This window comes from Porphyrobacter sp. GA68 (assembly GCF_022605525.1).
Lineage (GTDB): Bacteria > Pseudomonadota > Alphaproteobacteria > Sphingomonadales > Sphingomonadaceae > Qipengyuania_B.
Genome location: NZ_JAKQYJ010000001.1, coordinates 563,272 through 675,955, shown reverse-complemented (window position 1 = coordinate 675,955; position 112,684 = coordinate 563,272). Strand labels below are relative to the sequence as shown.

At 64.3% G+C, this 112,684-nt stretch carries 110 protein-coding genes, 2 tRNA genes and 1 pseudogene (2 of these 113 running past the window's edge); 50 read left to right on the top strand and 63 right to left on the bottom strand.

Annotation, left to right across the window (positions count from 1 at the left end):
• From LHJ54_RS03305 to LHJ54_RS03285, 5 genes are all read right to left on the bottom strand, one after another.
• Positions 1-154, bottom strand: the start of a protein-coding gene (locus LHJ54_RS03305; RefSeq protein ID WP_228242513.1) for a hypothetical protein. It extends 224 nt beyond the left edge of the window; the window shows 154 of its 378 coding nt (coding positions 1-154); its start codon is at positions 152-154; the stop codon falls past the left edge of the window.
• A complete protein-coding gene (locus LHJ54_RS03300) occupies positions 151-1,410 on the bottom strand; it encodes a hypothetical protein (protein WP_228242512.1) in 1,260 nt (419 codons plus the stop codon). The genes LHJ54_RS03305 and LHJ54_RS03300 overlap by 4 nt, the downstream gene beginning before the upstream one ends.
• A complete protein-coding gene (locus LHJ54_RS03295) occupies positions 1,410-3,629 on the bottom strand; it encodes a polysaccharide biosynthesis tyrosine autokinase (RefSeq protein ID WP_228242511.1) in 2,220 nt (739 codons plus the stop codon). The genes LHJ54_RS03300 and LHJ54_RS03295 overlap by 1 nt, the downstream gene beginning before the upstream one ends.
• 9 nt (positions 3,630-3,638) lie before the next feature.
• Complete coding sequence (locus LHJ54_RS03290) at positions 3,639-4,349, bottom strand: polysaccharide biosynthesis/export family protein (protein WP_228242510.1); 711 nt, start codon at positions 4,347-4,349, stop codon at positions 3,639-3,641.
• 72 nt (positions 4,350-4,421) lie between these two features.
• Positions 4,422-5,810, bottom strand: coding sequence for an O-antigen ligase (locus LHJ54_RS03285; RefSeq protein ID WP_228242509.1), 1,389 nt, complete (start codon positions 5,808-5,810; stop codon positions 4,422-4,424).
• Positions 5,811-5,854: 44 nt separating this feature from the next.
• Between LHJ54_RS03285 and LHJ54_RS03280 the strand changes: the two genes are divergently transcribed.
• Entirely contained in the window at positions 5,855-6,319 is a 465-nt protein-coding gene (locus LHJ54_RS03280; protein ID WP_228242508.1) for a hypothetical protein, read from the top strand.
• Positions 6,320-6,321: 2 nt separating this feature from the next.
• Here LHJ54_RS03280 and fabI read toward each other — a convergent pair whose 3' ends face one another.
• Genes fabI through LHJ54_RS03265 form a run of 3 tightly spaced genes read right to left on the bottom strand, consistent with a single transcriptional unit; the run spans position 6,322 to position 9,158 of the window.
• On the bottom strand, positions 6,322-7,137 hold the full coding sequence (fabI, locus tag LHJ54_RS03275; RefSeq protein ID WP_228242507.1) for an enoyl-ACP reductase FabI: 816 nt from the start codon (positions 7,135-7,137) through the stop codon (positions 6,322-6,324).
• Positions 7,134-8,171, bottom strand: coding sequence for a YihY/virulence factor BrkB family protein (locus LHJ54_RS03270; protein ID WP_228242506.1), 1,038 nt, complete (start codon positions 8,169-8,171; stop codon positions 7,134-7,136). The genes fabI and LHJ54_RS03270 overlap by 4 nt, the downstream gene beginning before the upstream one ends.
• Before the next feature lie 30 nt (positions 8,172-8,201).
• Positions 8,202-9,158: a DnaJ C-terminal domain-containing protein gene (locus LHJ54_RS03265; protein ID WP_228242505.1), complete on the bottom strand. Its 957-nt coding sequence runs from the start codon at positions 9,156-9,158 to the stop codon at positions 8,202-8,204.
• Between the two features lie 157 nt (positions 9,159-9,315).
• Here LHJ54_RS03265 and pdxH point away from each other — a divergent pair, with 157 nt between their 5' ends.
• The 3 genes from pdxH to LHJ54_RS03250 all read left to right on the top strand — a co-directional run bounded on the left by pdxH (position 9,316) and on the right by LHJ54_RS03250 (position 11,680).
• Positions 9,316-9,933 carry a pyridoxamine 5'-phosphate oxidase gene (gene pdxH / locus LHJ54_RS03260; protein ID WP_228242504.1) on the top strand — a complete coding sequence of 206 codons (618 nt, stop codon included), beginning with the start codon at positions 9,316-9,318 and terminating at the stop codon, positions 9,931-9,933.
• Positions 9,934-9,998: 65 nt separating this feature from the next.
• Positions 9,999-10,886 (top strand): cation diffusion facilitator family transporter, encoded by an 888-nt coding sequence (locus LHJ54_RS03255; RefSeq protein WP_241721420.1) that lies wholly within the window; start codon positions 9,999-10,001, stop codon positions 10,884-10,886.
• On the top strand, positions 10,883-11,680 hold the full coding sequence (locus LHJ54_RS03250) for a PhzF family phenazine biosynthesis protein (protein WP_228242503.1): 798 nt from the start codon (positions 10,883-10,885) through the stop codon (positions 11,678-11,680). The genes LHJ54_RS03255 and LHJ54_RS03250 overlap by 4 nt, the downstream gene beginning before the upstream one ends.
• Here the strand turns inward: LHJ54_RS03250 and LHJ54_RS03245 are convergent.
• Entirely contained in the window at positions 11,665-12,813 is a 1,149-nt protein-coding gene (locus LHJ54_RS03245) for a serine hydrolase (protein ID WP_228242502.1), read from the bottom strand. The two genes, LHJ54_RS03250 and LHJ54_RS03245, sit on opposite strands and share 16 nt — an antisense overlap.
• A gap of 36 nt (positions 12,814-12,849) precedes the next feature.
• Here LHJ54_RS03245 and LHJ54_RS03240 point away from each other — a divergent pair, with 36 nt between their 5' ends.
• Positions 12,850-13,200, top strand: a complete 351-nt coding sequence (locus tag LHJ54_RS03240) for a hypothetical protein (RefSeq protein WP_228242501.1) — start codon at positions 12,850-12,852, stop codon at positions 13,198-13,200.
• On the opposite strand, the gene mnmA is transcribed toward LHJ54_RS03240, so the two are convergent.
• Positions 13,197-14,342 carry a tRNA 2-thiouridine(34) synthase MnmA gene (gene mnmA, locus LHJ54_RS03235; RefSeq protein WP_228242500.1) on the bottom strand — a complete coding sequence of 382 codons (1,146 nt, stop codon included), beginning with the start codon at positions 14,340-14,342 and terminating at the stop codon, positions 13,197-13,199. The genes LHJ54_RS03240 and mnmA overlap by 4 nt on opposite strands.
• 138 nt (positions 14,343-14,480) lie before the next feature.
• Here mnmA and LHJ54_RS03230 point away from each other — a divergent pair, with 138 nt between their 5' ends.
• From LHJ54_RS03230 to LHJ54_RS03205, 6 genes are all read left to right on the top strand, one after another.
• Positions 14,481-14,789, top strand: a complete 309-nt coding sequence (locus LHJ54_RS03230) for a hypothetical protein (RefSeq protein WP_228242499.1) — start codon at positions 14,481-14,483, stop codon at positions 14,787-14,789.
• The gene (locus LHJ54_RS03225; protein WP_228242498.1) at positions 14,786-15,085 is read left to right on the top strand and encodes a DUF1153 domain-containing protein; all 300 of its coding nucleotides are present in this window, start codon (positions 14,786-14,788) and stop codon (positions 15,083-15,085) included. The genes LHJ54_RS03230 and LHJ54_RS03225 overlap by 4 nt, the downstream gene beginning before the upstream one ends.
• 122 nt (positions 15,086-15,207) lie before the next feature.
• Positions 15,208-15,465, top strand: a complete 258-nt coding sequence (locus LHJ54_RS03220) for a GlsB/YeaQ/YmgE family stress response membrane protein (RefSeq protein ID WP_228244280.1) — start codon at positions 15,208-15,210, stop codon at positions 15,463-15,465.
• Positions 15,466-15,698: 233 nt separating this feature from the next.
• Positions 15,699-16,895, top strand: a complete 1,197-nt coding sequence (locus LHJ54_RS03215) for an efflux RND transporter periplasmic adaptor subunit (RefSeq protein ID WP_228242497.1) — start codon at positions 15,699-15,701, stop codon at positions 16,893-16,895.
• 4 nt (positions 16,896-16,899) lie between these two features.
• A complete protein-coding gene (locus LHJ54_RS03210; protein WP_228242496.1) occupies positions 16,900-20,307 on the top strand; it encodes an efflux RND transporter permease subunit in 3,408 nt (1,135 codons plus the stop codon).
• A 35-nt stretch (positions 20,308-20,342) separates the two neighbouring features.
• Positions 20,343-21,602, top strand: coding sequence for a DUF445 domain-containing protein (locus tag LHJ54_RS03205; protein WP_228244279.1), 1,260 nt, complete (start codon positions 20,343-20,345; stop codon positions 21,600-21,602).
• Positions 21,603-21,608: 6 nt separating this feature from the next.
• Here LHJ54_RS03205 and LHJ54_RS03200 read toward each other — a convergent pair whose 3' ends face one another.
• From LHJ54_RS03200 to sucC, 5 genes are all read right to left on the bottom strand, one after another.
• Positions 21,609-22,523, bottom strand: a complete 915-nt coding sequence (locus LHJ54_RS03200; protein WP_228242495.1) for an energy transducer TonB — start codon at positions 22,521-22,523, stop codon at positions 21,609-21,611.
• Positions 22,524-22,579: 56 nt separating this feature from the next.
• Entirely contained in the window at positions 22,580-23,512 is a 933-nt protein-coding gene (locus LHJ54_RS03195) for an electron transfer flavoprotein subunit alpha/FixB family protein (protein WP_228242494.1), read from the bottom strand.
• Positions 23,513-23,580: 68 nt separating this feature from the next.
• Positions 23,581-24,327: an electron transfer flavoprotein subunit beta/FixA family protein gene (locus LHJ54_RS03190; protein WP_228242493.1), complete on the bottom strand. Its 747-nt coding sequence runs from the start codon at positions 24,325-24,327 to the stop codon at positions 23,581-23,583.
• A gap of 60 nt (positions 24,328-24,387) precedes the next feature.
• Positions 24,388-25,065, bottom strand: coding sequence for a NeuD/PglB/VioB family sugar acetyltransferase (locus LHJ54_RS03185; RefSeq protein ID WP_228244278.1), 678 nt, complete (start codon positions 25,063-25,065; stop codon positions 24,388-24,390).
• Complete coding sequence (gene sucC / locus LHJ54_RS03180) at positions 25,065-26,264, bottom strand: ADP-forming succinate--CoA ligase subunit beta (RefSeq protein WP_228242492.1); 1,200 nt, start codon at positions 26,262-26,264, stop codon at positions 25,065-25,067. The genes LHJ54_RS03185 and sucC overlap by 1 nt, the downstream gene beginning before the upstream one ends.
• A 103-nt stretch (positions 26,265-26,367) precedes the next feature.
• Here sucC and LHJ54_RS03175 point away from each other — a divergent pair, with 103 nt between their 5' ends.
• The gene (locus LHJ54_RS03175) at positions 26,368-27,159 is read left to right on the top strand and encodes a 3'(2'),5'-bisphosphate nucleotidase CysQ (protein ID WP_228242491.1); all 792 of its coding nucleotides are present in this window, start codon (positions 26,368-26,370) and stop codon (positions 27,157-27,159) included.
• A 21-nt stretch (positions 27,160-27,180) separates the two neighbouring features.
• On the opposite strand, the gene LHJ54_RS03170 is transcribed toward LHJ54_RS03175, so the two are convergent.
• Positions 27,181-27,867, bottom strand: a complete 687-nt coding sequence (locus LHJ54_RS03170) for an OmpA family protein (protein WP_228242490.1) — start codon at positions 27,865-27,867, stop codon at positions 27,181-27,183.
• 135 nt (positions 27,868-28,002) lie between these two features.
• Between LHJ54_RS03170 and LHJ54_RS03165 the strand changes: the two genes are divergently transcribed.
• Positions 28,003-29,334 (top strand): hemolysin family protein, encoded by a 1,332-nt coding sequence (locus LHJ54_RS03165; RefSeq protein ID WP_228242489.1) that lies wholly within the window; start codon positions 28,003-28,005, stop codon positions 29,332-29,334.
• Positions 29,335-29,429: 95 nt separating this feature from the next.
• Here LHJ54_RS03165 and LHJ54_RS03160 read toward each other — a convergent pair whose 3' ends face one another.
• From LHJ54_RS03160 to LHJ54_RS03120, 9 genes are all read right to left on the bottom strand, one after another.
• Entirely contained in the window at positions 29,430-29,840 is a 411-nt protein-coding gene (locus tag LHJ54_RS03160; protein WP_228242488.1) for a DUF3035 domain-containing protein, read from the bottom strand.
• Between the two features lie 13 nt (positions 29,841-29,853).
• Complete coding sequence (gene lspA / locus LHJ54_RS03155) at positions 29,854-30,384, bottom strand: signal peptidase II (RefSeq protein ID WP_228242487.1); 531 nt, start codon at positions 30,382-30,384, stop codon at positions 29,854-29,856.
• Entirely contained in the window at positions 30,381-33,293 is a 2,913-nt protein-coding gene (gene ileS, locus LHJ54_RS03150) for an isoleucine--tRNA ligase (protein ID WP_228242486.1), read from the bottom strand. The genes lspA and ileS overlap by 4 nt, the downstream gene beginning before the upstream one ends.
• Positions 33,290-34,222 (bottom strand): bifunctional riboflavin kinase/FAD synthetase, encoded by a 933-nt coding sequence (locus LHJ54_RS03145; protein ID WP_228242485.1) that lies wholly within the window; start codon positions 34,220-34,222, stop codon positions 33,290-33,292. The genes ileS and LHJ54_RS03145 overlap by 4 nt, the downstream gene beginning before the upstream one ends.
• Positions 34,223-34,732, bottom strand: a complete 510-nt coding sequence (locus tag LHJ54_RS03140) for a dihydrofolate reductase (RefSeq protein ID WP_228242484.1) — start codon at positions 34,730-34,732, stop codon at positions 34,223-34,225.
• On the bottom strand, positions 34,729-35,793 hold the full coding sequence (locus tag LHJ54_RS03135) for a 5-(carboxyamino)imidazole ribonucleotide synthase (RefSeq protein WP_228244277.1): 1,065 nt from the start codon (positions 35,791-35,793) through the stop codon (positions 34,729-34,731). Before LHJ54_RS03135 ends, LHJ54_RS03140 begins: the two co-directional genes overlap by 4 nt.
• Before the next feature lie 101 nt (positions 35,794-35,894).
• Complete coding sequence (gene purE, locus LHJ54_RS03130; RefSeq protein WP_373457047.1) at positions 35,895-36,383, bottom strand: 5-(carboxyamino)imidazole ribonucleotide mutase; 489 nt, start codon at positions 36,381-36,383, stop codon at positions 35,895-35,897.
• 3 nt (positions 36,384-36,386) lie between these two features.
• The gene (gpmA, locus tag LHJ54_RS03125) at positions 36,387-37,073 is read right to left on the bottom strand and encodes a 2,3-diphosphoglycerate-dependent phosphoglycerate mutase (RefSeq protein ID WP_228242483.1); all 687 of its coding nucleotides are present in this window, start codon (positions 37,071-37,073) and stop codon (positions 36,387-36,389) included.
• Between the two features lie 41 nt (positions 37,074-37,114).
• On the bottom strand, positions 37,115-37,276 hold the full coding sequence (locus tag LHJ54_RS03120) for a hypothetical protein (RefSeq protein WP_228242482.1): 162 nt from the start codon (positions 37,274-37,276) through the stop codon (positions 37,115-37,117).
• A 110-nt stretch (positions 37,277-37,386) separates the two neighbouring features.
• Between LHJ54_RS03120 and LHJ54_RS03115 the strand changes: the two genes are divergently transcribed.
• A tRNA-Thr gene (locus LHJ54_RS03115) sits at positions 37,387-37,461 on the top strand.
• A 10-nt stretch (positions 37,462-37,471) separates the two neighbouring features.
• Here LHJ54_RS03115 and LHJ54_RS03110 read toward each other — a convergent pair.
• Complete coding sequence (locus LHJ54_RS03110; RefSeq protein WP_228242481.1) at positions 37,472-37,813, bottom strand: hypothetical protein; 342 nt, start codon at positions 37,811-37,813, stop codon at positions 37,472-37,474.
• Positions 37,814-38,300: 487 nt separating this feature from the next.
• On the opposite strand from LHJ54_RS03110, the gene LHJ54_RS03105 reads away from it, so the two are divergent.
• Entirely contained in the window at positions 38,301-38,786 is a 486-nt protein-coding gene (locus LHJ54_RS03105; RefSeq protein WP_228242480.1) for a PH domain-containing protein, read from the top strand.
• Entirely contained in the window at positions 38,783-40,339 is a 1,557-nt protein-coding gene (locus tag LHJ54_RS03100) for a PH domain-containing protein (protein ID WP_228242479.1), read from the top strand. Before LHJ54_RS03105 ends, LHJ54_RS03100 begins: the two co-directional genes overlap by 4 nt.
• Before the next feature lie 43 nt (positions 40,340-40,382).
• Here LHJ54_RS03100 and LHJ54_RS03095 read toward each other — a convergent pair whose 3' ends face one another.
• Entirely contained in the window at positions 40,383-40,682 is a 300-nt protein-coding gene (locus LHJ54_RS03095; protein WP_228242478.1) for a GNAT family N-acetyltransferase, read from the bottom strand.
• Positions 40,683-40,731: 49 nt separating this feature from the next.
• Here LHJ54_RS03095 and LHJ54_RS03090 point away from each other — a divergent pair, with 49 nt between their 5' ends.
• Both LHJ54_RS03090 and LHJ54_RS03085 read left to right on the top strand, forming a co-directional pair.
• Positions 40,732-41,754 (top strand): low specificity L-threonine aldolase, encoded by a 1,023-nt coding sequence (locus LHJ54_RS03090; RefSeq protein ID WP_228242477.1) that lies wholly within the window; start codon positions 40,732-40,734, stop codon positions 41,752-41,754.
• Positions 41,751-42,590 (top strand): annotated as a pseudogene (locus LHJ54_RS03085) (DMT family transporter); the annotation flags it as partial. The gene LHJ54_RS03090 and the pseudogene LHJ54_RS03085, both read left to right, overlap by 4 nt.
• Here LHJ54_RS03085 and LHJ54_RS03080 read toward each other — a convergent pair.
• On the bottom strand, positions 42,584-43,489 hold the full coding sequence (locus tag LHJ54_RS03080) for an SDR family NAD(P)-dependent oxidoreductase (RefSeq protein ID WP_228242476.1): 906 nt from the start codon (positions 43,487-43,489) through the stop codon (positions 42,584-42,586). The pseudogene LHJ54_RS03085 and the gene LHJ54_RS03080 overlap by 7 nt on opposite strands.
• Positions 43,490-43,540: 51 nt before the next feature.
• On the opposite strand from LHJ54_RS03080, the gene pepN reads away from it, so the two are divergent.
• From pepN to LHJ54_RS03045, 7 genes are all read left to right on the top strand, one after another.
• Positions 43,541-46,171 carry an aminopeptidase N gene (gene pepN, locus LHJ54_RS03075; RefSeq protein ID WP_228242475.1) on the top strand — a complete coding sequence of 877 codons (2,631 nt, stop codon included), beginning with the start codon at positions 43,541-43,543 and terminating at the stop codon, positions 46,169-46,171.
• On the top strand, positions 46,164-46,889 hold the full coding sequence (pgeF, locus tag LHJ54_RS03070) for a peptidoglycan editing factor PgeF (RefSeq protein WP_228242474.1): 726 nt from the start codon (positions 46,164-46,166) through the stop codon (positions 46,887-46,889). The genes pepN and pgeF overlap by 8 nt, the downstream gene beginning before the upstream one ends.
• A 209-nt stretch (positions 46,890-47,098) precedes the next feature.
• Complete coding sequence (gene petA, locus LHJ54_RS03065; protein WP_228244275.1) at positions 47,099-47,686, top strand: ubiquinol-cytochrome c reductase iron-sulfur subunit; 588 nt, start codon at positions 47,099-47,101, stop codon at positions 47,684-47,686.
• A 17-nt stretch (positions 47,687-47,703) separates the two neighbouring features.
• Positions 47,704-48,996 carry a cytochrome b/b6 gene (locus LHJ54_RS03060; RefSeq protein WP_228242473.1) on the top strand — a complete coding sequence of 431 codons (1,293 nt, stop codon included), beginning with the start codon at positions 47,704-47,706 and terminating at the stop codon, positions 48,994-48,996.
• A gap of 35 nt (positions 48,997-49,031) precedes the next feature.
• Positions 49,032-49,916 carry a cytochrome c1 gene (locus LHJ54_RS03055; RefSeq protein WP_228242472.1) on the top strand — a complete coding sequence of 295 codons (885 nt, stop codon included), beginning with the start codon at positions 49,032-49,034 and terminating at the stop codon, positions 49,914-49,916.
• A gap of 39 nt (positions 49,917-49,955) precedes the next feature.
• Positions 49,956-50,486 carry an adenine phosphoribosyltransferase gene (locus LHJ54_RS03050; RefSeq protein ID WP_228242471.1) on the top strand — a complete coding sequence of 177 codons (531 nt, stop codon included), beginning with the start codon at positions 49,956-49,958 and terminating at the stop codon, positions 50,484-50,486.
• Between the two features lie 238 nt (positions 50,487-50,724).
• Positions 50,725-50,798 (top strand) — tRNA-Gly (locus LHJ54_RS03045).
• Between the two features lie 332 nt (positions 50,799-51,130).
• Here the strand turns inward: LHJ54_RS03045 and LHJ54_RS03040 are convergent.
• Positions 51,131-51,730, bottom strand: coding sequence for a sugar transferase (locus LHJ54_RS03040; protein ID WP_228242470.1), 600 nt, complete (start codon positions 51,728-51,730; stop codon positions 51,131-51,133).
• 882 nt (positions 51,731-52,612) lie between these two features.
• On the opposite strand from LHJ54_RS03040, the gene LHJ54_RS03035 reads away from it, so the two are divergent.
• Complete coding sequence (locus LHJ54_RS03035) at positions 52,613-52,813, top strand: hypothetical protein (RefSeq protein WP_228242469.1); 201 nt, start codon at positions 52,613-52,615, stop codon at positions 52,811-52,813.
• Between the two features lie 189 nt (positions 52,814-53,002).
• Here the strand turns inward: LHJ54_RS03035 and LHJ54_RS03030 are convergent, their stop codons facing one another.
• Together LHJ54_RS03030 and LHJ54_RS03025 are read right to left on the bottom strand one after the other, a co-directional pair.
• Positions 53,003-53,449: a hypothetical protein gene (locus tag LHJ54_RS03030; RefSeq protein WP_228242468.1), complete on the bottom strand. Its 447-nt coding sequence runs from the start codon at positions 53,447-53,449 to the stop codon at positions 53,003-53,005.
• 365 nt (positions 53,450-53,814) lie between these two features.
• Positions 53,815-54,333: an RHS repeat-associated core domain-containing protein gene (locus LHJ54_RS03025; RefSeq protein ID WP_277754082.1), complete on the bottom strand. Its 519-nt coding sequence runs from the start codon at positions 54,331-54,333 to the stop codon at positions 53,815-53,817.
• A 132-nt stretch (positions 54,334-54,465) separates the two neighbouring features.
• Between LHJ54_RS03025 and LHJ54_RS03020 the strand changes: the two genes are divergently transcribed.
• From LHJ54_RS03020 to LHJ54_RS03010, 3 genes are all read left to right on the top strand, one after another.
• Positions 54,466-55,914 carry a cytochrome ubiquinol oxidase subunit I gene (locus LHJ54_RS03020; protein WP_228242467.1) on the top strand — a complete coding sequence of 483 codons (1,449 nt, stop codon included), beginning with the start codon at positions 54,466-54,468 and terminating at the stop codon, positions 55,912-55,914.
• Positions 55,914-56,921, top strand: a complete 1,008-nt coding sequence (gene cydB, locus LHJ54_RS03015) for a cytochrome d ubiquinol oxidase subunit II (protein WP_277754018.1) — start codon at positions 55,914-55,916, stop codon at positions 56,919-56,921. The genes LHJ54_RS03020 and cydB overlap by 1 nt, the downstream gene beginning before the upstream one ends.
• Positions 56,922-57,073: 152 nt before the next feature.
• On the top strand, positions 57,074-57,211 hold the full coding sequence (locus LHJ54_RS03010; RefSeq protein ID WP_228242465.1) for a DUF2474 domain-containing protein: 138 nt from the start codon (positions 57,074-57,076) through the stop codon (positions 57,209-57,211).
• A gap of 86 nt (positions 57,212-57,297) precedes the next feature.
• On the opposite strand, the gene LHJ54_RS03005 is transcribed toward LHJ54_RS03010, so the two are convergent.
• Together LHJ54_RS03005 and LHJ54_RS03000 are read right to left on the bottom strand one after the other, a co-directional pair.
• Entirely contained in the window at positions 57,298-59,646 is a 2,349-nt protein-coding gene (locus LHJ54_RS03005; RefSeq protein ID WP_228242464.1) for a bifunctional diguanylate cyclase/phosphodiesterase, read from the bottom strand.
• A 51-nt stretch (positions 59,647-59,697) separates the two neighbouring features.
• Entirely contained in the window at positions 59,698-61,194 is a 1,497-nt protein-coding gene (locus tag LHJ54_RS03000) for a FecR family protein (protein WP_228242463.1), read from the bottom strand.
• Positions 61,195-61,380: 186 nt separating this feature from the next.
• On the opposite strand from LHJ54_RS03000, the gene LHJ54_RS02995 reads away from it, so the two are divergent.
• Positions 61,381-62,985, top strand: a complete 1,605-nt coding sequence (locus LHJ54_RS02995) for a ShlB/FhaC/HecB family hemolysin secretion/activation protein (protein ID WP_228242462.1) — start codon at positions 61,381-61,383, stop codon at positions 62,983-62,985.
• 95 nt (positions 62,986-63,080) lie between these two features.
• Positions 63,081-64,058 carry a quinone oxidoreductase gene (locus LHJ54_RS02990; protein WP_228242461.1) on the top strand — a complete coding sequence of 326 codons (978 nt, stop codon included), beginning with the start codon at positions 63,081-63,083 and terminating at the stop codon, positions 64,056-64,058.
• Here LHJ54_RS02990 and LHJ54_RS02985 read toward each other — a convergent pair.
• From LHJ54_RS02985 to LHJ54_RS02940, 10 genes are read right to left on the bottom strand one after another with little or no spacing between them, the layout of a single operon-like run.
• Entirely contained in the window at positions 64,038-64,367 is a 330-nt protein-coding gene (locus tag LHJ54_RS02985) for a YciI family protein (protein ID WP_228242460.1), read from the bottom strand. The genes LHJ54_RS02990 and LHJ54_RS02985 overlap by 21 nt on opposite strands.
• Positions 64,367-65,266 carry a hypothetical protein gene (locus LHJ54_RS02980; protein ID WP_228242459.1) on the bottom strand — a complete coding sequence of 300 codons (900 nt, stop codon included), beginning with the start codon at positions 65,264-65,266 and terminating at the stop codon, positions 64,367-64,369. The genes LHJ54_RS02985 and LHJ54_RS02980 overlap by 1 nt, the downstream gene beginning before the upstream one ends.
• Positions 65,263-66,018, bottom strand: a complete 756-nt coding sequence (locus LHJ54_RS02975) for an enoyl-CoA hydratase/isomerase family protein (RefSeq protein WP_228242458.1) — start codon at positions 66,016-66,018, stop codon at positions 65,263-65,265. The genes LHJ54_RS02980 and LHJ54_RS02975 overlap by 4 nt, the downstream gene beginning before the upstream one ends.
• On the bottom strand, positions 66,015-66,887 hold the full coding sequence (locus LHJ54_RS02970) for a polysaccharide deacetylase family protein (protein ID WP_228242457.1): 873 nt from the start codon (positions 66,885-66,887) through the stop codon (positions 66,015-66,017). The genes LHJ54_RS02975 and LHJ54_RS02970 overlap by 4 nt, the downstream gene beginning before the upstream one ends.
• The gene (locus tag LHJ54_RS02965; protein WP_228242456.1) at positions 66,887-67,684 is read right to left on the bottom strand and encodes an SDR family NAD(P)-dependent oxidoreductase; all 798 of its coding nucleotides are present in this window, start codon (positions 67,682-67,684) and stop codon (positions 66,887-66,889) included. The genes LHJ54_RS02970 and LHJ54_RS02965 overlap by 1 nt, the downstream gene beginning before the upstream one ends.
• Before the next feature lie 2 nt (positions 67,685-67,686).
• The gene (locus LHJ54_RS02960) at positions 67,687-67,995 is read right to left on the bottom strand and encodes an REDY-like protein HapK (protein ID WP_228242455.1); all 309 of its coding nucleotides are present in this window, start codon (positions 67,993-67,995) and stop codon (positions 67,687-67,689) included.
• A complete protein-coding gene (locus LHJ54_RS02955; protein ID WP_228242454.1) occupies positions 67,992-69,140 on the bottom strand; it encodes an amidase in 1,149 nt (382 codons plus the stop codon). Before LHJ54_RS02955 ends, LHJ54_RS02960 begins: the two co-directional genes overlap by 4 nt.
• Complete coding sequence (locus LHJ54_RS02950; RefSeq protein ID WP_228242453.1) at positions 69,137-70,492, bottom strand: phenylacetate--CoA ligase family protein; 1,356 nt, start codon at positions 70,490-70,492, stop codon at positions 69,137-69,139. Before LHJ54_RS02950 ends, LHJ54_RS02955 begins: the two co-directional genes overlap by 4 nt.
• Positions 70,489-71,778 (bottom strand): MmgE/PrpD family protein, encoded by a 1,290-nt coding sequence (locus tag LHJ54_RS02945; protein ID WP_228242452.1) that lies wholly within the window; start codon positions 71,776-71,778, stop codon positions 70,489-70,491. Before LHJ54_RS02945 ends, LHJ54_RS02950 begins: the two co-directional genes overlap by 4 nt.
• Positions 71,775-72,998, bottom strand: coding sequence for an MmgE/PrpD family protein (locus tag LHJ54_RS02940; RefSeq protein ID WP_228242451.1), 1,224 nt, complete (start codon positions 72,996-72,998; stop codon positions 71,775-71,777). The genes LHJ54_RS02945 and LHJ54_RS02940 overlap by 4 nt, the downstream gene beginning before the upstream one ends.
• Positions 72,999-73,024: 26 nt before the next feature.
• Here LHJ54_RS02940 and LHJ54_RS02935 point away from each other — a divergent pair, with 26 nt between their 5' ends.
• Positions 73,025-73,774: a GntR family transcriptional regulator gene (locus LHJ54_RS02935; RefSeq protein WP_228242450.1), complete on the top strand. Its 750-nt coding sequence runs from the start codon at positions 73,025-73,027 to the stop codon at positions 73,772-73,774.
• A 5-nt stretch (positions 73,775-73,779) separates the two neighbouring features.
• Here LHJ54_RS02935 and LHJ54_RS02930 read toward each other — a convergent pair whose 3' ends face one another.
• From LHJ54_RS02930 to LHJ54_RS02910, 5 genes are read right to left on the bottom strand one after another with little or no spacing between them, the layout of a single operon-like run.
• Positions 73,780-74,856, bottom strand: coding sequence for a CaiB/BaiF CoA-transferase family protein (locus tag LHJ54_RS02930; protein WP_228242449.1), 1,077 nt, complete (start codon positions 74,854-74,856; stop codon positions 73,780-73,782).
• Between the two features lie 3 nt (positions 74,857-74,859).
• Complete coding sequence (locus LHJ54_RS02925) at positions 74,860-76,065, bottom strand: CaiB/BaiF CoA-transferase family protein (protein WP_228242448.1); 1,206 nt, start codon at positions 76,063-76,065, stop codon at positions 74,860-74,862.
• Between the two features lie 5 nt (positions 76,066-76,070).
• Positions 76,071-77,261 (bottom strand): acyl-CoA dehydrogenase family protein, encoded by a 1,191-nt coding sequence (locus tag LHJ54_RS02920; RefSeq protein WP_228242447.1) that lies wholly within the window; start codon positions 77,259-77,261, stop codon positions 76,071-76,073.
• A 9-nt stretch (positions 77,262-77,270) separates the two neighbouring features.
• Entirely contained in the window at positions 77,271-77,780 is a 510-nt protein-coding gene (locus LHJ54_RS02915; protein ID WP_228242446.1) for a MaoC family dehydratase, read from the bottom strand.
• Complete coding sequence (locus tag LHJ54_RS02910; RefSeq protein WP_228242445.1) at positions 77,773-78,594, bottom strand: CoA ester lyase; 822 nt, start codon at positions 78,592-78,594, stop codon at positions 77,773-77,775. The genes LHJ54_RS02915 and LHJ54_RS02910 overlap by 8 nt, the downstream gene beginning before the upstream one ends.
• Positions 78,595-78,708: 114 nt before the next feature.
• Here LHJ54_RS02910 and LHJ54_RS02905 point away from each other — a divergent pair, with 114 nt between their 5' ends.
• Positions 78,709-79,632 (top strand): DUF1838 family protein, encoded by a 924-nt coding sequence (locus LHJ54_RS02905; protein WP_228242444.1) that lies wholly within the window; start codon positions 78,709-78,711, stop codon positions 79,630-79,632.
• A gap of 33 nt (positions 79,633-79,665) precedes the next feature.
• Here the strand turns inward: LHJ54_RS02905 and LHJ54_RS02900 are convergent, their stop codons facing one another.
• Positions 79,666-82,143, bottom strand: coding sequence for a TonB-dependent receptor (locus LHJ54_RS02900; protein ID WP_228242443.1), 2,478 nt, complete (start codon positions 82,141-82,143; stop codon positions 79,666-79,668).
• Between the two features lie 72 nt (positions 82,144-82,215).
• Entirely contained in the window at positions 82,216-82,899 is a 684-nt protein-coding gene (locus LHJ54_RS02895) for a hypothetical protein (protein WP_228242442.1), read from the bottom strand.
• A 150-nt stretch (positions 82,900-83,049) separates the two neighbouring features.
• On the opposite strand from LHJ54_RS02895, the gene LHJ54_RS02890 reads away from it, so the two are divergent.
• The 7 genes from LHJ54_RS02890 to LHJ54_RS02860 all read left to right on the top strand — a co-directional run bounded on the left by LHJ54_RS02890 (position 83,050) and on the right by LHJ54_RS02860 (position 92,633).
• Positions 83,050-85,569 (top strand): TonB-dependent receptor, encoded by a 2,520-nt coding sequence (locus LHJ54_RS02890; protein ID WP_228242441.1) that lies wholly within the window; start codon positions 83,050-83,052, stop codon positions 85,567-85,569.
• Positions 85,570-85,610: 41 nt separating this feature from the next.
• Positions 85,611-86,771: a serine hydrolase gene (locus LHJ54_RS02885; protein WP_228242440.1), complete on the top strand. Its 1,161-nt coding sequence runs from the start codon at positions 85,611-85,613 to the stop codon at positions 86,769-86,771.
• Positions 86,771-88,054: an MFS transporter gene (locus tag LHJ54_RS02880; RefSeq protein WP_228242439.1), complete on the top strand. Its 1,284-nt coding sequence runs from the start codon at positions 86,771-86,773 to the stop codon at positions 88,052-88,054. Before LHJ54_RS02885 ends, LHJ54_RS02880 begins: the two co-directional genes overlap by 1 nt.
• A gap of 4 nt (positions 88,055-88,058) precedes the next feature.
• Positions 88,059-89,594: an FAD-binding oxidoreductase gene (locus tag LHJ54_RS02875; protein ID WP_228242438.1), complete on the top strand. Its 1,536-nt coding sequence runs from the start codon at positions 88,059-88,061 to the stop codon at positions 89,592-89,594.
• Complete coding sequence (locus LHJ54_RS02870) at positions 89,587-90,753, top strand: nitrilase-related carbon-nitrogen hydrolase (protein WP_228242437.1); 1,167 nt, start codon at positions 89,587-89,589, stop codon at positions 90,751-90,753. The genes LHJ54_RS02875 and LHJ54_RS02870 overlap by 8 nt, the downstream gene beginning before the upstream one ends.
• Positions 90,753-91,478: a hypothetical protein gene (locus LHJ54_RS02865; protein ID WP_228242436.1), complete on the top strand. Its 726-nt coding sequence runs from the start codon at positions 90,753-90,755 to the stop codon at positions 91,476-91,478. The genes LHJ54_RS02870 and LHJ54_RS02865 overlap by 1 nt, the downstream gene beginning before the upstream one ends.
• A 279-nt stretch (positions 91,479-91,757) precedes the next feature.
• Positions 91,758-92,633, top strand: coding sequence for an OmpA family protein (locus tag LHJ54_RS02860; protein ID WP_228242435.1), 876 nt, complete (start codon positions 91,758-91,760; stop codon positions 92,631-92,633).
• Positions 92,634-92,692: 59 nt separating this feature from the next.
• Here the strand turns inward: LHJ54_RS02860 and LHJ54_RS02855 are convergent, their stop codons facing one another.
• The 4 genes from LHJ54_RS02855 to LHJ54_RS02840 are packed head-to-tail and all read right to left on the bottom strand — an operon-like array spanning position 92,693 to position 96,634.
• Complete coding sequence (locus LHJ54_RS02855; protein ID WP_228242434.1) at positions 92,693-94,090, bottom strand: aldehyde dehydrogenase family protein; 1,398 nt, start codon at positions 94,088-94,090, stop codon at positions 92,693-92,695.
• Positions 94,087-95,025 (bottom strand): polysaccharide deacetylase family protein, encoded by a 939-nt coding sequence (locus LHJ54_RS02850; protein ID WP_228242433.1) that lies wholly within the window; start codon positions 95,023-95,025, stop codon positions 94,087-94,089. Before LHJ54_RS02850 ends, LHJ54_RS02855 begins: the two co-directional genes overlap by 4 nt.
• Positions 95,022-95,975 (bottom strand): polysaccharide deacetylase family protein, encoded by a 954-nt coding sequence (locus LHJ54_RS02845; protein ID WP_228242432.1) that lies wholly within the window; start codon positions 95,973-95,975, stop codon positions 95,022-95,024. Before LHJ54_RS02845 ends, LHJ54_RS02850 begins: the two co-directional genes overlap by 4 nt.
• The gene (locus tag LHJ54_RS02840; RefSeq protein ID WP_228244273.1) at positions 95,975-96,634 is read right to left on the bottom strand and encodes an isochorismatase family protein; all 660 of its coding nucleotides are present in this window, start codon (positions 96,632-96,634) and stop codon (positions 95,975-95,977) included. The genes LHJ54_RS02845 and LHJ54_RS02840 overlap by 1 nt, the downstream gene beginning before the upstream one ends.
• A gap of 186 nt (positions 96,635-96,820) precedes the next feature.
• On the opposite strand from LHJ54_RS02840, the gene LHJ54_RS02835 reads away from it, so the two are divergent.
• The 7 genes from LHJ54_RS02835 to LHJ54_RS02805 all read left to right on the top strand — a co-directional run bounded on the left by LHJ54_RS02835 (position 96,821) and on the right by LHJ54_RS02805 (position 103,372).
• On the top strand, positions 96,821-98,080 hold the full coding sequence (locus tag LHJ54_RS02835; RefSeq protein ID WP_228242431.1) for an alpha/beta hydrolase: 1,260 nt from the start codon (positions 96,821-96,823) through the stop codon (positions 98,078-98,080).
• Positions 98,077-98,622: a DUF3598 domain-containing protein gene (locus tag LHJ54_RS02830; RefSeq protein WP_228242430.1), complete on the top strand. Its 546-nt coding sequence runs from the start codon at positions 98,077-98,079 to the stop codon at positions 98,620-98,622. Before LHJ54_RS02835 ends, LHJ54_RS02830 begins: the two co-directional genes overlap by 4 nt.
• Positions 98,623-98,729: 107 nt before the next feature.
• Entirely contained in the window at positions 98,730-100,094 is a 1,365-nt protein-coding gene (locus LHJ54_RS02825; protein ID WP_228242429.1) for a 3-isopropylmalate dehydratase large subunit, read from the top strand.
• A complete protein-coding gene (leuD, locus tag LHJ54_RS02820) occupies positions 100,091-100,699 on the top strand; it encodes a 3-isopropylmalate dehydratase small subunit (protein ID WP_228242428.1) in 609 nt (202 codons plus the stop codon). The genes LHJ54_RS02825 and leuD overlap by 4 nt, the downstream gene beginning before the upstream one ends.
• Complete coding sequence (locus LHJ54_RS02815; RefSeq protein ID WP_228242427.1) at positions 100,696-101,616, top strand: hydroxymethylglutaryl-CoA lyase; 921 nt, start codon at positions 100,696-100,698, stop codon at positions 101,614-101,616. The genes leuD and LHJ54_RS02815 overlap by 4 nt, the downstream gene beginning before the upstream one ends.
• Positions 101,613-102,785, top strand: coding sequence for a CaiB/BaiF CoA-transferase family protein (locus LHJ54_RS02810; protein WP_228242426.1), 1,173 nt, complete (start codon positions 101,613-101,615; stop codon positions 102,783-102,785). Before LHJ54_RS02815 ends, LHJ54_RS02810 begins: the two co-directional genes overlap by 4 nt.
• Complete coding sequence (locus tag LHJ54_RS02805) at positions 102,782-103,372, top strand: VOC family protein (protein WP_228242425.1); 591 nt, start codon at positions 102,782-102,784, stop codon at positions 103,370-103,372. Before LHJ54_RS02810 ends, LHJ54_RS02805 begins: the two co-directional genes overlap by 4 nt.
• Positions 103,373-103,456: 84 nt before the next feature.
• Here the strand turns inward: LHJ54_RS02805 and LHJ54_RS02800 are convergent, their stop codons facing one another.
• From LHJ54_RS02800 to galU, 6 genes are all read right to left on the bottom strand, one after another.
• Positions 103,457-103,750, bottom strand: coding sequence for a DUF1330 domain-containing protein (locus LHJ54_RS02800; RefSeq protein WP_228242424.1), 294 nt, complete (start codon positions 103,748-103,750; stop codon positions 103,457-103,459).
• Positions 103,729-104,118 (bottom strand): BREX-1 system adenine-specific DNA-methyltransferase PglX, encoded by a 390-nt coding sequence (locus LHJ54_RS02795; RefSeq protein ID WP_228242423.1) that lies wholly within the window; start codon positions 104,116-104,118, stop codon positions 103,729-103,731. The genes LHJ54_RS02800 and LHJ54_RS02795 overlap by 22 nt, the downstream gene beginning before the upstream one ends.
• Positions 104,115-105,314: a class I SAM-dependent methyltransferase gene (locus tag LHJ54_RS02790; RefSeq protein ID WP_228242422.1), complete on the bottom strand. Its 1,200-nt coding sequence runs from the start codon at positions 105,312-105,314 to the stop codon at positions 104,115-104,117. The genes LHJ54_RS02795 and LHJ54_RS02790 overlap by 4 nt, the downstream gene beginning before the upstream one ends.
• Before the next feature lie 91 nt (positions 105,315-105,405).
• Entirely contained in the window at positions 105,406-105,975 is a 570-nt protein-coding gene (locus LHJ54_RS02785) for a prephenate dehydratase domain-containing protein (protein WP_228242421.1), read from the bottom strand.
• A gap of 4 nt (positions 105,976-105,979) precedes the next feature.
• Positions 105,980-106,684 carry a chorismate mutase gene (locus tag LHJ54_RS02780; RefSeq protein WP_228242420.1) on the bottom strand — a complete coding sequence of 235 codons (705 nt, stop codon included), beginning with the start codon at positions 106,682-106,684 and terminating at the stop codon, positions 105,980-105,982.
• Positions 106,685-107,131: 447 nt separating this feature from the next.
• Complete coding sequence (galU, locus tag LHJ54_RS02775) at positions 107,132-108,016, bottom strand: UTP--glucose-1-phosphate uridylyltransferase GalU (protein WP_228242419.1); 885 nt, start codon at positions 108,014-108,016, stop codon at positions 107,132-107,134.
• A 113-nt stretch (positions 108,017-108,129) separates the two neighbouring features.
• Between galU and murA the strand changes: the two genes are divergently transcribed.
• Together murA and LHJ54_RS02765 are read left to right on the top strand one after the other, a co-directional pair.
• On the top strand, positions 108,130-109,413 hold the full coding sequence (gene murA, locus LHJ54_RS02770) for a UDP-N-acetylglucosamine 1-carboxyvinyltransferase (RefSeq protein ID WP_228242418.1): 1,284 nt from the start codon (positions 108,130-108,132) through the stop codon (positions 109,411-109,413).
• 87 nt (positions 109,414-109,500) lie between these two features.
• On the top strand, positions 109,501-109,731 hold the full coding sequence (locus LHJ54_RS02765; protein ID WP_228242417.1) for a hypothetical protein: 231 nt from the start codon (positions 109,501-109,503) through the stop codon (positions 109,729-109,731).
• Between the two features lie 4 nt (positions 109,732-109,735).
• Here the strand turns inward: LHJ54_RS02765 and LHJ54_RS02760 are convergent, their stop codons facing one another.
• On the bottom strand, positions 109,736-110,017 hold the full coding sequence (locus tag LHJ54_RS02760) for a ribbon-helix-helix domain-containing protein (RefSeq protein WP_228242416.1): 282 nt from the start codon (positions 110,015-110,017) through the stop codon (positions 109,736-109,738).
• A 250-nt stretch (positions 110,018-110,267) separates the two neighbouring features.
• On the opposite strand from LHJ54_RS02760, the gene LHJ54_RS02755 reads away from it, so the two are divergent.
• Positions 110,268-110,837: an FxDxF family PEP-CTERM protein gene (locus LHJ54_RS02755; RefSeq protein WP_228242415.1), complete on the top strand. Its 570-nt coding sequence runs from the start codon at positions 110,268-110,270 to the stop codon at positions 110,835-110,837.
• Positions 110,838-110,952: 115 nt separating this feature from the next.
• Here the strand turns inward: LHJ54_RS02755 and LHJ54_RS02750 are convergent, their stop codons facing one another.
• Both LHJ54_RS02750 and fumC read right to left on the bottom strand, forming a co-directional pair.
• The gene (locus tag LHJ54_RS02750; protein WP_228242414.1) at positions 110,953-111,729 is read right to left on the bottom strand and encodes an acetyltransferase; all 777 of its coding nucleotides are present in this window, start codon (positions 111,727-111,729) and stop codon (positions 110,953-110,955) included.
• Positions 111,730-112,009: 280 nt separating this feature from the next.
• Positions 112,010-112,684, bottom strand: the final stretch of a protein-coding gene (gene fumC, locus LHJ54_RS02745; protein ID WP_228242413.1) for a class II fumarate hydratase. 732 nt of this gene lie beyond the right edge of the window; 675 of the gene's 1,407 nt are visible here — the last part of the coding sequence; its start codon lies beyond the right edge, outside the window; it ends in the stop codon at positions 112,010-112,012.

Sequence of the window (112,684 nt, the reverse complement as noted above, 5' to 3'; positions counted from 1 at the left end):
CGGTACGCCCTAGGTCGCCCAGCCCTTCTTCCTGGCTCTGCGCAAGGGGTTCGGGCTCGATTGGGAACTGCTGAGCGGCAGCGGCAGGCGCATAGGTCAAGCCGGCCCATACAAGGGCGGCCAGAACGGCGGGCTTCAGCTTCACACCCGTCATCGTGCCTGCCCCTGCGGAACGAGACGCGCCTCCAGCACCTGCCCGCTCACCCCGTTGATATCATCAGTCGCGCGCACCACCAGCGACAAGGTTTGAACGGGACAGCCGCCCGGCACTGCGAAGTTACCGGTAAACGCGCCCTGCTGCTGCGCCGAGTTGGTCATCGGCACCCGGCCAAGTTCCTGTCCGCCATAGCAGCTCAGCAGCCAGTACGGCCGGGAACGCTCCGATTGCTCGACCCCTGCGCTGCGTCCCTGAAGCCGGTAGGTACCCGCGGGCAGCATCTGCACCTGACTGACAACGGCGCCGTTGACGCTGGGCGGGACGGAGAAGTCCAGCACTCCGCCGCTCTCGGTCCGCAGAATCGCCGCCGACAATGCGGCACTGCCGCTGAGGTTCCAGTCGAATGGTGTGCGCGCATCGGTGGCGAGGCTAAATTCAGGGTCGCGTGATCCGTTGCGGCTCGACCCTTGACGCAGCGCCGCATATTGCGACCATGCTGCAGCAAAATTGCCCGCGTTGAACAATGTGTTCACAAGGGTGGCGCGCTGCGCATCTGCCACCGGCAAGGGAATGGCATGACCTTCGCGGAAGAACTGGGCCGTGGCGACCGGATCCCGTCCTGCCGCAGCGGCGTAGGCGACGAAGGCTTCCCCCCACACTGGACGGCCAGCCATCACGCGCAGCAGCTCCCGCCGCACCTTTGGCTCCGGCAGGGCGTTCGCGAGGATCGGGAACAGAATGTTCTGCGCTTCGGCAGAGGTACGCAGGGCCACATCGTATCTGCGCAACGCGCCGGCGATGTCGCCCCGCCCGACTGCCTCTTCGATGGCCCAGAGCTGCGGACGCAGTTCGCGGCGCGACAGACGCGTACCAAGGGCGAAGTACCGATCGGAGGCCTCGCTTTCACCCCGCAGCTGGGCCTGAAACCCGAGCACCGTCAGTGCTTCAACTGCGGTCGCGTCATGCAGCAGGGCCTCTCGCGCGAGGCGGGCCGCCTGTGAGGTGTCGTCCGAATCTGGCTGGCCGGCGAACAACTGTCCCGCATAGGCTGCGGTTATCGCGCCGTTGGCTGGCGCCAGCCGGTGCGCTGTCGCCGCGTCAGCCCGTACGGCGACATTGGCGAAGCTGGAAGTCACGCCGATGTAGCCCAGCACCGCGCAGACAGCGGCAGCGGCGCCACGCAGCCGCCAGTTGCGCGGCGGCCGGTCGCCGGCGGGCTTGCGCTTGCGACCGGCTTTTCGCCGCCACGCCATCAGGCCGCCTGAGTCTCTCGGTCACGGCCATAGCTGTAGCCATAGTCATAGCCGTATCCGTAGAATGACTTGCGCGCTTCGAACTTGGTGAGAACCCCGCCGAAGATCCGCGCATTGGCCGATTCAAGCCGAGCCAGTGCGGTCTTGACCTGGCTGGAGCGGATGCCGTGCGATTCCACGGCGTAGATCACACCTTCAACGCGGCTGGCAATGAGCGGCGCGTCGGCAAGTCCCATCACCGGCGGCGAATCAATGACCACGTGGTCATAGGTCTGCAGCAGTCGGTCGATCAGGATGCCCAGACGGTTGCTGGTGAGCAGTTCCGCTGCGTTGGGCGGGATGGGCCCGGCCGACATGGCGGTAAAGCCAAGCTCCTTCATGTCGAAGGTCAGGGAGGCGATATCGTCTTCCCCGGCGAGGAAGTTGCTCAAGCCCCGGTCGTGATCGACACCCCCCAGGTGGTGGACGGAAGGCGAACGCATGTCGCCGTCGACGAGGATGACCCGCTTGCCGCCGCGTGCCAGCGTCGTCGCGAGGGCGAGTGACGTGGTCGACTTGCCCTCAGCCGGCCGGGTCGAGGTAACCGAGAAGGATCGCGGCACTCCGTGTTCGGTGGTGAAGGCAAGGTTTGTCTGCACCGCAATATAGGCGTCGAACAGTTCCGACTTGCGGTCGAGCAACGCCTCGCTGGGAGTGACGTCGTCTTGTGTCTTGGGAACCGAGCCGAGCAGCGGCAGGCCGAGCCGTCGCTGCAACTCGGTCGGATCGCTGATCGCCTCGTCAAGCTGCTCCAGCGCCAGGGCCAGCGCTGCGCCCAGACCAAGGCCGGCGAGAATGGACAGGGCTAGGTTCAACAGCAGGCGCGGACTGGAGGGGCGCTGCGGCACGTCGGCAGTATCGACGATGGCGATGTTATTGACGCCGACGCCGCCGGCGACGCCGATCTCCTTGAACCGCTGAAGCAGGGCGTCATAGAGGGCGCGGTTGGTGTCGACTTCCTGCTGATAGACATTGTACTGGATCGAGCGGCGGCGCAGGTCGAGAAACTCGTCCTTGAGGCCATTGACGCGCGCCTGTAGCGCATTTTCCCGCTGCACCGCCTGCCGGTACTCCGCTTCGAGCGAACCGGACACCCGCGATTCCTCGCGCGCGATGGAGCGGTCGAGCTGATTGATCTGCTCCTGCAGGGCCTGCGCGGCCGGATAGCCCGGTTCGAACCGCACCATCAGCTGCTGGTATTCTGCCGCCAGCTCCGCGCGCCGCTGCCGCAGATTGTTTATTGCGTTGTTGTTGAGCGCGGCGACCGAAGCGCCGGCACTCCCCGCCTGGCGGAACCGCGCTTCCGCGGCGATGCGGTCAGCGGTCGCCTCGCTCAACGCGGTGTTGATGGCGGCAAGATTGTCGGCGACAATGGAACGCTGCGGCGTCGAGACACCGTCACCAGTGGTCTGGGCGGGCAGGTTGATGATCTGCTGGTTGGACGCATAGGCCACCAGTTGCCGCTGCGACTGGTCCAGCCGGTCGGCGTATTCCGTCAGCTGCCGTTGCAATACTTCGCGGCCATAGGAGGTGGCCTGTACCTTGCGCTCAAGGTTCGTCTCGATGAAGTTGGTCGCCCAGGCATTCGCGACCTTCGCGGAGAAGGTCGGATCGGGGCTTGTGAAGTTGATCGTCACCAGCCGCGAAAGGCGCGTCGGATCGATGCTGACATTTTCCAGAAGCACTTCGCCGGCGATCCTCTGGCGAATGTCACGGCCCTGCGCCGGATAGCGGCCGTTGCTTTCCTGGAAAGCAGGCAGGTCGGTATCTTCCGCTCCGAACATCTGGAAAAAGACAGGATCATCCACCAGACGCAGCTGCGTCGCCACGCGTTCCGCCAGACTGCGCGCACGCAGCAGGCCGTATTGAGTCTGGTAGAATTCCTGGTCAGCGATGCTGGCCTCGCGCTCCACACCCTGGATATTGGTAATCTGATCCGATTCGCGCGAGATTTCGACGGTGGTTGCCGCCGTGTATTTCGGCGTCATCAACAACGTGGCGATCAGTCCCAGCAGGACGCAGGCGACGACAGTGCCGGCGATAACCCATTTCCACCGCTTGGCGATGCGAAGATACTGTTGCAGGATGGAAGGAGCTTCCGTCTCGGCCGGCTTGGGCCGGGCGATCACCTGCTCGGGGCCGGCGACGTGCGTCTGGAGGTGAGGGGCAAGGATGTTCATAAGGCGTGATTACCGTTGCAGGATTGCGATCACCGGCGCAGCCAGGAGCGGCGCCAGGCCCAGGAAGTCGCGGAACAGGCGGCGCTGCGGACTGTCGCCGACAACCACCACATCATTGGCATAAAGTGACGGATCATCGTACTGCCCACGCCTGATGGCGGTAATGCTGTAGAGCGCCGCCATGCGCCGTCCTTCCACCGTGCGCAGAATGACCACATCATCCTGCTTGGCGAATTCCGTGAGCCCCCGCGCGGATGCGACTGCGCGCAGCAGCGTCATCTGGTTGGTCACCGGATACAATCCCGGCTCCACCACCTGCCCGTCCACTGTCACAACCTGGCTTACCGACGTCTGGATGTTGACGGTCACGTTCGGGTTGCGCACGTAGCGGCCCGACAGCGATGCTTCTATGTCGCGCCCCAGTTCGGCGGCAGTCTTGCCGCCTGCGTCGATTGTTCCGATCAGCGGCATGGCGATCCGGCCGCTCGCGTCGACTTGCAATTCGCGGCTGAGTTCGGGAACCCCGAACACGATGACCTGTATCGTATCCAGCGGCCCGATCAGCGCCAGCCGGTCTTCCGCCACCAGATCCCCGCGAATGGGTGCGGGTAGCTGCGTCTCACCCTCCACAACGGTAAGGTTGGGCGTGGACTGAAGGGGCGGCTGTCCGGCGCAAGCGGCAGTAAACAGCGCGAGAGGAACGGCGAAGTATTTGAACATGTTGAAACCTGTCCGGGGGCGATCAGCGGATTACCCTATAGTTGCAGTAGGTGCGGGGGTAAAGCTGCGCGATTATCTGCGGGAGTCGCCTTCGGTTTTGGTTGATGAACCGTTGCTGGCCAGCCACGTTGCCGCCAGCGCCACCAGAGCCATGATCATCGGCGTGCGCGCCGGATAATCGACGATGCTCGCAAGAAACACAAGGAGAATCACAGCAGAGCCGATGCGCGGCAGGTCACGGACCGGCTGCACTCGCCATGCCCTGACGCTCGCCACGATCCACCATCCAACCGCAGCGGCCAGCAAAAGTGCGCCCGCCAAGCCGCCATCCAGCAGCATGCCCAGCCAGTCGTTGTGCGCCTGGTTGAAGTAGTTGGGCTGCAGCAGCGCGTCGGGTTCTGTGATGCGATAAACGGGGTCAAAGGTCCCAAAGCCCGATCCGGCAGGAAAATACCGCTCGAACATGGACAGGACCGTCGGCAAGGCTTGTGTGCGGAGGTCCTCGGCGCTCTCCAGCTCGAGTGCGCGGTCGATGGAAACGGCGCGGCCGCGGGTGAAGCTGAGCACCAGGACGCCGACGACCGCCGCTGCGAATGCACCCAGAAGCGGCAGGCGCAGTGTGCGCGGCAGGGTCCGCACCTCGCGCGCCACCGCTCGCCAGGAAATGGCAATGCCAAGCGCGGTGCCTGCCAGCCCCAGCGCCACCCCGGCGCGTGAGCCGGTCGCCAGGATCATCAGCAGCAGCAGCGGAAGCAAGCCCAGGCCTGCGGCAACCCGCCACCGCTGCACCTTGTCACCCCTGAACGCCCATGCGGGCGCGATCAGGCAGCCGACCGCCAGGAACAGCGCCATGTGATTGCGATTGGCAAAGTTCCCCGCCACGGCGCCCGGCGGATCGTTGATGAACGGGTTATCAAGGCGCCCCCCGGAAAATTGCAGCAGTGCCAGCAGGCTACCGGCAATCACCAGCCCCAGAACCCAACCCATTACCTGCCGCTGCTGCTCTCGCGAAAGCTGAGCCGCGAGCAGCAGGACCAGCGCCGGGACGACCAAAGAGCCCAGCGCATTAGCTGTCGCGCCGGGTGACATTGACAACGGGCGCCAGGGCTGTGGCTGCCCCATCACGATTGCCGCCTCTGCAAGAATCTCCCGCCCGGGAAGCGCCAGCCACCAAGCCGGTGGCAGCGGGATCAACTGGAACAGCACCAGCAGAGCTGCCGCGCCCAGGATCAGGGCTGGCCCCTTGCGTGGCGCCTGGAAACGCCCGGCCAACAGGACAAAGGCAATCAGCGCAGCCCAGGCGAAAAAACGCACCACCGGCTGACCAAGAACATCGGCCCGCGATGCCCCGCCGGCGATGAACACGATGACAAGGAATGCTGCCAGCAGCCAGAACGGCAGCGCGGCGGCGCGTTCGGGAGAACGCGAATGACTGCGGACCATGACGCCTGCTCTAATCATCTAATCGCTTGGAGCAAGGAAGAATGCCTTTTACAGGCTGCCCTATGACACGTCTTGCCCGCACCTTCCCCCAGAGACTGCCTGTGTTGACCGCTCTTCTGCTGGCGGCCTCCTGCGCGCCGGAAACCGCAACCGCGCCGCAGGCCGCCTCGGTCGACACTGTCGAGTTCGACGCCGACGACCGCCGCGCGGCGCAGGCGCTGTCCATCGGGAACCAGGCGGCGCTGACGGGCGCTGCGACCGCTTACGACCGCGCGCTGCTGTGCAGTATCGCGCTCGATTCCCTGACCGAGCAGCTGCAGGAGCGGGGCGCTCTCACAGCGGAACAGCAGCGCGCCTTTGGCGAAGTGCGCAGGCTGTACGAACGGCGGCTGGACCAGTCGGCGGGCAGCAAGACGGCGGAGGAGCGTTCCAGAGACCGGGAACAGGCCGAAGAAGCCAACCCGGAGCCGAGCACCAGGGCGCAGATTGCCATCGGCTGCCTGCGCCAGCTGCAGCAGCCTTCCTGACCCTATCCCAGCGCGATATCGGGCGCGTCTTCCTGCTTCATGCCGACGGTGTGATACCCGGCATCGACGTGGTGCACTTCGCCTGTGACGCCGCTGGCGAGGTCCGACAGCAGGTACAGCCCCGCGCCGCCCACATCCTCGATGGTGACATTGCGGCGGAGCGGCGCGTTCAGTTCGTTCCAGCGCAGGATGTAGCGGAAGTCGCCGATACCGCTCGCCGCCAGCGTCTTGATCGGTCCCGCGGAAAGCGCATTGACCCGGATGCCGTCTGGCCCAAGATCATTGGCGAGATAGCGCACGCTCGCCTCCAGCGCGGCCTTGGCGACGCCCATCACGTTGTAGTGCGGAACAACCTTTTCGGCCCCGTAGTAGGTCAGGGTTAGAATGCTCCCGCCCGGCGCCATCATCGCGGCCGCGCGGTTCGCCACCGCGACCAGTGAATAGGCCGAGATGTTCATCGTCTGCAGGAAGTTGTCGAGCGAGGTATCCACGTAGCGGCCGCGCAGCTCGTTCTTGTCGGAAAAGCCGATCGCATGAACCAGGAAGTCAAGCGTCTCCCATCGCTCGCGCAGCAGCGCGAAGGCGCGATCCAGCGCGGCCATGTCGCCGACGTCGCAGTCGAACGTAAAGTCGCTCCCCAGTTCGGCCGCCAGCGGCTGCACCCGCTTGCCCAATGCCTCTCCCTGGTAGGAGAACGCCAGCTCCGCGCCATGCTCTGCGAGACGCTGCGCGATCCCCCACGCCAGCGACTTGTTGTTAGCCAGCCCCATGATCAGCCCGCGCTTGCCGGCCATCAGTCCTTGCGTCTGCCCCGTCATGTTCGTGCTCCTCCCAGGGTGTCTGCCGCCTCGGCGGTTGCCGGATCATACAGTGGCGCATCGCCGTCGCCCGGTTCCGCGGCGATGGCCTCCGCCTCCTCCGGCGTTTCGGCCAGCGCCGCGTTCAACTCTGCACCGATAACGAAGCCAAAGCCGATCAGCCAGAAAAAGAACAGCGCGACCATCGCCCCGGCAAGGCTGCCATAGGTAAGGTTGTAGTTGAAAAAGCTCGCCAGCAGCGGCGGCAACGCCAGGGTCACGGCGATCCACCAGCCGGTCACCGCCAGCGCACCGGGCCACTTGGGATACCGGCGTTTGCGATATTGATGCGGCGTCAGGGTATAGAACAGCAGGTAGAGCGAACCGAACAGCCCCAGCATGGGCACGAGGCGGGACAGGCGCAGGGTGCCGATCACATCGCTCAGCTGCGGCACGAACGCCGCGATGAATTCCTGCGCCGTGCCGATCAGCACCTGGGCGATCAGCGACAGCAACAGCAGGATGACCGCCAAGACGATGATGCCGGTGGACAGCAGCCGGTAACGCAGGAAGGATTGTGTTGCCTCCGTGCCATAGGCCCGTCGCAGAATGTCGCGGATCGTCTCGATCAGGCTGCCGACTGTCCAGAGCGCAACGATGCCGCCCGCCCACAAGAGCCAGCCGCTTCGGGCATTCACCACGTCGAGGGCAACCGGCCGGATCGTATCGGCCACAACCGGCGGCAGGGCGAGCAGCACCGCGTTGACAGTTGCCGCGCGCTCGCTCTCCTCCCCGATGGCGGAAAAGACGGCAGCGCCGAGGATGAAGAACGGAAACAGTGCCAGCATGGCCATGTAGGCAAGGTTGCCGGCGTGAATGAAGCCGTCCTGATAGGTGCCGGTCAGCGTCCTGCGAGCCACCTCGTAGGCGCGCGTTCCCGGTCCGTAATCGCGCTGGATCCGGCCGCGCAGCTTGCGCGCCGCCTGCCGCCGCGCTTCCGGGGACAAGGACCGCACCTTGCGCGTTTCTGCGTCCGCTGACACCCCCTCGCTCACACAGCGCCCCTCCCTTGATCCGGTCGCCGGTCAGCCACCCAGCGATGCACGCGGATTGCCGCCATCCGTCCATCCGTCCAGCCGGCGGGCCAGTTCCGTGACATCTGCCGGCAGGTGAATCTCCAGCGTCACCAACTGGTCACCGCGCCCGCCGCCCTTGCGGCTGAAACCTTTGCCTTTCAGGCGCAGCACGGTGCCCCCGCTCGTACCCGGCTTGATCGTCATCATCACCGCGCCATCGACGGTTGGTACACGCACCCTGCCTCCATTCACCGCCTCGTCCAGCGTGATCGGCAGGTCGATGCGAATATCATCGCCTTCCCTGCGGAACAGCGGGTGCGGATCGATTGCGATGACGATCAGCGCATCGCCCGCGCCGCCCGGCCCCGGTTCGCCGCGCCCGCGCAGACGCATCTGGGTGCCGTCCTCGACTCCTTCCGGCAGCTTGAGATCGATCGTCCTGCCATCCGCCAGCGTGATGCGCTGGTCCGCGCGGGTGGCGGCATCGACCAGCGACACCCGCAGCCGGTACTGCACATCTGGGCCTTTTCGCGGAGGTGCCCGCCGTTGTCCGGCAAAGCCGCCCGCCGGACCGCCCCGCGCCTGTCCCGCGCCGCCCCCGAACAGTCCTTCGAAGATGTCGCCCAGGTCGACCCCTTCCTGCGCGAAGCCGCCGAAATCCTCGGCCCGGAAGCCGCCTTGCGCGCCGCTGGGCCGCGCCCGACCTCCGAAACCGCCGGACATGCCGCCGAACGGGTGGGCCGGGTTCCCGTCGGCATCGATCTCGCCGCGATCAAAGCGGGCCCGCTTGTCCTTGTCTGACAGGAGGTCATAAGCGGACGTCACCTGTGCGAACCGCTCTGCCGCCTGCGGATTATCTTGATTGCGATCGGGATGAAGTTCCTTGGCTAGCTTGCGGTAAGCGCTCTTGATGTCCTTGTCGGTCGCGGTACGGGAAACGCCAAGCGTGGCATAAGGATCGGCCATCGCGCTAGCTAAGCGGCACGGCGGCGAAGGGCAATCGCTTTCCTGCGGGTCTGGACGAAGGTATGGAATGCAGGCAGGCGCTCCGCAGTCACCGCTGACACTGCAACAAGGTCTTGGGAATGGCGCATAACACTACGACAGGACGATCATGCCAGGAATGATCGACCACACGACCGCTGATGAAAGCGCCATTCCGACGGGCGATCCGCTGGCGCTGTTCGACCAGTGGTTTGCCGCCGCGCAGGAGAGCGAGCCGAACGACCCCAACGCCATGGCCCTTGCCACCGCCGCTGCGGACGGAACTCCTTCTGTGCGCATGGTGCTGCTGAAGGGACATGGGCCAGACGGGTTCACGTTCTATACCAATGCGCGCAGCCGCAAGGGAGAGGAGATCAGGGCCACCATGCGCGCCGCGCTCCTGTTCCACTGGAAAAGTCTGCGCCGGCAGATCCGGATCGAAGGCCCGCTTGCGGAGGTGACGGGCGCAGAGGCGGACCGCTACTTCCACTCGCGCCCACGGGACTCGCAGATCGGCTCTGCCGCGTCCGACCAGTCGCGCCCTCTGTCCGACCGGGCGCTCTACCTTGCCCGGGTGGCGGAACTGGCGGCCCGCCACCCATCGGGCGATTTGCCGCGCCCGCCGCACTGGACCGGGTTCCGGCTCGCTCCGGCCGCGATCGAGTTCTGGCTGGATCGGCCCAACCGGCTGCATGACCGGCGATTGTTCACCCGCGGGGCGGACGGCGCCTGGACCAGTACGCTGCTGTACCCGTGAGGAACGCCCCGTCCTTCATCCAGCAACGCGGCTCCGGCCTCGCCAAAAGCGCGGCGCTCGCATCCATGACTGTCGCGACCGTGCTGGTGGCGCTGAAAATCTGGGCCAGCTGGCGCACCGGATCATCCGCAATGCTGGGCAGCCTGGCGGACAGCGCGCTGGACCTTGTCGCCAGCCTGACAACCTTCTTCGGCGTCTGGATCGCCGCCTTTCCGGCCGATCGCGACCACCGATTCGGCCACGGCAAGGCGGAAGCGGTGGCGGCGATGGTGCAGGTGATGCTCATCGGCGTCTCCATTGTCCTGATCCTGCTTCACAGCGTGCGCCAGCTCAACGAAGGTGCCAGGGTGGCGGCACCGGCGGAAGGCATTGCCGTGTCCCTGGTCGCCATTGCCCTGACGGTGGGCCTGCTCGCCTGGCAGCGCTATGTGCTGCGGCGGACCGGATCCGTCGCGATCCGGACAGATCACGTGCACTATCAGTCGGACATGCTGCTTAACCTCGCGGTGATCGCCGCCCTTGTTCTGGACGGCGTGGCCGGCGTGGTCGGCGCTGACCCGGTGTTCGGCTTCCTCATCGCCGGCTGGCTGGGGTACGGCGCTTTTCGCGCCGCCGGTGAAGCGGTCGATCAGCTGATGGACCGCGAGTGGCCGGAGGAGCGGCGGCAGCGGCTGGTGGAGCTTGTGGCCACCTATCCCGAGCTTTCCAATCTCCACGACCTGCGCACCCGCATCAGCGGCACCACCAACTTCGCGCAATTCCATATCGACATGGACCCGCACCTGACCGTCGCCGAGGCGCACGACGTGATAGAACGGGTTGAAAGGGAGCTGAGCGGCCAGTTGCCGGACACAGAACTGTTCATTCACATCGACCCGCTGGGCTACAAGGATACGCAGAATCCGCTGGTGGAAGAGAACGAGTTTACCCGGTTGGGAAGGGGTGCGCGATGAGAGTACCGTACTGGCACGTAGACGCCTTTGCCGACCGCTTGTTCTCCGGCAACCAGGCGGCGGTCATGCTGCTGGAGGAATGGCCGGAAGACCGCATACTTCAGGCGATCGGGGCGGAGAACAACTTTGCCGAAACCGCGTTCGTGGTTCGCGATGCGAGCGGCGAGGCCGACTGGGAGTTGCGCTGGTTCACCCCGACAAGCGAGGTTGCGCTGTGCGGTCACGCGACATTGGCGAGCGGGCATGCGCTGCTAGAGCGGGATGGCAGCGAGCGGGCGACGTTCCGAACGCGCAGGTCGGGGGTGCTGGAGGTGCGGCGGGATGGGGAATGCTATGCCCTGGGTCTGCCAGTTACCCGCGTGGAACGCCGGGCCGACCCCGGACTGCTGGCGGCGCTCGGCTGCGAAGGAGAGGTTTTTCATTCGGTCAGCGGAGCCGAACAGACGGCCGTGGTGCTGCTGCCCGACGAAGCGGCGGTTCGGGGCGTGGTGCCGGACATGCAGGAACTGGCGGCAATCGACCTCATGGCGATCTGCACCGCGCGCGGCGGCGCGAGCGATGTTGTCAGCCGGGTGTTCGCGCCTGCGTGGGGCGTGAACGAGGACAGCGTCACCGGATCGGCTCATGCGGCCCTGGCGCCCTTCTGGGCGGAGCGGCTGCACCGGGACGAGTTCACGGCGCATCAGGCCTCGGCCCGCGGCGGGGATCTCACCTGCCGGCTGGACGGCGACCGGGTGTGGCTGGGCGGCGGCTGTGTGACCGTGGTGGAAGGAACGTTCTACCTCGGCGGATAGAGTTCGAGCACTTCGGCAAGACGCGGCAGCAGTGCGCTGCGCTGTGCCGCGTCCGAATGGCCGAGGCGAACCAGCGTCACCTGCTGTTCGGGTGAAATCAGCGTGTACTGTCCCATATGGCCGATCATGGCGAACATCGTTGCCGGCGCACGAGTGGGGAACAGGGGGTGGTCCTCCCCCTCAACCCGCTCGAAGTCGCGGTTGAGCCAGGTCTGAAACCCGTAGTGCGGGCTGGCGGGGCTCGGCGCGATCATCGCCTCCACCCAGCCGCGCGGCAGCAGCTGCGCGCCGCGATGCGAGCCTTTCAGGCGCAGGAATTCGCCAAATCGTGCCCAGTCGCGGGCGGTGCCATGAACGAGGCTGCCCCCGATGAACGTCCCGGCCCGGTCGAATTCGGGTACCATGCTGCTCATCCCCAGCGGGGCGAAGATGCGCGTCTGCAGGTAATCCGCGACTGCCCGGCGGCGTTCTTCAGGATCGGTGCTGTCGGTCAGGGCGCGGGCGGCGATGTCGGCGAGAATGACCGTCGTGTTCGAGGAATATTCGAAGCGTGCTCCCGGCTCACCTTCAAGCGGCTGCGCCGTGGCGAACTCAGCCATGTCATCGCGTCCGTCGAGGAAGAGCATGCGAACCTCGCTTGACCGGTAGGGCGGCTCGCCCGACTCGGTGTGGCGCAGCCCGCTGCGCATCTGGAGCAGATGCCGCAGGGTTATCTCTGCGCGCGGATCGCCAGGACGGTTCCAACGGGGTACGGGCGCGGGCTGATCCAGTTCGAGGCGGCCGTCCGCAACCAGCATTCCGATCATGACAGCCGTGACCGTCTTGGCCATGGACCAGCTGACGAACCGCGTGTCGGGGCCATAGCCCGGCGCATACCGCTCCGCCGCGATCTCCCCCTCGTGCATCAGGACGACCGCGCGTGTCTCTCCGACCGCCTCGTCGGTGAACAGATTGTCCAGCGCACGCGCCACCTGCCCCGCTGGAGCGCCGGGATCTTCGGCAACCGCCGCCCGTGCCGCTTCGCTCAGCGGCGCAGGGGCAGGCGGCGCGCTGTTGCAGGCGAGGAGGCTTGGCAGCAGCGCCAGCGGCAGGATAGGGCGGATGGATCGATGGATTCGCAGGCGCGGCAGCATGGTGGCCGCACCTTGCGCAAGGAAGGGCGGTTTACAATGGCGAAGTCGGCTGCGGCCATCCGCCGGAAACGTGGACGCCGGCGGTGGTGGTTGCTGGCGGCGGTGGCGGTTCTGATCGCGGTGATGCTGTTCGCTTGGGGCGGGGCGATTCGCGGCTATGCCTCGGCAGGAACCGCTTATGGGGCCAGGGTGGCCTGCTCGTGCCGCTTTGTTGCCGGGCGGAGCCTTGCTGACTGCGCGAAGGACAAGGTTGCCGGAATGGAACTGATCCGCCTGACCGAACACGCCGAGGCGAAGAGCGTGACGGCCTCCTTCCCGCTGGTCCGCGCCGACACGGCAAGGCTGCGTCCCGGCTATGGCTGCGTCCTGGACCGGTGGGAAGGCTAGGCGTAGGTGTCCGCGATCCAGCCGCCGCCCACCACCCGCTCGCCCGCGTAGAGCACCGCTGCCTGTCCGGGGGCGACGCCATGTTCGGGCGCGGCGAAACGAATGGTTGTATCCTTTCCGTCGCCCAGCCGGCCGTCCAGCGTAACCGGCACCGGTCTGGCCAGCGACCGGACCTTGGCCTGCAGCGGCAGATCGGGCAACGGACCGATACGGTTGGTGTCCACCAGCCGCGCCGCGCCGACCGCCAGAAGGTGCCGGGGTCCCACACGCACCTCGCGCCGCTGCGCGTCGATGCCGATCACATACAGCGGCTCTGCCTGTCCGCCGATTTCTAGCCCCCGCCGCTGCCCCACGGTGAAATGGATGACGCCCCTGTGCGCGCCAAGCGTTTCGCCGCTGACAGCGTGAACGATTGCGCCCGGCTCACCCCCTTCGGGGCGCAGCTTGCGCACCACCGTGGCGTAGTCGCCATCCGGCACGAAGCAGATGTCCTGGCTGTCCGGCTTGCCGGCATTGGCCAAACCGGCCGCAGCCGCCAGTTCGCGCACCTGCGCCTTGGGCATGCCGCCCAACGGAAAGCGCAGATAACCGAGCTGTTCCTCGGTTGTGGCGAACAGGAAATAGGACTGGTCACGCCCGGGATCGCACGCCCGGTGCAGTTCGGCTCCGGCCGCGCCGGGGACGCGGCGAACGTAATGCCCCGTGGCGAGGCAGTCCGCGCCCAGTTCCCGGGCCGTGGCAAGCAGGTCGGTAAACTTGGGCCCCATGTTGCACTGGATGCAGGGGATCGGTGTGCGCCCGGCCATGTAGTCGTCGGCAAAGCGTTCAACCACCGTTTCGCGAAACGCGCTTTCGTGATCGAGGACATAGTGAGCAATGCCAAGCCCGTCGGCCACGCGCCGCGCGTCGCTGATGTCGTCACCCGCGCAGCACGCGCCCTTGCGGCCGGTGGCCGCTCCGTAATCGTACAGCTGCAGGGTGACGCCGATCGTCTCGGCACCAGATGCGGCGGCCAATGCGGCCACAACTGACGAGTCCACGCCGCCCGACATCGCGACGACAATGCGGCACTCGGCCGCCGGACGCGGCAGGTCGAACAGCGCGGCAGCCTCCCGCGGCAAGAGAGAAGTGGTGGAGGACATGGAGCGGGTTACATTAAGGCAGCGGGACGCTTTTTTCCACATTTATCGGGCGTGAGGCGGCGTGAGAGGCTGTTTTGCGGGGTTAACGAAGATCGCGTTTCACGGCTTGTTTACCCCCTCTGGCCTAAACGACTGGGCATGTATGAAAAAGGCAAGATCCGGCGGGACGCCAGCATCCCGGGCGACAGTGCGGCCATTCTGCGCGAACTGCACTGGGCAGAACTGGTGTCGCAACTGGCCGCCACCCGCGAACTGAGAGCAGAGGCGAAGCGCAAGCCCGACGAGCTGCAGATCATCGGCCGATTTCGGTCGCTGAGTACGGGCTTGGCAGACGCGCCGCACACATCCCAAGTGCCCGCCAGTGGCCCGCCAGGCTCCGCGGCGTCTGAGCATCACACCAACTCCGAGCATCGCAAGAACAAAGATAATCAGCGAGACGCGTCATGATGGAAAACCAACGCATTCGCCCCGATCACGTGATCGGACCGCTGGGCGAACCGCTGACCCTGGCCGATCTGCCACCGCCGTCCACCCGGCGCTGGGTAGTACGACGCAAAGCCGAGGTTGTTGCCGCCGTGAATGGCGGGCTGGTTACGGTGGACGAGGTGCTCGAGCGTTACGACCTGACGCTTGAGGAATTTGCCTCCTGGCAACGCGCCGTGGACCGTTCCGGCATGCAGGGGCTCAGAGTCACCCGGATCCAGCATTACCGCGACCTGTACGAGCGGCAGCTCAAGTACTGATCTGAACTTCAAAGGGTTTTCCCGGAATGGCGGCAAGCGGGGAACTTGCCGGCCATTCCGTTCGTTCCTCTGACCAGTGCGCCTATTAGCGTGGCAAAAAAAGGAGAACGAACATGGGATTTCTGGGGTGGATTATCGCGATAGTGGTTGGCGGCATCATCGGCTGGCTTGCCAGCATGGTGATGAATCGTGATGCTTCGATGGGGATATTCTGGAACATCGTCGTGGGTATCGTTGGCGCGATCATCGGCGCTCTTGTTGGCGGTGGCGGCGTTGCCGGTCTCGCTGGCTTCAACCTCTGGAGCCTGATTGCCGCGTTCATCGGCGCGGTTATCCTTCTGGCAATCGTAAACCTGGTGCAGCGCGGCCGCGTTCGCTAACTCAAGACCGCGACGGTCTTACAACGCCATTTTTCACGGGCGCGCTCAGCTTGAGCGCGCCCGTTTTGCTTGTTCCTGTCGCTAAGCTGCACCATCTGCCGTTCGTCGAGCGGAGGCGTTCCTCGTCGAGCGTTCGATTGCGCACCCGCGCCCGCTCGGGTAAGGGGCGCAGGGAGGCGATCCTCTCCTGAAGACGGACAATGGCCGAAGGTGGCCGAAGAAAGCGCTAGCCGATGAACTTTGAAGCAGGAATTGGGCTGAAGCAGGCCGCTGCTGCCGAACCCTACGAGGTTGACACCGGCCTCGAGGATCGCTCGGCGCGGCGCCGGCGGCTCATTTTCATAGCTCTCCTTATCGCAGCAGCATTGGCTGCTTTGATCATATTCACCCGCAGCGGCGAGGATGCCGCCGCGACGGCTCCGGCGGAAGGTGCCGGTGATCAGGTTCCGTCCGTGTCCGTGGTCGCGCCCGGCCGGCAGCTCGTCGAGGGCGCGATCAATGCTACCGGCACTCTCGCGGCGCGCCGCAATCTTCCCGTGGGCGTGGTGGGTGAAGGCGGGCGCGTTGTCTCCGTCCTTGTGGATGCCGGCGACTGGGTGCGACAGGGCCAGGTTCTGGCCGTGATAGACCGTTCGGTTCAGACGCAGCAGACCCGCGCGGCCGACGCCCAGATCGGCGTGGCCGAGGCCGATGCACGGCTGGCGCAGAACAACCTCGATCGCGCGCTGCAGCTGGTAGAACGCGGCTTCGTCGCACAGGCCGAGGTTGATCGCCTGACCGCCACGCGCGACGCCGCCGTGGCGCGCGTAAACGTGGCCCGTTCTCAGGCGGCCGAACTGCGCGCCCGCAACGCGCGTCTCAACATTGTGGCGCCCGCCGCCGGCCTTGTACTGTCACGCGATGTGGAGCCGGGGCAGACGGTGGGCGCCGGATCGGGCGTGCTGTTCAACATCGCGCAGGGCGGACAGATGGAGCTTCTGGCGCAGGTGGGCGAGACGGAGCTTGCGGCGCTGTCCGTCGGGGTTCAGGCCGACGTGACGCCTGCCGGCTACAACCGCAGCTTCACCGGACAGGTGTGGCAACTGTCGCCGACGATCGACCCTCAGAATCGGCAGGGCACGGCGCGCATTGCCCTGCCTTACGATCAGGCTCTGCGGCCTGGCGGCTTTGCTACGGCGGTTGTGCGCAGCGGAACGGTCAGCGCCCCTGTTCTTCCCGAAAGTGCGTTGCAGAGCGATGCCCAGGGCAGCTATGTCTATGTGGTTGGTCCGGACAACCGGGTGTCTCGCCGCAACGTCCAGCTCGGCGCAGTTACCGCCAACGGGATCGTCATCGCCGGCGGTCTGGCCGGGACGGAGCAGGTGGTCCTTCGGGCCGGCGGTTTCCTGTCGGAAGGCGACGCCGTGAAGCCAATCCGCAGCGCAAGTTGAAGCCATGAACTTCCGCAACATCTCCGCCTGGTCGATCCGCAACCCGATCATCCCCATCGTCCTGTTCATCGGCCTGACGCTGGCTGGCATAATGTCGTTCATGCGCCTGCCGGTCGTGAACATGCCGGATGTCGAGTTCCCGGCCGTGGTGGTTCAGATCAGCCAGCCAGGAGCCGCCCCGACCGAGATCGAGACGCAGATCACGCAGCGGGTGGAATCCGCCGTGCGGTCGATCAGCGGCGTGGAAACGATCAGTTCGACGGCCAGTGAGGGCAGCAGCAACACGATTGTCGAATTCCAGATCGGAACGGATGTCAATAATGCCGTGAACGAGGTCAAGAACGCGGTTGACCAGACCCGCGGCGATTTGCCGGAAGGCATCCTCGAGCCGCAGATCTTCAAGGTCGAGACAGGTGGCGGCACGCTCGGCTTCTACGCCGTCAGCGCGCCCGACATGACGCCGGAACAACTCAGCTGGTTCGTCGACGACGAGGTTTCGCGCCGTCTGCTGTCGGTGGAGGGGATGGCTGCGGTCAGTCGCGCGGGCGGCGTGGACCGGGAAATCCGTGTCGTCCTGAACCCGGCGAGGATGCAGTCGCTGGGCGTCACCGCGCGCGACATCAACGCGGTGCTGCGGCAGATCAACGTCAACGCCGCCGGCGGACAGACGGAGATCGCCGGGTCGCGCCAGTCGGTCCGCGTGCTGGGCAACGCGACCGATGCTTACGCACTGTCGCAGGCCCGCATCCCCCTTGCCAATGGCACCACCATCAGGCTCACCGACGTCGCCGAGGTAAGCGACAGCTACTCCGATCCGACGCGCATCTCGCTGGTCGATGGACAGGAGGTGGTGACATTCTCGTTTGAACGCGCGCGGGGCGAATCCGAAGTGAACGTGTTCGAGGCGGCGGTGGCCGAGTTGAAAGCGATCGAGGCTGAAAATCCGGGTGTCCGGTTCAGCGAACTGTGGACCCCGGTTCCCTATACCATGCAGCAATACGCCACCTCGATGGCGGCCCTGATCGAGGGCGCGGTGCTGGCAATCATCGTGGTGTTCTTCTTCCTGCGCGACTGGCGGGCGACCTTTATCAGCGCGCTGGCAATACCCCTCTCAGCGATCCCGACTTTCTGGTTCATGGACCTGTTCGGCTTCAACCTGAACTTTCTTTCCCTGCTGGCGCTCAGCCTGGTGGCCGGGGTGCTGGTCGACGATGCCATCGTCGAAATCGAAAATATCGTCAGGCATATGCGGATGGGCAAATCGGCCTATCAGGCGTCGATCGACGCGGCTGACGAGATCGGTCTTGCTGTCGCCGCGACCAGTTTCTCCATTGTCGCCGTGTTCCTGCCGGTCGGCCTGATGCCGGGTATCCCTGGCGAGTTCTTCAAGCCCTTCGGACTGACCGTGGTCGTGGCGGTGCTGATGAGTCTGGCTGTCGCGCGCATGATCACACCGATGGTCGCCGCCTATTTCCTGGAGGCCAAGGGACAGGCGGAACACGGCGAAGGCCGGGCCATGGACTTCTACCTGCGCGTACTGGAGTGGACGCTGCGTTCCGGCGAATCGCGCAAGATGCTTGAACGGGTGGAGCGGGTGCCGGGCAACTGGCTCTATCGCACGCTCGCCATCCTTGCCGTTCTCATCATCGTCGCTGCGTTCATCGGCGGCACTGTCGCCGCCTTCATGTTCCTCAACGGCACTCTCGAAATCCCGATCCTGCTGGTGGCGCTGGTGGCACCGTTCGCGGGTCTGGCCGCAGCCATCGCCGTCGGTTATGTCCTGCGATTTGTTCTGGGGCTGTTCGGGCAGTTCGGGCGTTACTACCGCAGCTTTTCCGCCCGCTTCCATGCGCGGACCCGTGACCATCGGTTCTACGCCTTCATGGCTGGGGTTTACGCCCTCATCATGACCGGAGCGTTGTTTGCCGGCCTCCCGCAGCAATTTCAGCCCAACACCAACGAGGACGGCAGCCGGGTCAATGTCGAATTGATCCCCGGCACTACGATCGAGCAAACGCAGATCGTCGCTGATCAGATCGAAGCGGTGCTGGAGAAAGAGCCGGAAGTCGCGCAGATTACCCAAGCTATCCGCGAAGGCAGCGCAACCTTGTGGATCGACCTCGTTCCGGCTGAGGAACGGGAAGCGACCAGTGTGCAGTTCGAGCGGCGGCTTGCACCACAATTGGCCGCCATTCCCGACGCACGGGCAAGCTTTGCCTCACAATCCGGTCAGGGCGGCAGCGGACGAGACATATCCGTGATGCTGGCCGGCAGTGATCCGGTTCAGTTGGAACGCGCGGCGCAGACTCTGGTCGAGCAGATGCGCGGCGTTCCTGGGGTTGTGGCTCCGCGCATCGCAGCCGACCTCAGGCGCCCTGAGCTCATCATCACCCCGCGCGAGGATCTGGCCGCGCAGCTGGGTGTGACCACTGCCGCGCTCAGCAACGCGATCCGCATCGCCACCTTGGGTGAAATCGACCAGAACGCAGCCAAATTCTCCCTTTCCGACCGGCAGGTGCCCATCCGGGTAATCCTGCCGCGTGAATCACGCCGCGACATTACCACCATCGAGAACTTGCCCGTACCCACCTCCACCGGAGGCACCGTCCCGCTGCGCCGTGTGGCGGAAATCAGCTTTGGTTCCGGGCCGACCCAGATTCAGCGCTATAACCAGTCGCGCCGGGTTCTGGTGGGCGCCGACCTCGCCGAAGGGCAGGTGAAGGGTCCGGTGATGGATGCGATCAACAAGCTGCCGATCATGCGCAACCTTCCCACAGGCGTGAAGAACGACGTCGTGGGCGAGGACAAATGGCAGGCGGAGATGATCAACAGCTTCATGATCGCGGTCATCAGCGGCATCCTGCTGGTGTTCGCAGTGCTGGTGCTGCTGTACCATCGCTTCGTCTCTCCGCTGGTCAACATGACTTCATTGTTGCTGGCGCCGCTTGGCGGCCTGATCGGCCTGCTGATCGTGGGGCAGCCGATCTCCATGCCGGTGTTCATCGGGATGCTGATGCTGCTGGGAATCGTAGCGAAGAACTCCATTCTTCTCATCGATTTCGCCATGGACGAGATGCAGCGCGGCGTGCCCAAGCTGCAGGCGATCCTGGACGCCGGGCACAAGCGGGCGCAGCCGATCGTCATGACAACGGTCGCCATGACTGCGGGCATGGTGCCCACCGCCATTTCGGTATCGGGCGACGCGGCATGGCGAGCGCCGATGGGCGTCACGGTGATCGGCGGGCTGCTGTTGTCGACCGTTCTGACCCTGGTGCTGATCCCTGCCGGTTTCAGCCTGGCCGACGGGTTCGAGAAGCGGATTGGCCCGTGGCTGCGCGAACGGCTGCTGACCTACCGGCCCGGCGATGAGCTTGACGATACGGCGGGACGTCAGGCAACACCTGCGGAGTGAACGGCGAACACTTGCAACGCGGGCGGGGCCGCTCCATGCGGCCCGCTTTCCTGCGTCCGGTGACGGTCACGCCGGACAGAGCACAGGCGATCCGCAGGACAGCCACCGGGCTGCTGGTGTTGATGGCCGGGCTGTTCGTGCTGGCCGAGATCAATCTGGGCCGGCACTGGGCTTGGGGATACCTCCACGCTTTTGCCGAAGCGGGCATGATTGGCGGGATCGCCGACTGGTTTGCGGTCACCGCCCTGTTTCGCCATCCGCTCGGGTTACCGATCCCCCACACTGCGATCATTCCGGAGAACAAGGACCGGATCGCCGACACCATGGCGCACTTCCTGCGCGAAAACTTCCTGACGCCTGCGGTGGTCGCCCGGCGGATGCAGGCCATGAATCTGGCGGCAGCTGTAGGCGATTACCTCGCCAGCCCGCCCGCCGCATCGCCGTCGCGTCTGCGCGAAGGGATGGGCATGATGGCGGTCGAGGTGCTGGAATCGCTCGACCCGCAGCGGCTCGGCACGCAGGTGAGGGCCGGCCTTGCGGCGCAGCTGGAGCGGGTCCGGATCGCGCCGGTGCTGGGCCAACTGCTCGCCGCCATGATTGCCGATGGGCGGCACCGCCCGCTTATCGACAGCCTGATCCGGCAGGCGGGACTGGTGTTGGAGGACAACGAGGACATGGTGCGCGAGATGGTCCGCGCGCGCGCCAATGCGCTGCTGAAACTTGTCGGGCTGGACGAACGGCTGGCGAACTCCGTCATCGACGGACTGTACCGGATGCTGGCCGAAGTGCTGGTCGATCCGCAACACCCGCTGCGCACGAAGGTGGAAGAGGGGCTGGGCAGCCTCGCCCACCGTTTGCAGCATGATCCCGCGCTGCAGGTCAAGGTCGAGCAGGCGAAGAACGATCTGCTTACCAATCCGGCCGTCGGGGAATGGTGGCAGGGCGTTTGGGAGCGCCTGCGCGGCGGGCTGATTGCCGGCTTGCGCGAGGGGAGCGGTATGGGCGGTGTGTTCAGCGAAGCACTACGCGATGCGGGCGCAGCTTTGCGCGACGATCCCCGGTTGCAGTTGCAGGTAAACCGTTTTGCCCGCCGCACCGCAGTCGGCTTGGCCAGCAACTACGGCGGTCAGATCGTGCGTCTGGTGTCTGAAACGGTGAAGCGATGGGACGCGCGCACAGTTACCGACCGGGTCGAAGGGGCGGTGGGGCGTGACCTTCAGTTCATCCGCATCAACGGGACACTGGTGGGCGGGCTGGTAGGTATCGTGATCCACGCCTTGGTCAGCGTGTTCTGATGGACGTCAGTTGATGCGGTAAACGATGTTCGAAACCACGAAGGATGTGAGAGGAGCACCGCTGGCATCCCTAGCTGCTTCGAATTGGCCGCTCTCCCGCACGATGGGGCAAACCCGATCATCAAAGCTGTCTGCTAACGTCAAGTTGATCAGCTTGCAGTTCGCGACGCTCCCGTCAGGGTTGACGATAACACGCATCTGGAAGTTCGCCTGCTCGCCCGCGTTCAGTGCTTTGCGCGGATAGGCTAGCATTATCCGGCGCGCCAGCGCAGCCTGATTCAGCCATCGCGGCTGCGTCATCTGCTTACGCAGGGTAGCCGGATCGACACCCCATGTGGCCACCAGATTGTCCATGCAGGCATTCATTGCATCGAATGCCTTGTCCAGCCTGCCTGTATTCAGGCGGAGGGAGAAGCGTCCAGGCTGGCGTAGTTGCAGATGGTCAATCTGCGCACCATCGTGCGGCTGGAGCGCGCGCGACTGGGGCACTGGCGACGTCGGCGGTGCAACGGTGGTCATCCCGTCGCTGCTTTCGACGAGAGTCTGGCCAAACGGATTTTCTATGTTCTGGTAGCCGACGCCTTCCAGCACATTGCCATACTCGTCCATCCTCATCGATGAACCCTGGCTGACATTGAAAGGTTCAAAGCGCGGTCCAAACCGAACGCTTACTTCGCGTCGTAACCGCAGAGTCTTCAGCGCCGGTCCGCTGACCAGCCAGGAGAACGTGTCGCCCGGCGTCAGCTGTTCCAGAAAGAGGACCGTCTCAGCTTCCCCTTCGCCAAACGTCCGGGCCAGCCGGCACTTGTCCTCGTGGTAATCCAGCACCCATTGGCTGGACGGCTCCAGCACGACCTCTTCGGCTTTCGCGCCGCTCGCCAGCACAGCGAGCGCTGCAAAACCCGAACACCACTTGCGCATAAAAAACCCCCGCCTGTTCACGACAGGCGAGGGTTGTACTCTGATAAAGCTGCCGATTAAAGCTTGGCGGTAAGTTCCGGCACAATCTTGTACAGATCGCCCACCAGCCCGACATCGGCCACCTGAAATATCGGGGCGTCCTCGTCCTTGTTGATGGCGATGATGACCTTGGAATCCTTCATCCCCGCCAGGTGCTGGATGGCGCCGGAGATTCCGACAGCGATGTACACCTCGGGCGCGACAATCTTGCCGGTCTGGCCGACCTGATAGTCATTGGGCACGAAACCCGCATCCACCGCTGCGCGCGACGCTCCGACGCCCGCGCCCAGCTTGTCGGCCAGCGGGATGATGACCTCCTGGAAAGTGTCCGCGTCCTTCAGCGCGCGGCCGCCCGACACGATGATCTTGGCACTGGTGAGTTCGGGCCGTTCGCTCTTGGCGAGTTCCTGTCCGACGAACTGCGACAGACCCGCATCGCCCGTGCCGCCGACCTCCTCGATCTCGGCCGATCCGCCATCGGCATCGGCCTTGTCGAAGGCGGTGCCGCGCACGGTGATGACGAGCTTCGGATCGGTCGCCTCGACCGTCGCAATGGCATTTCCGGCATAGATAGGGCGGGTGAAGGTCCGCTCCCCTTCGACAGACAGGATTTCCGACACCTGCATCACGTCGAGCAGGGCGGCAACGCGCGGTGCGATGTTCTTGCCGGCGGTGGTCGCGGGCGCGAGAAAGGCGTCGTGCCGCTCCATCAGCGAAGCGATGAGCGGAGCGACGTTCTCGGGCAGCTGGTGTTCGTAGGCGGCATCGTCGGCGATGTGGACCTTGCCGATCCCCTGAACCTTCGCCGCCTGTTCGGCCACCGCGCGGCAATTCGACCCGGCGACCAGCAGATGAACTTCGCCGCCCAGCCTGGTCGCCGCACCGACCGTCGCGAGGGTCGCATCCTTCATCTGGGTGTTGTCGTGTTCGACCAAAACGAGAGATTTCATTGCCTGATCCTTCCATCCGCTTCACCGCGCGTCCCGGTCATCTCGGCGGGGCGCGCAGGTGAAGCTGGTTACGCTATGCCCAGAGCCTTCAGCTTGCCGACAAGCTCGTCCACGTCCGCCACCTTCACGCCGGCCTGCCGGACGGCCGGTTCCGCCACGCTCACGACGCGGAGACGCGGGGCGGTCTCGACGCCGAAGTCGCTCGGCGTCTTGACATCCAGCGGCTTCTTCTTCGCCTTCATGATGTTCGGCAGCGACGCATAACGCGGCTCGTTAAGGCGCAGGTCAGTGGTGACAACGGCCGGCAGAGCCAGCTTCACCGTTTCCAGCCCGCCGTCGATTTCGCGCTTGACGGTGATGCTGTCGCCCTCGATCTCGACCGTGTTGGCAAACGTGCCCTGCGGCCGGTTCATCAGCGCGGCCAGCATCTGCCCCGTCTGGTTGCTGTCGTCATCGATTGCCTGCTTGCCCATCAGGACCAGCCCGGGCTGCTCCTCCTCGACCACGGCCTTGAGGATCTTGGCAACCGCCAGCGGCTCAACCTCATCGTCCGTTTCCACCAGGATCGCGCGATCGGCACCCATGGCCAGCGCGGTGCGCAGCGTCTCCTGCGCCTTGGCAGGTCCGATCGAGACGGCGACGATCTCGCCAGCCTGCCCCTTTTCCTTCAACCGGATGGCCTCTTCGACGGCGATCTCGTCGAACGGGTTCATGCTCATCTTGACATTGGCCAGATCAACACCAGAACCGTCAGCCTTCACCCGCGGCTTCACGTTGTAATCGATGACCCGTTTGACGGGAACGAGGATTTTCATCGCTGATTCCTTGCACTGAGCGCTTATCGCAAGCGCGAATAGATAACCTTTACGTAAACGTCAATGTTCCGCCGCAGTTTCCGGCGCGGAGCGTTGCATGACCCGAGCGGGATTTCCAACCACCGTTTCACCATCCGCCACATCCTTCGTGACCACCGCGCCCATTCCGACGACTGCGCCTTGTCCAATGCGCAATGGTTTTTGCTGCGTCCCCTGACGCAGAATGGCGCCCGTGCCGATATATGCGTGATCGAAAATATGTACGTTGCCGTTGCAGCATACTCTGGGGGCAAAGGTGACGAAGTCACCGATGTGGCAATCATGAGCGACGTAACTATAGATATTGCATTGAAATTGCGTGCCAATGGTCGAATTTCCCGTCAGAGTTGTGAAGTCTGACAGAACACTTCCTTGACCTATGGTCATATTTCGCCCGACTACCGCAGTGGGCGACTCCACCGCGAATGGGATGGCCCCGCGTCGTGCGAGCAGATGGTGCAGCCTTTCCCGTGCTGACCCTGAGCCGATGGCGATCACGAAGCGATCACCTGGCTGGATTTGCTCCAGGCCATGCACCGGCAATCCCATAAAAGTCCGATGAGACGCATCGTCAGCCGCAAATGCCAGGTCTGCTGCGCCGTCCTGCTCGTCAGGCACCTGGCCGCGCAGGCTGTGGAGCACCTCCGCCGCGAAACCGCCGGCGCCGACAATCCATAGCTTGCCGCTGGTTGTCGCCATCAAGCCGCCTTCTTCACCTCGGCCACGATCGTCCGGGCCGCATCCCCCAGATCGTTGGCTGAGACAATCGGCAGGCCGCTGTTCTCCAGGATGTCCTTGCCCTGCTGGACGTTGGTGCCTTCCAGCCGCACGACCAGCGGGACGGACAGGTTTACATCCTTGGCGGCGGCGACAATGCCGTCGGCGATCACGTCGCATTTCATGATACCGCCGAAGATGTTCACGAGGATCCCTTCGACCGCCGGGTCCTTCAGGATGATCTTGAACGCCGCCGTCACCTTTTCACGGGACGCGCCGCCGCCCACGTCGAGGAAGTTGGCCGGGAATGCCCCGTTCAGCTTGATGATGTCCATTGTTGCCATGGCCAGACCAGCGCCGTTCACCATGCAGCCGATGTTGCCGTCGAGCTTGATGTAGGCGAGATCATATTCGGATGCCTCGACCTCGGCCGGATCCTCCTCCGTCTCGTCGCGCAACGCCTCGACATCGGGATGCCGATACAGCGCGTTCCCGTCGAAGCTCATCTTGGTGTCGAGCACCAGGAGCTTGCCATCCTCCGTCTCCACCAGCGGGTTGATCTCGAGCATTTCCATGTCGAGTGCGACAAAGGCTTCGTACAGCTGCTTGGCCAGCTTCTGGCACTGCTTGTTGAGGTCGCCCTGGAGCCTCAGCGCGAAGGCGACGGCGCGACCGTGATGCGGCATGAAACCCTGCGCCGGATCGATGGTGATGGTGGTGATCTTCTCCGGCGTGGAGTGCGCCACCTCCTCGATGTCCATGCCGCCTTCGGTCGAGACGACCATCGCGACCCGCCCGCTGGCCCGGTCGACCAGCAGGGACAGGTAGTATTCCTCCGCAATGTCCACGCCGTCCGTGATGTACAGACGGTTGACCTGCTTGCCTTCATCGCCGGTCTGCACCGTCACCAGCGTGTTGCCGAGCATCTCGCCGGCGTCACGCTCAACATCGGCGATGCTCTTGGCGAGGCGCACGCCCCCCTTCGCCTCGGTGCCAAGCTCCTTGAATTTGCCCTTGCCACGCCCGCCGGCATGAATCTGCGCCTTCACGACATACAGCGGTCCAGGCAGCTTGTTCGCCGCTGCAACGGCTTCTTCCACGCTCAGCGCGGCATGGCCGGCGGGAACCGCGATGCCGTGCTTGGCGAGCAATTCCTTGGCTTGGTATTCGTGAATGTTCATGAAGGGGTTGTCCTTGCAAACGCTGAAGAGGCGGTTTGTGGCCGCATAAGCATGGATGGCCGCGCTTGAAAAGTGCCTCCTGCCGGCGCAACTGCAACGTTGCATGATTGACGAGGTCGCCCTTGCTGAAATCGTCCGCGAGGCGGGCCGGATTGCGTTTGCCCAATGGCCGGGCGCGGGACATGACCTGGAAGTCTGGAACAAGACGCCCGGCCATCCGGTCTGCGCCGCCGACATTGCGGTCGACCGCTTCCTCAAGCGGGAATTGAGTGGTCTGATGCCTGCGGCCGCCTGGCTGTCGGAGGAGACCGTGGACGATCCCGCGCGGTTGAACGGCGACTGCGTGTGGGTGGTCGATCCAATTGATGGAACCCGCGACTTTATCCGTGGCCGCAGCGGGTGGGCAGTGTCGGTTGCCCTCGTTCGCGCCGGCCGCCCGCTGATCGGGCTGCTCCATGCGCCCGCCCGGGACGAGGAGTGGCTGGCGGTCGCCGGCCGAGGCGCCTGGCGTAATGGAGCCAGGCTGACAGCGTCCAGTCGGGGCACGCTGGCCGGTGCCAGGGTGCCGAGCACCAGCCTCGCCACCGCTGACCGCATTTTCGCTTCCGTGGCCCAGCCCAATTCCATCGCTCTGCGGATCGGAATGGTCGCGGCGAACGAGGCGGACCTTGTCGCGACGATGCGCTGGGGGCACGAGTGGGATATTGCCGCCGCCACACTCGTCGCCCGCGAGGCAGGTGCGGAAATCGGCGATTCGTTCGGCCGGCCGCTTCTGTTCAATCAGCGCGATCCGCGGGCCTTTGGAGTGGTAGTCAGTTCGCCCGCGATATTCGATCCGGCAGTGAAGCACATAGCCGAGCGGGTGAAGATCGAAGCGGCCAGAGCGGCCGCCTGACCTTCACCACGCGGCAGAATCCTATTGACGGGCTTGTTGAATTTCCTCGTTGCTGAGGGGAACGATCTTGATCTCGACCCGGCGGTTAAGCGGTTCGTTGACATTGTCGCCCGTCTGCACCCGCAACTGATCCTCGCCAAATCCCTGCGACCGGATGCGCGCCTGGTTGACGCCGCGGCTGATGAGGTAGCGAGATACTGCGTCGGCCCGCTGTTCCGACAGGCGCTGGTTGAAGGAGCGCGAGCCAACCGTGTCGGTATGGCCGTACACATCGATCAGGCTGTTGGGATAACGCACCAGGTTCGCCGCCACGTCGTCGAGCGTCCGCTGAAAGGCGGGGTTGATGCTCGCGCTGCCGGTTGCGAAGGTCACGCCGTCGGGCAGATTGACCAGAATGGCGCTACCGCCATCGGTTTCGGTCACGTCTATGCCGGACCCGGCAGTCTGTTCGCGCAATTCCTTGATCTGCTGGTCGATGCGATAACCGACAACCGTGCCGACCGCGCCGCCGCCGACCGCGCCGATCAGCCGGCCCGTTTTGCCGCCGATAACCTGACCCAGCAGCGCACCCGCGGCCGCGCCGCCCGCGCCGCCCAGCACTGTTCGCGAGACCCTCTGTTCGCCGGTGTTAGGGTCAGTAACGCAGGCTGACAGCGTCAGCAGAGATGCGCCAGCGACGAAAGCCGTGGCTGTTTGCTTGATGTTCATGTCGAATTTGCCTCCTTGATCAACCATGCGCCCACCTCGCATTGTGTCTGCCGCTCAACGATCAGGCGGGCAGCCTGTTCCGCCGGATGCACGGCAGCTCTGTTTTCGCACCTCAATTGTGCTAGGCGTCGCAAGGTGAACCCGTTTCCCTGGACAGACGTCCTGATCATTGCCGGCCTCATCCTGCTGAACGGGGTGTTCGCCATGTCAGAGCTGGCGATCGTATCTGCCCGCACCTCGCGGTTGCAGGCGGCGGCGAACGGCGGGAGTCGGGGCGCGCGAACGGCCATCTCCCTGGCGGCCAACCCGGGCAAGTTCCTGTCCACCGTGCAGATCGGGATCACCCTTATCGGCATCATCGCGGGAGCTTACTCCGGCGCGAGTCTGGGGGGGCCCGTGGGCGACCGGCTGGCGGACATGGGCATTGCCGCGCGCGTAGCGGGAGAGATCGGCTTTGCCCTCGTGATCGGCCTCACAACCTATTTCAGTCTTGTTGTCGGAGAGCTGGTGCCCAAGCAGCTGGCGCTGAAATCCGCGGTTCCGATTGCTACCTTCATGGCCTTGCCCATGGCGATGCTGGCGAAGGTCGCCGCGCCGCTCGTCTGGTTGCTGGACATGTCGTCCGCCCTGCTGATCCGGGTGCTGGGCATCCAATCGAGCGACCAGAAGACGATGACCGCCGAGGAACTGCAGATGATCTTCGCCGAGGCCACCCATTCGGGGGTGATCGAGCGGGAGCAGCATCAGATGCTGGCCGGGGTCGTGCGGCTGGCGCAGCGATCCGTGCGCGAGATGATGACCCCGCGAACGGAGATCGATTGGGTTGACCTCAATGCCACCGCCCAGGATCTGCGATCCGTGGTGGAAAAAAGCCCCCATTCGCTGCTGCCGGTGGCGGATGGGACGCCGGAAACGATCGTGGGGGTGGTCAAGGTCCGCGAAGTGCTGGCCCACATGCTGAATGGGGGGCGGCTGGATCTGTCAAGGCACCTGAAGCGCCACGAGATCGTGCCTGACCGTCTGGACGCGGTGGACGCCCTGCGCGTTCTGCAGCAGGGCGAGGTGGCAATGGCAATGGTGCACGACGAATACGGCCATCTGGAAGGACTCATCACTCCGGCGGATTTGCTCACCGCCATGGCGGGTAATTTCGCCAGCGATCAGGACGAGCGGCAGGAACCCGAGGTTGTGGAGCGGCACGACGGGTCGCTGCTGGTCGCGGGCAGCATGCCGGCGGACGCTCTGGCCGACCGGCTGGGGCTGGATTACGGCCAGGACCGCGATTTCGCGACCGTGGCGGGGTTCGTGCTTGCGGTTCTGCGGAACCTGCCAGAAGAAGGCGAGCGCTTCACCTGGCAGGGATGGTCATTCGAAGTGGTTGACCTAGACGGCCGTCGTATCGACAAGCTGATCGTGCGACCCGCCGAGGCCGACACTCCGGACGAGAGCCGCGAGCCGGTCGCGTAACGCAACCCCGGCGCGGCGCGCTGCGTATCTGCGGCGTTCGGCGGACCGCCGCCTCTTTCGAAACCGCGCTCGTCACCCAGTGCGCAGCAGCGGGATCAGTTCGGGATGACCGCCTGCGCCGCACCGCCGGCCCCTTCGGGTGCGGCGATCACGTCACGCGTGACGGTTCCCTTGTTCACCGTGTTGGTGGCCGTATCACCCACACCCGAGCGGATGCCCGGATCAGCGGCGCCCGCGCGGTTGATGACGTTCGTCTCCACCGTGCTGCGCCGGGCGGGGCCGCCGAACAGCGCGTCCAGCGCCTGCGTTGCTGGCGCGTCGGAGGCAGGGCGCGGAGCACCGGGGGTTGGCGGCACGAGGTTGAAGTCGGGCGGCACCACCAGTGGCGCCTGGCGCTGCACCGCGAATTCATCGGGCCGGTCGCGGCCAAGGATACCCCCGCTGCTGCCGCAGGCGGCAAGAACGCTGCTGCTGGCGATGAGGAAGAGGATGGCTGATCGTGTCATGGAGTTGTTCCTGTCAATTGCCCGGCGCATCCTGGGCGCGGATGGGAGAGGTGTCGCTGCTGTCCTTTACGAAGAACGCGCGCAGCAGGATGATGACGACGCCGATGGAAATGGCGGCGTCGGCGATGTTGAAGATGAGAAACGGCCGCCATTCGCCAAAGTGCAGGTCGGCATAGTCGATGACATAGCCATAGAGGTAGCGATCGCGGATGTTGCCAAGCGCACCGCCCAGGATCAGCGACAGTCCCAGGATTTCCCCCATCACCCGCTCCCGCATCAGCCACACTGTGACGGCGACGGCGATCAGGAAGGTAACGATGACCAGGCCCCAGCGCATCGTCTCGCTGGTCGCCTGCAGCATGCCGAGCGACACGCCGTAATTCTCCACCCAGCGCAGGTCGAAGAACGGCAGCACTTGGACAACGCCGCGCTGTTGCAGCGCAAGGGGGCCGGACACGTACCATTTCACGAGCTGGTCGACGAGAAAGATGCCGAGCGCGATGGACAGACCGATGATCCGGTTACGGGTGAAGATCGCGCTCATGCCGCCCGATCCAGCCAGCTCACCACCGTATCGCAGCGGTCGCACAGCGCGCCGTCCTCCGCCACTTCGGGCAGAAGACGCCAACAACGGCCGCATTTTTCGTGGCTGGTTCGTGTCACGCGCACCTGGTCGTTATCGTCGCAGGCGACTGACGCAGTGATGAACAGCTCGGCCATGTCGGCGGCGTCAAAGCCGGGCGGCACGAGGGAAGCCGGGACTACCACATCGGCTTCCAGACCGGACCGGATCGTCTTGTCACGGCGCAGCGGTTCGATGGCTTCCATAACCTGGTCGCGCAGAACGCGCAGTTGCTGCCAGCGGCCTTCGTCACTCGCTGCCAGCGGCATAACTGGCCACTCCAGCAGGTGAACGCTGCCCGCTTCGGGAAAGCGCGTTTTCCACGCTTCCTCTGCCGTGAACACCAGCATCGGGGCGCAGTATCGGACAAGCGCATGGAACAGTGTATCCAGCACCGTTCGGTACGCCCGCCGCTTTGGATCGTCCGCCGCGTCGCAGTAGAGGCTGTCCTTGCGAATGTCGAAATAGAAGGCCGACAGATCCTCGTTGCAGAACTCGACCAGGGTGCGGATGTACAGGTCGAACTGGTATTCATCCACCGCGCGGCGCAGCACCGCATCCACCCGTCCCAGCAAGGTGAGCACATACCGTTCCAGTTCCGGCATCGCGCCGACCGCGACCCGCTCGGCCTCGGTAAAGCCGTCCAGCGCGCCCAGGAGATAGCGGAAGGTGTTCCTGAGCTTGCGGTACTGGTCGCCCACGCCTTTCAGGATCTCGTCGCCGATGCGGTGGTCCTCGGTGAAGTCGACCGACAGCGCCCACAGCCGGATGATGTCCGCGCCGTAAGTTTCCATCACCTTCAGCGGGTCGACCGTGTTGCCGAGGCTCTTGCTCATCTTGCGCCCGTCGGCGGCCATGGTGAACCCGTGGGTCAGCACCTGGTCGTAGGGTGCCCGCCCGCGCGTGCCGCAGGATTGCAGCAGCGAAGACTGGAACCAGCCGCGATGCTGGTCGCTGCCTTCGAGATAAAGGTCGGCGGGCCAGCGCAAGTTCGGCCAACGGCCCGATTCCAGCACGAAGGCGTGAGTACAGCCCGAATCGAACCAGACGTCGAGGATGTCCGTCACCATCTCGAAGTCGTCGGGCGAGTGGGCTGCGCCGAGCAGCGCGGCCTTGCGGCTCTCGTCCCAGCCATCGACGCCATGCTCGCGGATGGCGGCGACGATGCGGGCGTTGACCTCAGGGTCCACCAGATACTCACCCGTGCGCCGGTCGACGAACAGGGTGATCGGCACCCCCCATGCACGCTGGCGCGACAGCACCCAGTCGGGCCGCCCTTCCACCATCGAACGGATCCGGTTGCGGCCCTTTTCCGGCACGAAACGGGTGTCCGCAATGGCGGCAAGGGCAAGCTCGCGCAGGGTGGGGCTGGCGCACCGGCCCTCGTCAGCCGGATCAAGGGCGCCGCCTTCACCTTCCCAGCGCTTCTCCTGCCGCGTCTTGGGGGAGACGTGGGTCAGCACCTTGTCCATCGGCACGAACCATTGCGGTGTGCAGCGGTAGATGACCTTGGCCTTGGAACGCCAGCTGTGCGGGTATGAGTGGCGGTATTCGGATGCCGCCAGCAGTGCGCCGGCGTCGCGCAGGTCCGCACAGATCGGCCCGTCCGGCGCGTTGAACTTCGCGTTGATGACGCTGCCCTGTCCGCCGAGCCACGCCCAATCGTCGCGGTAGCGTCCGTCCGCCTCGACTGCGAAGGCGGGATTGATGCCGTGCGCCTTGCACAGCTCGAAATCGTCCTCGCCATGGTCGGGCGCCATGTGAACGAGACCCGTGCCGCTGTCGGTGGTGACGAAGTCGCCGGGGAGCAGCGGGCGCGGCGTGACGAAGAACCCGCCGAGATGGTGCATCGGGTGACGGACAAAGGTGCCGGCGAGGTCGGAGCCAAGAAAATTGCCTAGTGCATAATCGGTCACGGCTACCGGAACTCCGCTCAATCCATGGCTGGAGACTGGACCGAGATCCGTGCGCTGGAAAAACGCTTCGAGCAGGTCGGCGGCAATCAGATAGCGGGCGCCGCTGGGCGCGCGGTAATGATGATAGGTGACTTGCGGCCCGTAAGCCAAAGCCTGATTAACCGGAATGGTCCAAGGCGTCGTGGTCCAGATCACCGCATGGGCACCGACCAGTTCCGGGATCGGCGACTCCACGATCTCGAACGCCACGTCCACCTGGGTGGAAACGATGTCCTCGTACTCGACCTCGGCCTCGGCCAGCGCGGTGCGTTCGACCGGCGACCACATCACCGGCTTGGCCCCGCGGTACAGCTGCCCGCTTTCGGCAAACTTCAGCAGTTCGGCGACGATGGTTGCCTCCGCCTCCGCATCCATCGTCAGGTACGGGTTGTTCCAATCGCCCAGCAGGCCAAGCCGTTTGAGCTGTTCGCGCTGAACATCGACCCAATGCGCGGCGTAGGCGCGGCATTCGGCGCGGAACTCTGCGGGCGGGACCGCATCCTTGTCGCGCTTCTGCTTGCGGTACTGCTCCTCCACCTTCCATTCGATCGGCAGGCCGTGGCAATCCCAGCCGGGCACATAGGGCGCATCCTTGCCCAGCAGGGATTGCGTGCGCACCACCATATCCTTCAGCACATGGTTCAGCGCGTGGCCGATGTGCATGTCGCCATTGGCATAGGGCGGACCGTCGTGGAGGATGAACTTCTCGCGCCCCCGGCGCGCCTCGCGCAGCGCCTCATACAGCCGTTCTTCCTGCCAGCGGGCGAGGATCAGCGGTTCCTTCTGCGGCAACCCGGCCTTCATCGGGAAATCGGTGCGCGGCAGGAAGACTGTGTCGCGGTAATCGCGGGTGGCGGGGGCGGCGGGATCGGTCATTGCGCGACGCCGGATAGGAGCCTTCGCGCCTTGGCGCAATCGCGCTCCATCTGCTGCGTCAACTGTTCCAGCGTATCGAAGCGGGCTTCTGCGCGCAGGAAATGGTGGAATGCCACCTCGATCTCCTGCCCGTACAGGTCGCCGGTGAAGTCGAAGAAGTGCGGTTCGAGCAGTTCCTTGGGCGGCTCGAACTGCGGGCGAACTCCGAGATTGGCCGCGCCGCGCAGCAACTGGCCGGTCGCGAGGATCCGCCCCGTGACCGCATAGATGCCATAGGCCGGGCGCAGATAGCTCTCCAAGGCGAGATTGGCCGTGGGGTAGCCGATGGTGCGACCGCGCTTGTCGCCGTGCTCCACGATGCCGCGGATGGCGAAGGGGCGGGTGAGGAGGCGCGCGGCCTCCTGCGGGTCGCCGGCGCGCAGGGCGGCCCGGATGCGAGAGGAGGAGACGGGCGCGCCATCATCCATTACCGCGCCCGTGGTGCGGACCTGAAGGCGGTCGGCGTAGGAGCGCAGATGCGCCACATCTCCGGCTGCGCCCCGGCCATAGGTGAAATCCTCTCCCGTCACCACGCCATGTGCGCCCAGGTGGTCCAGCAGGATGCCGCTGGCGAAATCGTCCGCGCTGGTGCCGGCCAGGTCTGTGTCGAAGTGGAACACAAGCATCGCCGCCGCGCCTGCGGCCAGATAGAGCTCGTGCCGCTGCTCAAGGGTGGTGAGACGGAAGGGTGGCACGTCCGGTTTGAAGAAGCGCACCGGATGCGGATCGAAGGTGGCGACGATCGCCGGACGTCCTTCCGCCCGTGCCCAGCGGATCGCCTCTCCGGCCACCGCCTGATGCCCGCGGTGAAAGCCGTCGAAATTGCCCAGCGCGATGATCGCCCCCCGCAGCGGGGCGGGCATAGCGTCGCGATGGTCCAGCCAGCGCATCTAGACGGCTTCGCGCGGGTGTCGGCGCCGCTCCCGGATCAGCGAAACAAAGGAGAAGGCGGGTAACTCGCCTTCCGCCGGATGATCCTCGCGGCGCAGGACGACCCACTCCGGTCCCAGCGGGTCCATCGCCACATCGCCGTCAAAGCTGGCGTGAATTTGGGTCAGTTCCACCCGGCTGGCGAGCGGCAGGAACGCGGCAAAGACCGCTGCCCCGCCGATCACCGACACCGTGCCGTCCCCTGCCAGCGCCAGAGCTTCCTCTGGTGTGCGGGCAGGCTGCGCCCCTTCGCTGCTCCACCGCTCCTGCCGGGTCAGGACGATGTGGCGGCGGCCGGGCAGCAGGCCGGGCAGGCTTTCGAAGGTCCGCCGGCCCATGATCATGGGTGTGCCGCTGGTCAGCCGCTTGAAGTGGCGCAAATCGGCGGGCAGGTGCCACGGCAGTCGGCCGTCCCGCCCGATCACGCCATTCGCCGCCTGGGCGTAGATGCAGACGATTTCTTGGGTCATGGCGCGGCATTCCGCCAGATACGTGTGACGTGGCCCATCTTGCGTCCCTCCCGTGCTTCGCGCTTGCCGTAAAGGTGCAGGTGCGTATCAGGCTGTTCCAGCCAGTGCCACGGATCCAGCGCGTCCGGCCCGACGATGTTGCGCATCTCCACCCGTTCGGCCACCGTGGCGGTGCTGCCCAGGGGTAGTCCGCAGATCGCGCGAACATGGTTCTCGAACTGGCTGGTTGCCGCGCCCTCTGCGGTCCAGTGGCCCGAATTATGGACGCGCGGAGCCATTTCGTTGAACAAGGGACCGTCCCCGGTGGCGAAGAACTCGCAGGTCAGAACGCCGACATAGTCAAGCGCGTCGGCAATCTGCCGTGCCAGTTCCCGCGCCGCGGGCACCTGCTGCGCGATGTCGGCGTCCAGCGGCAGGGTGGACGACACCAGCATGCCGCCCACGTGCCTGTTGTGTGAGGAGTCCCAGAACCGTACCTCGCCATCCCGCCCGCGCACCAGAATCACGGAAAACTCGGCCGTGAAGTCGACGAACCCTTCGTAAACGAGCGGAACCGCAGGAAGCCCCAGCTCGCCCAGCCGATCGCCCGGATTGATCCGCCACTGTCCCTTGCCATCATAACCGTCGCGGCAGGTCTTGAGGATACCGGGTGTGCCGATCCCCGCGGTGGCACGGGCCAGATCGCCGTCGCCCAGCACGGCCGCGTAGGGTGCGGTACGGCCGCCGAGCGCCTGGACGAACTGTTTCTCCGCGAGCCGGTCCTGCGCCACTTCAAGCGCGCGAACCGGGGCGGCAAGCTTGTCCGCAATGGGCGCCAGCGGAGCGGTCGGCACATTTTCCCATTCCCAGGTGACCACATCGCAGGCGTCGGCAAAGCGGCGCAGCGCGGGGCCGTCGTCCCACGCATTGTCGAACCAGCGAACGCTAACCTCCGCGGCCACGCTGCGCGCTTCGGGCGAATAGGTGACGACCCGGTGACCGAGTTGCGCCGCAGCCAGGGCCAGCATCCGGCCAAGCTGCCCGCCGCCCAGAATGCCAATCGTGCTGCCCGGTGCTAGAATCGCCTCCTCCCTTCCTGCTTGGCCCGCGTCTGCACGGCTGCCGCCGCACTTTCTCGCGAACAGGGATCAACCGGCGACAGTTTCACAGCGGACAGCAAGGGTCAGTCCGGCCGATCCGCCACTGCGCTCGTGCGTGCCGCCCGCCAGTCTTGCAGGCGCTGCGACAAGGCGGCGTCGTTCAGCGCCAGGATAGCCGCCGCGAACAGACCCGCGTTGGTTGCTCCTGCCTCGCCGATGGCGAAGGTGGCCGTCGGTACGCCGGCCGGCATCTGCACAATCGACAGAAGACTGTCCTGTCCCGCCAGAGCTTTTGACTGAACCGGCACGCCAAGCACCGGCAGATGGGTCAGCGCGGCCACCATGCCGGGCAGGTGGGCTGCTCCGCCCGCGCCCGCTATGATGACCTTGAACCCCGCGTCGGCCGCGCCTTTGGCAAAGGCGTACATCCGGTCAGGTGTACGATGGGCCGAGACAATGCGCACGTCGCTGGGAACGCCAAGTTCGGCCAGTGCATCCGCTGCATGTTTCATGGTCGGCCAGTCGGACTGGCTGCCCATGCAGATGGCAACCCTTGCCTTCTCAGCCGCCACAGCTCAACGGTCCTTGAGATAATAGCGTTCGGACGGCGTCATCTGATCGTCGAACGGATAGATGATTGGCTGCCCGGTCGGGATCTCCAGTTCGGTGATCTCCTCGTCGGAAATGCCCGACAGGTGCTTGACCAGCGCCCGCAAGCTGTTGCCGTGGGCGGAGATGATCACGGTCTCCCCCGCGGCCAGCCGGGGCCGGATCGTCTCCTCCCAGTACGGCAGCACCCGCTCGATCGTCAGCTTCAGGCTCTCGGTCGCAGGAATGGTGAGGCCGGCGTAGCGCGGATCGGCCGCAAGATCGTATTCGCCGCCCGCTTCAAGCTCAGGGGGTGGCGTGTCGAAGCTGCGACGCCAGACATGCACCTTCTCGTCGCCATGCCGCTCGCGTGTCTGCTGCTTGTCGAGGCCGGTCAGCCCGCCATAATGCCGTTCGTTGAGGTGCCAGTCCTTGATCTCCGGGATCCAGAGCCGGTCGCATTCCTCCAAAGCAAGGTGCAAAGTCTTGATCGCGCGCTTCTGCAGGGAGGTAAAGGCGATGGTCGGCAACAGCCCTTTTTCCTTGAGCAGGCGACCGGCCTCGCGCGCTTCGGCTTCTCCTTGCGGGGTCAGATCCACATCCCACCAGCCGGTGAAGCGATTTGCGAGATTCCATTCCGACTGTCCGTGGCGGACGAGGATCAGCGTGGGCAAAGTGGTGCGCTCCTGTGACGAAAGCAGGGGAGCGCTGCGGCTTAGCGAGCGTCCTGCTCTTTGGAAAGACCCTGTTGGGCGTCAAGGGTGGCGGGATCGGTCCGGCTCGTCGCTTGGCCACGCGCCTGCGCCTTGCGCCGCCGCAGGTTCTCGCGCAGCTTGGCGGCGAGGCGCTCTTCGCGGGTGGGCTGTCCGGTCGTCATGCTGCGGACGTTAGCAGGCGAGGGCGGCGAACCTCAACCCGCGCTTGACATCGGCAGGTCCGGCGCACATTAGCCCGCGCCTGTATCAGCGCGCCTGCAAAGCGCGTCAGGCTGCTGTAGCTCAGTGGTAGAGCGCACCCTTGGTAAGGGTGAGGTCGGGAGTTCAATCCTCCCCAGCAGCACCATTTCTGCCGCTTAGGCAGCGCGGGTCCACAAGTGGGCAAGCGGGCGTGCCCAGCGGACCAGCCGCGGCGCCTCGCTCTTCACCACCAGCCACTCCGCGACGCAAAGGGCACGCTCCTCATCCTTCCGGGCAAGCGCGTCCATCAGCGAATCGAGCATGCGTTCCTGTGCCGTGCGGTCCGCAGAGCAAGGTGAATTGATGTTCAAGGGTCGCCGCCCGGCGGTCGCGAGCAATTGCATCAGCCGCTCGGTCGACCAGTGCACCTGTCTGCCTGCGGCGCGCGGCGGAAGGTTCACCACATCGTTGGCAGGGCACAGCGACGGATGGCCGGAGAGGCGGAAAAGATCGAGCATGTTCTCAAACTCCTGTGAGTATGAGAATGACTTGCAATAGCCAGAATTGCAAGACCCTTGTGCTGTTCCTTCCGCCTCTTCCGATCCGTAGGTCAGGCTACGCGACGGCCCTCATCCGCAGCAGGAACGAACTCGCCGCACCAATCGTCCTGCGCGACGGAAGGCCAATGCGCTTTCTTGTCACCTTCAGCCGGGGACGGCGCGTATCGGTGGCATTCGCTGTTGATCGTCTGAAAGAACTGGCATCTGCCGCACTGCATGGCTTGCATCATCTGTCTCCTCGCGAAATGTATTTAGCACCGGAATGCGCCAAGTATAGATTCAGTTCCGGGAAAAACAAATAACTTCATATACTTGGAACTGACAATCATTAGCAACAAGTGATTACCGACACTTGCCATCTGTTCGCATTAGCAAGGGCGTCCGGCGCCGGGGGCAAGTCATTGCTTCCCTTGTGTTCCGCAGCTGCCTTAGCCATACAAGACACATGACCGAACCGCCCGAGGGCAGCGACGCTGAGCCGCTGCACCAGTTGCATCACGCTTATGTGAAGGTGCTGAGGATCTCTGGTGCGCTGTTGGCGGCGCCTCTTGTTGCCGCGGCCGCCGCTCTGGAAATGGCGCTCCCCACCCCGCCGGGCTTGCTGCTGTCGGTGGCGGTCGTTGTGGCGGCCTTGCTGCTTTTACGGGTTCCCTTTCGCCGTTACAATGCGCGTGGATACCATTTCAGCGAGGATCGGTTGCGCGTGGTCAGCGGGTTGCTCTTCCGGTCCGACACGGTGGTGCCGTTTGGCCGCGTGCAGCACATCGACGTGGCGCAGGGGCCGCTGGAGCGCGCGTATGGACTGGCGACATTGACCCTGCACACGGCGGGCACGCACAATGCCTCCGTGTCGCTTCCGGGCCTGCTCCACGCAGATGCCCTGGCCATGCGCGAGCGGATCAGGGCGCGGGTGAAACGAGACACCATGTGACCCCTGTCAGCGTCCCGCGCATCCGCCGATCCGCCACCGCCGGACACGCAGCGCCTCGGCGAACCGATCGACGCAGCTTCCTGGTCGCCAGCATCGCTGGCCTGCCGCGCGCCGTGCTCCCGCTGGCCGCCGTGCTCTATAGCACGCGCGACCAGCCGTTTGGGTTGGCGACCGCCATCTTGATCGCCGCGGGGATCATCGCCTTCATCTCGGGCTTCGCCTATCTCGCCTGGCTCAGAACCACGTATTGTGTCGGAGCGGCGGATATCCGCGTGGAGACCGGCATCATCGCCCGGGCAGCACGCTCAGTCCCTTTCGAGCGTATCCAGGACGTCAGCCTGCAGCAGTCGCTGATCCCGCGCCTGTTCGGTCTGGTAGAGGTGCGCTTCGAAACCGGGGCCGGCGGAGCGGACGAACTGAAGCTCGCCTACCTGTCGCAGACCGAAGGCGAGCGGCTGCGCGAGCTCGTGCGCGACCGAAGCGACGCGATCCCGGCACCTGCGGGAACCGAGCTGATCCACGAGGAACGGGAGGAGGTGCTGTTCGCCATGCCGCCCCGGCGGGTGCTTACCTTCGGCATGTTCGAGTTCTCGCTCGCGTTAGTCGCGGTGCTGGGCGGGTTGGCGCAGCAGTTGGATTTCCTCCTGCCGTTCGGCCTGTGGGACCTGAATGGATGGCAGGATCGGCTTGCCGGGCAAGGCGCCTGGCTGGCCGGGATTGGACCCGCGGCCCAACTGGTGGGCGCGGTCGCCGTGCTGGCCTTGCTGGGAACAATCGGCTTGCTGACTGGGGTTGCCCGCACGGCGGCGCGGGAGTGGGGCTTTGTTCTGACCCGCAACGCCAAAGGGTTCCGCCGGCGCCGCGGCCTGTTCACCCGCACAGACGTGGTGATGCCGGTCCACCGGGTCCAGGCGCTCAGCGTACGGACTGGCGCGGTCCGCCAGCTGTGGGGCTGGCAGTCGCTCAGCTTCATCACCCTCGCGCAGGATGCTGGCGCCGCCAGCCATACAGTCGCGCCGTTCGCCCGTCACCGGGAGATCGCGCCGATCATTCGCGCAGCGGGCTTCGAGGAGGCCGGGGACGAGGCTCCGTGGCATCGCACAAGCCGCCTGCAGGCGCGCGATGCCGCCCTCGCGAGGTTGCTTGCTCTGGCGATTCCAGCAGCAGTGCTGGAGGTGGTGCTGTGGTTGATGCCTGAGGTCGATTCAGCGCTGTTCCTGGCGCTGCCTGCCATCTTGGGTGGCGCGGGAGTCCTGCTGGCGCTCCACGCATGGTGGAACTGGCATCATCGCAGGTATGCCCTCACCTCCCGGCAACTGTTCCATCGCCATGGCCGCCTGTCGCCTGCACTCGACATCGCCTCCAGGGTAAAGCTGCAATCGGTCAGCCTCGTGCAGGGGCCGCTGGCCCGCCGCCACGGTTATGCGACCCTGCACCTCGGAGTAGCCGGCGGACGGATCGCGATCCCCGGACTGCCTGTGGCGGATGCGCTCCGGCTGCGCGGTGAACTCCTTGCCAGCATGACGGCCACCGATTTCAGCGAACTGGTCTGACTCGTCCTCACTTGCCACCCGTCGTCCTGAGAAGTCAGATGCTTCAGGCGCGCAGATCGGCCCAGTCCGGGTGCCGGTCGAACTGCCTTGCAACATAGGAGCAGGCGGGTTTGATGCGGAAACCCTGTTCGCGTGCGTCTGCGATCAGGGCGTCCACCAGCTTCGCGGCGATGCCCTTGCCGCGCAATTCGTGCGGCACGCCGGTATGGGTGGCGATCCGCACTCCCTCGCCCTGGGCACGCCAGGTCAATTCGCCGGTCGCTTCCAACCCGGCGATATGGGCGGTGTATTCGCCGCGACGGTCATCGCCTTCATGGGTGATCGTTACATCGGGCTTGCTCATTCCGCTCTCCTTCTTGCCAGACAGCGGCGGGCGGCTAAGGGCGTTCCCGATGGCATCGTTGCAATCCCCCTCCTCCGGGCTGTTCCTGTCGGATAATGCCGCCGCCGTGCACCCACGTGTCTGGGCGGCGATGCGCGCCGCCGACGAAGCGGACGCGCCCTATGACAATGACGCACTCAGCCGGGAACTGGACGAGCGTATGGAGGCGCTGTTCGGGCGCGAGTGCGCTGTGCTGTGGGTGGCCACCGGAACGGCGGCGAACTGTCTGGCGCTTGCCACGATGGTTCAACCGCATGGCGCGGTCGTCTGTCACCGGGAGGCGCACATAGAGGTGGACGAAGGCGGCGCGCCGGGCTTCTTTCTGCATGGCGCGAAGCTGCTGCTGGCGGAGGGGGATGGGGCGAAGGTCACTCCGGCGACGCTCCGGGCCGTGATCGACCCGATCCGCGACGACGTCCACCAGGTGCAGCCGCACGCCGTATCGGTGACGCAGGCGAGCGAGTATGGCCGGGCATATCGCCCCCAAGAGTTGGCCGCGATCGCAGCGCTGGCGCGCGGGCGAAGCCTGGGCTTCCATGTCGATGGCGCCCGCTTTGGCAATGCCGTGGCGTTCCTCGGCTGCTCCCCGGCGGATGCGATCGGCGGTGCGGACGCGCTGTCATTCGGGTTCGTCAAGAATGGCGGAATGAGCGCGGAAGCGGTGGTCCTGTTCGATTCTGCCGCCGCCACGCTTGCCCGATATCGCCGCAAGCGCGCGGGCCATCTGCAATCCAAGGGGAGGTACATGGCAGCGCAGATCCACGCCATGCTGGAAGACGACCTGTGGCTGGATAACGCCCGCGCCGCGAACGCGGCGGCGCAGGAGATCGCGACGGCCAGCGGCGAGCGGCTGCTCCACCCGGTCGAGGCAAACGAACTGTTCGTGCGCCTCTCTGCGACTGAGCGGGAAGCGTTGCGCGCGCAAGGCTTCGCATTCTACGACTGGGGCGTCGATGCAGCGCGCTTTGTGACGGCCTGGAACACGCCGCCAGACGCTGCACAGGCGCTGGCGAAAGCGATCGCGGCCTTGTGACCGCCGCTTCGCATGTTCCGCCGCACGCCCTGCTGCGTCCCGCCATCGCGCTTCCCCTGCTGCTGGTGGCGCTTATCTGGGGCAGTACCTGGATCGTCATCACCGGCCAGATCGGAGATTATCCGGCCAGCTGGTCCGTCGCGTGGCGGTTCCTCATCGCCACGCCGGCCATGTTCGCGGTCGCCCTGCTGATGGGCAAGAGCCTGCGGATCGGGCGAACGGGCCACCTTCTGGCAGTGGCGCTTGGCCTTTTCCAGTTCTGCGGCAATTTCAACTTCGTGTACCGGGCCGAACTGCACCTGACGTCGGGCATAGTCGCAACCATGTTCTCGCTGATGATCGTCACCAATGCGATCGGCGGACAGGTAGTGCTGGGGCAGAGCGTGACGCGCAGGTTCTACCTTGGCGGAGCCATCGCCCTGTCGGGCATCGCCCTGCTGCTGATCCATGAAGCCCGGATCGCTCCGCTGGAGGGGCGCGTCGCCCTGGGCATCCTGCTGGCGCTGGGCGGCATTCTGTCGGCGTCCACCGCCAACATCCTGCAGGCGACCCGCGGCGCGGCGGGGTTGCCCATGGCCAGTCTGCTGGGCTGGGCAATGCTGTACGGGACGCTTTTCAACATGGTGCTGGGCTGGTGGGAGGCGGGCTGGCCCGGCTTTCCGGCAGACGCGACATACTGGATGGGGGCGGCGTGGCTGGCGCTGGCCGGGTCGGTGGTCACGTTTCCGCTGTACTATACGCTGATCCGCAAGATCGGCGCGGGCAGGGCGGCGTACCAGAACATCCTGGTGATCATCATCGCCATGGTGATCTCCACCTTTCTGGAAGGCTACCGCTGGACGCCGCTGGCGGTTACGGGCGGATTGCTGGCGCTGGCCGGGATGGCCGTTGCGCTGAGGGCAAGATCGGTGCCTGCGGCTGAGCCTGCGCCGGACGCGGACAGAACGGCGCGCAGCCCTTCGGCATAGGTCGGGTAGCGCGGTAGCCAGCGCAAGACCCGCTTTGCCCTGCCGTTCGCGACGCGGCGGTTCTGCGCATAGAAACCGCGCGCCATCGGCGACAGGTCTGCATCGTCCAGCTTCCGGAGCGGCGGCGGTTCAACGCCGAGGAGGCGGCAGGCTTCCTCGATCACGGCGTTCTGGCTGGTCGGCAAGTCGTCCGTGATGTTGTACGGTCCGGGCGGCGCGCCCTTGTCGATGGCGGCTAGAACGGCGGTGACGATGTCGTCGACATGTACGCGGCTGAACACCTGTCCCGGCAGGTCGATGCGGTGTGCCTTGCCGCTCCGCACCCGGTCAACCGCGCTGCGGCCGGGGCCATAGATACCGGACAGGCGAAACACTCTTGCACCCTGCGCCAGCCAGTCGCTGTCGCACAGCACGCGGGCGGAACCGGCGGCCCCGGCTGTCGGACTTGCCTCGTCCACCCATGCGCCGCCCGTATCGCCGTAAACGCCGGTGGAGGACAGATAACCCAGCCACGTTGCGGTAGAAGCCTTTCCGCGCAGAAGCGCTCCGTAGTTCAGCATAACCGGATCGCCCCCGTTGCTGCGGTCAGGTGGGACGGCCGAAAGGATATGGGTGGCATTCGCCAGGGATTGCCTCACCCGCGCGGTGTCATTGAAACGGCAGGTTCCCGCGCGCCCGGTCCCGGCCACGTCCCATCCGCGTTCGCGCAAAAGTGTTGCAAGCCGGCTGGCGACGTAGCCGAGGCCGAAAATGAACATTCGCGCCATGCCTGCGTTCTAGCGTAGGAAGTCTGCCAATCAAATCCGAGACCCGACCACATGGATATCGCCCGCACCCCGTCGACCCCGGACGGAAATCCTCATCTCGCCGACGCTCCGCCGGAGCCGAGGGAGCCGCCGGTCATCCGGCGGGAGGACTATCAGCCCTTCGGGTGGCTTGTGCCCACGACGCATCTGGCATTCGACCTCGAGCCTGAACAAACGACGGTCACGGCCACGCTGCAGGTGGAGCGCAATCCCGCCGCAACGCCGTCACCGATCCTGCGCCTGAATGGCGACGGGTTGAAGCCCCTGGGTGTGGAAGTGGACGGCGAGCCAGTCAACAGCTGGGCAATGGAGGGCGACGACCTGATGGTGACCCTGCCCGCAGAGCGGCACCAGGTGCGGGTCGTGACCCGGCTCAACCCGGCGGAAAACAGCCAGCTCATGGGGTTGTACGCCAGCGGCGGCATGCTGTGCACACAGTGCGAAGCGGAGGGGTTTCGCCGCATCACCTTCTTTCCGGACCGGCCGGACGTGCTGTCCACCTACACGGTGCGGCTCACCGGGGATAAACACGCCTTCCCCGTGCTGCTGTCGAACGGCAACAAGGTTGCCGAAGGCGCGCTCGCTGACGGGCGCCATTTCGCGGAGTGGCATGACCCCTGGCCCAAGCCTTCCTACCTCTTCGCGCTCGTCGCCGGAGACCTCGTGGCGCGACGTGACCGGTTCGTCACCAGAGCCGGGCGGCAGGTTGAACTCGCCATCTGGGTCGCGGACGAAGACCTGTCCCGCACCCAGCACGCCATGGATTCGGTCAAGCAGGCGATGCGGTGGGATGAAGACGTGTTCGGCAGAGAATATGATCTGGATGCCTTCAACATCGTCGCAGTCGGTGACTTCAACATGGGCGCGATGGAGAACAAAGGGCTGAACATCTTCAACACGAAGTATGTTCTGGCCGATGTCGACACGGCCACCGATGGTGATTTCGATGGCGTGCAGGGAGTGATCGCGCACGAATATTTCCACAACTGGTCCGGCAACCGCGTGACGTGCCGCGACTGGTTCCAGCTGTCGCTCAAGGAAGGCTTCACCGTCCTGCGCGACCAGCTGTTTAGCGAGGACATGCATTCGGCCGCGGTCAAGCGGATCGAAGATGTGCGGGTGCTGCGATCAATCCAGTTTCCGGAGGACAGCGGGCCGCTGGCGCACCCGATCCGCCCCGACTCCTTCCGGGAAATCAGCAATTTCTACACCGCCACCATCTACAACAAGGGTGCCGAGGTCATCCGGATGATGCGCACCATGGCCGGAACAGCGCGCTTCCGGGTGGCAACCGACCTGTACTTCGCGCGCCACGACGGCGAAGCCGCCACGTGCGAGGATTTCATCCGCGCTGTCGAAGATGGCGCTGGTCTCGACCTCAGCCAGTTCCGCCTCTGGTACGGGCAGGCCGGCACCCCGGTGGTAACGGCGAGCACCCGAGGCGAAAATGGCGAACTGGTGCTTTCCTTAAGGCAGACAACGCCGCCGACGCCCGGCCAGCCAGACAAGCGCCCGATGCCCATTCCGCTGAAAGTGGCGGTCCACGACCGGGCCAGCCGGACGCTGGGCGAAGAACGGTTGATCCTGCTCGACGAGGCGGAGCAGGAGGTGCGGCTGCCATTCACCGGATCAACTCCTGCTTTGTCGATCAACCGCGGCTTTACCGCTCCCGTGTCCTTGCGGCGGGACGTTTCGCTTGATGAACTGCTGTTCCTCGCAACCTGCGACGACGATCCGTTTTCCCGCTCCGAAGCCTTGCAGGAGCTGGCCGTGCGCCATCTGGTCCACCGCCCGGATGCTGCCGGGCGCGATGCACTTGGCGAGGCGTTCAGGGCAACGCTGGCCGATGAGTCGATCGACGACATGCTGCGCGGGGAACTGCTGATGCTTCCAGGCATGAGCTACCTCATGGAGCAGGTCGAGCGCGGCGACCCCGGCGAACTGCATGCCCGGCGGGAGGGGCTGAAAGCATGGCTTGGCGATAGGCTGGGCGACGAGATGCGGGACCACTACGCCCGCGCGGCGGCCGTTCCGTTCGCCTTGAGCGCCGCCGCAAAGGGTGCGCGCAAGGTGAAGTCGGCCATCTTGTCCTACCTTGCCGCAGCCGATCCCAAGGCGGCCGCCCTGATCGCCGCAGAGCAATCCGCCGCCGCCGACAACATGACCGATCGGCAAGGCGCACTGATGGTGCTGGCTGGGCTGGACCTCCCGGAGCGGGCCGAGCAGCTCGCAGCCTTCTTTGAGCGTTACCGGAGCAATCCCCTGGTGATCGACAAATGGTTCGCCATCCAGGCCATGTCGGCGCACCCGCTGGTGATCGATCAGGTGAGAGAGCTGGAGCGGCATCCCGATTTCACCTTGCGGAACCCCAACCGGGTCCGCTCCTTGTTCATGGCCTTTACCGGAACGCCGCAAGGCTTCCACGCCCCATCGGGCGAGGGATACCGGATGATCGCCGATCTCATCCTGCGCCTCGATCCGATAAATCCGCAGACGGCCGCGCGATTTGTGGCGCCGCTTGGCCGGTGGCGACGGCTGGAAGCCGGTCGAGCGGCGCTGATGCGCGAACAGCTTCAGCGGCTCGCCGACGCCCCGCGGCTGTCCCGCGACACATACGAGCAGGTGAGCCGCTCGCTTGGCTGACGCTCTGCCCTGCGTTCAGACCGATGTGCTGGCGCAAACGCCGCACGGCTTCTTTGGGCGTTTCGCGGGCGAACAAGGCGCCAACGACGGAATGCCACGGTATCGGCGTGCGGTGGTCGAGAAGTTGATGCCGGGGGCCGCCCTCGTCATGTTGCGACAAACGCATTCAGCCATCTGCGTCTGCGTGGCCGAGCCATGGCGGCATGAAGACAGGCCCGAAGGCGACGCGCTGGTGACGCGCGGGCGTGGTGTTGTTCTTGGCCTGGTCACGGCCGATTGTGCGCCGGTCCTTCTGACCGACCGACAGGCGGGGGTGATTGGCGCGGCCCACGCTGGCTGGCGCGGCGCGCTGGGCGGCGTACTGGAGAACACGGTTGAAAAGATGGAGGAACTGGGGGCTGCACGGGGCCGCATTGTTGCCGCGATTGGACCGGCCATTGCCCAGGCCAGCTATGAGGTGGACGAAGCCTTTCGAAGCGGCTTTCCCGCGGATGCGGCGCGCTTCTTTACCGTCGGACGACCCGGGCACTTCCAGTTCGATCTGGCCGGCTATGTTGCGAACCGCCTGCAATGTGCCGGGGTTGGGGGCGTCGCGAACCTGGCGCTCGACACCTATGCGCAACCCGCTCTGTTTCACTCCTACCGCCGCGCGCGGCAGCAGGGCGGGGCGACCGACGGACGCCAGATCAGTGCAATCGCCTTGCCGGCAAGGGCATGATCCCGACGGCAAATTGACGGTTGGCAATCGCGGCGTCAGCGGCTAATGGCGAGGGAGAACCGGTTCACCGCCGCCTCCATTCCGCGCGTTATTCTTCAGCGCCCGGCGGCGGCCGCGCCATCCTTTTGGAAGATGGTGCACCGGGCACAATGCAGCTTTGTGGACCGCTTGCGGATCCTGGCAGGACGAAGTGAACGCGAATGGCAGAGATGGCAGAACCCGCGGCAGAGATTCCGGTAAAGCCGGTGGACGCGACCGGATCGGCCGCAGGCGATGATGGCGTCAGACGCCGCGACTTTCTGAACATTGCCGCCGTGAGTGCCGCGGGCGTCGGCGGCATCGCCGTTCTGTATCCCCTTATCAGCCAGATGGCACCGTCGGCTGACGTGCTGGCGGAAAGCACAACCGAAGTCGACACCAGCGCCATCGAACCTGGCCAGGCGATCAAGGCCGTGTTCCGCAAGCAGCCGCTGTTCGTGCGGCGTCTGACCCCTGCCGAGGTTCAGGAGGCGCAAGCCGTTCCGCTCGGCTCCCTGCGTGACCCCGCGACCCTGGAAGACATGACCAAGCCGGGCCATCTCGACATGCTTGTCACCATGGGCGTATGCACCCATCTGGGCTGCGTCCCCTTGGGTGCGGGCGAAGGGGAGAACCGGGGCGAGTTCGGCGGCTATTTCTGCCCGTGCCACGGGTCGCACTACGACACCGCCGCGCGTATCCGCAAGGGACCGGCGCCCACGAATCTCGTGGTGCCCGAATATGAATTTACGACCGACACGACCATTGTGGTCGGCTAGTTGAGAAAGTCCGCGTCATGAGCTTTCCCTGGGCGAAACAGTACCAGCCAGCCAACGGTTTCACCAAGTGGATTGACGAGAAGCTGCCTCTGCCGCGGCTCGTCTATAATGCGGTTGGTGCGGGTTATCCGGTGCCGCGCAACCTCAACTACATGTGGAATTTCGGCGTTCTGGCCGGGTTCTGCCTGATGATGCAGATCGTCACCGGCGTTGTGCTTGCCATGCACTATGCCGCCAATGCGCAGGTCGCCTTCGCCTCCGTCGAACACATCATGCGCGACGTCAACTGGGGCTGGCTGATGCGCTATGCGCACGCCAACGGTGCCTCGTTCTTCTTTGTCGTCATCTATCTCCACATCTTTCGCGGGCTGTTTTACTCGTCTTACAAGGCCCCGCGCGAGATGATCTGGATCCTGGGCGTGGTCATCTTCCTCCTGATGATGGCAACCGCGTTCATGGGCTACGTGCTGCCCTGGGGCCAGATGAGCTTCTGGGGAGCCAAGGTAATCACCGGCCTGTTCAGCGCCATCCCGCTGGTGGGCGAGCCCATCCAGGTCTGGCTGCTTGGGGGATACGCGCCTGACAATGCGGCCCTGAACCGCTTCTACTCGCTGCACTTCCTGCTGCCGTTCGTCATTGCCGGGACCGTGATCCTGCACATCTGGGCCTTGCACATCCCCGGCTCGTCAAATCCGACCGGAGTTGAGGTCAAGAGCGAGAGCGACACCGTTCCGTTCCACCCCTACTACACGGTCAAGGACGGGTTCGGACTCGGCATCTTCCTGCTGGTGTTCTTCACCTTCGTCTTCTTCCTGCCCAATTTCCTCGGGCATCCGGACAACTACATTCCGGCCAACCCGCTTTCCACGCCCGCGCACATCGTGCCCGAATGGTACTTCTGGCCATTTTATGCCATCCTGCGCGCCTTCACGACCGACTTCATCATCTCGGCCAAGCTGTGGGGCGTGATTGCGATGTTCGCGTCCATCCTGATCTGGTTCCTGCTGCCATGGCTGGACCGTTCGCCGGTGCGCAGCGGGCACTACCGGCCGCTGTTCCGGAAGTTCTTCTGGTTCGGCTTCATGCCTGCGCTGCTTGTGCTGTTCATCTGCGGCGGAGCGCCTGCGGAACAGCCGTACATCATGCTGAGCCAGCTCGCGACGGCCTATTACTTCCTGCACTTCCTCGTCATCCTGCCGATCGTTTCAGCTATGGAGACGCCCGAGGAACTCCCCTACTCCATCACGCAGGCGGTGCTGCATTCGGACAAGAAGCCGGTGCTCGGCGAAAACACTTCGCCGGCCGTTTGACGGCGGGGCGCAAGCAAGACGGGAAAGATCGGTAAATGGTTCGCCTGATTAGCATTTTCGTTGGCATCGGCTTTGCCTTCGTCGCCATGGTTGCGTTTGTCATCGGCGTTTACGGCTGGGCGACGGAGCCGACGGAGAAGACGGCGGAATACACGTTCCACCTCTATCCCCGAGACTTCCAGTTCTCGTTTGAAGGTCCGTTTGGCCGCTGGGATCAGGTTGAGCTGCAGCGCGGCTACAAGGTGTACAAGGAAGTCTGCGCAGCCTGCCACGGACTCGAATTCGTCGCGTTCCGCAATCTGGCGGACCTCGGCTACAGCGAAGCGCAGATCAAGGCGGAAGCGGCGAACTGGCAGGTTCCCGGCATAGATCCCGTGACCGGCGAAGCCACCACCCGTCCGGGTACGCCGACCGATTACTTTCCCTCACCGTATCCCAACGATGTTGCGGCTCGCGCGGCGAACAACAACGCTATTCCGCCAGACCTTTCGCTGATTACAAAGGCCCGTCCCAATGGCACCGATTACACCGCCAGCCTGCTGACCGGATATACGGATCCCAACACGTTCCAGATCGACGGCAAGCTGCTGCGGCAGGAGTTCCCCGATTTCACCGTTCCGGAAGGGCTGCACTTCAACCCGTACTTCCACAGCCTCAACATTGCGATGGCGCCTCCCCTGACGAGCACGGGGCAGGTAACTTATGACGATGGGACCGAAGCGACCATCCGGCAGATGTCGCATGACGTGGCCGCATTCCTCACCTGGGCCGCGGAGCCCAAGATGATCGAGCGCAAGCAGACGGGCTGGGCGGCGCTTGGCTTCGTACTGTTTGCCACCGTTCTTGCCTATCTCGCCAAGCAGCAGATCTGGGCGCCGGTAAAACCGAAGAACCGCAAGACCAAGCCGAACGCTTCCTGATGCAGCTAAAGCGCCGCTGAAACCGGGAGCGTTGACGACTTGGATGCCGCTGATCTTGAACGGTTCGTGCGGACCATTCCTGATTTCCCGGCGCCCGGCATCCTCTTTCGCGACATATCGCCCCTCATTGCTGACGCCGCCGCTTTTGCGGCCACAATCAAGCTTTTGACGGGCAGGGTCGGCGCCGCCGGACCCGACAAGATCGCCGGAATAGAAGCCCGAGGGTTCATTTTTGGTGCCGCAGTGGCGGTCGCGGCTAACTGCGGCTTCGTCCCGGTCCGCAAGGCTGGAAAATTGCCTGTGCCGGCTCTCAGCGTGGATTACGCGCTTGAATACGGGCAGGACCGCCTGGAGCTGGACCCGACCATGATTGTCCCAGGCGACCGCTGCGTAATCGTCGATGACCTGCTGGCCACTGGCGGCACCACCTTGGCGGCAGCGCAGCTCTTGCGGGCCGCCGGGGCAGAGGTCACGGCGGCGCAGTTCGTCATCGAACTGACCGGGCTGCAGGGGGCAACCGCACTGCGAGCGGCTGGGTTGGAGGGCAGTGCCTTGTTGGCGTTTACCTGAGGGTGCTCGGCAAGCCGCTGCTATTGGGGCAGGTGCAAAGGCGGAAGGTAAACGCGTTTTCCTGCAACGGCTTTGCATGCAGCAGGTCGCACGACCGTGCGTTCGAGAAAGGTGACATGCAGCCTGGCAGCCTGACCGGTGCGCATTACTCTTGATAAAGCTGCGGGAAACGGGCTCCTCTTCCGGTCATTTGCCGATTGACGCGACCACCCTTTCGATGGCATCTGCACCGCGCCGGGCGGGTATAGCTTAGTGGTAAAGCCCTAGCCTTCCAAGCTAGTTATGCGGGTTCGATTCCCGCTACCCGCTCCAGCCATTCAGAACGTTTGAGCTTCTATAGCACGCAGGCGAGCCGTGCGGGGGCGGGTCATTGATAGCGTGCGGCTGGAACCCAGACACGCTGCTCAACAATCCGTAAATCGAGGTCGAGCAACCAAGGCTGGCAGCAATAAAGTAGTTGGGCGAATACCTCTCACTAGTCGTTCGCGTGAACCGCGGTTGCTGCCTGATTTGAAATAGCGTTTCAATTCTGAACTACGCTAAAGCTAAGATAGAAAGCGCGACCTAGAGACTGGCCATCCCACCTGACTGCAGAGAGGCGCCGCAATCGAGATGGTTGCTGTAGAAGCAAGCGCATAACCAAGTTATGGAGGGGGCCCATTCCCGCGAAAAGCGGGCATGGTCGCTTCACCTGCAGCGCTGATCCCTTCTCGCCGGAAGACCTTCCGGATGGTCATCCACAGGATCTTGAGGTCCAGCCTAAAGCTGCGATTATCGACATACCACACATCCAATGCGAACTTTTCGTCCCAGCTGAGTGCGTTGCGGCCGTTAACCTGGGCCCATCCCGTGATCCCGGGGCGCACTTCATGTCGCCTCGCCTGTTGCGCGCTATAGAGAGGAACATACTGCATCAAAAGGGGGCGGGGGCCGACGAGGCTCATGTCACCCTTCACAACGTTCAACAAGCCAGGGAGTTCGTCGAGACTGGATGACCGCAAAAAGCGGCCAAATCCGGGCAATCGCTCCTCGTCGCTTAGAAGTCGTCCATCGGGGCCGCGCGCTTCGGTCATCGTGCGAAACTTCAGCATCTCGAACGGACGAGCAGCCAAGCCCGGCCGTTGCTGACGAAAAATGACCGGGGAGCCCAACTTCATCCGCACAGCGACAGCGGTAACGCACAGGATCGGAAAAAGCCCGATCAGGAGAAGGGTCGCGGCGCAGATGTCGAAGGCTCTCTTCACAAGCCGGGGCGCTAACAACGAGGGGTTTTGAAAACAAGTCTCCCACCCTTCTGCAATCACCCTGTTTGGGAGACGTAGCAATCGTTCTCCATCGCGTTGTACAATGGAACCTTGCGCCTGAAGCCCCGCTGGCGCGGGTCTTCCGAGGCCAACACCCGCTTCATTGAAGGCCGATGCCCCTTATGTCGGCCATGATGTGTACCACTGGCTGGCGGCGACGCAGGTTGGCGGACTGGCGCAGCGTCTGGTCGGCGGCCTGAAGGGCAGGGCGCCGCCTCGCTCGGCAAAGCGATCATGGTCCACTACCAAGACGGCTCAGCCTGCAATGCCCTTCCGGCTTACGAGAGCACTCTCGCGCCGGGCTACGTCATGATCAACCGGGGGTAGGGCCTCAACCGCCAAGCATCAAGGCCAGCCGGCAGGGCAAAGTTACCCTTGAGTAATGGCGCAGGCGCAGCACAGCTGAAGACAGAGGTCGCGCCCTCCTTCGCATCTCTCCCCCCCCTCTGGCCATCAAGCAGCGGGCCAACCGAACCACTCTTGATCGCCAGCGCATTACTCAAGGCATCGGTGATGGCCGCGACCGAGCCACGCTCGTCGGCGTAGAGGTCGCGGGAGAGGCAGCACGGGCCAGCAGCGGGGACCGCAGCGCCACCGCGCACCCGCGACCGCATCCAGTTCACCCGCAACAACCGACGCGCCGGACGCGTCAACGGGCACACCGCCAGCGTCATCGGGATCGATCCGCAGCGTGGCGGCATCACGGTCGAGCGCGAGGATGGCAAGCACGAAGCGCTCGACCTCTCCCGGCTCGCCGATCGCCATATCCGGCCGGGTTGGGCGCGAACGGTCCCTCCCGCCCTAGGCGCCACCGCCGATCGCGTGATGGTCCACTTGGAGAGCTTCCGCGCCAACGCCGTCGATGCACCGGCGGTTTGTGTTGCCATCAGCCGCGCCAAGGATGCGGTAGCACTCTACACCGACAGCCGCGCTAGGCTCACCGAAGCCCTCGGCCTACACGATGGCGCGCAGATCGGGGCGATCGATGGGCTGAAGCGGGAGGTGGAGATGGCGATGGAATAGCGGAGACACCGCGAGGGTATGCGCGAAGTTGTTCCCCATATGCGTACGGTCTGATCGCCCCCTCCCTGTCCGTTCAACGACGGCCAAGGCACTGGTTTCAGGCTGATTTCCTAGCCCAACCGGGCTTGAGGGAAAGAGTTGACAACGCGTAAAGTTCATCGAAATGTTCGGCCCATCAGGCCGAAATGTTCAGCCTCTCTTTTCGATCATCGTCAGAAATGGGACGGCAAATTCCTCGAAGTAGTCCGGCTCTTTCGCCAAGAAGGTTTCGACAAAAACACGTGCGCGACTAACTTCTCCCATGAGATAGAGACAACAGGCAAGCTTCTCAGGATACCCGCCTAACATCTCGATCCGGCCTTCAAGAAGCGGCACAAGAGCTTTGTAACTTGCAATCGAGCGAGCGTAAGTCAGGCCATAGCCAACGTAGAGATTGGCCAACCTTTCAGCTTCTGAATCAAAACATTCGTCGCTTTGCTCCGGCGTAAATACGAAGGCTGGCTCGTTTCGAGCATTCAAGAGTTCACCCATGGCTATCGCGTATGTTGCAATTCCCCTATCATACTTGACGCCTTCTAACATACGCATCTTCGCAATCGAACCAACATGCACGCCTACAAATGGATTGATTTCCACTCGATCCGCGTAAAGGCCAGTATTTAATCCTACCCAACAATGGAAATCAGTATCTAGGGGAAAATCTACACCCTCCCTAGCAAAGCGTGTAAAGCCCTTTCGTTCGAGCGCGTCATAACATTTAAGGCGAATTGCCTTCTTAAAAGCAGCGTTACACCGGGACATCAACAGGGCCTATCTACCGAGCAACTAGTCATCCTAGTTGGCTTTCCAGGTTCAAGACCGGCATCTCTCGCGTTACATCCAACTGGGGTAACCTCGCGTCCTGCGTTGATATCGCTGTGCAGCTTCTCTTGCCCTTTGGTCAGTTTCGCGTCACCGGTCTTCGTTTCGACCACTCCCTTCTCCCTCGTTACGAAATCTGCTCATGTGCGAGTTCCATCACTAGTTCTGAATGTCACCTGCCGTCCCGAAATTCGACTGCCAAGCCTTGCGGCCGTTGCGGCTTCGCCTCTTGCGCCCCTTGCAGCGTTTTCTGCCATGCGCTCTGCTCGCACCGAACGGATCGCCGTTCCTGCTCCGCCCGCAACTCCAGGAACAACAGCTGCTGCAGTGTCAACCACGACACCGGCTACGTCGACTGCCGCTTTACCCCAATTGCCTGCCGCAGCATTCCCCGCTGCGCTTGCGACACCCATGGCGATGTTTGCCGCATCCCAAAGTGTCTCCAATGCCTTTCCGTCTGGATCGACGTTATTGACCGGATCGTTTGCGACATAGGCATACAGGTTCACCTGATCCGCATAGCCGATGGGATCGGTCTGCAGGAACCGGCCCAGCGTGGGCGAGTACATGCGGGCCTTGTAGTAGTAGAGGCCGGCTTTAATAGGTCGGGCCTGACCATCAGCCTTGCTGGCCTGCGCGGGGACACAATGATATCTCAGTCAAAACTGCGCCGCTGTCCACAGCGCTGATGAGCGGGACGATATTTCCCGACTTCAGTTGCAAACCATGCATCACCGGACACCATCTTCACAATGGCGACTGTGCGCAATAAGGGCTAAGAGGGTGAGATCATGTTCGACCAGTTCGACGCCCTGTTGCTCGCTCGCATTCAGTTCGCCTTTACGGTGAGCTTTCACTTTTTCTTCCCCGCCTTCACCATCGGACTCGCCAGCTACCTTGCGGTGCTGGAGGGGTTGTGGCTGAAAACGGGCAAGCCGCTCTATCTGGACCTGTTCAAATACTGGCTGAAGATCTTCGCCATCGCCTTCGCCATGGGCGTCGTCAGCGGCATCGTCATGTCTTACCAGTTCGGCACCAACTGGGCGCGGTTTTCCGACATCGCGGGGCCGGTGATCGGGCCGCCCATGGCGTACGAGGTGCTGACCGCGTTCTTCCTGGAAGCAGGGTTTCTTGGCGTCATGCTGTTCGGGATGGAGCGCGTCGGCCGCAAGCTGCATTTCGCCGCAACCTGCATGGTGGCGATCGGCACGTTCGTTTCCGCCTTCTGGATCCTCTCGGTGAACAGCTGGATGCATACGCCGACCGGCTTCGAATATGGCGCAAACGGACAGCTGCTGCCCGGGCCGAGTTGGTGGAACATCATCTTCAATCCGTCATTCCCGTATCGCCTCGTCCATACGGTGCTCGCCGCCTATATCACCACCGCGTTCGTGGTGGGCGGGGTGGCGGCGTGGCACCTGCTGCGCGACCGGGCGAATGCGCATGCGCGCAAGATGTTCAGCATGGCCATGTGGATGGCCGCCCTGGTCGTGCCGCTCCAGATCGTGGCCGGCGACCTGCACGGACTCAATACGCTGGAGCATCAGCCGCAAAAGGTCATGGCGATGGAGGGGCATTTCGAAAGCCACCCCGCGGGTGCGCCGCTGATCCTGTTCGGCATCCCCAACAGCGCAGAGAAGCGGGTGGATTACGCCATTCAAATTCCGAAAGCGTCGTCGCTGATCCTAAAGCACGATCTCAACGCCCCGCTCGCCGGGCTCGACACGATCCCCGACGAGGAGGAACCGCCGGTCGGGATCGTGTTCTGGTCATTCCGTGTAATGGTGGGCATCGGCTTTGCAATGCTGGGAGTGGGCCTGTGGAGCCTGTGGGCGCGCTGGCGCGGGCGATTGTACGACTGGCCGCTGCTGCACAGGGCCGCGCTGGTCATGGCGCCATCGGGGTTCATTGCGGTGTTGGCGGGCTGGATCACTACCGAAGTCGGGCGCCAGCCTTACGTCGTGTACAACGTCCTGCGCACCGCCGACGCGGCAAGTCCGCTGGACGCGCCGGCGGTGGCGACGTCGCTGATCGCGTTCATCGTCGTCTACTTCATCGTGTTCGGGATCGGGGTGTGGTACATCCTCCACCTGATGCACAAGCCGCCCCATGCGCACGAGAGCGGGGTGGAGCGGGGCGACGCCGGGCCGATCCGGACCGCCGGCATCACTCCCGGCCTCACTCAGGGCACAAACGCCCAGCCGCGCGGTGGAACGACCGTTCTGGAGAGGCAGGACTGATGGGCGTGAACGTCGACCTGACTACCGTATGGGCGTTCATCATCGCCTTTGCGGTGTTCGCCTACGTCGTGATGGATGGTTTCGACCTTGGCATCGGTATCCTGTTTCCGACCTTTGATGTCGGGCCGGAACGGGACCGGGCGATGAATTCCATCGCTCCTGTCTGGGATGGCAACGAGACATGGCTGGTGCTGGGCGGAGGAGGGCTGTTCGCGGCCTTCCCGCTGGCCTACGCCGTTATCCTTCCTGCGACATACCCGCTCATCATCGCCATGCTGCTGGGCCTGGTATTCCGCGGAGTTGCATTTGAGTTCCGCTGGCGCGATCCCGGCCACCGCCGTTATTGGGACGCGGCGTTCACGGGCGGCTCGCTGGTGGCGGCGATGGCGCAGGGCATGACGCTGGGCGCGTTGTTGCAGGGGATCACGGTGGTCGACCGGGCGTATGCGGGCAGCTGGTTCGACTGGCTGACCCCGTACACGCTGCTGACGGGGCTGGGCACAGTGGCGGGGTATGCCCTGCTGGGCGCGACCTGGCTGGTGTGGAAGCTGGACGGAGAGAGCCAGCAGCATGCACGAAAGCTGGGCAAGCGGGCGGCCTGGGCGACCTTCGCGCTGATGGCCGGGGTCAGCCTTTACAACCTGCTGCTGAATGCCGAATATGCGCAGCGGTGGCTGTCTGCGCCCGAAATCTACTATGTCGCACCCGTTCCGCTCCTCACCGCGGTGATTGCCGTGGCCCTGCTGCGCGCGCTGTCGGTTGAACGGCACTCCAAGCCTTTCTGGCTGTCGATCGCCTTGTTTTTCCTCGGTATGGCGGGTCTCGGCATCACCATCTGGCCATACATCGTGCCGCCGGGCGTCACTATCTGGGACGCCGCCGCGCCGGAACGCAGCCAGATCTTCATGCTGATTGGTGTCGCTATCACCATGCCGCTCATCATCGGTTACACGGCGTGGGCCTATTGGGTGTTCCGCGGCAAGGTAGGGCACGAAGGATATCACTGAATTGGCCGCACTCTCCTGCCCCTCGCAACGGATAGTCGGCTCTGACGGGCGGCGGCGGTCCGGCGCATGCAAGCCTCGCTGCATCCTTGCGCTACCCCGCAGCGTCCAATTCCCGCCGCGCCACCGCGCCTGACCTGAAGGATCGCGCCGCCATGCTGCAAGCACCCCCCGACCCGCCCGAGCGTCCGCTGTGGCAGCGCCTCGCCTGGATGGCGGTCATCTGGGCCGGCAGTGTGCTGGCGCTCGGCCTGGTTGCAATGGTGATCCGCTGGTGGCTGGGGCTTGGCTAGCCACGACCTGGCGCGAAGAATGTCGTTGACTGCCCGCAGTTCCTCTGCAGCCGGCGGGGATTGCCGTTCGGCGTAGCCGCTGCCGTTCAGCCCATGGCCGCGCGAGCCGCCGGCTGCGCGCTCTCCGCCAGCGGCCCGGTTTCAGCTGCGTTGGCGGCGGATCGTGCCATGGCGCAAAGTTCCGCGGCACGCATTGGCCTGCCGATTTGGTAACCCTGCGCATAATCGCAGCCCACGTCGCGCAGGAACTGGAGGCAAGCCGCTTCCTCCACCCCTTCGGCGACCACCGACAGGCCGAGGTCGTGCGCCAGGTCGACCGTGGAGCGGACGAGCAGCCCATCGTGCGGGTTCTGATGCGCCCACTGCACGAAGCTGCGATCGATCTTGAGTTCCGACAGCGGCAACTGCTTGAGATAGATCAGGGTCGCCTGGCCGGTGCCGTAATCGTCCATGGAAATGCGCACGCCCAGATCGTTGAACTTCATCAACGCCGCCGCCGCCGCGGCCGGATCCGCCAAGGTTGCAGACTCGGTCACTTCGAAGATGATACGGCCCGGCGGCAGGGCGTAGCGCACGAGCATCGCCTTTGCCGCGTCGAGAAAACTTTCGGAGGAAACCAGGCGAGCGGAAATGTTGACCGCCGCACTCAGGATCACGCCGTCTTGCGCCCAGCTCTTCAGATCTTTCAGCGTGCGATGAAGGACGAACAGCGTAAGACCCGCGATGCGGTTGTTTTCTTCGGCCAGCGGGATGAACAGGTCCGGGCTCAGAAAGCCGCGCTCCGGGTGGTGCCAGCGCACCAGCGCCTCGACACTGCGGATTTCGCCCGACGCAAGATGGAGCTTGGGCTGGTAGAGAACGGCGAGCTCCTCGTTCGCGATGGCGGTGTCCAGCTCCCCCATCAGCGACACCTGCCGCTCCAGCGCGGCTTCTTCTGCCGCTTCGTGGTAATGCCACCGTTCCCCGCGTCGCTGTGCCTCGCTCGCGGAATGTCCCGCCTCCGTCAGCGCGCCAGGCTCGGCGATGCCGAACGCCAGGTGGACGTCGATACGGCGGCCTGCAACTTCGACCGGGGTGCGCATCACCGCGTGCAGCCCGGCAAGACTGTGTTCCAGCTCGGCGTCGCGCGTTGGGGAGGACCAGGCAAGCATGCGATCTTCGATCCGGTAGACCGCTGCGCCCCCGGCGTTCATGGCGAGCCGGTCGGCCACCCGGCAGATCAGTTCCGCGAGCGTTGCATCCCCCAGCACGGCCAACAGCCGTTCGTAGCCGGTGATCATGGCGCATACGGTGAGGCCGCCCTGGTCGCTGCGTTGCATGGCAAGCCGGTTGGGAAGCCCTGTTGCAGGGTCATGCAGCCGTCGCTGCCGGGCCTGCGCCAGCATCAGCAACATGAGCCGTGCGGCCGCCACCATTGTTAGCAGCAGCAAGGCCGGCACGATGTCGAACAGCAGGCCGCCACTTCGCCAGGCGAGCCACTGTAATCCGACCAGTCCCGCTGCCCCCGCCATGCTCGTCAGGAACACGGCCCCGCGAGTGCCTGCGCCCGTCACAAACAGCGCCATTGCCGCGGCAGCCAGCAGGGGAATGACCGGCCCTGCGTGGCGCGGCACTCCGCCATACAGCGTTTCAGCGGCCAGCCCCTGGATGACCACGCCGGGCACCACGCCGAAGCGCGGCACGGCATAGCGGTCGCCCAGTTCGATCGCGGTGGCGCCGATCAGAACATCCTTGCCGGCCAGCGCACGCGGATCGAACCGGCCGTTTTCGATTGCCGTGAAGCTGTGACGCGGGATGGTGGCGAGATCGATACTCAGATCCAGCGGAAAGGATTGATCGACCGCGCCGGGCCGCCCCGCAATATGCGCAGCGAGCGACGGCCGGGGAACGGCATCCGTCTGGGTTCCAAGCGGCATCCGCCGGACCAGCCCATCCCGGTCGGGTGCAACCGCGACGGAGGCGAGGATCGCGTGCGGGCGCAACTCGGCAATGGGCAGCGCGTCCAGCACGCGCCGATCGCCCGCGCCTGCGGCTTGCGCAAAGGTGGGCAGCGCCACGCCAATCCGGGCGCGGGCCAGCGCGGCGGCGAATTCGCCATCATCGACCGGGTTGGAGGAGCTGGAGAAGTCCACGTCGAAGGTGATCGAGCGCACGCCGGCGGCGGACAGGCGGTCCACCACGGCGGCGTAATGCCTGCGTGGCCAAGGCCAGCGATCAACGGCGGCAATGCTTGCTGCGTCGATTTCCACGATGTGCAACTGCCCGCTCGCAGGCCGTTCCTGCGCGGCGAAAAAGAGGCTGGCGGCCGCATTCTCGGCCCCGCGCGTCAGCCCCGCGAGCCACATTCCCCCTGCGATGAGGAGGGCCGCGAAGGTGAGCGGCAGGCTCCACCTCCGCTGTTTAGGCGAGGGCACCGCCATCCCTGCGTCTCGCATGATCCGCCTTTGCCTGCAAACTAGTCAGCACGCCGGCTTCCCCGTTCCTGATCACTTGTCATGTTCGTTGCCGTGTCTGCCGGGCTTGCCCTTTGCGGGCTTGTCCTTGCCAGACCTGTCATCATCCTTGCCCGGCTTGTCCTTGCCAGGCTTGTCGTCCTTGTCCTTGCCAGGCTTGTCGTCGTCCTGATCCTTGCCCGGCTTGTCGTCCTTATCCTTGCCAGGCTTGTCGTCGTCCTGATCCTTGCCAGGCTTGGCATCGTCACCCTTGCCCGACTTATCGTCGTCATCCTTGTCCTTGCCCGGCTTGTCGTCCTTACCGCCCTTGTCGTCCTTCCCCTTTTCCTTATCGTCCTTGTCCTTGTCCTTGTCCTTGTCCTTGTCCTTGTCCTTGTCCTTGTCCTTGTCCTTGTCCTTGCCTGGCTTGGCATCGTCATCCTTGCTCGGCTTCTCCTTGCCAGGCTTGTCGTTGTCCTGGTCCTTACCGCCCTTGTCGTCTTTGTCCTTATCCTTGCCCGGCTTATCGTCTTGATCCTTGTCCTTACCCGGCTTGGCATCGTCACCCTTGTCGGGCTTGTCGGGCTTGTCGGGCTTGGCGGGTGCCGGAGCAGGTTCCACAGGGGCTGGCTTGCTGTCTTGGGCGGGCGCGGCAGGCTTGTCCGCCTCTTTTGCCGGAGGATCGGCAATCGGGGCGGTGCCGCTGGTTGCCGGAGGCGGCTCAACCGCAGCAGGATTGGCTGGCCGCGTCTCTGGGCGGGCCAGGGCGGTCGCCAGTTCCGATGCCCTTTCGTTGACAACGAGGCCGCCCGTCAGCGCGCCAAGGTCGCCGGGCTTGCTGGCGATCGCGACCGCAACGACCGGCGCACTGGTCGCGGAGAAGCTGGCCGGAGCAAAGCCCGGAACCGGCGTCGGCGCTGCGGCGGAAGGAACCGTGCCTGCGGGCGCAGTGTCGCTCTGGCCGCGCAGAGGTGAATCGATAACCCGCGGCTGGTCGCCAAGCGTGTTCAGGCGATACATGTCCGCCGCGCTGATCATGGCGATCGATCCGGGCCGCACCAGATCGCGCGCGCCGCCGTCCACCGTGGACACCTCCACTATGCCTTCGGTTACCTGAAGCGATGACCCCTCTGCGCCCACCGTTACCGAGAAGGTCGTGCCCTTCACCACGGCGGCAAGGTATGGCGTGTCGACGGAGAAGTGGGCGCGGGCGCGCTTCTCCACGCGGAAGATCGCGTTGCCGACGCTCTGGAAAAAGCGGGTCATCTGCGATTCGGTTGTGGCGGCGGGAACGCTGATCCGGCTGTTGGCTGTTACCGTGACAAAGTTCTGCTGGCGCACCAGCACCGCGCGCCCGTTTTCGCCAGTGGCGACGGTATCTCCCGCACTCAGGGCCGTACCACGGCGCGCGGCGGTCCGCTCTCCCGCGCGTTCAACGAAGACCGCGCCGCTCGATTCGCTGACCGTCCAGCCGGTCGCCTGCGCCACTGCCTGTGTGCTGCTGCCGGCGAGAAAGACCGCCAGAGCGATTCGGGTTGCACGCGAAAACATTACCGCACTCCTTTTGGAACGGTCACATTCTCGCGGCGAAGTATGCAAATCCCTTTAGGATAGATGGTTACCAAAAACCCTTTTGTTTATGATTTCTACACTCTTAAGCCGCAGAAGGGAGCGCGCCAACAGCAGCAAACCGACGAGGCTTCTTTGCGTTTTCCCCTGCTACTTTCCACTGCCTTGATGACTATCGCCTGCGCCGTTCCGGCAGCGGCCCAGTCCGTGCTCGACCGAACGAATCCGACGCGGGTGGAGGAGCGCACGCCCGATACGCTGGCCGAACAGCGGGACAGTGCCGTTCCTGTGACCCGTCAGCCGGCCGCGCCGGTTCCGGCGGCGGCCGGCTTTGCCGTAGGGGCGGTTGCCATCGACGGATTGGAAGTGCTGTCGCAGGCCGCGTTCACCGATGTGGTGGAGCCATACCTTGGCCGCGTACTCGACCCCGACGGACTGGCCGAGCTGGCCGATCGCCTCGCCGCCCGCGCGCGGCAGACCTTTCCGCTGGCGAGCGTCGCCATAGAGCCGCAGGAAGTGCGGACGGGCGTGCTGCGCGTGCGGGTGGACGAAGGACGGGTGGACGAAGTTCGGCTGGAGGGAGCCGACAATGGCGCCGTGCTGCGGTCGCTGGAGGTGCTGGCCACCGGCCGCCCGGTTGCCGCCAGACAGCTGGAGCGTGCGCTGCTCATCGCCGGCGATGTCGACGGGGTCAGGCTGGGGGAAGCGCGGATCCTGCGCGAGGCAGGGCGCAACATCCTTGTGGTGGAGGTGCGCGAGCAACCCTTCCGCCTGTGGCTTGCCCTCGACAACGACAGCACCAAACCGGTGGGCCCGCTGGAACTGCTTGGCGCTGCGCGGTGGAGCGGCGTGTTCGGCGATGCGGACAGTCTCGAGATGTTCGGCCTGGTGGCGGTGCCGCAGGTGGAGGAGATCATGTTCGGCCGCGTCCGCTATGCCCGCCGGATCAGCCGGGCCGGAACGGAAATGGCCGTCGCCGGGTCGCTGTCGCGGACACGGCCGGGGTCTTACCTGAGTGGTCTGGACATCGTGGGAACCAGCAGTCTGGCAACGGTTTCGCTCCTCCACCCGGTGATCCGGTCACGGCGCTCCAGCCTGTGGCTGGAAGGCACGCTCTCGCTGCGCGAAGTGGAACAGGATCGGCGTGACAATCTGGTACGGCGCGACCGCCTCACAACGGCGGAACTGGGCTGGTATGGCAACGCGCGTATCGCTGGCGGCACGATCCGGGTCAGCGGCGGGGTCACGCGCGGTCTGGACGTTTTTGACGCGACCCGGGCGGGCGATCCGCTGGCGTCGCGCGACGATGCCGATGGCACCTTTACTTCTCTGAGCCTGTTTGCTGACTGGACCCGGCCGATCTCCGGCCCGTTAGGCATGCGCCTCGCTGTACGCAGTCAGTTTGCCGGCGAACCGCTGCTGGTGGTGGAGGAGATCGGGCTGGGCGGCGCGGCGTTCGTGCGTGGCTACGACTATCGCGAACGTTCCGGGGATCAGGGCGCTATGGCGTATGGCGAACTGCATTACGCGTTCAACAGCATCGCCGGGCTGAACTCACTGGAAGTGTACAGCTTTGCCGATGGCGGGAAAGTCACCAACCTTGCTGGCGGGTTCGGCGGCGGAACGCTGTTTTCGACCGGTGCCGGGATGCGCTTTGACATGGACCGGCGCACCGACGCCGGTCTGGAGATGGCGGTGCCGCTGTCAGGGGAACGCTATGATACCGGAGATGCAACGCCTCGGCTGCGCTTCTCCGTGACGCGCCATTTCTGAACTCCCGGCGACCGATTGGTCCGGACAAGTGTTGCCAATAGTTCTGGTGCATGCCTAATCTCGCCTCGCTTCGACGACGAACGAGTGGAGGCGGGATGAAGACGAGGCGAGCGGTCATCGCAAAGCACGGCGGGCCGGAGGTGATCCACTGGCGGGACGAGGAGCTTCCCGATCCCGCGCCCGGAGAAGTGGCGGTGGAGCATGCGGCCGTCGGTCTGAACTTCATCGACACCTATCATCGGCGCGGGATCTATCCGGTTGAATTGCCCAGCGGGCTTGGGCTGGAAGCTGCGGGGCGCGTCATCGCGACGGGCCACGGCGTGACCCACTTCCAGGAAGGTGATCGGGTTGCGACATTCGGTCCGACGCTCGGCGCTTATGCGAGCCATCGCAACGTCGCCGCGGCCAACGTTTTTCGCGTGCCGGATGCGGTTGATGACGCGACGGCTGCCGCGGCGCTCCTGAAGGCCTGCACAGCGGAATTTCTGGTGGAACGCTGCGCGCGGGTCGAAGCAGGCTGGCCTGTGCTGGTCCATGCAGCGGCGGGCGGGGTCGGCCTGATCCTGGTGCAATGGCTGAAGCACGCCGGTGCTCAGGTTATCGGCACCGTCTCCACCGAGGACAAGGCGGAGGCCGCAAGGCGGGCCGGCGCCGATCACGTCATCCTGTATTCTCAGGAAGAGGTTGCGCCGCGCGTGCGCGAAGTGACTGGCGGACGCGGAGTGCGCGTCACCTTCGACGGCATAGGACGGGCCACGTGGAACGCTTCGCTCGATGCGACCGGTCGCCGTGGCTTGATAGTGAACTACGGCAACGCGGACGCTCCGGTCGAGGGCGTCAACCTTGGCATTCTTGCGCGCAAAGGCTCGCTTTACAACACGCGGCCGACCTTGTTCGACTACTATACCGAACCCGCCGAACGCGCGGCTGGTGCCGCGCGCGTTTGGCACATGCTGGAGACAGGTGCTGTTCGCGTGACGATCGGGCAAACCTATTCGCTAGAGGACGCGGCGCAAGCCCACCGCGACCTTGAAGAGCGACTCACCACCGGTTCAACGGTGTTGCTGCCCTGAGCCCTCTCGTTGCCAAGCGGCCCCGCCAACCCACTGACCGGCAACGGCGGCAAAGGCGCGGATGTCCATCCTGGCCCAAATGCCTGCCTTGAAGTAAGGGTCACACTCAAGGAAACGGCGGGCGCGGGAGGCGCTGTCTGCCATGACGACGAGCAGGGAACCTGTGACTGCCCCGCCCGTCCTCAGCGGACCCGCTACCGCATAGCGGCCTATGTTGGCCTCTACATAAGCAAGATGCGCCGCCAAGTGCCGCTCGCGCAGGACTACGCCGTCCGGACCGTCATGGCACCAGCAGGCGTAAAGCGGCATCAGCCGGTCTCCACCAGTTCGACCAGCTCGCCCGCTGCCCCGACGGCGGTGCCGGCTTTGCGGCCGGCGTACATTGCTCCAGCGTGGTACGCAGGCGGCGCGATCCACTCGATCGCGCAGGCGGCAAGGTCTCTCACCGCCAGTGTCACCAGCGCATTGCCGGGCGGCAGATGGCCGTCGTGCCGCGCCCGCTCCCGCGCCGCTGGGGGATAATCATCCACTTCGACCACCGGCAACCGGCCGCTCGACACCATGGTCAGCGTTGTCTGAGTGTCCAGCCTCAGGCCGAACGCTTTGTTGATCATTGAATATGGTATGGTGAAATCCGCCCCGCGGTCCAGCCCGAGGCGCTCGATATACCAGCGCACGCTAGACTCCCGATCCCGCGCGGCGAGCACGCAGATGAAGATGCGGTCGACCGGCGAACGGGCGCGGGGCAGGTCGCTGCCGGGCATGTCGCGCAGAACCTGGTTGAGGTACAGCATCTCGCCTCCGGGGCCGAGCACCTGCATCGGAATGAACGCGGGCTCCATGTTCTCCAGCGTTCTGGGTTGGCCAACTACAGTGAACAAGTCCGGCGGCAGCGCATCGGGCCAGCGCCAGACATCCTCGACCGTCAGTTCGAACGCCGCCCAGCCAAAAGTGGTGGTGGGCCGAAAGCCGGCGTGGGGCGCCTGTTCCACCAGGCGCAGCCAGCAGGGCTCGCCACTTTGCGGGCGAAGCGCAGCGTAGGGCAGGCCGGCACTAGCGGCGCAGCCCCAGCTTCGCGCCAGCGCGGACGACAACAAGCCTTGCTCCTCCAGGCAAAGTCCCAGCACGTCGCGGTAGGCACGGATACCCAGTTCGAGCGAGGGCACCGTCGACAGGCCGCCAAGGATGGTGCCGTGGACGATCGTCATCGAAACTCTGTCGGTCGCTTGGAAATGAAGGCGGCTGTGCCCTCCGCGAAGTCCGGGCCGGTGAACGCCTGAGCGAACACCGCCAGGGTCTCTGCGTCATCTTCCGTCTGACCATCAAGTACCCGGCGGACGAAACGCTTGGCCCAGCGGACGGAATGAGTCGAAGCAGCGATGATCCCTTGGACCAGCGCTTCCGCGTCGTCGGCGAGCTCCTCCACCAGGCCGATCCGCTCTGCTTCCTCCGCGCTCAGCAGAGCCCCGGTGTAAAGCATCCGCTTCGCCTGACCCGGCCCGACAAGATCCACCAGCAACTTCACATCGTGCAGGGGATAAACGAGGCCCAGGCGGGCAGGGGTGATGCCGAACCGCGCGGCCGGCGTCGCCACTCTGAGATCGCAGGCAAGCGCGATGCCGCACCCGCCGCCGATGCAATCCCCTTCGACCAAAGCGACTACCGGCACAGATAGCCGCGCCAATTCGTACTGCGCCCGGTTGATCGCGGTCTGGTTTGCCTCGCGCCAAGCATCGTCATCCTTGTTGGCGAGCAGTTCCCCGATGTCCGCTCCCGCGCTGAAAGCACACCCCGGCTCGGCCGCGCGGATCACCAGCGCCCGAACCTGAGGATCGTCAGCTGCACGGTGCACCAAATCAGGCAGATCCTGCCACATCTGCATGGTAAAGGCGTTGCGCCGAGCCGCGCGGTCGATCAGCAAGGTGGCGCGATGGCCCGCAATCTCCAGCCGGAGGGTCATGCCGGACGCTGCGCTGCGAAATGCTCGGCAATGGCCCTGCGGGTCGTCACCCACACATCGGGATGTTCGCGCACATGGCGCAGGAATGCCTCCAGTGCCCAGATCCGACCGGGTCGCCCGATGATTCTGAGATGCAGGCCAAGGCTCATCATCTTGGGATTGCCAGCCTGCCCCTCGCGGTAAAGCTGATCGAAGTTTGCCTTGGCGTAGGCGAGCCACTGGTCCGGCGTCAGCGCCGGGTCGGTCCACATCTTCATGTCATTGCTATCGAGCTGATAGGGCACGATCACGATCGGACGCTCCGGCACAGTATCGCGATCCCAGAAGGGAACGTCTCCGGAATAATCGTCCATGTGATAAGTGAAGCCCTCTTCGATCAGCAGGCGCCGGGTATTGTCCGTCAGCAGGTAGCGCGACAGCCAGCCGAGCGGCCGCTGGCCGCAGCTTTGCGCAATACTTTGCACGGCGCGACGGATAAAAGCGCGCTCCTCCGTCTCGGACATCCGAAACTGGTGGACCCACCGCCAACCGTGGCTGACCGGTTCATGGCCAAGCTCCACGATCGCTGCGGCAATCGCCGGATGGTTTTCCAGCGACAGCGCGGCGACAGTCCAGCTGGCGGCGAAGTCATATTGTTTCAGAAGCTTGACGATGCGCGGCGCACCTGCCTTGATCCCGTAAAGATAGTTGCTCTCGTTGGAGTAGTTGCGGATCGGAGCTTTCAGGTGGACGCCGAGTTCATCGACCGGCTCCATTCCGCGGTCTCCACGAGCGACCGTCATCTCGCTGTCTTCTTCCACGTTCACGACGATGGAGAGAGCCAGTTTCGCCCCGCCGGGCCAGTCGAAGCGTTCCTCGCTCAGCGGCATCAGTGCATTTCCTCCCCGCCTGAAACGTTCAGCGCCTCTCCGGTGATGTAGCACGCCTCGTCGCTTGCAAGCCAGGCGACAGCGGCGGCCGTATCTGTCGGCAGGCCCGCCCGACCCATCGGATTGCGTGCTGCCATGTTCGCAAGATACGCCGCCACGCTGTCGAAGCCGAGGAGCTTGGCAAAATAGGCGTTCTGCTGCTCGCCCAACCCGGTAGTTACATGGTTGGGGCAGACTGCGTTCACGGTGATGCCGTGCCGGCCCAGTTCCACCGCAGCGGCGCGGGTAAGACCGATCATCCCGTGCTTGGAGCTGACATAGGCGGGCAGATGGGGGAAGCCGGTCTTGGCTGCCTGGCTGGCGATCATGATGATGCGGCCACCACCCTGGTCCACCATCGTCCTCGCCGCCGCCTGCGTGCAGTAGAAGGCGCCCGACAGATTGACGGCGAGGACCTGATCCCACTCGTCCGAAGTGTCGACCTCGAGCAGGGGGCGCATCTTGAATCCCACCCCGGCATTGTTGACGAACACGTCCACTGTGCCGAAGCGTTCCACAGTTTGCGCCACCAGCGTCCGGCATTGCTGCGCGTCCGCCACATCGCAGGCAATTTCCGCTACTTGCGCTCCGCGCTCGCGCAAGCTGTCCGCAACACCTTTGGCTTCTTCGTCGATCAGCCGGTCCGACACGACACAGTTGGCACCCTCATCCGCGAAGCGTTGCAGGATGCCCTGGCCGAGGCCACGCTCCTTGCCCGAACCGGTCACGATCACCGTTTTGCCCGTGAAACGCGCCACTGTTACAGATCCTCTGTCAGCACGAACTGCGGGTTGTCGGCATAACGCTGGAACGGGGCGGCCGCTTCTTGGAACTGCGGCGTGGAGATGTCGGCGACGAACCCCTCCATGTCGGCAACGTCGATCACCTCGAAGTACTGGAACGGCGGCGCGGCTGCCTCGTCACCGAACATGCCCGTTGCCCGGTGCACGGTGAACTCGCTGACGGAGGCGAGGGCACGCACCCCCGGAATGTCGCGGGTTCTTGCCCATTCCTCGTACTCGGCGACGCTGACACCGTTCTTCAGATTGAACAGCACGATGATCCTCATGGGCTTTCTCCTGCGTTTGGGGGCCGGTATGCGCGCAACCTGCCGTCCAGCTGGCGGGCGAGGGCAAACAGCCCTTGTTCATGGCCTTCCCTCCCGACGATCTGCACCCCCACCGGCAGCCCTTCGGCGGTCCACCCAGCGGGCAGGGCTAGGGCGGGCAGCCCGGCGATGTTGGCTAGGCAGGTGAAATCCGCCTGCGCGGCCGGTTCCGGTCGGTCATGGGGGAACGGCGGATTGGGAACCGTCGGCAGCAACAGGAACCCACGCTCTGCGACAATATGGCGCACCTGTTCGCGCGTGCGAACCAGAATTCCGCGGTCTTCTGCCTGCTTGCCAAGTGGGCGTTGCGGGCCATGGGCGAGGAGACGGGAAAGCTGGTCCGAAACCGCGACCCCGCGTAGATGATCGGCTAGGAAGCGCGACACCTCCATGAAGGCGGCATAGCGGATACGACCGGCCGGATAGTCCAGCACCTCTTTGGCCGGAGCGGCTGGCAGGGCGGTGACCGCTGCGTCGCAAGCCTGGTTGACCACCGAATCCAGTTCCACCGCGTGTCCCACCAGTACCGCGCCTTCGCCTGTCGATGCACCGTCGCCAAACCGGCTGATCACCCTGGCGATACGCTCCAGCAAATCGAGGTCGCGCGCCAGTGGGCCGATTGCGTCAAAGGCGGGGTGGGCGGGTTCGAGGCCATCCGGGCTCACCCGATCGGTGGCAGGCTTGAAGCCGTAAACGCCGCAATGCGCCGCCGGTATGCGAACCGACCCCAGCGTGTCGGTGCCTAGCGCCGCGTCGCACTCGCCCGCCGCGACCGCCGCGCCGCTGCCGCCTGATGAGCCCCCAGGCGAGTAACCATATCGGTGTGGGTTGTGCGTGGGGCCGAAGTGGGGGTTGTCGGTCTTGGCGCCCAGCGCCGCCTCCTCCATGTTGAGAACCCCGCAGATTGCCGCACCGGCATCACGCAGGCGGCGGATTACCTCGGCATCCTCGGCCGCGACCCGGTTGGCCCACGCGCCAATGCCGGCATGGAACGGCCAGCCGGCAACCGCGATATTCGCTTTTACCCCCACACTCACGCCGGCGAGCGGCCCGCTTAGTGCGGGAGCGGCGACTACCCGGTGAAGAAAGGCGTTGAGGTCGCTCATGCGGGACGTTCGTCAATCAGCCTGAGCGGTTTCTGCCGTCGGTCGATTTCGGTGAACGGAGCAGTGCCGCCGGGGCCGCACAGGGCGATCTCCACCTCCACTCCCAGCCCTTGACGCAGCAACGCCGCCAGTTCCGCCGGGTCGCTGTGGCTCCGGCTTTCCAGAGTCACGGTCATGGCATCCCTGCCGGCCGTGTCGCGCCGCAGATGGCACACGTATTCTCCGGTCAAGTCGACCTGACTTTCGATCAACGCGCCAATCGCGTGGGGAAAGACGTTGATCCCGCGCAGCTTGACCATGTTGTCGCTACGCCCCTTGAACCCGGCTATGCGCTTGAAGGCGATTTCACCCCGGCCATCCAGTTCATGCGTGATGTCGTGAGTGTTGAACCGGATGCAGGGCGCGACATCGTCCTTGTACAGGCAGGTGACGACCATGTCGCCCGTGCCGCCGGACGCTACCGACCTGCCGGCATCCACATCCAGCAGCTCAAGATACTGCGCATCTTCCCAGACATACAGGCCATCGCGTTCCGGCCCTTCGCCGGCAATGGTGCCGGTGTCGCCGACGCCGTACCAGTCATAGGCGTTGGCACCATGCCAAGCGTCTTCGGTCGCGCGGCGATCTTCGGTGCCCAGATGGCCGACGATGGTGCGAATTGCGATTTCATCCAGCAAGCCTTCCTCCTGCGCCACCGCAGCCAGCTTGCGGATGTAGTCCACAAATCCGACCAGCGCGGTAACGCCGAAATCCGCCATCAGCCGCACCTGTTGCGCGCTCCGCGTCTCGATGCCGGTCCCGGCGGACAGAAACAGCGCGTTGGTCCAACGCGTGACCGCCTCGCGGATGTAGTGCCCTCCGTTGATCATGCCATGGCCATAGACGGATTGCACCACGTCATCTTGGCCAAGACCGATCCAGCGATACATCCGTCCTAGCAGCAGGTTGCCGATCTCCCGCCCCTTCGGTCCGAACAGCAGCGGTTGCGGCCCCCCGGTAGTCCCGCTGGTGGTGTGAAACACGACCGGCCCATCGCCGCGTCCGGCGAAATCGCCGAGGGGAGGGTGCGCCTCGACAGAAGCCATAAGGTCCGCCTTGTCATAAACGGGCAGCCTGCCGATGTCACACAGGCCGCCGATATCGCCCGGCTCGATCCCCTCCGCACCCCACAAGCGCTGGTAGAATGGTATCTCCCAGCCGCGCCGCATCAGCTGTCGGAACTGTGCGTCCTGCAAGGAATAGAGCTCGTCCCGGCTCATGTTCCGGTAGCGGGCGAGGAACGCATCCCCCAGCGGATAATCCTGCACCAGCTGGCGGTGATCGAAAGCTTCGAAATAGCTGGGTTGGGTCATGACGGATCGGTCCAATATGCCAGCGGGTCGGCCAGTATCCGCTGGTCTGCATCTTTGGAGGCAAGTTCGCGGATGAGGTCGTATTTTCCGGCCGTCTGTTCTGTCGAAAGCGGCGCGGCCGGGCTGCCGAGGATGGCGGTGGTGCGCTGCTCTTCCCGCGTGCCGCCGCGCCAACGGATCGCGAGCGTCTGCGGCGCGAGGGCGTTGGGATCTTCGTTCCCGTCCGGCACCATGACGACCTTGCCAGCCACCGCGGCAAGATGCGGGTCTGCGAAGTCACGCGAGGTAAACCTACGAGGGTCGATGCGCCCGTGGGTCAGCATCAGCGCCGCCAGCCAGGGCAGGCACAGCCGGGCATAGGCGGGGTTCATGTCGGCGCGGTAAGGCCGATCAACGAGGCGCCGCACGAGTGCCGGCGCTGCGACTTCGATCTGCTCCACATCACCCCGTGCATCCAGCGAGAAGTGCTGAAGGGCTGCCAGCGACGCGTGGCTGGCACGGCCGCAGGGAAAGGGTTTCACGCTCACATCGCTGATGCGCCACACGTTGCCCAGATGGCGGGTGTAGGATGCCAGATCACCTTTCTCGATCAGCGAAAAATACCCAAACGGCCCTTCCAGCGGGTCAGCCGGTGCACCCAGCCCCGCCAGCGCGAGATCGCTCGCCATTACCGCTGCGCGGGCGGCGTTGCCGATCTGGAACGGGAGTGTTTCCGACCCTTCCAGATGGGCCTGCATCGTGCCGGCCGCGCTGGCGCAGGCAAGGCCAAGTGCGGCCTCCAGCGGCGCTTCGTCCAGCCGGGCTACTGCCAGCGTCGCGCCGACTACCCCCGCCGTTGCCGGGCGGAAGAAGCGCATGGCGCCCGTTGCAGCCAGGCCCAGGCCGACGGCGACATCCACCCCGACGGAGAGCGCGCACAGCGCCTCGTCCGCATCGCATCCGCCGCGCCTGTCGATCGCCGCGCCCAGCGCCGCCGTCACCACGCTCAACGCGTGGACCACCGCGCCTTCGTGGACCGCGTCCCATTCGAGGCAGTGAATACGGAAGCCGTTGACGAAAGCGGCGGAAGCGGCGGGCAGCCGCTCTGCCGAGCCGAGGAGCCGCGCTTCTTTCGCATGGCCGCAGCCGCACGCCACTTCGCTCACGGCCCATTCGCCGGGTGCGCCTACGCCGGCCATGCCGACCGCCAGCGTGTCGCCTAGCAGCCGAACGGCATCGGCGCGCACAGGGTCGGGCAGGCGGTGGTCCGCCGCGGCGAAATGGAGGAGGTCGGCGGTGGCGGTCATGTTGTACGGTCCATGATCCACGTGTCGACAGCTTGCACGTCGTCGCTGTCGAGCGTGATACAGGCGATCCGGTCCGCCTCGTCCCGCGAAAGCCCGCTCCATGCGAACAGCGTGTGCACCTTGGCCAGCAACTGCGACCGCGTCATCGGCCGTTCCGGGTCGCCGAGCGTGTCCACCAGTTCCAGACCGTTCAAACGGGCACCGAAATGCCCCGGATAGCGGGCTGTGATCGCGGGATCATGCGTCACACTCACCTCGTGGCGCAACGGGGCAAGGGCGGCGATCGCCTCCTCCTCGAAGTCGGCTGGCGCGGCCGAGCGGCCGTCCGCCACCACCGCCACGGCATGCTGCAGCGAGAACCGCGCCTCCGCGGGAGTGCACGGCTGGGACCGGTCGCAGAACCGAATGGCATCGGCGTAGGTTTGCAGGCGAAAAGGCGGCGTCAGATTGCCCTCAGCGCGCAATGTCATGGCTGCGTCGATGGCTGGATGGGCGTGCCGGCATGCTGCCCATGGCTTTAAGCTGACCTCATGGATCGCCCAGCCTTCGGTTGATCCGCCGAGCAATCGCGGTGCGCGAGTCATGGCGGCGAACAGCCCCTGCTCCCCTTCAAGGATTGCTCCGGGTCCACTGATACCGTTCATCGCTGCAAAGGCTGCATCCACTCCGGTGGCGACTGCGTGATACACGTGCCATTGTTTGGTTAGCGCGTCGGTATGCCGCAGGTGCCACAGGCCACCTGCCACGGACGCGGCATTTGCCATTGCCCAACCCGTGCGCTCTGCGTCCAAGCCCCACACGCTTGCCACCGCGGCGGCGGCTCCGACACCACCGGTCGTGGCAGTGGGATGCCAGTGCGCGTAATGATGCGCGTCCAGAGCGGCGCCAACCGCAATCATTGCTTCGTACCCGCGCACCCCAGCGTCAAGCGCCTGCTCCATGCTGTCCAGCGGCTGGTCCAGCACTGCAGGCCAGATCACCGGGCCAGGGTGAAGCAACGCGGTGCGGTGAACATCGTCCATCTCCAGCATGTTTCCGACCAACGCCGCGCCGCCAGTGCCCAGCCGCAGCAAGCCCCCTGTGCCCCACATTGCGCTTTTCCGCGCTCCCGCTACGCAGGCGAGCCAGTCCAGCAGGTGCAGCCTTGCCCGCTTTCGCTCGCTTTCGCCGACCGGGCGCGCTAGCCTGTTCGCCAACTGATCCATCAGCGGCTCGCTCATGCCGCTCTGCCCGTCCGGAGAACGACTTGGCCGACGCCAATACCACGGTTGCAAAAGCCCCGCGTTATCTGCGGATGGCCGGCGACCTGCGTGATGCGATCATGGCGGGCGAATACGCCGCCTCGGGCGATTTCCCCACCGAAAGCGAACTGTGCCAAAGGTACGGGGTCAGCCGCTTTACCGTGCGTGAGGCGCTGCGCCGATTGCAGGCCGAGGGCCTGATCGAACGTCGGCGCGGGTCGGGCACGCGGGTTCAACCGGCGGCGGCACTGGGTGGAGCGCTGCACCAGCCGCTGTCGAACGTGGGCGAGCTGCTGCAATACGCACGCGACAGCCGCATCGTTTACGGCCTGGGACGTTCCGGCCCCTTGCCGCGCGAGTTTTCCGAGCAGGTCGAGGGCAACACCGCGGGTGTCTGGCACAGTCTTCGCGGCATCCGCCGACCGCCCAATGGCGGCCCCCCGATCGCGGTGACGGAGGCGTTCTTCCATGAACGGCTGGGCCAGGTCACTACCCAATTCGACCTTCAGGGCGGCACGCTGTTCAGCCAGTTGGAGAGGATCACCGGCACGACAATCGGACGGGTGACGCAAGATATCCAGGCAGCCCGGGCCGATCGGACCATCGCGGCCGCACTGGATATCACCACTCGCGACCCGGTGTTGCGAATCATCCGCTGCTATTGCGACCGGCAAGGCAAGCTGTTCGAGATTTCCGTCAGCCATCACCCCGGCGACAGCTTCGCCTATTCCATGCACATCGATCTCGACAGCTAGACGGTTCACGCGCCCAGCTCCGGCACTTCGCCCGGATGCCACTCCTCTCCGACAAAGCGGATCGGTGGAACGATCATCGGTCCGTCGCTGCTCTCAACCAGCAGACCACGATCGGTGATGTGCGGCTGTGCCAGCGCTTCCGCGAAATCCAGTACCGGGGCAAACGCGATGTCCCGCCCCTCGAACCACTCGATCCATGCGGCGCGGGTGCGGGCGGCGAATGTTTCGCGTAGAAAGCTGGTCAAGCTTTCCTGTTCGCCTGCCGGCAGTTCCGCCTGTTCGATCAGGTCGGGCCGGCCTAACCCCTCCAGCACATTGCGGGCGAACTTCAACTCGCGTCCGCCAAGGGCGATGTGGTGCCCGTCGGCCGTGCGATAGACCTGGTACATCGCCGATCCCCCCAGCGACCGCTGTGTCGCCGATCGAGGCGCCTTGCCGCCGAGCAGCGCTTCACCCGCGATATGCGCGGACCATGGGAGCAGGCTGTCGAACATGGCGCAGTCGATGTATGCGCCCTCACCTGTCCGTTCCCGCGCCAGCAGCGCCATCAGCACCGCCGATAGCGCGGTCAACCCGGCTGCCAAATCGGCGCTCGGCACACCGGGTACCACCGGATCACCGCTGGCCGCGTCGTTGACGGAGAGAAAGCCGGCCAGAGCCTGGACCGCGAGGTCGTGCGCGGGATGATGCGACAGCGCGCCTTCCTGCCCAAAGGCTGTGATGGAGCAATAAACGATGTCCGATCGAATGGCGCGGACCGCGTCGTAATCAAAGCCCAGCCGGCTCATTACGCCGGGCCGAAACCCTTCCACGACTACGTCAGCTCCGATCAGCAGTTCCCGCAGACGCGCCTTGCCCGCGTCGCTCTTGAGGTCAAGGCAGACGCTGTGCTTACCGCGATTGAGGTTGGCGAACCACACGGAATGTCTTGTCGCAAACGGCTCGGCGGCGCGCGCGGGGTCGCCTCCAGGCGGCTCAACCTTGATGACGCACGCACCCTGATCCGCAAGCATCACGGTCATCATGGGGCCGGGCAGAAACTGCGTCAGGTCGATCACGGTGATGCCCGCCAGCTTCCCCACGGCTCAGACCACGCCTTCCTGCCGCAGCCGGGCAATCTCTTGCGGTGCATAGCCCAGCTCCGCCAGCAGCGCGTCGGTGTCCGCACCAAGCAGCGGGGCGGCACGGTTCGGCAGGCGTTCGCCATCGACTCGGATGGGGCTGGCGAGCACCTGAAGGCCGGAACGGTCGGGATGATCGACCGAGGTATGCATTCCGGTCGCCTCCAGCCATTCGTTTTCCAGCGCCTGCCCGAGCCGGTTTACGGGGGCGACCGGGACATGCCCGGCGAGCAGGTCCAGCCAGTGCGCAACCGGTTTGCGGCCGAAATGCGCGTCCAGCAACTCCGTCAGTTCCTGCCGATGCGCCAGCCGGTCGGCGTTGCTGGCAAAGCGCGGGTCGCGGGCCAGATCGGGCCGCTCTATTCGCTTTGTCAGCACGTTCCAGAACTTGGGTAGCTGGCACATGATGAACAGCCATCCGTCCTGCGCCTTGACCAGCTGGCTGGGAGTGGCGGTCGGGTGGGCAGAACGGGGCGTCCGCTGCGTCTCGTCGCCTTCGTTCATGTACCACACTGCCGGGTAGCTCAACTGGTGCACCGCCGCTGACAGGAGGTCGGTGTCCACGTCGCAGCCCCTGCCAGTCCGCTGCGCGTCGATCAGGGCGGAAAGCAGGCCAACCGACATCAGCGTGCCGGTCATGAAGTCGACAATCGACAGTCCCATGCGCTGCGGCTCACCGCCCGGTTCGCCGGTCAGGGCCAGATAACCTGCCTCCGCCTGCATGAGGTAATCGTACCCGGGCCATCGGGCACGGGCATTGTCGCGGCCATAAGCCGATAAATGGGCGCACACGATCGCCGGATTGATGTCCTGCAGCGCGGCATACGTAAGCCCCAGCGTGGCGGGCAGATCGCCGCGCTTGTTGTTCGCGACGGCGTGCGCGGTTGCCGCCAGCTGCCGGAAGATCGCCTGTCCTTCAGCGGCCCGCAGGTCGAGCGTCAGGGAGCGCTTATTGAGATTGAATGCACTGAAGTAGAGGCTTTCGTCATCGCGCAGGAAATGCGGCCCCACGGCCCGCGCCGTGTCTCCGCCGCCGCCGTTCACACGCGGCGGTTCAATCTTGATGACCTCGGCGCCCAGCTGCGCGAGGTGCATGGTGCCGTAGGGGCCGGCGCCGTACTGCTCCGCCGAAAGGATGCGAAAGCCTGCGAGGGGGAGCGGCCGGTCCAAACCTGTCAAGCCGGATTGGCTTTGAGGTGCTGGCGGGCGATAATGATGCGCTGCATCTCGTTGGTGCCTTCGCCGATGCACATCAGCATGCTGTCGCGATAGAAGCGTTCGATGTCGTATTCCTTGGAATAGGAATAGCCGCCGAACACCCGCATCGCCTCCTGGCTGTTTTCCACCGCTGCTTCGCTGGCGAAGTACTTGGCCATGCCCGCTTCCATGTCGCACCGCTCGCCCTTGTCATAGGCCTGAGCGGCGTCCATGGTCAGCAGGCGAGCCGCCCGTGCGCGGGTTGCCATGTCTCCGATCTTGAGCTGAATTGCCTGATGCTGCGCGATCGGCTTGCCCATTGTTTCGCGGGTCTGCGCGTACTCCGCGGCGAGGCGAAGCGCCCCTTCCGCAAGACCCACCCCGCGCGCCGCGACGTTGATGCGGCCCAGTTCCAGCCCGCCGGTGGCCTGGAAAAAACCCTGCCCCTCTGTCCCGCCGATCAACTGGTTGGCGGGGACGCGGTAATCCTCCATGATCAATTCCGCGCTGTCGATCGCCTTGTAGCCCAGCTTGTCGAACTTCTTTCCGGTGGTGAGTCCCGCGCCCTCGCGCTTGTCGGCGATGAACAGGCTCATCCCTTTGTAGCGCGGCTCGGCCGTAGGGTCAGTCTTGGCGAGCAGGGCGAAGCAGTCGCCGTGGATCGCGTTCGAAATCCAGGTCTTGGTGCCGTTGAGGATGTAATCGTCGCCCTCGCGCCGGGCAACCGTGCGGATGGCCTGAAGGTCGGTGCCTGCATTGGGTTCCGTCAGTGCCAGGCCGCCGCGGATTTCTCCCGTGGCCAGGCGCGGCAGCCATTGCTCCTTCTGCGCCGTGGTGCCGAACCGCTCGATCGCTGCGGCCATGATGAGGTGCGAATTGAAAATGCCGGTGATCGCCATCCAGTAGGATGAGATGCGCGCGACGATGTTGGCATAAGTGGTCGCCGGCAATCCGAGGCCGCCGTACCGCTGTCCGATGGTCGCGCCGAACAGCCCCATTTCGCACATCTGCGCCACCAGCTTTTCCGGCCACTCGTCGTGGTGGTCGTGATGCCGGACGACAGGTATCACATCCCGTTCAAGCCACCGATTGATCGTGTCCATGAACGCCTGCTCCTCGGCAGGATCGATCGTGCGCAAAGGTTCATCAACTTTGTAAGCGGTGGCCATATCAGTTCCTTAATCATCCACGGGGCCGCAACCCCGCTTCCACACCAGAATGGTGCGCTTGTAATGGCTGACGATGACGCCATCCTGATTGCGGGCGACCGTCTTGAAGGTGACAATGCCTTGATCGGGGCGGCTCTTGCTTTCCCGCTTGGTCAGCACTTCGCTTTCGCAATAGAGTGTATCCCCGACATACAGCGGGTGAACCATGCGCACTTCGTCCCAGCCAAGGTTCGCGACGGCCTTGGCGCTGGTATCCGACACGCTCATCCCGGTCATCAAGGCGATGGTCAGCGGGCTGACAACCAGCGGTTTACCGAACTCTGTCTTCTTTGCGTACTCGTAATCGAAATGTGCCGGATGGGTGTTCATGGTCAGGAGAGTGAACCACACATTGTCGGCATCGGTGATGGTGCGCCCCGGGCGGTGTTCGTAAACATGGCCCGGCTCGAAATCCTCGAATGCGCGGCCGAACACTTCGCGAAAGCGTCCCGGCGCAACTTCCCTGACCGCTTCACGCATGGCTCCGCTCCCCCTTCGCTCGAATAGCCTGATACCGCTTGACGAGCGGAGCTTCCAGCATCCGCCCCCGGTGGCGGATCGCCTTGCCGCCAGCTTCCTCGTACACCCTGATCGCCTCCGCCGCTTCCTCCTGTTCGGCGACAGTGGGGCGGAACGCCTTTTCCATGATCGGCACCTGTCGCGGATGGATTGCCGCCTTGGCCGAAAAGCCTATGGCTCGCGCACGGCGGCATTCTTCCGCCAGCGCCTCGTCGTCGTCGAGGGCAACAAACGGCGCGTCGATGGCCGGCTTGCCCGCTTCCGCACAGGCGAGAACAAACTGGTGACGGGTTCCCAGCATTGACTCCCACGCAAGCTCCACGCCGAGTTCCGCAGAAAAATCAGCCCCCCCGAGCATCACCGCCGCCACCGCATCATTGCGTGCAATATCCAACAGATGACGCAGCCCGCGCGGGGTTTCCACCAGCGGCAGGAGCGGTGGACAGCATGTCCCTAATGCGCCGCGCACGACCGCCAGCTCCGCCGCTGACTCGACCATGGGCAACATAAGATACTGGGGCAACGCCTGGGCATCCGCCAGGTAATGCAGGTCCGCGATACCAGCGCGGGTGGTCACCGCGTTAATGCGGATGGCGAGACGGACAGGGTCGCTCGCCGCTTCGCGGAACGCGGCGCACCGCGCTTCCTCCTTGTCAGCGGACCCGACCGCGTCCTCCAGATCGATGATCGTCAGACCCGCTCCGCAACCACGCGCCTTGACGAAACGATCTGGCCGCGAGCCGGGGACAAACAGGACGCTGTTGCAGGAAAACACGGGTTCAGTACGCTCCTGAAGCTTGCCGGGACAAGTAGCGCTTCACAATTTGTCCGGACAACTTTATTGTCAAGCCGAATGATGCTCCGGCGTCATATCTGACGGGAGAAAGCCATGAGAAGTTCCACGGCCCTGATCTGCGCATTGGCCACCCTGCCCCTGTTTATCGGCGCTCCGGTGGCCGCCCGGACGCTTGATCTCGCCAATCCCGCCGACGTGCTGGAGATCGCCAAGCGGGCCCAGTGCGGCGAAGCGGACGGCCAAGCCGCGGTCTATCACTGGAGCGGCAATGTCTATTCCCGCGTTCAGGGGGAACCTGATCGCCTCCTGTTCCGCGGCGAAGGAATGAACATCCGGCAATGCACCAGCGTAACGGATCCGCAGCGGGGGCAGGGGTGGCGCATGGTGAGCCGCGAAATCATGCTCTTCCTCGATCCGGCGACGGGCGAGGTGGTGCGTCGGTGGAACAACCCTTGGACCGGGGAAACGGTTGAAGTGCTGCACATTGCCAACGACCCGGTAAACCAACGACCCAGCTTCGAGCGTAATGCGGATGGCGTCCCCTTCGCCGTGCCGTCTCTCAGACGGGAGGGCCAATGGCTGTTCATGCCGTTCGAAGTACCGCTGTTTTACACCAACCCGCTGGGCGGAGATTACCAGGACTATGTGGGCAACAAGTATCACGCGATGGAGATCTTCGACTTCACGATGAACGCGGCCGAAGCGCTCGACGCGAGCAAGTCCACCGCCTATCCCAGTGTCGCTTGGGTCCGGCTGTCCGACTGGATGCCGTGGATGAAGATGCGCGGCCGCCAAGGGCAGATGGTGTTCAACGCGATGGGCAGCAAATTGCCCGGCGGGTTTGCCGACCTTCCCGATGTGCTGAAGCGTGAGATCGCCGCGAACTATCCTGAATATACCGCACCTCCACCACTCGACGACACTCGCCCGAATGAGACGACGTGGACGGTGTTCAAGGATAGGGTCGACGCTGAACGGGCAGCCGGGAGCAGTGCTGGCCCGCACCGGGCGCCATAGCGGGCGTCCGGGCCTGAACGGACCGCGTCGTGCCTAGTACCGTGCTTCCAGGATAACTCCGAACGAACGGCCCGGCCGCAAACCTGCCACGAAACTGCGTCGCAGGTCGTTGTTCGCATCGGCAAAACGCAACACCTGCTGAACTGCGTCTTCGTTAGTCAGGTTGCGGACGTAACCCTGGATCCGAAAGCGGCTGTTTTCCACGCCGATACGCGCGTCTACGACCGTCGCGTCACCCGTCTTGGCCAAATTGTGTACTTGGGCAAAGCTGCTGGACGTCAGCGTTACATTGCCCCCGATAAAGGCGTTCCATCCGCTGTCGCCCAATGGAGTGCGGTAATCCACATCGGCAAAGACCCGGTGCACTGGCGCCCTGGGAATCCGCTTGCCTTTAATGGAGCCAAAGGCGGACTGACAGCCGGCAAGCTGGGGTGCCTGGTCACCGGTTGAGCAATTGACCAAGCCATCGTCGGCAACGTCGTTCAGGACACCCTGATTTTCATCGAAACCGCTGGTGAAGCGGCTGTCCGCCAGCGCGTAGTTGGCGGTGATGGTAAACCCGCTGCCTGGGCGAGCGATCAGTTCCAGTTCCGCTCCGTTAACCCGCGCGTTGCCCGCGTTGGTAATGGCCGAAAACGAATTGGGCGGCACAAAGGTGGTCTGCGTCAGCTGATACCCTTCGATTTCGTTGTGAAACATCGCTAGGTTGGCGACCAATGCGCCGCCGAGCAGGCGGTTCTTGAAACCAAGCTCATACGATGTCACATCCTCGGCGTTGTACGTCGGCGCGCCGAAGGCGATGGCGATAGGTCCATTGAAGCCGCCCGGTTTCTGGCCCTGGGCAAAGATGGCATAGACCAGATTATCCGGCGTCGCCTGCCAATCCAGCAGAACGCGCGGGCTGAAGTCCCTGAACGTGCGTTCCGCGAATACCGGAAGCGGGCGCTGCTGACCTTCGTCAAAGTCGAAGGCGGTCTGCCGGATACGCTCTTCCGCATAGCGCCCTTCAAAGCCGAGGTTGAGCGTCGTTGTCAGGTGAAACGTAACTGCCCCGAAGGCGGCCACATTGCGTATTTGCAATAAATTCTCGTCCCGCGGGTTGGGCACCGCAGTCAGCGGGGTCAGCGGGGCGGTGGCAAGGCAGATCGGGTTCGCGGCGCAAATCGCGTTGCGACGCTGTGTCAGATTGGCTTGGGCGCGGGCCAGCGCATCCGGCGGCACTTCGCGGATGGAAAAGCTGTCATCACTCTGATCAAAGAAGTACCCGCCGACGATGATGTCCAGCGCTTCGCTTTGATAGGTGAGCCGAAGTTCCTGTGACCAGTCCTCGACCTTGGCGAGGTTCGCGAAGCTGAAATCAAGGGTCGAGTTCACAAGGCCAATGATCGCCCGGCGGGGCGGCGGAGCAGGGGTAAACGAAAGCGGGAAGCTGGCAAACACCGCCGTCTGGAAGCTTTCGGGTGAGTAGTCGCCGTCGGTCAGCTGCGTCTCTTCCCGATTGTTGTAACCCGTGAGCGACGTCAGCGTCAGCCGGTCGGACAGCTGATAATCCATCCTGAGGCTGATGGCGTAGAAATCCGCTTCCAGCCCGACATCCTCCACGTTGGTGAACTGCCGGCGGTAGTCGGTGTTGATCGCCTGCGGGCGGATCGTGCCGCAGTAATACCGGCCGCTTCCGCCATACAGGGCGCCGCGATCAGGCAGGCAGTTGTTCTCGTTTGCACTTTGCTGGAACAGTGCGGGCTGCCCGTCATCGGTCCTGTTGTAGTAGGCGCGAAGGTTGGCGGTGAACGGCCCGCCGTTGTCCCACCGCGCGAGCCCGGACACCGACCAGGATGATTGCTGTCCGACCTTCTCGCCGTCGAACAGGTTCGTGTATTCTCCGCCGAAGTCGTAGAAGCGGCCGTTCACGCCCACCGAAAGTCCATCTGTCACGGGCCCTCTGATTCCGGCAGTGATCTCATAGCGATCATGCTGCGCCAAATCAGCCGTGACGCGTCCTTCCCATGTATCGCCGGGAAACTTGGAGATGACGTTTATCGCACCCGAGTAGGTGTTGCGTCCGTAAAGGGCGCTCTGGGGTCCCTTGACCACCTCGAGCCGTTCGATGGTGTCGACATCGTAATCGGCGAGCGATCCGGTAAAGTAGATGCCGTCGATGAAGAACGCGACTCCGGACTGGCCGAGCAGGTTGGCCTGTCCGCGGATCACCGGGCGGCTGGAATTCCGACCGAAAGATTCATCGAATACAAGGCCGGGCAGCGTCTTTGACATGTCCTCTAAGCTGTTCAGCGCCAGCCTCGCGATGGTGTCCGCAGTGGTCACTGCGACAGTGGTCGGCACATCCTGCAGTGTTTCCTCGCGTTTTCTGGCGGTCACGATGATCTCGTTTCCGGCCTGAATGGTTTGAGTGCCCTGCGTCTCGCCATCAGGCGGACCAACCTCCTGCGCCAGGGCCGGTGTGCCGACACAGGTCGTGAGCAGCAGCGTCGCTTTAAGCAGGTGTCGCATTTCTTCCTCCCCCCGATCTTTATGGGAACAGAATGCGCATACGGGTAAAGTTGTCCAGACAAATCTTGCTGGTCACGGAGAAGGTTTCACAGTTCCAAGGTATGCGGTGACGAACAGCAGGATGTAGGTTATCCACACCCAGAACCGTGTCGCATCCATGGTCGCACGCAGAGGCGTTTCGGTGGCATCAGAGGATCCATCCCTCAGCAACGCGGCCAGTTGGGGGCCAACGGGCTTGAAAGTTCGATCTATCATGATGGCGGCAATGAAGATGCAGCCGAACAGAAACGCCTTCCACGCGAGCCAGCCGCTCGCCAACGGGATACCTTCCAGGAGGGACCGCCAGCCCAACCCAAGATAGAAAAACCCGACCACCCATCGCAGTACGCCCTCGATCCTGCGGTTGCGTGCCGCACGGGACGTCTGGTCATGAAGATGGGAATCCCAGACCAGATAAAGCCATCCGGCCCCGATCACACAGGCAAGACCCACCAGCCAGTTCGGCACGTCCCACCATCCACCGGCATCCAGAACGCTGAGCGAAGAAGGCACCATCAGCGCCCAAGCGGACCGCGGCACCATGTCGATCAGGACCAGCATCTTCAGCAGGGCAAGCCGCTGATCCAGGGTGTAAACATTGCGTTTGCGGAAATGCTGGCCAAGGGCGAACACGCCCACATCGGCCCCCAGCCAGAACACGAACAGCAGCAGGTGGACGTAAACCAGGCTCGGATAAATCAGATCAGCCAGCGCCATCGCGCCCCCTCCTTCGCAGCCGGAACTCAGGTCCAGCAAACCACATCTGACCGCTTGACAAAAGTAAAATTTGTCCGGACAACTTTGCGGCGAAGTGCGGACGTGACCACAGGTCGCGCCGGCACGCGACAATCTGAGGGGAAGCCGCTTATGTTGCAGCGATCATTGCTTGGAACCGCATCTCTCCTTGCCGCCGCATCGCTGAGCGTCAGCCCCGCCCAGGCGCAGAGTACCTCCATTCCTCCTGCAGAAGATGCGGAGCGTCCCAATGCGAGTAGTCAGCAAGGTGGCCTCAGCGAAATCATCGTCACCGCCCAGCGACGGGAGGAACGGGTGCAGGACGTGCCGATCGCCATCAGCGCCTTTGACGGCGGTGAACTGGAGCGGCGCGGCGTTACCAATGCGCTGGAGATTACGCAGTATGTGCCAAACCTCGTCGGGCTGAACAATACCGGGCTGGGCTCGGCTAACGCCTATTTTCTTCGCGGGCTGGGCAACACGGAAACGATCCCCACCTTCGACCCGCCGGTCGGCACCTATGTCGACGATATCTATCTGAGCCGGCAGAACGCCAACAATCTTAGCCTGTTCGATGTGCAGCGGATCGAGGTGCTGCGTGGTCCGCAGGGCACGCTGTTCGGCCGCAACACGACCGGTGGTGCGGTGGCTGTGTTCCTCGCCGAACCGGATTTGACAGTGGGAGGCTATGCCGAAGCCGGCTACGGCAGCTACGACATGAAGCTGGCGAGGGGGTCGGTGGACCTGCCGCTGGCCGACAGTCTCGCCGTCAAGGTGTCAGGCTACTGGCAGGACGACGATGGCTTCACCAGGAACACGACCACGGGCGAGCGGATCAACGAAAGCGACGGCTGGGGAGTCAGGCTAGGACTGCGCGGCGAACTGTCCGACAATGCGCGGTGGACCGGCAGCTACATGCATACCGAAAGCCAGGCGGGCAATATCCTCAACTTCGCCTGCGATCCGCGCAACCCGCCCAATTGCGAGGGGCGCTTCGCCACCACGGGTTATCTGAAGAACGGCGATTTTGGCGGACGGCTGACCGGCAGCAAGGATGGTTATGGCCTGGGCATCGACACCACGATGGATTTCATCTCGTCCAATCTCCAGCTTGGCCTCGGCAATTTCTCGGTGAATCTCATCACCGGCTACGTCTATACGACCCAGGATTATGCGCTGGATTTCGCGGATGGTCGTGGCCTGCCGTCCCTTTTGGTGCCGCGTCCGCCGGTGGTGGGCTTCACCTTCGGTGGCTTTGTGATCGCTAATGAAGGAGAATATTCTCAATTCAGCCAGGAGGTGAAACTTACGGGCAGCCTTGGGAACGGACTGCTCGACCTGGTCGGCGGGCTGTATTATTTCGAAGAGGACAATTTCAGCGACTTTGGCGACATCTTTTCCGTGGCGGTGCCCCCGCTGCTTCCGACCGGCCTAGTCCTGGTCTTGGGTGACCGGACGCTGGTGAACACCACCAAGGCGTACGCTGGTTATGTGCAGGGCGACCTGAACATCACGCCGGAACTCACCGTGACCGCCGGCATCCGGTATACCGACGAGACCAAAACCTTTTCCATCAACGACAACCGCGCATCGTGCAACGACGGCACGCTCGAGGCCGGGTGCCTTAGCAACGCCAACCTGATCGCCCCGAACGGCGCCGTTATCCCGCGAGAGCAGAGCATCGGCATCTGGACACCGCGATTTGCCGTCAATTACCAGCCAAACCCCGATCTGCTGTTCTTCGCCAGCGCAACCCGCGGCTTCAAGTCGGGCGGGTGGAACGCGCGGGGAACCGTGCCTGGCGAACTTTTGCCATTCGGGCCGGAAAAGGTGTGGAGTTACGAAATCGGTGCCAAGACCGAACTCCTCAACCGGCGCCTCAGGGTCAATGTGACCGGCTTCTGGCTGGATGTCGCGGACCTGCAAACCCCGTCTGCCTTTACCCGGCCCAACGGTTCGATCGCATTCATAACCCGCAACTTCGCCGATTACGAGAACAAGGGGATCGAGCTGGAAGTTAACGCGGTGCCGGCAGATGGCCTGAACCTGTTTGCCGCCTTCGGGTATCAGAACGACAAGTACAGGCTCGACCCGGACGATCCGCAATTCGACGCGTTCGGCGTGGAGTCGGTCCTGTCGCAGCAGGCTCGCTGTCTCGCGCAACTGGCCGCGGGGCTAGTCCCTCAGGGCGGAGCTGCGGAGGCGACGGCATGCGGGGTCGGCATTGTCGCGCCTGACGGGTCGATCGCAACGCCAGTTCGAACCCCGAAATTCACCTTGGCTTTCGGCGGCAGCTACGTCGCGGCTCTGGGCAGCGGGTTGACGCTGACGCCGGCGCTGAATGCCAGTTGGCGCTCGCAAAGCGAAACGGGAACCAGCCAGCTTACCCTGTATGATCAGCCGATTACCAGTTCCACAGGCGCGGTGTTTCCATCCAACCCCTTCGGCAATGGTCCGTTCATTACCGGGTCGTTCAGCGAAGATCGCTGGATCGTCAACGCGACGCTGACACTGGCCAGTGCGGCGGGCTGGTCGTTGTCCGCGGAATGCCGCAATTGCCTGGATCAGGAAGCCGTCGAATCCACGCTGGCGCAGTTCAGCTATCTCAACCCCCCGCGCACATGGCTGGTCCGCGCCAAATTCGATTTTTGATGGGGCGAGCCGCTGTCTGGACGCGAATGGTGTGCTCCGGAATGCTGGCGAGCCTTGCCGGCGAGACAGCGGCGCAAGATAGAGACCTCAATTTCGATCGGCGCTGGCAGAGTCTTGCGGCGGGCGGATACGATCCGCTGACCATCCCTGTTGACTGGTACGACCATGTGGCTCGCGTGCCGGGTGCGGAACGCCCCTTCGAAGTGAGTTCCCCTACGGACGCAGGCATCGCACCAAGCGCCCTTGCCGCGGCGGCGGCTTGGGCAAAGGGCCAGAACTCAACTGCGCTGATTATAGCAAGAAGCGGCAGAATCGTTTTTGAGGAGTATTGGCAGGGAACGGGCCGGGACACCCGCTTCAACCCGCAAAGCATGGCCAAGACCGTGACCGCGCTGCTGATAGGCACGGCGGTAGAGCGTGGCGAGATCGGATCCGTGAGCGACCCGGTAGAGCGTTACCTCCCGGAATGGCGTGGTCAGCCTAGGGGGCGGATTACCCTTGAACATATGTTGTGGATGGCTGCCGGACTGGAGCAGGGGGACGGAGGCATGGGCTATGCCGTTTCGCCCGACAATCCGCTCGTGCGACACAGCCTCGGCAGCGATTACACTCGCCTTCCGCTATCCTTGCGGGCAGTTGCCCGGCCAGGGATCGAGTTCGATTACAACAATCAGGTGAACCAGCTTCTCGGCATTGTGCTGGAGCGTGCCACAGGCGCGCGATACGAGACCCTGGTGAGTAAGCGGCTTTGGGAGCCGCTTGGGCTGAGAGACGCCGCAATGCCGCTCGATCGGGATGGCGGCATGGTCATGACCAGCTGCTGCATCCTGTCGCGCCCGGTGGACTGGCTGCGGATCGGACAGCTGTTCGCCGGCAGGGGGATGGTCGACGGCAGGCAGGTTGTGCCTGCCGCCTGGATTGACCGGATGACTGCGCCATCCCCGGCATACCCCGGCTACGGATACCAGATCTGGATCGGAGATCAGCTGGTCGGCGGAGAGCCGCAGCCACGCCCCGGCATCGTGCCCTGGCAAGGCGAACGATTTGCTGCGCCGCGTATGGTGATGCTGAACGGCCACGGCGGTCAGCGGGTCTATGTGCTTCCAGACAAGCAGCTGGTGATTGTCCGCACCGCCCGTGATTGGCCGGACGCCTGGGATGACGCGGTGCTGCCTAACGTGATCTGGAAAGGAGCCGAGTAATGGCGGCAGCGACCGGCACGGAGGGGCGACCATCCGAGTTTCGCCTTGGTTGGCGCGTCCTTCTCGCCTCGCTGATCGGCATTTCCTGCGGCGCGTCGCCGCTGCCGTTCAACACCATCGGCTTCACCCTGGCACCCATCAACGCCGAAACCGGGTGGAGCTTTGCACAGATAAGCGCAGGCGTCCTGATCTACGGTGTCATCGCGTCACTGCTCGCGCCGGTATTCGGCTGGCTGGCGGATCGCTATGGCGTGCGGCCCGTCACCATCGTGTCCATGGTTCTGTTCGGGCTGGCCTTTGCCTCGTTCGCGCTGACGCCCAGCAACCTTTTCGTATTCTACGGGATCTGGGTGCTTGTGGGAATGGTGGGTATCGGGTCCACGCCCGTCACCTTCAGCCGTGCTATCAGCATGTGGTTTTTCCGGAACCGCGGCCTGGCGCTCGGGATCGCACTGGTCGGCACCAGCATCGCCGCCTTGATCGTGCCCCGTGTGACGGTCTGGGCGATCGAGGCGTATGGCTGGCGCACGATGTATCTCATCGTGGCGGGCTTCCCGCTGCTCGTCGCGCTGCCGCTAATCCTTTTATGGTTTCGCGAACCCCGGCCAGAGGAAACGCCGCAGGAAAACCGCACCGTCGGCGGACAGGTTACGGGTGTGACCCTGCAGGCCGCCCTGCGCGACCGGCGGTTCTGGACGATCTGGCTGTCGATCCTGTGCGTGGCGCTGGCCTATGGCGGCGCGCATATCCACATGCCAGAAATCATCAAGCAGCACGGCATGACAGCCGCCGAGGGCGCCGGCATCATGGGCATGATCGGCATCGCGATCATGGCGGGGCGGATCATAACAGGCTTTCTCCTCGACCGGATCTGGGCGCCGCTGGTCTGCCTGCCGATCCTGCTGGTACCTGCGCTGGCGTGCTGGCTGCTGATGGGTACAGGAACGAACCAGACGCTGATCTATACCGCTGCCTTCATGCTCGGTTTCGCCGCCGGTGCGGAGAGCGACCTCATCGCCTATCTTGCCAGCCGCTATTTCGGCATGGCCAATTACGGCAAGATCTACGGCATGCTGTACATGCCGTTCGGCCTCGGATCGGCGTTCAGTCCGGTGATCTATGGCTGGTTCCGCGATACGACCGGCAGTTATGACGGCGCCCTGACGCTCGCCATGGGCGGCTTTGCGGTGGGCGCGCTGCTCCTCATCACGCTCGGCCGCTACCCTGTGTTCACGGAACCCGATCCGGGTCCGGAACCGGTTCCAAAAGCTGTTCCGGCATAGCGGGATGGCAGTTCAAGACGCCCTGTCCGCTCTTCCGCAAGAGGCGCTCGTGACCGACCCGGCCAGTCTGGAAATCCTGCGTCACGATGTTTATGCGCGCGGACCCGCGCCGGCGGCGGTTCTGCGTCCGCGCGACGTGGACGAGTTGTGCCAGGTCGTTGCGGCCGCGGCGGGCGAAAGGCTGGCCCTGGTCCCGCGCGGAGGCGGGATGAGCTACACCGGCGGCTATCTTGGCCCGGACCGAGCCTTTGTGCTGGTGGACACCGGCGCTCTCAACCGAATTGTCGAGATCAACGAGAACGACATGACAGCGACGGTTGAGGCGGGCTGCACCTGGGCTACGCTGCACAGGGTTCTCGCGCCTCGCGGTCTGCGGGTTGCGGCGTGGGGTTCGCTCTCAGGTGTCAAGGCCACCATCGGCGGCGGCATGAGCCAGAACGGGGTCTTTTGGGGTGCGCGCGAAGGCCCGCTGTCAAGCGCCGCGGTGTCTTTCGACGTGGTGCTGGCGGACGGGGCGCTCGTCGCCACCGGCGGCAGCTTCTTGCGCGACTTCGGCCCCGACCTCACTGGGCTCTTCACCGGAGACACCGGCGCACTCGGCATAAAGGCGCGAGCCACGCTCAGGCTGAGGCGCGAAGGCAAAGGCCTGGCATATGGCAGCTTCACCTTTGCCGACCATCGCAGCTTGTTCGCGGCGCTGTCCACGGTCGCGCGCGCGGAACTGGCCAGCGAGAGTTTCGGTTTCGATCCCTTCCTGCAGTCCCAGCGGATGAAGCGGGAAAGCCTCGGCAAGGATGCGAGGGCGCTGCTGTCGGTGGTGACGGGCCAGGGATCGCTCGCGAAAGGGTTACGCGAGGGTGCAAGGATTGCGCGGGCCGGCCGCTCTTTCCTTGATGATGCGCCCTTTTCCATGCACTTCATCGCGGAGCGGCGGGAACAGCCTGCGGCGGATAGCGACATGGCCGCAATCCGCCGCATCGTCGCTGAGGCTGGCGGGCAGGAGACGGCGAACACTGTTCCCACGGTGCTGCGCTCCAACCCGTTTCCCCCGGTAAATTCTATGGTGGGTCCGCAGGGTGAACGGTGGGTACCGGTGCATGCCATCCTGCCACATTCGCAACTGGTGGACTGCTGGGAAGCGGTGCAGGCGCTGTTCGCCCGCCACGACGCAGAGATGCAGGATCGGGGGGTCCGGGCAGGAGCGATGCTGCTGGGGATTTCGCCGCAAAGCGGGCTGATCGAGCCGGTGTTCTTCTGGCCTGACGAGCTTAATCCGTTGCATCTGGACGCGGTTGAGGCAGCGCATTTGAAGCGGTTGCGACGCTTGCCTGCCACCGAGGCCAGCAGCGCGCTGGTTCACGAGCTCAGAGCTGAACTGATCGCGCTGTTCGCCGCGCGCGGAGCGGCACATTTTCAGATCGCCCGTACCTATCCGCTGGAGCAGGGGCATGACCCGCGAGCATGGGAACTTCTGCGCGCGGTAAAGCGCGCGGTTGATCCGCACGGGTTGATGAACCCCGGAAGCCTGGGCCTTGCGTGATTGGCTGGCGACCCGTCGGGCGGCGCTGGCAGGCGGCCTTGTCGCAGGCGCGGGCATGGCTATTCTGCCGCGCGCCGCCCACGCAAAGGAGGTCCATCTGACCGCTCCCGACACATTCGCCGCCGTCGCCATGCAGCTTACCGCGCGTTCGGTGGAAAACCTCTCCGACACGAAGGCCGTGCGAGCGCAGGTCATCCGGCACATCGCGGCGCTGGAGGCGCCGATCCGCTCTGCCGCCATCTTCATCGAACAGTATGCGGGCTGGCCCGTGCGCCTCGCCGTGCTGCCGGAATACCTGTTCACCTCCTATCCGGGGCGGATCGGCATCGCGGATTTCGCCGCTCGCGCTGGATTTGCGCCAGACGGCGAGGAATATGCGGAGCTCGGGACCTTGGCGCAGAAAACCGGCCTTTTCATCGCCGGCAACGCGTATGAAATCGATCGGCATTTCCCCGACTTCTACTTCCAAGCCAGCTTTGTTGTCGCGCCTACGGGGCAGGTCGTGCTGCGTTACCGCCGCCTCGTGTCCATGTTCGCGCCCAGCCCCCACGATGTCTGGGAACGCTATCTCGACATCTACGGGCTCGATGGCGTCTTCCCAGTGGCTCGGACCGAGATCGGCAATCTTGCGGCCATTGCCAGCGAGGAAATCCTTTATCCGGAAATCGCCCGCGCGATGGCGTTCCGCGGAGCGGAAATTTTCGTTCATTCTTCGTCAGAAATCGGCTCTCCTCTCGCGACGCAGAAAGACATCGCCAAGCGCGCCCGCGCGTTTGAGAACATGGCCTTTGTGGTTTCCGCCAACACCGCCGGGATCAGTGGCACGGCCCTGCCGCTGGGCAGCGCGGACGGGAACAGCCAGGTGGTGGATTACACAGGCAAGGTGATGGCCCAGTCCGGCGATGGTGAAACCTTTACCGCCTTTGCCCCGCTGGACCTTTCTGCCCTGCGGCGGGCGCGCCGCAACCCGGCGATGACCAACAGCCTGGCGCGGCAGAAGCCTGGCCTGTTCGCCTCCGCCTATGCCGCCGCAGCCGATAATTTCCACCGGCCAAACGGCATGATGGCACAAGGTTCGGCGGAAGTGCCTGACCGAGATTACTTTCGCCGCAAACAGGAAGAAGTGATTGCACGCCTGGATCAGGCGGGGGTTATCTGATGCGCCATCGGACGGTGTCGGGGCGGATCCGCTATACATCATGCAAACCAGGGATGGAGGGGCAGGAGCGGGGACGCGAATGGTTTGCCTTCACCCACCACGCGGACGGTTCCACGATCATGCGTGCGCGGTGCGAGATAGAGGAGCCGGAGCCAACGATTCTGCGCGACATCATCTATCACATCGCACCCGGCATGGTGCCACAGCATCTGCACGTCCACCTGACATTGGGCGACCAGTTTCTCGGCTCGGGCTGGCTGCGGCACGATCCTGTGGCGGGGATCATCGAATGCGAGAGTTTCGGCCCGGCGATTGGCCGTGTGTCGCAACGGCGCGTGATAGGCAGCGCGTTCGACGGCTTTGGCACTCATCCGGTGGTGGGCGATGGTTACCTGTCCAAGATCATGGACGTGGCGACCGGCCTGCATCGGCGAACCTTGCGCGTGTTCCTTCCTTCTGCCGATCATCGCGGAGCCGAACCACCGCTGATCGCGGAAGTGAGCATCGCATTGGAATATGTCGGCGATGAGGAGCGCACCGTCGGAGCGGGCACGTTCGCGTGTCGCCACTTCCGCTTCGTGGACGATGAAGGTGACGGCATGGGAGGCAAGACGCACCCACCATACGACATCTGGGTGACTGCCGACGACGACGCGGTGCTCGTCTGCGGCGCTGTCGACGGTTACATGATGAACCGGTACGAGCTGGTCGAACTGAACCGCTGAGCCAGGCAGGTGGCCAGAGTCGCGGGCTATAAGCCGCGCCTGGTGCCGCTGATCCGGATCGCGACCGGGGACGTCGGCATTCGCCGCAGGCATCGCGCGGTTTGTCACCGCAACTCCGTCCAAGGGCATTTTCGTTCATCTGCACGCAAGCATGGCCCCAACACATCAGGTGAGCTGAACCTAACCAAACGTCACCATCTCGCGCGCTTTCTTGGCGCGAAGGAGGGTTCCGTCGCCAAGGCAACGCAGCCTTCCGGTCAAGTGATGAGGAGTGATGCAATGACGAACGTACCCAGGAAGCCGACCCTCGTTCTGGCGGCGATGCTGGCGCTGCCGCTGACAGGCGGGGTGGCCGCGCAGGACTGGACACCGCCCGGGGGAGCTGATCCGATCACCGTGACCGGCACGCTGCCCGACCTGTCGCAAATGAGCAAAGGTCCGCAGCTTCAGGGTATCATTTCCGCCCGCCGCGCCGATCAGGTGCAGGTGGTGCTGGCAGATGGCTCGCGTACGGCCGTTACCCTCACCGGGGAGACGCGCATCCGGTCGAGCGGTGGGTTCCTCGGCCTCCACCGTGAACAGCTTGCGGCGGAGCAGCTTCTGAACGGTTTGCCGGTCACGATCGACACCCTGGAGTGGGAAGGCGGGCTGGTGGCGAGCCAGATCGCGCTCAAGACCAGGGATTTGCGCACTGCCTCGATGATCCGCACCGGAACGGAGCAGGGATTTGCCGAGCAGACCGCAGCAACCGAAGCCTTGCGTGGCCGCTTGGGCGACATCGACAAGTACAATCTCAAGGGCACAACGAACGTCAACTTCGACACGGCCAAGTGGAACCTGTCGGAACAGGACAAGGGTGCTCTTTGCGCCGCGGCACAGCGGGCCGAAGCGATGGAGAACTCCCTTCTGCTGGTCGTCGGCTACACGGATTCAGTAGGTGACGAGGACTACAATCAGGAGCTGAGCGAAAAGCGCGCAAGCCGCGTTGTGAACCACCTGCAGCAGCAGTGCGGGTGGAAGCCTTACCGGATGCTGACCCCGACGGGCATGGCCGAAGCAGACCCGCTGGCTGACAATTCCACCGAAGAAGGCAAGGCCCAGAACCGGCGGGTCGCCGTGAACATTCTGGTCAGCAAGAGCGTTGACGGCATGTAGGGACGGATCGCTGCTTTAGGCGTCAGGCTTGCGGGTCAGGCCGGCTTAAAGATGATGCGCTATTGTGAATAGGCCGCGAGTGGGAGGGCAGCCCCATCCTGCCGGATCAGCGCCTGTCGTCGCATGAACCGCAGAAGGCCTTCATCTCCCATGCGGCTGGGGCCAAGTCCCGAGGCCCGGCGAGAGTGGTTTGCCGCGTCACCGACATAGGTGGTCAGGCCTGCGTCCATCAGCGACACCGCGCCAGCGTCCAGCCGCTCGCCAATGCGCGCCGCCTCTTCCGCGTCTCCGGCTATCACTGCCGCCGCCAGGCCGTATTCGCCGGCGTTCGCAAGCGCGATTGCCTGATCCACGTCGGCATACGCGGTGACGGGCAGGACGGGCCCAAAGGTTTCCTCACGCATCACCGCCATGTCCGGGCTAACTCCGGTTATCACCGTGGGACGCAGGTAAGCACCCCCGCCAAGCTGCACGACCTTGCCGCCGGTCAAAACCTGCGCGCCCCGCGCTATGGCTTCGTCGATCTGCGCCTGCACCTTGGCCGCCTGGGGCGGGAAGATGAACGGGCCAAGCGGACCCCCTTCCGGTGCCAGCAAGGTCTGCTCGGCAAGCTGCACGAGAGCGGCAAGGAACCCATCCTCGATCTGCCGCGCCACGTAGATGCGCTCGATGGACTGGCAGGCCTGGCCGGTGGCGACGACCGACGCGCGCAGCGCGATCCGTGCCGCAGCGAGCGGGTCGGCGCTGGCCGTGACGATCAGCGCGTCCTTGCCGCCCAGTTCCAGGTTGGCGGGGATCAGCCGCCGCGCTGCGGCTTGCGCAACCTTGCGGCCGGTAGCGGTGGACCCGGTGAAGCAGATGTAGTCGACCTGCTCCACCAGTGCCTGCCCCGTCTCGGGTCCACCCAACACATAGGCGAGCGGCAGCGACGGCACTGCGTTCAGCGCCTCACGCAAGGGCGCACAAAACCGCGGCGTCACCTCCGACGGCTTGACCAGCGCCGCACATCCCGCGGCCAGGGCGGGAACGGCGTCGATGTGGCTGAGGATAACCGGGAAGTTCCAAGGCGCGATGGCGCCGAACAGCGGGTAAGCGGACCAGCGCGGCGTGATGGTGATGGCGGGAGTGAGTGACGGCGCCGGATTGCGGGGCAATCCGTCCAGCAGCTGCGGAGCGCGCGCAGCCCAGCGGTGCAGCGTTCGCTGCAATGTCTCTACTTCCATCCGGGCGATGGCCGTGCGGCCGGTATCCAGGTCGAGTGCCTGGGTGATGGCGTCGGCGCGGCGGTCTACCTCCGCTGCGAAGGCGCGCAGCACCTCCGCCCGTCCGTCTGGGCCACGCGCTTCCCATTCCGGCTGGCGGATGCGCAAGGCCCGCGCAGTCGCCGCAACTTCTTCGGGAGGGGTCGCATCAAAATCGTAGTCCGCTTTCCCGGTGCGGGGATTGACGGCCTTCATGATCCGGCCGCGCCTTCCGCAGGATTTTGCGCAGCCCAGCAGCGCACGATCTCCTCGCCGGTCGCAAACCATGCTTCGGCCCTTCCGGCGAGATCGGCGAGCAATCCTTCAACCGCGGCGATCCGGTAAGGCAGCGCGGAGATGTAAGGTGTCAGGTGGATTGGCAGCATGCGTCCGCCACCCTCGCGTTGCGCTTCACGTGCAAGCCAGTCGAAAGCGTCGCCAAGACTTTGCCGCCAGCTTTCGGCGGACTGCTGCTGGGTGGCGATGATCTGCCGGTCCGACAGTTCGTGGTTGAGCGGCAGATTGATCAGGCCATTGCTGAAGCGGTAGGGCAGTTCGTCATTTACCCAGTCGCAGCAGTAAGTGACGCCCTGTTCCCGCAGGATATCGGGCGTGCGCCAGCTTTGCGAGCGGGCGATGGATAGCCAGCCCTGCGGACGCTTGCCTGTTGCCGCTTCTATCCTGGTGAGCGCGCCGGCGATGAGTGCCCTTTCCTCCGGTTCCGCCAAAGTGGAATCGATCGTGCCGTTCATGTCGGTGGAATGGGCGATGATTTCGTGACCGCCTGCGGCGACTGCCGAAATGATCTCGGGATAGCGTTCCGCCACGGCCGCGTTGACGGCGAAGCTGGCGCGTACGCCCACGCGCTCGAAAGCGTCAAGGAAACGCCAGACACCCACCCGATTGCCGTAATCGCGCGCAGTGTAATGGCGCAAATCCGGATATGGAGTTGCCATATGCCCCGGCGCACGGAACGGCTTGTCCGCCGGCGTGATCGGAAACCATTCAAGGCTGACGCACAACCAGATCGCCACCGAACCTTGCGGCCACCGCACCGGGGTGCGCTGATGAAGGTCGGACCAGCGGTAAAGATCGTGGTCGTAGCCCTCGCGGCGGCCCGGATAATCGAGATAGCCGGGATCAAGGCTCATCGGCCGAGCATCCCAGGCAGCCGGGGCTCCGCACCCTCAATTTTGGTCGGGGCGACCTGCTCACGCGAAGGCTCCTGCTGCCTGCGCCAGCAGTCCACGATCTCACCGGCAGTCGCCAGCCATGCCCGTCCATCCGCGGCGATGTGAGCCAGAGCCTCTTCGAATGGGCCGATCCGGTGCGGCTGTCCTATCAGATAGGCGTGCAGGGGAATGCACATCACCGTACCAGACCTCTGCCCTTCCGCGGCCAACCGTTCGAACTGGCGGATCAGCGTGTCGGCGTATTCACGGCCGCTCATGTTATAGACGAAGAAGCCGTAGTGGTCGTTCACCTCCAGGCTGTACGGAATGGATGCCAGCCTGCCGCGCGCGACCTTCACCTCCTGCACCTGATCGTCGTGGTAAAGGTCGCAGGTGTAATCGAACCCGTACTCGGCGAGAAGGTCGAGCGTGCGCGGCGTGTGCGTCAGCGCGGGCGCCAGCCAGCCCCGGATACGCTGCCCGGTCGCGTCCTGAACGGTGCGGATCGAATCCTCGATGATCGCCCGCTCCTGCGCCTCGTCCATGTCATAAGCGTAGCGGGTGTTGTAGATGCCGTGACTGAAAAACTCCCAGCCACGCGCCTGCGCGTCGGCCACGACTTGCGGGTGGTGCTGACACAGGGCAACAGACAGGCTGACCGACCCGGGAAAGCCGTGCGCCGTCATCACGTCCGCCATCCGCCAGTGAGACACGCGATTGGCATGATCGCGGTGGGCATAGCCGACGACATCGGGCGCCGGACGCGTCCAGGCTTTCCGCATGGGATGAGGTGGAGGGTCGATCTCGTAATATTCAAGGTTGGGCGCGACCCATACGGCGACCGCTTTTCCATCCGGCCAAACCAGCGGCGGACGCCTGTGGTAGGGATGATAATCATAAAGTAGGGGGTCGGGACTGCTCTCGCGCATCACCGGTTCTCCAGCCACCGGGCAACCGCCTCCGCCGGCTCCACATCGGCGTATTTCAGTTGCAGGTCGGTCAGGTTGGCGAAGTGATAGCTTTCATGCTTGTCAGCGCATGTCTCGATCGGCACGATCACCCTGTAACCATGGCTGAGCGCATCCACTGCCGTCGCTCGCACGCAACCGCTGGTCGATCCGCCCGTCACCACCACTGTGTCGACCTTGTGCCAGACCAGATAGCTTGCGAGCGGTGTTTCGAAGAATGCGCTTGGCATCCGCTTGGTGAATTGCAGGTCTTCGGGCAGGATGTCGCAGCGCGGGTCGAATGCGTGCCGTTCTGATCCGTATTTGATGTTCTGGAGCGAGTCCTCCGTATCGGTCCGCGTTCCCCAGACCCCGGCGTCGCCGCTGTTGTCCATATAGGCAACGCGGCTCCAGATGACCGGCATTCCGCACCGGCGGGCCATTGAACTGATGCGGTTGATGTATTCGATCTGGCGGGGATCGCTTTCATAGGCCGTGCGGAACAGATCCAGCCGCGTATACGCCTGCTGCAGATCGACATTCACCACCGCCAGCCGTTCGCCAAAGCCGAACTTTCGCCGCGCAGGGTTCGCCATGACTTCGTCGAAGATCTGCCGGGCGGTGCGCCCGTCCTCCACCATCCGCGTGCCGACCGGTTCCGCCAATTACTGCCCTCCTTTCTGGTATCTACCATAAAAGCGAGAAAGGGCTTGTCGAGAAGAATTTGTCCGGACAAATTGGCCGGTGTGATAACTAGGCACATTCTAACCTTGCCTTCGGGCCGGCGGGTTCATTATCGCCGCTGCGGACGCGGACCCGCCCTGCTGATGGTGCATCAAAGCCCACGCTCCTCTGCCGAGTACGTAGACCTCATGGAGCAATGGGGGCGGCATTTCACTTGTATCGCGCCTGATACGCCGGGGTTCGGGCAATCGGACTCCCTGCCCGGCGAGCCTGACATCGCCGACTTTGCCGACGCGCTGGTGGAAGCTCTCGACGCGATCGGGGTGCGGCAATGCCCGGCCTATGGTTTCCATTCGGGCGGCATCATCCTGATGACCGCAGTCAAGCGGCACCCCCGCCGCTTCGTCTGCCTGGCCATCGGCGGTTATGCCGTCTGGACACCAGACGAGCTGGCGCTGTTCGGGGACAGCTACCTGCCGCCCTTCCGCCCTACGCCCTATGGGGAGCATCTTGCCTGGTTGTGGAACCGGATGCTGGAACAAAGCTGGTTCTTCCCCTGGTTCGACCTGCGGGACGAGACGCGCTTGCCGGGCGCCCATGCCGATCTGGCGCGGGTGCAGCAGGCGGTGATGGAGATGCTGGACGCCGGCGATGCCTACCGTGCGGGTTACGGCGCGGTCCTGCGCGCGCCGCGCGACATCCCGCCGGTCAACGCCCATGTGCCGCCGGTACTCATCACCGCCTATGCCGGCGATCCCTTGCAAGCGCACATAGGCCGATTGGGTGACTTGCCTGCCGGTTGGGTCGCGCGCAAGGTTGCGTCTCCAGCGCAGCATCAGGAAGACAGCCTTGCATTCCTGCTGAAGCACGGCGGCAGCGGGCTGTGCCCACCGCTGGCCGAAGATGAGAGAGAAGGCTGGCTGCGCATACATGGCACCACGATCCATTGGCGCGGCGAGCGCGGCGCGGCAGTCCTGGCGCTCCATCGGCCGGCCAGTGAATTGGCTGAACCGCTCGCGGGCGAGGTGGCAATAGATGCGCCGGGTCACGGACTGTCCGAAGCCTTCGGCGCGATCGACAGCATCATGCGCGAGGCAGCTGCGCAGCTTGAGGTACGCGGCATTAGGTTTCCGCCCGCTCCGCCCGGCGATCCCGCGCAGCTCTATCCTTGTCTCACCCCTGACCGGTTTGGTGCGCACCTCTTGCGGGCCTGGGGCGCGGCACGGGCCGAGGCGCTGTTTCAGCCGTGGTACTCCGCCGACAAGGATCACGCCATTTTGATCGACCCAGCCGCACTGGCGCCGGGGGCAATTGCCAGCAGGGCGCGTGCCAGGTTGCGCGCCGGGGATGCGGCGATCCCCTATCATCACTACCTGCAAACACTGAACGGAGAGACTCAATGAACATCCGCGAGGCCATGCCGCTGCTTGCCCGGCACGAAGGGGTGTGGGACGGCACGTACACCTATTTCAACGCTGCCAATGAAAAGATCGACGAGCATGCCAGCCGGTTGTTGTGCCGCATTACGGACGGGGGCGACCACCCATACCACCAGACGAACCATTATCGCTGGGCTGATGGTCGCTACGAAATTCGGGACTTCCCTGCCACTTATCGTGACGGTCGCATCTGGTGGGACAACGAGCTGATCCAGGGATGGGCGGCCGAGGTTCCCCTGGACGATTACAATCGAACGATGATGCTGTATTGGCAGCGGACCGGCGATGCCTCGCTTTACCTCTATGAACAAATCCAGATTTCCGACGATGGGCAGAACCGGTGCCGTACCTGGCACTGGATCAGGGATGGGATGCTGGAAACGCGTACCGCTATCCAGGAACGGTTCGTCACCCGCGACTGGCGCGGCATGGACGAGGAGATGAAAGCAGCCGAAGTCGCCGGGCGGCGGGTTGTCTTCGGGCACGGATCCGGATTCGGAGGCTAGATGATCAGCCGCGTACCAGCGCTCCGTGCTGTCGGCAGGTCGTTGCGGCCTCCGTCGGACGTGCTCCCGAAACGCGCGGCAGGTCTTTCTGACAGGGCGCGGCGCTGATGCCGCGGAGCCTGTTTGCCAAGATATGGGATCGGCACATTGTCGCCCGCAATCCCGGCGGCGCGGACATTATCGCGATCGACCGCGTATTCCTGCACGAAAGAACCGGCGCCGCGGCGTTGCGGCGCATGGCAGAGCAGGGCCGCAGCGTGCGTGATCCGGCGCGGGTCTTCGCCGTCATGGACCACATCGTCGACACTCGTCCCGGGCGGGGAGACGGCACTCTGATGCCGGGTGGGGAGGGGTTCATCACGCAGACAAGGGAGGCTGCGCTCGCGGCGGGCATCAACCTCATCGACGTGAACGACCGGGACCAGGGGATTGTCCACGTCATCTCACCGGAACTGGGGGTAGTGCTACCCGGCCTGACGCTGGTGGCGCCTGACAGCCACACCTGCACGCAAGGAGCATTCGGCGCGCTGGCCTGGGGCATCGGTTCTTCCGAGGCGGAGCATGCGATGGTGACGGGCACGTTGCGGCTGTCCCGGCCAAAGACGATGCGGGTCACGTTCACCGGCGCTCTGGCGGCGGGAGTAACGGCCAAGGACATGGCACTGGCCCTGATTGCCCGTCACGGGTCTGGTGGCGGCACCGGGCATGCGGTGGAGTTCGCGGGCGACGCGGTATCGGCGCTCGACGTGGAAGGGCGCCAGACGCTGTGCAACATGGCGACCGAATTTTCGGCCATGACCGCCCTGATCGCTCCGGACGAGCAGACCTTCGCCTATCTTTCAGGCCGCGGTCACGCGCCCGCCAGCTTCGAGGAGCCTTACTGGAGCACTCTCCACACCGATCACGGCGCATTGTTCGATGAAGAACTGACTTTTGCCGCCGCCGAAGTCGAGCCAATGGTGAGCTGGGGCACTTCGCCCAGTCAGGCGGTACCCGTCACCGGTGTCGTCCCGCATGGTCCGGCGCGGGCGCACGAATACATTGGTCTTGCCGCAGGCCAGCCAATCGCGGGTGTGCCGCTTGATGCCGCTTTCATCGGAAGCTGCACCAACGCGCGCATCACCGATTTGCGCCGCGCGGCCCGCTTGCTGCGAGGGCGCCGTATCGCCCCATCCATCCGTAAGGCGCTCGTCGTGCCCGGCTCCTCGCAGGTCCGACGTCAGGCGGAAGCCGAAGGACTTCACACAGTGTTCGAGGCCGCCGGTTTCGAATGGCGCATGAGCGGTTGTTCGCTCTGCTTCTACGCAGGAGGGGAAGGGTTTGCACAAGGCAGCCGCACCATCAGCAGTACCAATCGCAATTTCGAAGGACGGCAGGGCCTGGGTGTGCGGACCCACATCGCATCCCCGGAGACTGTTGCCGCCAGCGCTGTGGCGGGCGTGATTGCGGACCCGCGGGAACTGGCGCGATGAGTCCTTTTCCCCAGCCACTTGCGTCAGTCGCTGCACCATTGTTGCAGGACAATGTCGACACTGACATCATCATTCCAAGCCGCGAAATGCGCTTCACCGGGCGCACGGGACTGGCCGACGGGCTGTTCGCACCGTGGCGGTATAGCGATGCGGACAACCGGACGCCGAACCCAGATTTCGTGCTCAACCAGCCCGCGCACCGCCATGCCGCCATTCTGCTGGGAGGAGCCAATTTCGGTTGCGGGTCGAGCCGGGAACACGCCGTGTGGGCGCTGGGCGAGTGGGGTTTCCGCGCGGTGCTGGCAGAGAGCATCGCCCCCATCTTCATGAGCAACTGCCTGCGCAATGGCATACTTGCCGCGCCTCTTCCGCGCCCGGTGCTGGAGGCGCTTGCCAGCCAGCAGGTGAGGATCGATCTGGCAGCGCAGACAGTGCAGGCCGGCGGCCGGACGTACAGCTTTGCCATAGACGCGGAAGCAAAGGAAATGCTGATGCACGGCCTCGACGCCATCGACCTGACGCTGCAGCAATCGTCCGAGATTGCGCGGTGGACCTGCCAGGACCGGCAGGAGCGCCCGTGGGTCTACCTGGGGCAGGTCCGATGACTGCCATACTGGTTTCCGAAGTAGGGCTGCGCGACGGATTGCAGTCGGTCGGCCGGATCATGCCAACCGAAGCGAAGAAGCGCTGGATCAGCGCGGAAGCGGCCGCAGGCGTGCGCGAAATCGAGGTCGGCAGCTTTGTTCCGCCCACGCTTATTCCGCAATTGGCCGACACGGCCGAGGTGGTCGCTCACGCCCTGACCATCCCAGGGCTGAACGTGGTGGCGCTGGTGCCCAACGCGGTTGGAGCCGACCGGGCGGCGCAGGCGGGAGTGCACGCGATGAGCGTTCCCTTCTCCATGTCGGAAGCCCATTCGGTGAAGAACGTCCGCCGCACCCATGCGCAGATGCTGGAAGAGATCGCCGCCTGCGCGGCCGTCGCCAACGATGCCGCAATTCATTTCACCGTAGGCCTGTCCACCGCCTTCGGCTGCACCATCGAAGGTGCGGTGCCGGAAGCGCAGGTTGTGCGCCTGGCCGAGGCAGCCGTAAACGCAGGCGCGCAGGAACTGAGCCTGTCGGACACAACCGGTTATGCCGACCCGGCCCAGGTGCGGCGCCTGGTCCGCAGCGTGCGCGCGGCCGTGGGACCGGAACGCCTAACGACGCTGCACCTGCACAACACGCGAGGTCTCGGGCTCGCCAATGTGGTCGCCGGACTGGAGGAAGGGATCACCACCTTTGACGCGTCGCTTGGCGGACTGGGCGGCTGTCCCTTTGCGCCAGGTGCGTCCGGCAACATCGTCACTGAAGATCTGGTGCTCATGCTGAACAGCATGGGATTGACGACCGGCATCGACCTTGAAGCCTTGCTGAGGGTGCGCGCAATCGTGGAAGAGGCGCTGCCTGGCGAGCCGCTGTACGGCTTTACCCCCGATGCAGGACCGATGCTGGACTACCAGTCGAGGCTGGCGCGATGAGCGGGCCTCTGACAGGGATCCGAGTTGTCGAGTTCACCCACATGGTGATGGGTCCGGTCGTGGGTCATGTGCTGGCCTCTCTGGGTGCGGATGTGGTGCGGGTAGAGCCGATCGGCGGTGACCGGACCAGGCGGCTGGTGGGATCGGGCGCGGGTTATTTCCCCATGTTCAACCGGGGCAAGCAGTCGATCTGCCTCGATCTCAAGGGCGACAAAGGGTTGCAGGCAGCGCTTGATCTCGTTTCGCGCGCCGACGTGCTGGTCGAAAACTATCGTCCGGGCGCGCTTGATCGGCTGGGGCTGGGCTGGGAGACGTTGCGGCATGACAACCCCGGCCTGATATACTGTTCGGAAAAGGGCTTTCTACCCGGTCCTTACGAGAACCGTACTGCGCTGGATGAGGTGGCGCAGATGATGGGCGGCCTCGCCTACATGACCGGACCTCCCGGGCGCCCGTTGCGCGCCGGCTCCTCCGTCATCGATATCGCTGGCGGCATGTTCGGCGTGATCGGCATCCTTGCCGCTTTGGAAGAACGGCACCGGACCGGGCGCGGTCAGAAGGTTGTCGCCAGCCTGTTCGAAACCACCGCCTATCTTGTGGGTCAGCACATGGCGCAGTTCGCGGTGACCGGTACGCCAGCCGCGCCCATGCCGGCGCGCGTTTCAGCGTGGGCGGTCTATGACGTGTTCGAAACGCAGGACGAGCCTTTGTTTATCGGCGTGGTCACCGATGCCCTGTGGGAGAAATTCTGCCTCCTGTTCGGCCTTGACGATCTGTGGGCAGACCTGTCGCTGAGGGAAAATAATGCGCGTGTCGCGGCGCGGGGTCAGATCCTGCCGCCGATCCGCGCCATGATCGCCCGCATGACGCGCGAAGAGGTCATTGCCAAGCTGGAAGGTACGGGGCTTCCTTTTGCGCCGATCAACCGCCCCGAGGACCTGTTCACCGACCCGCATCTGGCGGCCGGAGGATTGGAGGAAGTCCGCCTGCCTGATGGGGCCGACGTCCGCCTGCCGCGCCTGCCGTTGGAGGTCGGCGGCTGCCGGCCTGCGGATGCAGGTGATCTGCCCCGTCCTGGTGCGGACACGCGCGAAGTCCTGCGTACGCTTGGCTACACCGATGAACGGATCGACGAACTGCTGGAATTAGGCCAAGGGGAACAATCATGAAGCGAGCGGCGCTGCTCGCCCTAGCTCTGCTGCTTCTGACCGGCTGCAGCGCTTTCGGGGTAGAGGGCCAACGTGGGCAGGGTGGATCATTTGGAATAATGCCGCCGGCAGAGCGCCTGCCCACTGATGTGCGTCGGGCGACAATCATCGTGCGCGACATGGAGCGCAGCCTCAGCCTGTATCGCGATGTTATCGGCCTGCAGGTCAACTACGACACGATGGTGGAAACATCGGGTGTTGCCCTTCCTGCGGGAGAGCCGGGTGCCAAGGCCCGGCTGGTTCTGCTCAACGCCAATGATCCGTTCGTGGGCTGGGTGGGCCTGATGCAGTGGACCGACCCTCCATTGCCCGATCCGGGACCTTATCCGCGGCAAATGGGGCCAGGGGATGTGGTCTTGGTGCTGAACACGGATGATGTGCCGGGCCGCTGCGAGAAGGCGCGGCGAGTGCCCGGCGTCATCTTCACCGCCGAGCCGCGCCTGCAAACCTATCCCGGGCGCAACAACGGGCCGGATATCCGCGTGATAGGCTGCAATTTCTTTGATCCGGATGGCATTCTGGTGGAATTGAACCAGATCCTTGACTGAACTGCAGAGGTTTCATGACAGGTGGATTGGCACCTTGATGCATGCCGCACGCGCGACCCGTGTGCGGCTCTTGGTCGACAAATGTCAGGGCGCTTCCACCAGAAGTACGTTGCAATCGGCGATGCCGCCGCGGAGCCGCTTCACTTCGGCATATTCCGGACTGTTCCAGAAGCCGATGGCGGCGGCCTTGTCCGGCCATCGAGACACCACGACAGAGGCGCCGTCGCCATGGCTGCCTTCCAGGCTCTGTGCTCCGGGCGCGCGCAACAGGTATTCGCCGCCAAAGCGTTCAACGAGCCGTGCCGCCTCCTTGCCGTAGCCCGACACGAACCGCTCCCGGTCGTGGATGTGCGCGGTTATGATGAGGTAGGCGGGCATGGCTGTTCCTTCCGGCCAAGTTCCTCGACCCAATGTTCGATCGGCGGATCGTTCGCCTCGATCGCTTCGGCTTCCTGCTGCACGGCGCGTAGGACGCGGGCGACGAAGGCTTTTGTCGCCAGCCCCCGTTCCGCGCCCGCCTCGCGATCAGGCGCGTATGCTTCGATGTCCTCTCTGCTGATGGCATTTTTCGCCTCCAGCAGTCGTTCCACAGTGTCGAGCCTTTCACGCAAGGCGGAAACTTCCCCCACCAGCGCCATCAGGATGGAGGTGAGCCGATCCACGGCCGGATCGGCAAAGTATTCCGGTCTCCGGCCCTTGGCCCGTTTTCCTGACCGCGCCACCCAATCGATATCGCTTTCGCTCACGCTGCCTTCTTCCATGCGCCATAGGCATGCCACACGGCGGCGCGGCCGTGATCTTCGGCCCCGTTGTCGCTGGCCCTAGGAAAGACGGTCTCGTCGACCACCGCCCGCACCCCGGTGACGAACTGTTCGTCCGGAGAAAAGCCTGCCTGCGCCATGATTTCCTCAAGCTTCTCGCCGTGCATGGCGGTCCAGAACGGTTCGTTGTTGTTCCACGCGTCCCAGTCGCGCAGAAACTGCTCGAACAGCGGCATGTCGTCGGCGTATTGCGGCTGTTCGAGGTGGAGAACGAGGCCGCCGGGTGCCAGCACGCGGTGGCATTCGGCGAGGATGCGGGGCATGGCGCGGGCGGACAGTTCGTGCAGGAACATGGTTGTCTGCACCCAGTCGAAATGCGCGTCCGGAAAACGGGACAGATCTTCCGCGTTCATCTGCACGAAATGGATATTGTGCACGCCCAGCGCCTGCGCACGCGCATGACCATAGCGCAGGACCGGCGCGGCGGCGTCGATCGCGATCACCTCTGCGTCCGGGAATGCCTGCGCCAGCGGCACTATGTTGTGACCCACGGTGCAGCCGAGGTCCAGTATGCGGCGAGGCGCCCACTCGGGGCGTTCGCGGCGTATCCAGGCAACCAGCGCCTGCCCTCCGCCATCGCTCAACCCGCCGAGTCCTCCCGCCGTGGTGGCGAACAGGCCGAGGTCGTAATTTGCGCCTGCCGATATGTCTCCCGGCACCTCTTCGCCATGATAGCTGCCAGGCATACAGTGAATGTCGACCGCGTTCTGGTAGGCTGGCGTGGCCACGTTATCGTCCAGTTCCAGCGTGTCGCGCCCATCATTGTACTGCCGGGCAAGCGCATTGTATTCGTCCAGCTGCCGCAGGACGATTTGCCGCCCGTTCTGCTGCCGCATTTCCATCGAGTTGCGCTTCAGCGCGGACCACAAACGATGAAAGGGATCCCGGTTCATGGCTGCACGCACTTCGTAACGGTGTTCCGGCTCGCGCCCATGTTCCTCCAGGAAGCGAGGCAGAACCCGTTGGTTGTAAGCGGCCCGGTTCCCCCGACTCCCGATCTCCGCTAGATAGCGGTTGAGGTTCGACAGGAAGTTGAACCTCGCCGCTTCGTCATGGCCTGCGCGCGGCAGCATCGCGTGGCGGGTGAGTGCGGTGTAAGGTGGCGGCACGTCGGGGGGCATGGCGGCACTCCTAAACTTGTCCGGACAACCTTGCCTCCGGACGCTTATGTGTCAAGCTACACCTTCTGGGCCAAATAGTGCTCCTGCTCGCTCAGCACGGCTCGTCATGGGACGCGGGCGACACCTTTTCGATGATTGCGAAGGTGGTCACGTTTTCGATCTGATCGCTGACATTCGCGCGGATGACGGTAAGGCCGTGGATCCGCGCGGCGCGGGCGGATGCCAGCGCAACCATTGCCGGATTGGCCAGCCAAGCCACGTGCCGCGCTGCCCCGGCGGTGTCACTGGCAGCGACCAAGACTGCGTCGAGGCTTGCCAGAAAAAGACCGCTTTGCCGAAGTGCGACCGGATGGCTGTGTACTTCCTCAACGTCGTCGAGCCGTGCTCCCGGGAGCCCAACACAGTGGATCGCAACCGGCAGCGGGTGGTATCCGGCGATCCGCAGGTCGGGGTTCTTCAGCAGGCCGGAGACGCCGGGCACCGCCCCGGCGCAGCTGTTATGTACGGGGATCACTCCCGCACTGACCGCCGCTGCGGCGACAGCAGCGGCGACGGCGGCGAAGTCGGGAAGGTTGACAGGTTCGAGGCAGGGGAAGCAGGCAAGGCACGCTTCTTCCCCGAATGCGCCCGGCTCTCCTGCGTAGGCAATCAGGCGCCTCATGACCTCAGGCTGCGGCCTGCTTGGACCAGGAGAGGTTCTCCGCTATGCAAAGGCGTAGATTTCCGGCGACTGCTATGGGGCAGATCGTTTCGCCGCGACACAGCCTTGCCACCAGTTCCCCCTCCTCGATTACCTCGCAGCGACGGGTGCGGGGGAGGTGGCTGTCCTCAACCGCGGCGATCGCCAGCGCCGAGCCGCGTCCTCCAGGTGCGCGCAGGTCGTCGATGATGCGCAGCTGCGCATCATGCGCCAGCACTCTCCACCAGTCGTCATGCTGGCTCAGCTCGATTACGGCGATTGCGTGGAACCGGCGCGCCTTCGCCAGTGCCTGGGATACGGTATCGACATGCACCACAGGGGCCGACACGCCAAAGCGGGCGCTCGCTCGACCGGCAATGCCGCCGAAATGCTGCGGTGCGTGAATCACGAGTTCGGTCCGGCGCTGGGCCTGAAGATTGAGCGACATCAGTTCGCGCCAGATGGCGACGATGCTTTCTTCGGGCATTCGGGTCGCCTGCGCGGCAAGGCGCGCGACGACCTGCTCCTCGCGATCGGGGCGCAGCATTGGGGCAACGGGTTCCTTTCGTTTCGCCGCGGCAATCGAGCGGGAAAGGGCAAGGCGCTGTTCCATCAGGAGCAGCAGTTCTGTGTCGAGGCGGTCGATTTGCGCGCGCAGCGCGGCCATGGCAGGCGCAGCATTGCTGGGCATGGGGTTTGGCTTTCCGGTCGGCGGCACGCGTGGCCGCACACATCATTTCGCGTGAGGGTCGAGTTGCGAAGCTACAAGGCCGCTTCGCGGAGCAGCGGCGCGCGGGTCAGGCGCGCCCGGTGCTAAACAATCCGCGCCGGCAATATTGAGTGCAGCCGAAACGTGCGGTGAAAAGCTCCAAAATGACGGAAAGAGGTGCCCGGGCGTCTCTCAAGTTGGTCATGGCGCAGAACTCCTCCGCATGGCGCGGAACGCATCGATGTTACCGATGCCAAGCTCTGCGTCAATCTTTATGTCCCATTCGGAGGGTTCAACGCAGCATTGTTTGGCGCGAATATGACGTACGGTTCTAATATGATCGGCCGACCGCATGCGAAGATTGTTCGACCGACCGCCTCCCCGATCCTCACTGGAGACGGCCATGTTCCTTTACGCGCGGGAGCGCAGCTAGCGCAGAAGCCTCTCGGCGATGGCGCGCACGTCCGGTCCGATGTCCTCGCGTTCCAGCGCCAGCGCCAGCGTGGCTTCCACGAACCCGGTTTTGTTGCCGCAATCGAAGCGGCGCCCTGCGAAGGTGACTGCGTGGAACGGCTGAACGCCGATCATCTTGGCCATGGCGTCCGTAAGCTGAATCTCGCCCCCGGCACCCTTGCCTTGGGTTTCCAGCACCCGCATAACCTCGGGCTGAAGGATGTAGCGGCCCGACACAATCTTGTTGGAAGGCGCCCTGTCTACCGGCGGCTTCTCTACCAACCCGCGCACCTGCGTCAGCGCGCCATGCTCCTCGCCCGGATCGATAACGCCGTAGGACGACACTTCCTCTCGCGCGACTTCCAGCACGGAGATCAGGTTGCCGCCGACTTCGTTGTACGCGTCCACCATCTGCTTCATGCATCCTGTGCCACCCCCCTTCGCTGCCACCATCAGTTCGTCCGGCAGGAGAATTGCGAAAGGTTCGTCGCCGACTATCGCCCGCGCGCACCAGATCGCATGGCCCAGGCCCAGCGGCACCTGCTGGCGCACGGTGATGATGTCTCCCGGTGTTGCGCGGGTCGACTCCAGCACCGCCATGTCCTTGCCGCGTTCCGCCATCGTCGCTTCCAGCTCAAACGCGATGTCGAAATGTTCGACGATGGCGGTTTTCCCGCGGCCGGTGACGAAAATGATCTGCTCGATGCCTGCCTCGCGCGCCTCGTCGACGGCATACTGGATCAGCGGGCGATCGACGATGGGGAGCAGTTCCTTGGGAATCGCCTTGGTTGCAGGCAGGAAACGGGTGCCTAGCCCGGCAACCGGGAAAACAGCTTTGCGGATTGGCTTGTGCAGGGTCATCGCAAAATCGATGGCCGGGACAAAGGGGGGCGTCAACCGGCGTAACCACGAACCGGCGCCGCGATCGGGCGCACCGGCTTGCGCGGAACCGGGCAGACGGTAATAGCCTCGCCATGGACAAGCTGATCATCCGGGGCGGCAACCGCCTGGCGGGTACCATCCCTATTTCCGGGGCGAAGAACTCCGCCTTGACCCTTCTGCCCTGCGCGCTGCTGACGGACGAGCCGGTGACGCTGCGCAACCTGCCGCGACTCGCCGACATCGACGGGTTTCAGCATCTGATGGGGCAGTTTGGCGTGGCGCACACGATCCAGGGGTCGCGCCCGGAAGATTTCGGCCGCGTCGTTACCCTGGAAGCTACGCGGCTGACGTCGAGTGTGGCCCCCTACGAACTGGTGCGCAAGATGCGCGCTTCCATCCTGGTGCTCGGCCCGATGCTGGCACGGAGCGGGGACGCGACGGTGTCGCTGCCGGGCGGCTGTGCCATCGGGGACCGGCCCATCGACCTTCATCTGCAGGCGCTGGAGGCGCTCGGCGCGCGTATCGAACTGACGCAAGGCTATGTGCGGGCAATCGCGCCCGACAAAGGACTGCCCGGCGGAAGCTTCGCGTTTCCGGTCGTATCGGTGGGCGCAACCGAGAATGCCGTGATGGCCGCCGCTCTGGCACGCGGCAGCTCGCGCCTGACGAACGCCGCGCGAGAGCCTGAGATTGTCGACCTCTGCCGTTTGCTGATCGCAATGGGCGCCGAGATCGAGGGGGTCGGCACAAGCGAGATCACCGTGCACGGGCAGCCAAGGCTGCATGGCGCGACTTACCGCGTGATGCCCGACCGCATCGAGGCCGGCTCCTATGCCTGCGCGGCTGCGATTACCGGGGGCACCGTGCGGCTGGAAGGCGCGCGAGCAGACGAAATGGGCGCGACGCTTGACGCTCTGAGGGCGATCGGCGTCGAGGTGACGAGCGACGCCAAAAGCGTCACGGTGTCGCCCAATGGCCCCTTGCGCCCGGTGGAACTCACCACCGACCCTTACCCGGGCCTTGCCACCGACATGCAGGCGCAGCTGATGAGCTTGCTGACCCAGGCAAACGGCGACAGCGTGCTGCACGAGACCATCTTCGAGAACCGTTACATGCATGTCCCGGAACTCAGGCGCATGGGTGCACGGATCGAGACGTCCGGGCGCACGGCAACGGTGCACGGGCCGGCGCCATTGGTCGGGGCGGAGGTCATGGCGACGGACCTCCGCGCTTCGATGAGCCTCATCATCGCCGGTCTGGCGGCGAGAGGAGAAACGCAGGTAAGGCGAATATATCACCTGGATCGCGGGTACGAGCGGCTGGAGGAGAAGCTCGCGCTGGTCGGAGCCGATATCCAGCGCGTCGGCGACGATTGAGCGTCATTGGCGCGTCAATCAGGTGCAGCAAGGCTTCACGGACCTGTTTTCCTTCTCGTCCGTTGCACACGCAGAAGGAGACACTTGATGCTAGGTAAACTCGCCGTTTTGGGCGCTCTCGGCTATGCCGGGTATAGATATTACGAGAAGAACAAGGTCGGCCACAACGGCGCGGCATTCGCGCCGGACGAGCCGGTTGGCCAGTTCCGTAATGCCGGCGCGGCATCGACTGCCACGGGTGAGGCGAACAATTGGACCAAAGTGGACGAGGTTCTGGACGAAACCTATCCCGCCAGCGACGCCACGGCCAAATACTGACCCCTCAGGCCTGCTCCGGCACGCCAGAAGTGGCGGCGCTGGCGTGCTGGTGCAGGCGATGAACCAGCCAGATACGCACGGCACCGGCCAGTCCCGGCGGAGTCGGGGACGTCAGACGCTCTGCATCGAGACGCCTGACCAATGCATTGAGCGAAACACCTTCATCGGTCGCAGCGCGGCGCAGCATCTCCCAGAACATCGGTTCCAAACTGATGGAGGTCTGATGACCTGCGATCCTGACCGAGCGTTTCACCGGGGGGTGATATGGTGGTTCAGAGGCTCTCATTACCCTCTAATTAGCAGTCGAGCGACCGTCACAGCAGCTGGTCGCGGCGGCTAGTCGCAGGCTGCTCAACTTACAATAAAGCCTCCTCCCGAGATGAGTTCCCGACAAAATTGCGTTTGTTAATCTTGTGCCAAAGTGGGTCGCAGCTTCAGAAGCAGACTCCAGCCGGGGACCGAATTAGGTTAAAGAGGTGTTAACGGCTCACCCACACACGACCAGGAGCTGGGGAGCTTCAAGGAGGATTTTTGGAATGAGAACACTTCTCGCACTTGCGGCAACGGCTTCGGCCTTTGCCATTGCGCCTGCGGCGCAGGCAGCCACATTTTTCCCGGGCAACCCGGGGTTTGCGGTATTCGGTGATGGAACCACCGGGACCAGCCCGGTATCGGCAGTCATCGGGAATGGCGGACTCAGCGGCACTGGCACCGACAACTTCATCTTTCAGATCGGGCCGGTAACCGGAGACTTCATCGGGCTTGGGAGCGGCTCGGTTGTAACCAGCTTCACCTTGGCCGCCACCAACGGCCTGCGGTTCGACTCGGTAATCTTCAACAACGGGATTCAAGATTTCGTCGTTGCGGTGACCGGGAATATGGCTGCCCGTGACAGCATTCCGATCTTCTCGGGCAATGTGAACCGGCTGACCGTGAACTACACTGCCAACACCAACGCCTCTTACGGCGGCAACCTGACCTTCACGCCGCAGGCTCCGATTCCTGAGCCCGCCACGTGGATGATGATGATCCTCGGTTTCGCTGCGGTTGGCTTCGCCATGCGCAAGCGCAAGGCCCCGGAAGCGCGCGTTCGCTACGCTTTCTGATCCTTCAGGCGATCGAAACGAAGAAGGGCAGCGGTATGACCGTTGCCCTTTTTTGCGTGACCTAATCCGGTAAAGATCCGCCCTCAGGCGAACGGCCGCGTTGCTGCGAGCCGGGCTACGCGCTGGTCAGTTCTGAAAAAGGCCAGTCGCGGGCGAAATCCGCCATCCTCTCGTGGATGAGATATTCCTGCGCCGCAGTCAGGAAGAACGGATAAAGCGAGCGCTTGGATGGAGCGCCGCCGCCAGCGTGATGCCGTTCGATATGGCGTCCGATATCCGCCACCTTGAGGCGCATCAGTTGCGACGGAGCGTCGACCGACGCGTTTGTCCTCAATCCGCCGACCTTCTCGAACGAGAGCATTACTTCATAGAAGCGGATGTGACGCGGATTAACCTCAATCAGAAGATCCGTGCAGCGGTGGCGCGTGGTGCCATAGATGAAGATAGTATGGAACAGCGACGCGAGCACATGCATGGAGTTGAAATCGCTGTCGAACGCGAATTTCGTCAGCTCGCACAATCTTGTGTCGGGCGCTGCGCGCAGCAACTGGAGGGTGTCACCGAAGGTGTGGTCTGCGGAAAGCCCGCTGGGCGAGTCGACCACCAGCGAAAGAGTGCCGACGATGTCCTGTTCCAGAGTAGCGGAAAAGGTAGTGGAGGTCAGGCTGTCGCTCAGCCGGTGATCGTTGCCATAACCGCGCCAGCCGTATTTGGCGTTAACCAGCGCGCAGGCGGCCTGCTTTTGCTCGGCGGTTGCCGCCAGTTCAATGGCGAAGGAGGTCTGGCTGCCCCGGCGTTCATCTTGCACGGTGCCCTCGTACAGACGCAGTCCGGTGGGAGGCGTGCTGAGGCGTGCTTCTTCGCCTCGCCTGTTGCGAGTGGTTTCAATCATGCGACCCGTCCATCCACTAATCTGCCGAGGAGTGTTATGCCAGAAGCTCCGGCTCGCGCCCCCTCAACAGGTCTGGTTTCAACGACGTGTACTTAGCGGTAGCCTAACAGGCATAGTTAAAGCGACGGGCGGTGCCAAACGGAAGGCAAAGCGCGGAACGCTTGCAAGATTTTGTGACCAGACAAACTGGATTTGTGATGCGCAAAGCGCTTCATAACCGCGCGGCGACTCATAGACGCAGCGAAGCTTCCGCGCTTCAGTGTTGTGGCCTAGCTCAGGTTCAGCGTTGATCCGGTCCCAGCATGTTTTCGGGCCTGACTATGCTGTCATACTCGTCCGGCGACACGTCCCCGCTCGCCAGGGCCGCTTCCCGCAGCGTCTGGCCCCTCTCATGCGCCGCCTTGGCGATCTTCGCTGCCTTGTCGTAGCCGATGTGCGGCGCGAGGGCTGTTACCAGCATCAGCGAGTTTTCGACCCCGCGCCTGATGTTTTCCTCACGTGGTTCCAGCCCGGCGAGCAGGTTCTGCGTGAAGCTCTCGCTCGCATCGGCCAGCAATCGCACCGATTGAATGAAGTTATAGCCGACGACCGGACGATAGACGTTCAGCTCGAAATGACCCTGGCTTCCGGCAAAGGTGATTGCGGCATGATTGCCGAAAATCTGCGCGCAGACTTGCGTCATGGCCTCTACCTGCGTCGGATTGACCTTGCCCGGCATGATGGAGGAGCCCGGCTCGTTTGCGGGAAGGGCAAGTTCGCCCAGGCCGGAGCGTGGACCTGACCCCAGAAAACGGATGTCGTTGGCAATCTTGTAAAGCGATGCGGCAAGCGTGTTCAGAGCGCCGTGCGCGAACACCAGAGCATCCTGCCCCGCCAGCGCCTCGAACTTGTCTGGCGCGGTGGTGAACGGAAGGCCGGTTTCCTGCGCGATATGCTGTGCAAATGCGTCTGCAAA

Coding starts and splice junctions, on each gene's coding strand:
- cydB (WP_277754018.1), top strand. CDS start 55,914: ATGGGCGTGAACGTCGACCTGACTACCGTATGGGCGTTCATCATCGCC.
- LHJ54_RS03225 (WP_228242498.1), top strand. CDS start 14,786: ATGATGGAAAACCAACGCATTCGCCCCGATCACGTGATCGGACCGCTG.
- LHJ54_RS02835 (WP_228242431.1), top strand. CDS start 96,821: ATGGTGCATCAAAGCCCACGCTCCTCTGCCGAGTACGTAGACCTCATG.
- LHJ54_RS03250 (WP_228242503.1), top strand. CDS start 10,883: ATGAGAGTACCGTACTGGCACGTAGACGCCTTTGCCGACCGCTTGTTC.
- LHJ54_RS02955 (WP_228242454.1), bottom strand. CDS start 69,140: ATGAGCGACCTCAACGCCTTTCTTCACCGGGTAGTCGCCGCTCCCGCA.
- LHJ54_RS03170 (WP_228242490.1), bottom strand. CDS start 27,867: ATGAACATCAAGCAAACAGCCACGGCTTTCGTCGCTGGCGCATCTCTG.
- LHJ54_RS03245 (WP_228242502.1), bottom strand. CDS start 12,813: ATGCTGCCGCGCCTGCGAATCCATCGATCCATCCGCCCTATCCTGCCG.
- LHJ54_RS03290 (WP_228242510.1), bottom strand. CDS start 4,349: ATGTTCAAATACTTCGCCGTTCCTCTCGCGCTGTTTACTGCCGCTTGC.
- LHJ54_RS02805 (WP_228242425.1), top strand. CDS start 102,782: ATGAAGCGAGCGGCGCTGCTCGCCCTAGCTCTGCTGCTTCTGACCGGC.
- LHJ54_RS02765 (WP_228242417.1), top strand. CDS start 109,501: ATGCTAGGTAAACTCGCCGTTTTGGGCGCTCTCGGCTATGCCGGGTAT.
- sucC (WP_228242492.1), bottom strand. CDS start 26,264: ATGAACATTCACGAATACCAAGCCAAGGAATTGCTCGCCAAGCACGGC.
- LHJ54_RS03080 (WP_228242476.1), bottom strand. CDS start 43,489: ATGGCGCGAATGTTCATTTTCGGCCTCGGCTACGTCGCCAGCCGGCTT.
- LHJ54_RS03210 (WP_228242496.1), top strand. CDS start 16,900: ATGAACTTCCGCAACATCTCCGCCTGGTCGATCCGCAACCCGATCATC.
- LHJ54_RS03195 (WP_228242494.1), bottom strand. CDS start 23,512: ATGAAATCTCTCGTTTTGGTCGAACACGACAACACCCAGATGAAGGAT.
- LHJ54_RS02990 (WP_228242461.1), top strand. CDS start 63,081: ATGAAGACGAGGCGAGCGGTCATCGCAAAGCACGGCGGGCCGGAGGTG.
- LHJ54_RS03190 (WP_228242493.1), bottom strand. CDS start 24,327: ATGAAAATCCTCGTTCCCGTCAAACGGGTCATCGATTACAACGTGAAG.
- LHJ54_RS03280 (WP_228242508.1), top strand. CDS start 5,855: ATGACACGTCTTGCCCGCACCTTCCCCCAGAGACTGCCTGTGTTGACC.
- LHJ54_RS02855 (WP_228242434.1), bottom strand. CDS start 94,090: ATGAAGGCCGTCAATCCCCGCACCGGGAAAGCGGACTACGATTTTGAT.
- LHJ54_RS03285 (WP_228242509.1), bottom strand. CDS start 5,810: ATGATTAGAGCAGGCGTCATGGTCCGCAGTCATTCGCGTTCTCCCGAA.
- LHJ54_RS02815 (WP_228242427.1), top strand. CDS start 100,696: ATGACTGCCATACTGGTTTCCGAAGTAGGGCTGCGCGACGGATTGCAG.
- LHJ54_RS02825 (WP_228242429.1), top strand. CDS start 98,730: ATGCCGCGGAGCCTGTTTGCCAAGATATGGGATCGGCACATTGTCGCC.
- LHJ54_RS02760 (WP_228242416.1), bottom strand. CDS start 110,017: ATGAGAGCCTCTGAACCACCATATCACCCCCCGGTGAAACGCTCGGTC.
- LHJ54_RS03265 (WP_228242505.1), bottom strand. CDS start 9,158: ATGGCCGATCCTTATGCCACGCTTGGCGTTTCCCGTACCGCGACCGAC.
- LHJ54_RS03295 (WP_228242511.1), bottom strand. CDS start 3,629: ATGAACATCCTTGCCCCTCACCTCCAGACGCACGTCGCCGGCCCCGAG.
- LHJ54_RS02900 (WP_228242443.1), bottom strand. CDS start 82,143: ATGCGACACCTGCTTAAAGCGACGCTGCTGCTCACGACCTGTGTCGGC.
- LHJ54_RS03110 (WP_228242481.1), bottom strand. CDS start 37,813: ATGCTCGATCTTTTCCGCCTCTCCGGCCATCCGTCGCTGTGCCCTGCC.
- LHJ54_RS02830 (WP_228242430.1), top strand. CDS start 98,077: ATGAACATCCGCGAGGCCATGCCGCTGCTTGCCCGGCACGAAGGGGTG.
- LHJ54_RS02845 (WP_228242432.1), bottom strand. CDS start 95,975: ATGCGCGAGAGCAGTCCCGACCCCCTACTTTATGATTATCATCCCTAC.
- LHJ54_RS03300 (WP_228242512.1), bottom strand. CDS start 1,410: ATGGCGTGGCGGCGAAAAGCCGGTCGCAAGCGCAAGCCCGCCGGCGAC.
- ileS (WP_228242486.1), bottom strand. CDS start 33,293: ATGACCGATCCCGCCGCCCCCGCCACCCGCGATTACCGCGACACAGTC.
- LHJ54_RS02915 (WP_228242446.1), bottom strand. CDS start 77,780: ATGCGTGAAGCGGTCAGGGAAGTTGCGCCGGGACGCTTTCGCGAAGTG.
- LHJ54_RS03140 (WP_228242484.1), bottom strand. CDS start 34,732: ATGACCCAAGAAATCGTCTGCATCTACGCCCAGGCGGCGAATGGCGTG.
- fabI (WP_228242507.1), bottom strand. CDS start 7,137: ATGACGGGGCAGACGCAAGGACTGATGGCCGGCAAGCGCGGGCTGATC.
- LHJ54_RS02860 (WP_228242435.1), top strand. CDS start 91,758: ATGACGAACGTACCCAGGAAGCCGACCCTCGTTCTGGCGGCGATGCTG.
- LHJ54_RS03185 (WP_228244278.1), bottom strand. CDS start 25,065: ATGGCGACAACCAGCGGCAAGCTATGGATTGTCGGCGCCGGCGGTTTC.
- LHJ54_RS02905 (WP_228242444.1), top strand. CDS start 78,709: ATGAGAAGTTCCACGGCCCTGATCTGCGCATTGGCCACCCTGCCCCTG.
- LHJ54_RS02790 (WP_228242422.1), bottom strand. CDS start 105,314: ATGCCCCCCGACGTGCCGCCACCTTACACCGCACTCACCCGCCACGCG.
- LHJ54_RS02975 (WP_228242458.1), bottom strand. CDS start 66,018: ATGACCCTCCGGCTGGAGATTGCGGGCCATCGCGCCACCTTGCTGATC.
- LHJ54_RS02960 (WP_228242455.1), bottom strand. CDS start 67,995: ATGAGGATCATCGTGCTGTTCAATCTGAAGAACGGTGTCAGCGTCGCC.
- LHJ54_RS03005 (WP_228242464.1), bottom strand. CDS start 59,646: ATGCGAGACGCAGGGATGGCGGTGCCCTCGCCTAAACAGCGGAGGTGG.
- LHJ54_RS02810 (WP_228242426.1), top strand. CDS start 101,613: ATGAGCGGGCCTCTGACAGGGATCCGAGTTGTCGAGTTCACCCACATG.
- pdxH (WP_228242504.1), top strand. CDS start 9,316: ATGATCGACCACACGACCGCTGATGAAAGCGCCATTCCGACGGGCGAT.
- LHJ54_RS02800 (WP_228242424.1), bottom strand. CDS start 103,750: ATGCCCGCCTACCTCATCATAACCGCGCACATCCACGACCGGGAGCGG.
- petA (WP_228244275.1), top strand. CDS start 47,099: ATGGCAGAACCCGCGGCAGAGATTCCGGTAAAGCCGGTGGACGCGACC.
- LHJ54_RS02890 (WP_228242441.1), top strand. CDS start 83,050: ATGTTGCAGCGATCATTGCTTGGAACCGCATCTCTCCTTGCCGCCGCA.
- LHJ54_RS03095 (WP_228242478.1), bottom strand. CDS start 40,682: ATGAGCAAGCCCGATGTAACGATCACCCATGAAGGCGATGACCGTCGC.
- LHJ54_RS02755 (WP_228242415.1), top strand. CDS start 110,268: ATGAGAACACTTCTCGCACTTGCGGCAACGGCTTCGGCCTTTGCCATT.
- LHJ54_RS03200 (WP_228242495.1), bottom strand. CDS start 22,523: ATGCGCAAGTGGTGTTCGGGTTTTGCAGCGCTCGCTGTGCTGGCGAGC.
- LHJ54_RS03175 (WP_228242491.1), top strand. CDS start 26,368: ATGATTGACGAGGTCGCCCTTGCTGAAATCGTCCGCGAGGCGGGCCGG.
- LHJ54_RS02780 (WP_228242420.1), bottom strand. CDS start 106,684: ATGCCCAGCAATGCTGCGCCTGCCATGGCCGCGCTGCGCGCGCAAATC.
- LHJ54_RS03020 (WP_228242467.1), top strand. CDS start 54,466: ATGTTCGACCAGTTCGACGCCCTGTTGCTCGCTCGCATTCAGTTCGCC.
- LHJ54_RS02865 (WP_228242436.1), top strand. CDS start 90,753: ATGCGCCATCGGACGGTGTCGGGGCGGATCCGCTATACATCATGCAAA.
- LHJ54_RS03000 (WP_228242463.1), bottom strand. CDS start 61,194: ATGTTTTCGCGTGCAACCCGAATCGCTCTGGCGGTCTTTCTCGCCGGC.
- lspA (WP_228242487.1), bottom strand. CDS start 30,384: ATGAGCGCGATCTTCACCCGTAACCGGATCATCGGTCTGTCCATCGCG.
- LHJ54_RS03120 (WP_228242482.1), bottom strand. CDS start 37,276: ATGACGACCGGACAGCCCACCCGCGAAGAGCGCCTCGCCGCCAAGCTG.
- LHJ54_RS02840 (WP_228244273.1), bottom strand. CDS start 96,634: ATGGTGGAGGACGGGCGCACCGCCCGGCAGATCTTCGACGAAGTCATG.
- LHJ54_RS02985 (WP_228242460.1), bottom strand. CDS start 64,367: ATGCCGCTTTACGCCTGCTGGTGCCATGACGGTCCGGACGGCGTAGTC.
- LHJ54_RS02980 (WP_228242459.1), bottom strand. CDS start 65,266: ATGACGATCGTCCACGGCACCATCCTTGGCGGCCTGTCGACGGTGCCC.
- LHJ54_RS03230 (WP_228242499.1), top strand. CDS start 14,481: ATGTATGAAAAAGGCAAGATCCGGCGGGACGCCAGCATCCCGGGCGAC.
- LHJ54_RS03060 (WP_228242473.1), top strand. CDS start 47,704: ATGAGCTTTCCCTGGGCGAAACAGTACCAGCCAGCCAACGGTTTCACC.
- LHJ54_RS03145 (WP_228242485.1), bottom strand. CDS start 34,222: ATGCGCTGGCTGGACCATCGCGACGCTATGCCCGCCCCGCTGCGGGGG.
- LHJ54_RS03255 (WP_241721420.1), top strand. CDS start 9,999: ATGACTGTCGCGACCGTGCTGGTGGCGCTGAAAATCTGGGCCAGCTGG.
- galU (WP_228242419.1), bottom strand. CDS start 108,016: ATGACCCTGCACAAGCCAATCCGCAAAGCTGTTTTCCCGGTTGCCGGG.
- murA (WP_228242418.1), top strand. CDS start 108,130: ATGGACAAGCTGATCATCCGGGGCGGCAACCGCCTGGCGGGTACCATC.
- LHJ54_RS03090 (WP_228242477.1), top strand. CDS start 40,732: ATGGCATCGTTGCAATCCCCCTCCTCCGGGCTGTTCCTGTCGGATAAT.
- LHJ54_RS02885 (WP_228242440.1), top strand. CDS start 85,611: ATGCTGGCGAGCCTTGCCGGCGAGACAGCGGCGCAAGATAGAGACCTC.
- LHJ54_RS03055 (WP_228242472.1), top strand. CDS start 49,032: ATGGTTCGCCTGATTAGCATTTTCGTTGGCATCGGCTTTGCCTTCGTC.
- LHJ54_RS02750 (WP_228242414.1), bottom strand. CDS start 111,729: ATGATTGAAACCACTCGCAACAGGCGAGGCGAAGAAGCACGCCTCAGC.
- mnmA (WP_228242500.1), bottom strand. CDS start 14,342: ATGTCCTCCACCACTTCTCTCTTGCCGCGGGAGGCTGCCGCGCTGTTC.
- LHJ54_RS02875 (WP_228242438.1), top strand. CDS start 88,059: ATGGCAGTTCAAGACGCCCTGTCCGCTCTTCCGCAAGAGGCGCTCGTG.
- LHJ54_RS03215 (WP_228242497.1), top strand. CDS start 15,699: ATGAACTTTGAAGCAGGAATTGGGCTGAAGCAGGCCGCTGCTGCCGAA.
- LHJ54_RS02995 (WP_228242462.1), top strand. CDS start 61,381: ATGACTATCGCCTGCGCCGTTCCGGCAGCGGCCCAGTCCGTGCTCGAC.
- LHJ54_RS02880 (WP_228242439.1), top strand. CDS start 86,771: ATGGCGGCAGCGACCGGCACGGAGGGGCGACCATCCGAGTTTCGCCTT.
- LHJ54_RS03105 (WP_228242480.1), top strand. CDS start 38,301: ATGACCGAACCGCCCGAGGGCAGCGACGCTGAGCCGCTGCACCAGTTG.
- LHJ54_RS02920 (WP_228242447.1), bottom strand. CDS start 77,261: ATGGCCACCGCTTACAAAGTTGATGAACCTTTGCGCACGATCGATCCT.
- LHJ54_RS03010 (WP_228242465.1), top strand. CDS start 57,074: ATGCTGCAAGCACCCCCCGACCCGCCCGAGCGTCCGCTGTGGCAGCGC.
- LHJ54_RS03205 (WP_228244279.1), top strand. CDS start 20,343: ATGCGGCCCGCTTTCCTGCGTCCGGTGACGGTCACGCCGGACAGAGCA.
- LHJ54_RS02850 (WP_228242433.1), bottom strand. CDS start 95,025: ATGAGCCTTGATCCCGGCTATCTCGATTATCCGGGCCGCCGCGAGGGC.
- leuD (WP_228242428.1), top strand. CDS start 100,091: ATGAGTCCTTTTCCCCAGCCACTTGCGTCAGTCGCTGCACCATTGTTG.
- LHJ54_RS02945 (WP_228242452.1), bottom strand. CDS start 71,778: ATGACCGCCACCGCCGACCTCCTCCATTTCGCCGCGGCGGACCACCGC.
- LHJ54_RS02940 (WP_228242451.1), bottom strand. CDS start 72,998: ATGAGCGAGCCGCTGATGGATCAGTTGGCGAACAGGCTAGCGCGCCCG.
- LHJ54_RS02895 (WP_228242442.1), bottom strand. CDS start 82,899: ATGGCGCTGGCTGATCTGATTTATCCGAGCCTGGTTTACGTCCACCTG.
- LHJ54_RS02950 (WP_228242453.1), bottom strand. CDS start 70,492: ATGACCCAACCCAGCTATTTCGAAGCTTTCGATCACCGCCAGCTGGTG.
- pepN (WP_228242475.1), top strand. CDS start 43,541: ATGGATATCGCCCGCACCCCGTCGACCCCGGACGGAAATCCTCATCTC.
- LHJ54_RS03240 (WP_228242501.1), top strand. CDS start 12,850: ATGGCGAAGTCGGCTGCGGCCATCCGCCGGAAACGTGGACGCCGGCGG.
- LHJ54_RS02785 (WP_228242421.1), bottom strand. CDS start 105,975: ATGAGGCGCCTGATTGCCTACGCAGGAGAGCCGGGCGCATTCGGGGAA.
- LHJ54_RS02970 (WP_228242457.1), bottom strand. CDS start 66,887: ATGCCGCTGAGCGAGGAACGCTTCGACTGGCCCGGCGGGGCGAAACTG.
- LHJ54_RS03160 (WP_228242488.1), bottom strand. CDS start 29,840: ATGACACGATCAGCCATCCTCTTCCTCATCGCCAGCAGCAGCGTTCTT.